We start from the raw sequence: 115,343 nt of genomic DNA on the forward strand, positions 1-115,343 counted from the left end.
GTCTTTATTTCTCAAATTTCTACGCTCAAGAGAGCGTGGGAACAAGCTCAGATAGCGAGTTTACCTTTGCTTCTTCACTTATGCCAGCTTCAAGCGGTACAGTTGCTATCAACTATTGGGACAGAGATTACACAACTACCCAGAAAATGCTTAAGAAGAAGGGCTATTATACTTTCAGTATGCACGGCAACAACGGCTCTTACTGGAACAGACTTAATCTGCATCATTCCCTTGGTTATGATGATTTCTTTAACTATAACAAAGATTTTAACATTGATGAAACTATTGGTCTTGGTCTGTCAGACAAATCGTTCTTTAGACAGGCAGTGCCAAAGATCGAGAAGATAAACAAGGAGCATGATAAGTGGTATGGTGCGTTCCTTATGCTCACAAACCATACGCCGTTTACTGACATTGAGCGTGTGAGCGACTATGAGGTAGATTTCAAGTATAAGATGTTCAACGAAGAGGATGGAATGTATGAGGAAAAATCTGCACCGTTCCTTGAGGGTACAAAGCTTGGATCTTATTTTAAGTCTGTTCACTATGCAGATCAGGCTATCGGTCAGTTCATGACAGAACTTGACAATGCAGGACTTCTTGATAACACTGTAGTTGTTATTTATGGTGACCATGACGCAAAAATAAAGGCAGAGGAGTATGACCGATATTTCAACTATGATCCTTTCACCGATTCTGTGCTTACAGAAGATGATGAGGGATATGTTCCTGTTGATGATTTCTACTATAACCTCAACAGAAAAGTACCTTTTATAATCTGGTCAAAGGACGGCGGCTATGAGCCTACAGAGGTCAAGCAGATAATGGGCATGTATGACGTTCAGCCAACACTTGGAAATATGTTTGGTTTCTCAAATGTCTATGCACTCGGTCATGATATTTTCTCTGTTGCTGATAACGAGGAAAATGTTGTTATCTTCCCAAACGGCAATTTTGTAACAGATACTGTTTACTATGATAGCCAGAAAAACACATATTTTGATCTTACGGATTACAAAAATGTGGCAACGGCGGTGCCATGCAATCAAGTATATAAAGATGATCCTAACCCAGTGTATATGGACAACGATCAGGGTCTGTTCAAGACCACTGTGAATGAAACGTACTGTCAGGATTCTTGTAACGCACGAATAAACGATGGTGTTGTGGACGAGGATTATATCAGCAATTATTCTAATTATGCAGAGGAGCGAATTAACATTTCCAATGCTATAATCTACTATGATATGATATATAAGACCGACCACGGTTTCAGTAACAACAATATGAACAGTGACAATTCATCGTCAGGTGCTAATTCTGTTTTTGCACCGCCTGAGAATAAGAGAACATTTGGCAGACACGCTGCATAATAAAAATCGGAGCAGAGTATGACACTCGGCTCCGGTTTTTTGTTGTATCTTAAAAAGCATAAAAAAAAGACTAGCGAAGCTAGTCGATTTTTTTGGAATATTCAAGCATTAAGCTCTTTCTACCTTACCTGAACGCAGGCATCTTGAGCAAGCGTAAATGTGACAAGGAGTGCCGTTTACAACAGCTTTAACTCTCTTTACATTTGGCTTCCAAGTTCTGTTTGTTCTTCTGTGTGAGTGTGATACCTTGATACCAAAAGTAACGCCCTTACCGCAGATCTCGCATTTTGCCATTACGCTGCACCTCCTTTACCCTTAAAAATGCAATACTATTATTCACAATATTAAATATTATAGCATAACTGAAAAGAAATTGCAAGAGCTTTTTGAGATTTTTTTTGAAATTTCCGTAAAATCGTATATATTTATAGTTTTCGATTAAAAATAAAGACAAAATGCCTTGAAATTTCATTGAAAATAGTGTATAATTACACTTGTGATTTGTGTAATTTTGTTTTGAAATGACAGGAGGTCATGAAAATATGGATCCGCAGAAAATTCTTGATTACGGTGCAAAGCTCATCGTAATTTTCATGTGTATACCTATCCATGAGTACGCTCACGCATGGGCGGCAACAAAGCTTGGGGATGATACTCCACGTTATCAGGGTAGACTTTCCCTTAACCCACTTGCACATCTTGACCCTATTGGTGCATTGTGCATATTCTTCATAGGTTTTGGTTGGGGTAAACCTGTTCAGGTAAACCCTATCAGGTTTAAGAATTATAGGAAGGGCATGGCACTCACGGCAGCCGCAGGTCCTATTTCAAATATCATAATGGGACTTATCGGAATAGTTCTTTATAAGCTTTTCTATGTGCTTTATATAGTGCATTATTCTATAGCTCTTTACTATGTGTCGCTTATATTATATTACTTTACAGCTATAAACGTGGGACTTGCAGTGTTCAATCTTATACCTATCCCGCCGCTTGACGGTCAGAAGATACTTTCTTACTTTACAAGCAGTAAGGTAGATCGCTTTATGGCGCAGTATCAGAACTATATCGCTATTGCATTTATGATACTTGTTGTAACAGGCGTTCTTGATACGCCTATAGGTTGGTTGCAAAATGGTATGTTCTGGATAATGGATAAGCTTACGTTCTGGGTTGACCCTATACTAAAAGCGATATTTTTGAAATAAAACTGTTCATGAAAGGAAAAACGTAAATGAGTGCTGCTCAGTTCAAGCTGGATATGTTTGAAGGACCGCTTGACTTGCTTCTTCACCTTATCAGCAAGCACAAACTGAATATTTACGATATTGAGATATCTTTGCTCCTTGAACAGTATATGGACTATATCAATGATCTTGACCACGAGGATTATGAGGATGCCGCTGATTTTCTTGAAATGGCGGCACGCCTTATATACATAAAGACCTGTTCGCTTCTGCCTCATGACGAGGAGTCAAAAGAGCTTAAAAAAGAGCTTGAAGGCAGGATCATCGAGTATTCTCTGTGCAAACAGGCGGCACAGACTCTCCGTGAAGTTTACGTTGGTGACCTTGTTTTTATAAGGACAGCGATAAAGCTTCCTGTAAACAAGACCTATACCCGTGAGCATGACCCTCAGTGCCTTTATGACGCTTATATGGGCATATCAAAGAAAGCCCGTGAGAGCGTTCCGCTGAAAGCGAAGATGTTCGAGCCGATAGTTTCACATAAGATAGTATCGGTCACGTCGAAGATAATCCATGTCCTTAAAAGACTTTATAAGCATGGTGAATGCGATATGGGCGACCTTTATGACGGCATGACGGAGAAAAGCGAGAAAGTCGCTACTTTTCTTGCTATATTGGAGCTTACAAAGTCTGGCAGGATATTTCTCAATGACGATAACTCAAAGATTTTTTTCAACAAGGCTTCAAAGAACGAAAAAGTCGAGTCCGACTTCGATAAGCCTGTTGTTATCGAAAGCGAAACGACAGAAGCTGTCCCCGAGCCTGAGCCTATAGAAAATATACTTGACGATGAGCCTGCAGACGAGATAGAAGAAGTTGCTGATGTCGACGCAGAGCGTGAAGAAGCTTCTCAGTCAAAGCGGTATATATCTGCAAAATCCGAGCGCATATCAGGTGAAGTCATTGCGGCGTATGCTCCTGTGAAGTCAGCTGAGGAGGTCATGGCAGAAATGGAGCAGATATCTGAAAAGATAGACAGTGTTGTTTTATATACCGAGCCTGTTATGGCAAAGCCTGAGCCCGAACAGCCTGATGAAGCCACTATGGAGGAGATAAGGCTGATCGAACAGCTTGCGGATATCACCCCTGACGCAGTGTTCAAGCCTAATTACTGGGCAAAAAGAAGATATTATTGGGGATATTCACCTGTGGGCGATGACGGAGACAATAATTTCTGGTGCTACGGATAAAATAAGAAAAGGGATAATCTATGGAACATTCAAATATACAGGCAGCCGTCGAGGCTGTGCTTTTTGCAAGCGGAGAGCCTGTGGAGAGCGAGAAGCTATGCGAGGCAGTTGGTATCGTCAAAGATCAGCTTGAGGAAGCTCTTGGCTCTTTGGCGGATAAATACAGCAAGGCTGAAAGCGGAATTACGCTTCTGAGCCTTAATGGGTCATATCAGCTTGCCACAAAAGAAGAGCTTGCGACATTCATAAAGGCGGCTTTGGAGATAAAGAAAAACTCTGTTCTTAGCCCTGCGGCAATGGAGGCGCTGACAATAGTCGCATACAATCAGCCTGTAACAAAAGGCTTTGTCGAACACGTCAGGGGAGTTGACTCCTCGGGAGTTGTAAATTCTCTCGTGGATAAGGGTTTGCTTGTAGAAGCTGGCAGACTTGACCTGCCTGGCAGACCTATTGCATACAAGACGACGGACAATTTTCTCCGTTGTTTCAGGCTGTCAAGCCTGGACGATCTGCCGCCTATCCCTGATAAGCAGGAGCAGATAACCATTGACGAGATAACAAAAGAGAATGATACGGAAGAATAAAGTATGACCGTGAGGGGAGATGATAACGATAATTGTTTTATGGATACTGCTTGGTATTATAGCAGTTATTGTTATCCTGCTTCATTTTTCCATTACGGCACAGATAGATCTGAATAAAAAAGGCTTTGATCTAAAAGTGCGGTATATGTTTTTTGACATTTATCCACGAAAGCCTAAGAAGAAAAAACAGAAAAGATCAAAAAAAGCTGAACTGCCTGAGGATAGTTTTGAGGATTTTGAGGAGTTTGAGGACAATATTGAAGAAAGCTTACCTATCCCACGGACTGATGATACGACTGATAAAACAGGAGAAGTGTCCGAGCAAATTGTTGAAGCTAAGCCTGAAAAAATAGAAAAGAATGAAGCAGATGAAAATGTCAGCGTGTCTGAGGTAGAGGATAAGCAGGAAAATATCTCTGATATTGATACTGATACCAATGTTGAAGCTGGTACAGAGGACAAACCCGAGGAAATAACTGTGAAGCAGGAGAAAAAGGGCTTTGCCGGAAAGCTTTTTCATAAAAAGGATAAGGGTGAAAAGAAGCCGGTTTCCAAATCTAAAGAAAAGAAAAAAAGCAAGTTCTATGAGCTGAAAGCGCAGTATAAAAAGGTGAAGCCTTATATTCCCATGGGCTGGAAATATTTCAAAAAGCTTCTGAAAGCTATACGCTTTACAGACACAAGGATAGTTCTTGACGTTGGAAAAGAGGACGCTTACGAGGCGGCTATGCTATACGGCAAGGTGCAGGCAGGGCTTTTCAATACCATTGCAATACTTGCGGGTGTTTTTACAGTAAAGCTTAAAAAAGCTGATGTGAACTGCATTTTTGATGAAAAAAAGTTCGGATATGACGTTCATACCTTAGTCAGGGTAAGACCAAGCACTTTGATAGCAATAGGGTTTTGCACGGGCGTTAATTTTCTTAAAATATATCTTTCAGGCAGACGTAAGAAAAAGCGTGCTGCCAAGCGTCGCAGTAAAGAGCTTGCGGCTAAGAAGAATGAAGTTAAAGCAACAAATTGAAATACGAAAGGTTGAGAAAAATGAGCGAAAGTACAAAGATCGAGGGACTTGTTAAAACTGCAATGGACAAGGTCCGTGAAATGGCAGACTGCGAAACTGTTGTGGGCAAGCCTATCGTTACCGCAGATGGTACTACTATAATCCCAGTTTCAAAGATATCAGTGGGCTTTGCGTCTGGTGGCTCCGACTTGCCAACAAAAAGCACAAAGGAAACGTTCGGCGGTGGCTCAGGCGGAGGAGTAACTATCCAGCCTATCGCTTTTATCGCTGTTTACAAGGGTGAAGCAAAGCTTTTACAGCTTTCAATGAATGCGACAAAGGAAAACGCTATCATAAATATGGTACCTGAGGTAATAGATAAGATAACAGATTTTCTTGGCAAAAAGTCTGACGACGAGGACGAAGACGAGGAATAATTTTACTGAATTTTAAAAGCACAAGTGAGCAAACTAATCCTTGAAATTGATTTTAAGGGTGTGGTTTGTTTGAAATGCGTGACGGTATTTATTTGTACGGTCATGATGATGTGCTTTTGCTGTATGAATGTCAGTGCTGACGATCTCAGTGAGATATCTGCGAAGAGTGCTATAGTTATAGACGGTGAAACAGGTGATGTGCTGTTCGAGAAAAACGCCTATGAAAGGCGTCCGATGGCAAGCACTACCAAAATAATGTCTGTGCTTCTTGTGCTTGAAAGTGGTGAAGATCTTGACAAGCAGTTCGTGGTAGACAGCGAAGCTATAAAGGTCGAAGGCTCGTCCATGGGTCTTCAAGATGGTGACAAAGTCACTCTACGCGATCTATGCTGTGGTATGCTTCTTCCAAGCGGAAATGACGCTGCAAATGCTGCTGCGGTAAGAGTGGCAGGAAGTATCGGCAAGTTCGTTCAGCTTATGAACAAAAAGGCTGAACAATTGGAGCTTAATGATACTCATTTTGTAACGCCGTCAGGGCTTGATGATGATACAGATGAGCATTATTCCACTGCAGCGGATATGGCAAAGCTTGCAGCGGAAGCAATGAAAAATGAAGATTTCAGGGCTATATGTCACCTTGAAAAGGTTGAGTTGTGCTATGGAAACCCACCGTATGACCGCTGGCTAATTAACTCAAACAAGCTTTTAAAAAGCTGTGAGGGTATTGTGGGCGTAAAAACGGGGTTTACGGACAAGGCGAGGAGATGTCTTGTTTCAGCCTGTGACAGAAAGAATAAAGAGCTTATATGCGTTACCTTGAATGCTCCTGATGATTGGAATGATCACTCAAAGCTCTATGATTATTGCTTTGATTTTGTATCTAAACAGAAGCTTCCATTGGATAAAAGTAGTTTTGATGTTGCAGTTGTTGGCGGAGTGAGCGACAGTGTGAAATGTAAGGTAGGGCATGCAAGTGCTGTGCTTTTGAACGGCAGGGCTTACAAAGTCAAGACAAAGATATATCTGCCAAGGTTTGTTTATGCGCCTGTGAAAAGTGGAGATAAAATAGGGCTGGCATTGTTTTACTACAATGATGTGGAAATAGCCCGAACGGATATCACGGCGGTGGAAGATGCGATGCTTGCAGAGCCTGAAAAGCCAGATATATTCCACTATTATCTAGATAAACTGAAAAAATTGTTTGCATAACGGCTCAATGTGAGCCGTACATAAATAAGGAGAAAATATGGAAAAGATTCGTATACAGAAAATAATGTCTGACAGTGGTGTTTGTTCAAGAAGAAAGGCAGAGGAGTATATCTCAGAGGGAAGAGTAAAGGTCAATGGCAGACCTTGCAAGCTTGGCGACAAGGCTTTTGCAGGCAAGGATATAATCACCCTTGATGGGGAAAAAATATATGTTGCCAAGAAAAGACAGCTTTATTATATCATGCTCCACAAGCCAAGAGGATATGTTACCACAATGAGTGATGAGCTTGATAGAAAGTGTGTAACTGAACTTCTAACAAAAGTGCCTGAAAGAGTTTATCCTATCGGCAGACTTGACAAAAACTCAGAAGGTCTGTTACTTTTCACAAATGACGGAAATTTTGCCAATGATATCATGCACCCTTCAAGGCATATCGCTAAGACTTATCGTGTTACAGTAAGACCTGACATAAACGATGAGCAGCTCATAAAGCTTGCTTCAGGAGTTGAAATAGACGGCAAAATGACGCAGGAGTGTTCAGTTGTCGTGCTCGACAAACAGCCTGGTAGGGTTGTGCTTCAAATGACTATCCATGAGGGCAGAAACCGTCAGATAAGAAAAATGTGCGAAGCTGTGGGACTTGAAGTCGCAAGACTAAAGCGCACTGCTATCGGTCCGGTTAAACTGGGCATGCTAAAACCAGGTGAGTATAGAGAGCTTAAACCTGACGAGCTAAGGGCTTTAAGAAATGCTATCACCAAAAAATAACGCTCATCGAGGGTCTCTTTTCGTCAGGAGGCCCTTTGCTATTGTGCAAAATGCTTAATAATATGCGTGTAACGATATTGATTATGCTACTAAACGTAAAATATGCGGAAATAGGTCAATTTACTCTTGTAAATTCGGCAAAAAAATAGTATAATATTAAGTGTATAAATATGATAAAATCCAGTAGTTTTGCGTTATTTTATCACAAAAATTATTTGAATGGAGGAAACTGTATGTCTGATTCAATTTCTACTCTTGCAGAGCTTAAAGCTGCGTCACAGACTCCTACTGCTGCAAGAAACAGGCTGACATATTTGTTTGACGAAGGAAAATTTACAGAGCTTGACGCTTATGCTGCTGCGGGTGACTCCCTTGCTGGAGTTATTACTGCTTTTGGCTATGTTGAGGGTAATCCTGTATATGCTTTTTCTCAGGACGTGACTGTTAAGGACGGTGCTTTGACAGAGGCACAGGCAAAGAAGATAGCAAAGGTTTATGACCTTGCTGCTAAGACAGGAGTTCCTGTTGTCGGAATATTCGATTCTTATGGTGCTAACGTAAGCGACGGTTCAAAGGCTCTCAATGCTTATGGTGAACTGCTTATGTGGACTTCTAACCTTTCAGGTGTTGTTCCTCAGATAGCTGTTGTCGCTGGCACTTGTGCAGGCTGTGCAGCAATGCTCGCTGAGTCTGCTGACTTCACTGTTATCGCAAAGGATGCTGAGCTTTATGTTGCACCAAACGCAAATGTAAAGAACTCTGCTGAAAATGCTGCTGAAAACGGCACTGCTGCTGTTGTTTGTGAGGACGATAAGGCTGCTGTTGAGGCTGCAAAGAATATACTTACAAAACTTCCACAGAACAACCTTTCACCAGTACCAATGTATGAATTTGCTGATCCAACTGAGACTGTCGGTGATGACGCTGATGGCATTGCAAAGGCTGTTTGCGATGGCGACAGTGTAACTGAACTTAATGCTGAGTATGGCAAGGCTTCTTATACAGCACTTGCAACACTTGGCGGTGCTACAGTCGGCGTTGTTGCTACTAACAAGACAGGCGACAAGCTTACGTCTGCTGATTGCTCAAAGATCGCAAGATTTGTAAGAACTTGTGACGCTTATGCTATCCCTGTTGTAACTTTTGTTGATACTGAGGGCTTTAAGGCTGATGATGAAACTGAAGCTTACGGCGCTGTTAAGGATATGGCAAAGCTTTGCCACGCTTATGCTGAGGCTACTACTATTAAACTTGCTGTTGTTACAGGTAAGGCTTATGGTCCTGCATTTATTGCACTTGCTGGTAAGGGTTCAAATGCTGATCTGTCATTTGCTCTTGATACCGCTGTTATCTCTGCACTTGCTCCTGTTACTGCTGTTGAGTTCCTCCAGCATGACGAGCTTAAGGGCGCTACTGATCTTACTGCTGCAAGAAACACTCTTGCTGATAAGTTCGCTAAGGAGAATGCCTCTGCTGCTGTTGCTGCAAAGAATGGCTGCGTTGACGGTATCATCGCTAAGAACGAGATCAGACAGACACTTATGGATTCTATCGAGGTAATGGCTGGAAAGAGAATTTCCAGACTGCCTAAGAAACATAGCAATATTCAGTTGTGATAAACATATCAAATTAAAAAGATTGGTGGTTTTTTAAGATGAAAAGATATAATATTACAGTAAACGGAAAAGCTTATGACGTTGCAGTTGAAGAAGTCGGCGGAAGTGCCGCAGCTGCTCCTGTAGCCGCAGCCCCTGTTGCTGCCGCTCCTGCTGCTCCAGCTCCAGCCGCTGCACCTGTTGCAGATGGCACAAAGGTAACAGCTCCAATGCCTGGTACTATCCTTGACATCAAGGTAGCTGTAGGCGACACTGTTAAGTCTGGTCAGGCTATCTGCGTACTCGAGGCTATGAAAATGGAAAATGACGTAAACGCTCCTTGCGACGGTAAGGTACTGAGCGTTAATACAACTAAGGGCTCTGCTGTTGAGACTGGTGCAGTTCTTGCTGTTATCGGCTAATAACATTCCTGAAAAATAACGAAAGGATCGATTTAAAATGGCAAAGCTTAAAATAACTGAAACTGTCCTCCGTGACGCTCATCAGTCACTTCTTGCTACAAGAATGTCAATGGACGATATGCGTCCTATACTTCCAGAGATCGACAAGATCGGTTTTTATTCTGCTGAGTGTTGGGGCGGTGCTACATTTGACTCATGTATCAGATTCTTAAATGAAGATCCATGGGAAAGACTTCGTATACTTAGAAAAGAAATGCCTAACACAAAGCTCCAGATGCTTTTCAGAGGTCAGAATATGCTTGGCTACCGTCACTATGCTGATGACCTTGTTGAGTATTTTGTACAGAAGTCTATTGCAAATGGTATTGATATCATCAGAATTTTTGACGCACTGAACGATATCAGAAACCTTGAAACAGCTATCAAGGCTGCTAAGAAGGAAAATGGTCACGCTCAGGTTGCTATCTCGTACACACTTGGCGAGGTATTTACTCATGAGTATTACATGAACTATGCAAAGCAGATCGAGAATGCAGGTGCAGATTCTATCTGTATCAAGGATATGGCGGCTCTTCTGACTCCATATGAGGCTGAAACACTTGTTAAGGATCTCAAGTCAGCAGTTAAGATCCCGATCCAGTTGCATACTCACTACACATCAGGTCTTGCTTCTATGTGCATCCTCAAGGCAGTTGAGGCTGGTGTTGACGGCGTTGATACAGCAATGTCACCACTTGCTCTTGGTACATCTCATGCGCCAACTGAGTCTATCGTTGCCACATTCAAGGGCACTGAGTATGACACAGGTCTTGACCTTGTTAAGCTCAACGTGATAAGAGATTACTTCATGAAACTCAGAAAGAAGTACATCGACAACGGTCTGCTTGACCCTTCAATGCTCGCTACAAATACAAACGCACTTCTTTATCAGGTACCAGGCGGAATGCTTTCAAACCTCCTTTCACAGTTGAAGCAGGCTGGTAAGGCAGATCAGCTTGATGATGTTCTAAAGGAAGTTCCAAAGGTTCGTAAGGACGCAGGTTACCCACCACTGGTTACACCTACATCACAGATCGTTGGTACACAGGCTGTGTTCAACGTAATCATGGGCGAGAGATACAAGACAGTTACTAAGGAGTTCAAGGGACTTGTTAAGGGCGAGTACGGTAAGACACCAGTTGCTATCGACCCTGAGTTCCAGAAGAAGATTCTTGGCGACGAAGAGCCTATCACTTGCCGTCCTGCTGACCTTCTCCAGCCAGAGTTTGAAACAATGAAGAAAGAGGCTGCTGAGTGGACAGAGCAGGAGGAAGATATCCTCACATATGCAATGTTCCCTAAGGTTGCACCTAAGTTCTTCAAGGATAGACGTGATAGAAAGTACGGCGTTGACGGTAAGCACTCAGACGCTGAAAATAAGGTTCACCCAGTTTAATAACAATTATCCCACAGTTTCGGCTGTGGGATTTTTTTGTTTACGGCTCTTGAAAAATTTGTACATTTGTGCTATAATTAATATACATTTTTTCGGGAGGACGCCAAGATGAACAAAAAGGAAATAAATGAAATAAAGAAAAACTTTAATGACGATTGCGGCTTTTTTACCGTAAACCACGTTGTTACGGCATTTGTGGACGCTGAAAAGAACATAAAGTGCAAGACCAATCAGCTTTACAATACTATTCCGCAGGACGAGGCGGAGCTGATAATGATAAACCTGAAAAAGGTGCTCAGCGGCTCTATCGGTAAAAATCTGCTGGAATATTCGTTTCCTAAGGACGCCTACCTTGAGGGCGGTGCTCAGCCTTTCATGTACGAAACACTGCAAAGCAAGCTGCTTGATGAAGAAAAGGTGGACAACTTCCTGAACGCTATAGTTGAAAAGGTTGAGTATGTGTCAACATATACCATTTTTGCGGCACACTGTACATATTCCGTGCTGAGGAAGAACAAAATGGACGAGTTTGAGGACGAAGCTGACACAGATTACAATTTTATAGTGACAGCTCTTTGCCCTGTAAATCTGCGTATTGACGGACTTGTGTATGATGAACAGGACAACTCTATTGCAAAGAAAGAGTCATGTGATAGAATTGTTGAACTGCCAAGTGACGGCTTCCTGTTTCCTCTTTTCAATGATCGCGCACCTGATATCAACGGAGTGCTTTACTACACGAAAAACGCAAAAAAGCCGAACACTTCCGTTGTGGAAGAGCTTCTGGGTTGTGAGTTTTCAATGACCTGTCAGAACGAAAAGGAAACTTTCAAGGATATCCTCACAAGCGTTGTGGGTGATGAGCTTGACTATGATCTTATCACTACTGTGAATGACAAGATTTCCACATTTGTTGACCAAAATGCTCATGAAACTGAGATACCGACAATTGACGAACATAAACTTTCGTCCATTCTGTGGGAAGCTGGAGTTAGTCAGGATAAGCTTGATAATCTTCCTAAAGTTTTTGACGCTGCGGCTGGAGGGAAGCCACTCACAGCGGTAAACCTTGTGGAGAAAAGGACCGTAGTTTCTGCTCCAAGCATAACCGTAAATATTGGCAAGGACGCTGTTGACAAGGTAAAAACTCAGATAGTCGATGGCAGAAAGTGCCTTATAATCAATCTTGATGACCCTGAGATAGAGGTCAACGGACTTGAAACTACAATAAAATAAGCACAAAAAAAGGCAGCCTTGAGCTGCCTTTTCTTTATGTGAGATCACCGAATGTGAACTTGCCGTTTTCCAGTATCAGATAGCTGTGTGCTGAATTTTCTTTCGGTATGGAAACAGAACCGGGGTTTATATAGGTGTAATCGCCGCAGTCTTTAATAACAGGTACATGGGTGTGACCGTGGAGCAGAATATCGCCCTTAGACAGCGGTGGCAGATTGTCGCAGTTGAATTTGTGACCATGTGTGGCGAATATCCTCAGTCCGTCACAGCATATATAAGCATATTCCGCCATAACAGGGAAGTCAAGCACCATTTGATCGACTTCTGTGTCACAATTACCACGTACGCACAGAAGCTTGTCTTTTAGCGGATTGAGCATGGCTATCACCTGCTTTGGCGCATATTCCTTTGGAAGGTCGTTTCTTGGTCCGTGATAGAGGATATCACCCAAAAGAATTAGTTTTTCCGCGCCGTTTTGCTCAAAGGCTTCAAGCATTTTTTTGCACCAGTAAGCCGAACCATGAATGTCTGACGCTATCATAAGTTTCATATTTTACACTCCTTTATTTAATGATCTCAGATGCAAGCTTGTGCAAAGACACATACTCTGGCTTTATTTTGTTATATATATCGCAGCCTTTTTCCTTTTTGAACTCTTTTACCATTCTGATATAAAGCTGCTGTTTTGTTGTGGCGTCAATGACTGCTTCTCTTATAAGTGCCAGTTCGTCTTTGTTGCATTTGCCGTCGAGTAGCTCATCAAGTTTTACGGATAGTACATCATGGTAAACAACCTTTTCAGTTTTCTGAGCCGTCATCGTTTTATCTTCATCAGCGGTGCATGTATTTTCGGATTCCTGTAGTCCTTTAAGTCGCAGATATCTTGGCCTGAGAAGCTTGTAAAAATCTGTAGCCTGCTTTTTATATACCTTTGCAAGAGAATTGTGAAGCTCCTCTTTTGTGTTAGACTCAGCTATAAGTTTGCTGATCTCTTCTATTTGCTCTTCGCTGCAAATGTTTGCAAGTATGCTTTGAAGATCGTTGTTTTTTTGTGTGGTACACTTTTTTCTACCCTTTTTCACTTTGACGATAGTTTCAACAACAGGATCACTTTCTACTTCGACAATATCAGGTGCACAGGCTTCTGGCTCTTCTTCGACATCTTCTGTATTACCATTCATATTTTCGTTTAGTGTAACAGAATAATCTATAGCCGCAGGCTCAGGGTTTGGCTCATCAGCTTCATCAAGAGTTATCTCTGACTCTGTCTGAATTTCTGCTGTTTCTTGTATTTCCTCTGCTTTTTCGACTATATGTTTAGTCGATTCTTCATCTTCATCTTCATTGTTTTCGGTCGGATTAACCTTATGATTAGCGAAATTAATAGCGGTTTGTATTGTCCTAGTTCTGTAGACCATAGCATTTGGGCTATCAACATACTTACCGTGCCAGAAATCATGAAGAAAGTCAAAACCTCTGTCATTGCTGATAACAAAAATATTCGTATAAGTATCCTTGGCTACCAAATAACCCAGAAGTGTTGAAAGCTGAAAATCCAGGGCATTTTTGCCACCAACGTTTACCTTGAAGTATTCAATATCAGCCTTTGATGTAAGAACTTTCTGGTGCATTTCGAAGTTAATGGTATCGGAATTTTCACTGTAAAAAATTATGACGGTATCAGTTTCAGTTAAATTGTCTATGCCTTGAAGTCCTTTGGATTTGACATTTTCAAAGTCTACCAAATAAATTTTCATGTTGATCTATCCTTTCTTTTTGTGTCGTATAAGAATCGTAGCTGCGATTATAACAATAAGTCCGCCTGTCGCAGTTGTTGTCATAAGTATGACATTTTTGCCCTTTTCATCGTTCTCACTGCTATCAGGGACGACCTCCTCATAGGTATAAGTTTTTGTTCTTAACGCCTTGTCTATACAAGAAGCAATAAGTGCATGACCTTTTTTATTAGGGTGTATATCAAAGTCATTTATGTTGGTCAGTTCCTTTCCGTGACCGCTGAATTCACTAAAAACATCTGCCACTATGTATCTCTCATTTTCATTTTCGTCAGTGGAGTGTTCTTTGATAATGTCGTTAAGCTTTGAAATTTTATCCTTCGACATACTCTGGAAAACAACAGCCGCAGTGAAATTATCAAGCGGGTCATATAGTGTCTGAACGATTATTTCACCCTTACTTTTAGCTTCAACAGCGTTAATTATATCATCTAGAGTGCTCGTAAAATTTTTCAGCGCCTTATCCATATCATCAGACATATCCTTCATATCCATTGCAATGCCAATAATATCCTTGGTTTTATCCATCAAATCAGACAATGTGCTTTTAGAAGTAATGCCCAGATCGTTCATCAAAAAATCTATGAAAAGACCAAGAATGTCATTGCCACCTATGGATATAATAACAGCGTCGCTGTCTGCAAGGTCAGCGTCAAATTCGCCTGAATTAATGCGGTCAAGAAGCTGCTGTGAAGTGTCGCCCACAACAGCAGAGTTCACAAGCTTACAGCCGCCAGCGTCTTTAAGCTCAGCGTCATACTGGTCGTGAAGAAGATTTGCATAAGACGCACAAGAATATCTGTTTTCACTGTAGCCTTCCAGACCATAGCCAGCGGCGATTGAATCCCCAAGTACAAGTATATTAGGCGGAACATTTACTTCATGCTTTATAACTTCAGCGTTACAGGCAAGAGGTGTGGCACATGCCATAACGGTTGCCGTGAAAAAAGCCGTTAATTTTTTTAACATCTTATCATCTCCTATATGAGTATATTAACCTTATTATATAATATATTGTACCACATTCAGGACAATTGTACAACATATTTTTTTGAAATTTCTTGACTTTTTTAGTGTGTTGTGATAATATATAATAAAAGAATATGAAATCAGTTTGGAAAGCGAGATTTATTATGACTGACTATTATTACCCTGTCCTCAGCGATGAAACGAGCCTGCCTTTGTATGTGCTTGGAATCGGTGCGAGAGATAGAGAATTTCATTTTGTAAGAGAAGATGGCTATCCTAATCATCAGATAATATACTGCACTCGTGGTCAGGGTCACATTATATTTGATGGTCATGAGTATGATATAAAGCCGGGTGATGCATTTTATCTGCCGCCTTCTGTGCCGCATGAGTATTATCCTGTTGGTGATATATGGGAAACCCACTGGATAACCTTTGAGGGCAGGGAAGCAATTGAAATACTCAAGCATATCAAGCTTGAGAAGGCTAAAGTGTTTCACATAAATGATATCAATGCTGTTGATGCCATATTTAAGAAGATACTTTATCTTATGAAGACTAATTACTACTACTGTGGTCACCAGTGTTCGGCATATCTATATCAGTTTCTTATTGAGCTACACAGAGTCGTAAACCTACAAAATGGTAGTCAGGACGGGCAAAAACTCAATCAGCTGCAGCCTGTAATTGATTATATTGATAAGAATTTCAGAAAAGAACTTACACTTGTGGAGCTTGCTGATCTTATTGACCTTTCACCGCAGTATCTTTGCAGACTTTTCAAGGAGTGTCTTAGTCTAAGACCTTTTGAGTATCTGGCAAGAAAGCGTATACAGCAGGCAAAGCTGCTTTTATTGGAGGATAAGCTTAACATCAATGAAATCGCTGCGGAGGTAGGTTATAACGATTGCAGTCATTTTTGTGCGGTGTTCAAAAAGCATGAAATGCTTTCCCCAGCAGAATTTCGTTCTCTTCATAAAAAAGCAGGTAATTAAAAATATGATGCCCCACGGAAATGGATTCCGTGGGGCTATTTTTTATAATATAGTTCCGCCTCCGATAACGTATTCACCGTCATAGAAAACCACTGCCTGTCCCTTTGAGATAGCTTTATGAGGTTCTTTAAAAGTCACGAGTACCTTGCCATCATTCATTGGTGAAACTGTACATTCAGCGTCCTTTTGATGATAACGTGTCTGAGCAGTGCAGGTTATAGGCTCTGTGAGTGTGTCAAACGGAATAAAGTTCACATCTCCTGCCACAAGGCTGTCACTGTATACTTCATCAGCCTTGCCCATAATAAGCCTGTTATGCTCCATATCTTTTGTAATAACGAAAAGCGGTTCGCTATATGAAATGCCTACGCCCTTTCGCTGTCCAATAGTATAGTGTATCAGACCTTTGTGTTTACCAAGCTTTGTGCCGTCAGAAAGAACGATATCTCCCGACTGCTGTTCACCGCAGCGTTTTGTGATAAAGCCTGCGTAATCACCGTCAGGGATAAAACAGATGTCCTGAGAGTCAGGCTTGTTTGCATTTATAAGCTTATTTTCTTCTGCGATATCACGGATCTTGTCCTTGTGCATCTCGCCAACGGGGAAGAGAGTGTGAGCAAGCTGTTCCTGCGTCATGCTGTAAAGCACATAACTTTGATCCTTTGACCTGTCAGGTGAGCGCTTGAGCAGCCACCTGCCTGACTTTTCATCAAACTCTCTGGCAGCGTAATGTCCTGTAGCGATATGGTCAAAACCCAGCAGCTTTGCACGCTCATAGAATTTTGCGAATTTCAGATGTTTGTTGCACTCGATACACGGATTAGGCGTGCCGCCTGCAAGATATGTATCAACAAAATTGTCGATAACATAGTGCTTAAAATCATCAGAAAAATTGAATACATGGAAATCAATGCCTAGTTTAAAAGCAACAAAACGTGCGTCCTCTACATCATTGAGAGAACAGCACGTTCTTGTTTTATCCAGACCGATGTCCTCATTGCTGTAGAGCCGCATGGTAGCCCCTGCCACGTCATAACCCTCATCAAGAAGGAGCTTGACCGAAACAGAGCTGTCAACGCCGCCGCTCATTGCCACAAGAACTTTATCAGCCATTGCAGTTCTCACAATCAGGAGCAGACTGCTTACCTACGAACGGAGTTGGATCTATACCCTGTCTTTTATAGTAGTCAGAAACAGCGGCTTTCATTGCTTCCTCCGCAAGAACAGAGCAGTGAAGCTTTGCTGGTGGAAGACCGTCAAGAGCTTCAACAACCGCCTTGTTTGTAAGTTTCAAAGCGTCCTCAAGCTTTTTACCCTTTATCATTTCTGTAGCGATAGAAGATGTAGCAACAGCCGCACCGCAACCAAAAGTCTTGAACTTAACGTCAGTTATAACGCCGTCATTGACCTTGATGTACATTTTCATAATATCTCCGCACTTAGCGTTTCCTACCTCGCCGACACCGTCAGCATCTTCAATCTCGCCGACATTTCTCGGATGTGCGAAATGATCCATTACCTTTTCGCTGTATATCATTTTTTATTCCTCCTAATCAAGTGTATAGTCGTGAATATTTTCAGTTCTGCAAATTCTTTCCCAAAGTGGTGACATACTTCTCAGGTGCTTTACGATAGGTGGAAGAACCTCAAGAATATAATCAACATCTTCCTCTGTGTTCTCGTCATTGATAGAAAGCCTGAGTGAACCGTGTGCTACTTCGTGTGGCAGACCAAGTGAAAGCAGAACGTGTGACGGGTCAAGTGATCCGCTTGTGCAGGCTGAGCCTGATGAAGCGGCAACGCCTTGAAGATCAAGTGAAAGAAGCAGGCTCTCGCCCTCTACTCCGCGAACAGATATGTTTACATTTCCTGCAAGTCTGTGTTCTGTGTCACCATTAAGTCTTGACTCAGGTATCTTGAGCAGACCCTCGATAAGTCTATCTCTCATCTTTCTAACACGCTCATTCTTTGCAGGGATATCCTTTACAGCATCAGTGATAGCAACGCCGAGAGCCACGATAGAAGGTACGTTCTCGGTACCTGCACGCTTATTTCTCTCCTGTGCTCCGCCGTAGATAAGGTTAGGCAGATTGATGCCTGTCTTTACATAAAGCGCGCCAACACCCTTTGGAGCGTGGAGCTTATGTCCTGAAAGTGAGAGCATATCAATGTTCATATCTTTAACATTGATATCAATATTTCCCACAGCTTGAACAGCGTCAGTATGGAACCATACGCCATGCTTGTGGCAAACTTCGCCGATCTCAGCGATAGGCTGTATAGTACCGATCTCGTTGTTAGCTGTCATTATTGTAACAAGGCAGGTATCATCACGGATAGCGTCCTCGACCTGTTGAGCAGTAACAAGACCCTTGTCACCTACAGGAAGATATGTTACCTCAAAGCCAAGCTTTTCGAGATACTGACAAGTGTGCAGAACCGCATGATGTTCAAAAGCAGTTGTGATGATATGCTTCTTGCCCTTTTTTTCTCCAAGCTGTGCGCAGCCTCTTATAGCCCAGTTGTCAGACTCAGAGCCACCAGCAGTGAAATAGATCTCGTTGACCTTCGCACCAAGAGCGTTTGCGACCTGTTCTCTTGCTTTAAGAACGGCTTTTGCACATTCCATTCCCAAAGAATATATACTTGACGGATTTCCGTATAGCTCAGTGAAATAAGGCAGAGCGGCGTCAAGAGCTTTCTGAGATACTCTAGTCGTAGCTGAGTTATCTGCATAGACAAATCTCTTTTCCAATTAAATCATACCTTTCATATATAGATTTCTATTTTATTATATACTAAATTACTACAAAATGCAATAGTTTTCCCTAACTTAATAAAAAATTAATATTTATTTAATTCTATTTATACTGTTTAGAGCCCATTACTGCAAGTTCGTCACAACGTTCGTTTTCCGGATGTCCTGCATGGCCTTTTACCCAGTTGAAATTGACCTTATGCACCTCCAGCAGATCAAGAAGCTTTTCCCACAGATCACTGTTTAGAGCCTTTTTCTTGTCCGATTTCACCCAGTTGTTTGCACGCCATTTTTTGGCCCAGCCCTTTGTAACAGCGTCGATTATATACTTCGAGTCGCTGTAAAGCTCTACCTCACATGGCTCTTTCAGTGCAGAAAGAGCAGTGATAACAGCGGTTAGCTCCATGCGGTTATTGGTTGTAGAGGGATCACCGCCCCAAAGCTCTTTTGAATTGCCTTTATATCTTAGTATAACACCATATCCACCCGGTCCAGGATTTCCAGAGCAAGCACCGTCAGTAAAAATTTCTATTTTCTTCATTTATTTATCTCCGTTTTTGTGATGATTATTATGCAAAACATATTATACTACATTTCTCTCTTTTTTTCAAGTACCTCTCAAGGTTTAATATTTTAATATTTATTACTTTTGAAATGTTCAAATTATACAAATGGCTTGAATGTCTTTGTATAAAATGAGAATTGACTTAAAGGACATTAAGCTTTATAATTGTAGTGTAACATTGGTTGTTAAGACAGAAAATCATTTGATTTGGAGGTCAATTATTTTATGAAGATCAAGAAGGTTCTTGCATTGGCAGTAGCGCTTACATCTGTTTTTGCAGTTGCAGGTTGTGGCTCCACAGGCGACAGTAGTTCAAAGGTATCAACAGTAAAGAAAGTTAAGGTCGAGGACACACAGGAAATAGAGGCTATCCCTGACGATGCTCAGAAAACTATCCGTTGGATGGGTACATATGACCTTAACCCTGACGAGAAAAAGGGCGAGGATAAGTCCGTTGAGATGACCCTTTTCAACAACAAGGGTGGTAAAGTAGAGTACACAAGAGTAACTGATAGCGAAAAATTTGACCAGCTCGCTAGTGCTATCATGGCTCAGCAGAATGTGCCTGATATCTTCAAGTATGAGTGGATGGCTTTCCCTGCACAGGTGCTTAAGGATATGTATCAGCCGGTTGACGATATTGTGAACTTTGACGATCCGTTGTGGGCTGATGTGAAAACAGCGGCTGATAAGTTCGTTATGGGCGGCAAGCATTATGTTGCTCCTATAAGCTTCACAGTCGGCACGCTTATGATGTACGATCAGGACGTTATTGACGCTGAGGGTCTTGACGATCCATATGAGCTTTATCAGAACAACGAGTGGAATTGGGATAACTGGTATGACATGATGTCGGAGTTTGTTTCAAATGCTCCTGCTGATGTTGAGAGATTTGGTATCAATGGTTGGTTCCAGACACAGGTCATTCAGCAGACCGGTAAAACAATGGTAAACTATGACGGAGAGAAGTTCACAAACAATATAAATGACCCTGATATTGAAAGAGCAGAAGATCTGCTTTATCAGGTAGGTAAGAACAACCTTGTAAACGGCAACTGGCTTGGCAATGCTAAGCAGGCACTTAAAGACGGAAATCTGCTGTTCTACTGCATGGGTACATGGGCTATGACAGGAAATAACGGACCTTCTGACGCTGACACTTGGAGAGTGGTCCCTGTTCCGTCTGATCCTAACACTGATGAAAAGTACATGACATCTGATATGACGGCATATATGTGGGTAAGAGGTTCAACAGCTAAAGAGGCTGTAAAGTGCTGGTATGAGTGTTGCAGAATGGCTAACACAGATGAGACATATAAGGAAAACGGCAAGGAGAAATTCCTCAATGCTAACCCTAACTGGACAGAGGATATGTATCAGGTGATCGTTGACTGCTCATCTTCTGAGTACAATCAGGTGTTTGACTACGGCTACGGAATTTCTTCCACAATGTCTGACGACAACGCAAATGAGGACGGCAACTGCGTAACAAGAAAGCTTTATGAATACACAAACAAGGCTGACGATAACGGCAAGCAGTTCTCATGGACAGAGCTGAGAGAATCATACTCTGCAACTGTTGACGCCGAGCTTAAGACTATCAACGACGCTGTTGTTGCATTCAATAAGAAAAATTCATAAGATTACTTTACAAGACTTCGATTTTATCGGGGTCTTGTTTTTGCATAAAAATATGGCTCTGAGTTTTTGCTCAGAGCCTTGCTTTGTTATATTTAGCTGTCCATGCCCTCACGAACAGACTTGATAAACTTGCCAACATATTCAGGAGCGTCTTTGCCGTGTTCCTCAACAATTTTAACAACAGCACTTCCCATGATAACGCCGTCAGCGTACTGGGACATTTTCTTTGCCTGCTCAGGATTTGAAATTCCGAAACCTATGCAGCAAGGGCAGTGATCGTTGTTTCGGATAGGTGCAAGCAACTCGTTGAAGTCTGTTGTTATCTCAGAGCGCATACCAGTAACGCCCAGTGAAGATACAACATACAAAAAGCCCTTTGACTTTTCTGCTATCATTTTTACACGCTCGTGTGAAGTCGGTGCAACAAGGAAGATAGTGTAGATACCATTTTTCTCAGCCTCGCCCTCAAGCTCTTCACGTTCTTCAAAAGGCATATCTGGAACGATAACGCCGTCTATCTGAGTTTCTTTGCAAAGCTCAAAGAACTTTGCTGTACCGAACCTGAAGATAGTGTTTATATACATCATCAGAAGCATAGGCTTGTCAGTCTGTGTGCGGAGTTTTCTTACAAGGTCAAATATCTTGTCAAGATTCGTTCCGCCGCTCAGAGAACGCAGAGAAGCTTTCTGAATAGTTGCACCCTCTGCGATAGGGTCAGAGAACGGCACTCCGATCTCGATAATGTCAGAACCATTTTTATACATTTCAAGAACGCACTTTTCTGTTGTATCCATATCAGGATCGCCTGCGGTGATAAATGTCACAAGCGCCTTTTTGTTTTCTGCTTTAAGCTTTTCAAAACAAGCGTCTATCCTATTCTTCATTGAGCTCGACCTCCCTGTATCTTGCTATTGAGTATACGTCCTTGTCGCCTCTGCCTGAAAGGTTGATGACAAGTATTGAGTCCTTATCCATTGTAGGAGCAATCTTAAGCGCAGCGGCAACTGCGTGTGATGACTCGATAGCAGGGATTATACCCTCTGTTCTTGAAAGGTACTCAAAAGCACAAACTGCTTCTTCATCGGTTATGTCAACATACTGCGCTCTGCCTATAGAGTTAAGATATGCGTGCTCAGGTCCGATACCTGGGTAGTCAAGACCTGCGGAAATTGAGTAAACAGGGTCGATCTGACCATATTCGTTCTGCAAGAAAAGCGATTTCATGCCGTGGAATATACCAAGTGAGCCTTTTGCAACTGTAGCCGCATGGTCAGGTGTGTCAATGCCTCTGCCTGCTGCTTCTGCACCAACAAGCTTGACTGACTTGTCTTCGATAAAGTTGTAGAATGCACCCATAGCGTTTGAGCCACCGCCTACGCAGGCAACAACGCAATCAGGTAGTCTGCCTTCCTTTTCCATAAGCTGTGATTTTATTTCAGCACTGATAACTTTCTGGAAATCCCTAACCATTGTAGGATATGGGTGAGGTCCCATTACAGAGCCTATGCAGTAGTAAGTTGTGTCGATATTTGATACCCAATCTCTGAAAGCTTCATTGATAGCGTCTTTCAGTGTAGCAGTACCGCTTGCAACGCCTGTTACCTTTGCGCCAAGAAGATTCATTCTGTAAACGTTAAGGGATTGTCTTTTCATATCGGTCTCGCCCATGTAGACCTCACATTCCAGACCCATAAGAGCGCAAACTGTAGCGGTAGCAACACCGTGCTGACCGGCACCGGTTTCAGCGATTATGCGCTTCTTACCCATTTTTTTTGCCAGAAGTATCTGACCCAAAACGTTGTTTATCTTGTGTGAGCCTGTGTGGTTAAGATCCTCACGTTTGATGTATATTTTAGCTCCGCCAAGATCTTTGGTCATCTTTTCTGCATAATAAAGCATTGACGGTCTGCCTGCATAATTGTGGTAAAGCTCCTGGAGCTCTTTGTTGAACTCAGGATCGTCCTTGTATTTATCGTAAGCTTTTTCAAGCTCGTGAACAGCAGTCATGACAGTTTCAGGAATATATTGTCCGCCAAATTCGCCGAATCGTCCAATTTTACTCATTTATATCCTTCTTTCGGTATTATTTCTGATAGTTTCAACTATCCTTTTTATCTTGTTTTCGTCCTTGAAGCCATTGGTTTCCACTGAACTTGAAAAGTCAACGCCATAAGGTTGTACCTTTTCCATAGCATAGCAGATGTTCTCCTCATTCAGTCCGCCTGCAAGGAAAAACGGCTTTGATATGTTTACCTGTGAAAATATATCAAGGTCAACACGCTTGCCAGTCCCACCGTAGCTGCCTGCTGAAAAGCTGTCTATAAGCAGCTTATGGACGGGAAGTGCGTCAGCTTTTGCAATATCATCAGCATATTTCACACGAACGGCTTTCCATATCTCACAGTCGCAGTTTTTACGGAGTTTATCAATATACTCTGCGTTTTCTTCACCGTGAAGCTGGATAACATCAAGCTTATGTGCAAAGCTTTTCAGAATATTCTCTATAGGCTCGTTTACAAAAACGCCCACTCGTTTGATTTCCTTATTAAGAAGAAGTTCAAGATCGTAGAATGTGTCAATGTCTACCGTGCGTTTAAAACCCTCCGACAGTATAAAGCCTGCATAATCAGGGTGGTATGTGTTCACATAAAGAATATCGTTCACACGGCGCATACCACATATCTTGATTTTTGTCATTTATACGCCCTCTCTCAGTTCATGGAGAGTTGTACCGATATTGCCGCTTCTCATAAGCGTTTCACCTATAAGCACAGCGTCTGCCCCAAGGCTGCGTACCTTTTTCATATCGGCATTTGTTTTTATACCGCTTTCAGAAACGAGCACTGCATGGTCGCCTACTATATTGCTGAGCCTGCCTGTGGTTTCAAGGTCAACGTCAAAAGTGTAAAGATTTCTGTTGTTTATGCCAAGCATATCAGGCTTAAAACCAAGCGTCTTTTTATACTCTTCCTCGTTGTGCACCTCTACAAGACATTCAAGGTCAAGCTCGTGTGCAATGTCAGAATATTCTTTCATCTGACCCTCGCTGAGTATAGCCGAGATAAGCAGCACTGCATCAGCACCTAAGGCTCTTGCCTCGTAGAGCTGATATTCGTCGATAACGAAGTCCTTGCGGAGTATCGGCAGATTTACAGCCGCTCTAATAGCTTTGAGATATTCCCCAGAGCCTTGAAAATAGTGCTCTTCCGTCAGGCAGGAGATAGCATTCGCACCGTTTTTCTCATATTCGCAGGCGGTATTCACAGGGTCAAAGTCAGGGCAGATAAGTCCCTTTGACGGCGAGGCTTTCTTTACCTCGCTTATGACGGAAAGGGTGTCACGCTTGATAGATTTTGAAAAGGAAACTGTCTGATACTCTTTTTCGGCTGCCATGTATTTGATATCCTGTCTTGAAACTTTTGATATATCTCTTTCAAGCTGTTCTTTTCTTTTGTCGCAGATATTGTCTAGTATCATTATTTATCCTCTGTTAGTAAGTTCAACAAGTTCTTCAAGCTTTTTAAGAGCTTTTCCGCTGTCTATCATTTCAGCTGCAGTCTTTACGCCCTCTTCGATGCTGTCGCATTTGCCGCAGATATAAAGTGCACAGCCTGAGTTGAGAAGAACAATATCTCTCTTTGCACCCTTGATTGTGCCCTCAAGTATACCTCTTGTGATAGCTGCGTTGCCCTTTCCGTCCTCGCCAACGATGTCAGAAAGCTTTCCTCTTTTAAGACCGAAGTCCTCAGGCTTTATCTCATACTTGATAATCTTTCCACCATTTATCTCGCAGATAGTTGTAGGAGCTGATATAGAAACTTCGTCAAGTCTGTCGTTGCCGTAAACGAGCATTGCTCTTTTTATGCCTAGGTTCATAAGCACCTTAGCCATTGGTTCAAGCAGATCAGGATCATATGTGCCAAGTATCATGAAGTCTGCTTTTGCAGGATTAGCGAGAGGTCCGAGAATGTTGAAAACAGTTCTTACACCTATCTGCGCTCTTGTAGGTCCTACAAATCTCATTGCTGAGTGATATGACTGTGCAAACAGGAATGAAAGACCGATCTCGTCAAGGGACTTTTCAGCCTGTTCATGTGTTGACTGAATTTTAACTCCAAGAGCCTCGAGAACATCAGCCGCACCGCTCTTTGAAGAAACGCTTCTGTTGCCGTGTTTTGCGACTTTCTGTCCTGCTGCCGCAATTACGAATGAAGAGGTTGTGGAAATGTTGAAGCTGTTTGAAAGATCTCCACCTGTGCCAACTATATCAAGAGTACCCTTGACGTTGACCTTGGACATTTTCTCTCTCATTACCTTTGCAAAACCGGTTATCTCGTCAATAGTCTCACCTTTCATTCTCAGAGCTGTGAGCAGGCAGGCGATCTGAGCATTAGAAGCTCTGTCGCTCATGATGATATCCATTGCTTTATAAGCTTCGTCCTCAGTTAGTGACTTTCCATCACATACTATTTTGAGATACTTTTTAAGCTCAACTCTTTCGCTGTCAGGAAGAGCAGCTGACTTTGTTTTTGTGGTCTTTATGCCTGCGATATCGTTCAGGAAGTTTTCGATTATCATGTTTCCAACTTCGCCAGTGAGAACTGACTCAGGGTGGAACTGAACGCCGTAGGTCGGGTGTTCTCTGTGTCTTATTGCCATTATCTGAGCTTTATCGTCAGTTGCAATAACAGACAGGCAGGTAGGAAGTGAAATGCTGTCAACAACAAGTGAGTGATATCTTGCGGCTTTTATTGTGCTTTTCAGACCGCTGAAAAGTGGGTTTGCAGTGTTAAGATTGATATCTGTCTGCTTGCCGTGAAGCTGCTGCTTTGCGTGAACTATCTTTCCACCGAATGCTTCGGCTATCGCCTGGTGTCCCAGACAAACGCCAAGTATAGGGATCCTGCCACTGAATGTTTTTATGACCTCTTCGGAAATTCCTGCGTCCTTTGGATAACCAGGACCAGGGGAGATGATGATAGCCGCAGGTGACATTTTTTCGATCTCTTCTATGGTTATCTCATCATTTCTTGCTACTGTAATGTCTTTTGTGAGTACGCCTACAGCCTGATAAAGATTGTAGGTAAAGCTGTCATAGTTGTCAATAAGTAAAATCATAGTAATCTTCCTTTACAGTACAAACTTATCAATGAAAGTTTTGTCGTTGAAGTAGTTTATGCCGATAGCATTCCTTATTTCTGAAACAGTTTCGTTTGAAACCTCTATTGCACGTTGTGTGCCTTTTTTAAGTATCTCTATGAGCTGCTCTTTGTCTTTTTCATATTCCTCACGTCTTGCTCTGATTGGTGCGAGAAATTCCTGCATAACGTTGTTAAGGAACTTCTTACATTTCATATCGCCAAGGCCGCCACGCTCATAATGTTCTTTCATCTCTGCGAGGTTCTTATAGTCAGGGAAGTATTTAGCAAAATCTTCGTCCTTGCTGAATGCGTCAAGATAGATAAATACTGGATTGCCCTCTGTGTGACCGGGGTCGCTTACATTGATGTGTATAGGGTCAGTGTACATTGACATTATCTTGTTTTTCAGCGTTTTTTCATCGTCTTTAAGGTAAATGCAGTTGCCAAGAGATTTGCTCATCTTTGTGTTGCCGTCTGTACCAACAAGTCTGTTGCAGCTTGCGTTGTCTGGGAGAACAGCCTCAGGCTCAACAAGTATATCGCACTTATAAATTCTGTTGAAGCTGTTTACTATCTCTCTTGCCTGTTCAAGCATTGGAAGCTGATCTTCTCCAACAGGAACATACTTAGCCTTGAATGCTGTGATGTCTGCTGCCTGGCTGATAGGATATGTCATAAATCCAACAGGGAGGTTTCTTTCAAAGTTTCTCATTTTTATCTCAGACTTGATAGTAGGGTTTCTTTCAAGTCTTGACATTGTAACGAGGTTTGAATAGTACATTGGAAGCTCATAAAGTGCTGGGATATGTGACTGAACGAAGAATGTTGTCTTGTCAGGCTCAAGCCCTACCGCAAGATAGTCAAGCATTACCTCAAGAATGTTTTGTCTTATCTTCTCGGGATTGTCAGCGTTATCTGTAAGTGCCTGAAGATCGGCTATCATAACGAACTGATCGAATTTTCCTGTGTTTTGAAGTTCAACTCTTTTTCTGAGGGAACCTACATAATGACCAAGATGAAGTGATCCAGTTGGTCTATCGCCTGTAAGAATAATATTATTGCTCATGTTATTAACTCCTTTTAAATTATAATTTGCTTGCTTCTTTTATTGCATTTATAACAGCCATTGCCTTGTTGCATGACTCCTGATATTCGTTCTCAGGAACTGAGTCTGCGACAACTCCGCCTCCTGCTTGGATATAAGCCTTGTTATTTTTGAAAAGCACTGTTCTTATAGCGATACAAGTATCCAGCGAACCGTCAAATGCAAGATAACCAACTGTTCCGCCATAAAGGCCTCTTTTTGTTGTTTCAAGCTCGTCGATTATCTCCATTGCTCTTACCTTCGGTGCGCCTGAAAGAGTGCCTGCAGGAAGAACTGCCATAAGTGCGTCAAGAGGTTTCTTATCTTCTCTCAGTGTACCCTTTACATTAGATACAAGGTGCATCACCTTTGAATATCTTTCAACTATCATCATGTCTGTAACAGTTACGGAGCCGAACTCAGAAACCTTTCCTATGTCGTTTCTTCCAAGGTCAACGAGCATTGTGTGTTCAGCTCTTTCCTTTGGATCGTTGAGAAGCTGTTGTTCATTGCGGATATCTTCGTCGTAGGTCGCTCCACGCTTGATAGTGCCTGCAATTGGTCTTGTTACTACCGTTCTGTTTTCTACTGATACCAGCATTTCAGGTGAAGCGCCTGCAACAGCATAATCATTGTGCTTAAAGTAGTAAAGGTAAGGTGACGGATTAGTGGAGCGGAGCATTCTGTAAACGTCAAAGCTGTCAGGCGGATTGTCTATCTCAAATCTCTGTGACGGAACTATCTGGAAGATGTCGCCCTCTTTGATGTATTCCTTAGCCTTTTCAACGTTTGCAAGATAATGTTCCTTTGTGATGTTGGATTTTACTGTGATGTTGTCCTCCATTGTCTTTGGAGTTTTCATAACAGGCTTGTAATTTCTAAGAGTTTCAACTACTTCGTTGCATATCTTTTCACATTCTTTGTATTTAGTTTCAAGATCATCGCTCTTATTGATGTTGAGGATTATTACAGCCTTGTTTGAAAGGTGATCGTAAGCAACGATCTTTTCAAAAAGGTGCAGGTCAGCGTCAGGAAGTTTAAGATCGTCCTCAGGAGGGGAGCAGAGAGTTTTTTCAAAATATCTTATCATATCATAAGCGAAAAATCCTATTAGACCACCTGTGAGCTTTGGATAATTATTAAATCTCGGTGACTTGTGGCCTTCGATTATCTCAGAAAAGAAAGCGATAGGATCATCGACTTTTACCGTTTCATCAGCCTTGCCTTTTTCTTTGACAGTAACAACGTGCTTGTCAAGAATATATTCGCATTTAGGATCAATGCCCACATATGAATATCTGCCCCACTGGTCTTTATTATCTACAGATTCAAGAATGAAACAATCATCATACGCCTCGTGCAGACAGTTAAAAAGTTGTATTGGCGTACATGAATCCATGAGAAGCTCATAGAATACAGGCACAGTCTTGTAGTTTTCAAAAAGTTTCTTTACTTGTTCAATAGCAGGGTACAGCATAAATATTCCTCCTAAATGCTTTTTTGTCGTAAAATTGACAATAAAAAAAGTCCTGTCATCACACATAACATCTAGTTATGGGACGATAGAACCGTGGTGCCACCCAATTTCCCGATAATAAATTATCGGCTCACAGATACGCATTCTGACTGGCAGAAATCAATATCCTGTCCTTTAACGCAGGAATCACGGCGAGTGATACTCGAATAAACTTTCACACCGCTCCTCACAAATCCATTCATCTGAAGAAAATGTATCAGCTCACACCTACCGCTGACTCTCTGTGACCTTTTGCATCAAACTACTTACTTTTGCTCATAGGATTTATCGTATTAACTTTAGTCTTATTATATTCCTCTGTTTCTAAAATGTCAATATCAGAAAATGTAAATATTGTTGCTATTGTGTAAATATTCTTTTGCGATTTGGATTTATACCAAAATAAATAATTTTAAATTTTCAATATTCCTTGCATTTATAAATAATGTAGTGTATAATAAAGTAATAGTTAAGGTAATTGAGAAAGGAAAATATATGAAAGTACAAACTAATAAGAAATACACCACAATTGCATTTTATGCAGTTATCGTTATTGCTATAAATGTGCTTTTGGTAGTGGCTGTATTTAAATTTAATACGATCTTAAAGCTTATTTCCACACTTGTTTCTGCACTTACGCCTGTTATAGTTGGTCTTGTGATCGCATTTCTTATAAATCCTATAATGGTGAATTTTGAAAAGCTGTTCAGAAATAAAGTGGTAAAAAATCCAGCTAAGAAAAAGCTTACCAGAGCATGCTCAGTAACTGTAGCGTCACTTGTTTTTCTGGGGATAGTTGTTGGACTTACTTATGTTGTTGTTCCAGAACTTATAAATTCCATAATTGATATTTTTAACAATGCATCTAACATCGTTATTAAAGTGCAGGGTTGGATAAATAAGCTGTTTAAAAACTATCCTGATATTGAAACAATGGCTACGGAGAAGCTCAAAGCTTTTTCAACTGATTTGGGAACCGTTATCGAGAAGGTACAGCCGATGTTTGAAAATATTCTTTCGGGTGCATGGGGCGTTATCAATGTTCTTAAAAACTTTGTATTTGGATTTATCGTTTCTATCTATATGCTTTGCAGCAAGGAAAAGCTTCTTGCTCAGGCTAAGAAGATAATCATTGCAAACACAAAAAAGTCTACATGTGAGAAGATCATGAGAGTTTGCACTGAAACAAATAAAGTTTTTGCAGGTTTTTTGAGCGGAAAGATCATTGACTCGGCAATAATCGGAGTTCTTTGCTTTATAGGTCTGACTATCATGAATATGCCTTACAACATCATGATAAGTGTTCTTGTGGGTGTAACTAATATTATCCCATTTTTTGGACCGATAATCGGTGCGATACCATCAACTGCACTTATGCTGTTTATTGATCCTAAAAAAGCCATTATACTTCTTATTTTCATAGTTATTTTACAGCAGTTTGACGGCAATATCCTTGGTCCTAAGATACTTGGTGATTCTACTGGGCTTCCTGGTTTTTGGGTGCTGGTATCACTGTTCTTCTTTGGAAATTTGTTTGGGTTCATAGGTATGGTCATTGCAGTTCCGACTTTTGCATTGCTTTATACTTTTACACGAGAGAGCGTTGTTCAGCGGTTAAGAAAGAAGAAGCTCCCTGTAGATACCGACTATTATATGGAGGATGTTGAGCATTTGTATAAGAAAAATGAAAAGCGTATTCCGCTTACGCCTGAACAGCTTGACGCCATGGTCATCCCAAGTGCTGATGAGGTAAATGAGGTCAACAGAGAGGATGATCCAGAAATAGTTGACGATCACAACGAAAATAAAGATCAGTAAACGCAAAAGAGCGGCCTGTTCACAATTCATAGTGAGCAGACCGCTTATTTTATTTCATGTATTTTTTCTGTATTTTTGCAATATGTATCACAGAGTATATTACTATAAGTGCAATAAGTATTGTTAATGTGACCTTGAAAACAGACGATTCAAAGTATGACTTAGCTATTTTAACCTTCGCTTTGACTTGGGAACGTTCTACTTTAGTTGTGGAAACGAGATCTATAGTTGCAAGCACCTCACCTTTGTAGACAAGTTCCATTTTACCAAGCACATCGCCAACCTCAACAGGTGCAACAACGTTGTCATAAACGGTTATTTTCTTTTCCACATCATTTACTGATATATCTACAGGCCACAGCCTTGTAAAACCATTTGCAGGTTTTAGATTTGCGTAATCTATGCCGTCACCATAGCTTACCTTTACATCACGGACTTCGCTGTTTTTGTCCACAAAATCCGTTGCTACAAGACTTGAAAATGCCCATTTGTAAAGATTGATGTGATCAAGGAGGTTGTAGTAAACATTATCTCCACCATATATGGAATCAGGATCTTCCTCGCCCTTCTTCACATCTTCTTCAAGCTTATCCATTGGTGCACCCATTGTCACAATAAGATATGTGGTGCCTTCATATTCCGCATATGAAGCTAAACATCTTCCAGCGGAGTCAAGGGTGCCTGTCTTTATGCCTTTAGCATAGGAGTAGTAATAATCGGTCATTGAGTCAAGCATAAGGTTTGTATTATAAATATCTGTACCATCTGAGTGATAAGAGGTGGATGCCATATGATAGCTTGGCAGACAGACAATATCACGAAATACCTGATATTTGCTTATGGCATATTCACAAAGAGTTGCCATATCCTTGCAGGACGAATAATTCTGTTGTGCCCACAGACCATGTGCATTTGAAAAGTGTGTATTTTCCATGCCGAGTTTTTCAGCTTTTTCATTCATAAGGTCTGTAAATCCCGTTATGGAATCGGACACATTCAAAGCGATTATATTCGCTGCTTCACATGAGGATGGGATAAGCAGTGCCGCCAGTAGATCATAACAGCTTACTTCTTCGCCTGGTTGTATATCAGCTGTTGAAGCACCAGTATCATATAGTTCATCAAATGCTTCCGAGCCTGCTGAATAGTATGTATCTTTCAGTTTTTGTTCATCACCTTTGAATTTGTCCAGAAGCACCACAGCAGTCATTATCTTTGTTAGGGAAGCAGGCACACGCTCGTCCTCACCGTTTATGTCAACGATAGCTTCACCGCTGTCAAGATTGACCATATAGACCGCTTCAGAGTAAAGCTCCAACGGTATCGCTTTTCCGTCATCGTCATAGCCTGATGTAGGTGTAAAATTGAATGCGTCTGCACACATCGCAGGCACAAGCAGCATTATTGCCAGCGTCATGGATAATATCCTGCTGATTTTTCGTTTTAGTTTCATTGACAGCTTCCTTTCGCACTGTATGTAAAGAGCCTTGCTCATTCAGTTTTCTCATAAAGTATATTAGCACCCTGTTTGCCCACACGTTTCACTCTTTCAAGATATGTGAGTATATTAAGCGTTACCTGTGCATATTCACGAGATATCTTTGCATTAAAGGCAAAGTCTTTAGAAGTGAACTGCTTTGGCAGGTCCTCCGGGAGGAACATATCAAAGTCGGCAGGGCAGTCGATATGTATTTCATCAATAAGACCTTTTGGTATTCTGTCATGACGTGAAGATCCACGCTTTTTGTTCTTTGACCAGCCGTTAAGCAATCTTATCTCCTCGGTTTCAAGCATACAAAGGCACAAATGAAATCGGGGGTTATCAAGGGTGTATTTTATTTTGTACAGTTCGGGCATGACTTCATAGATAGTGTATTTTCTCGGCGATTTGTGCTTTTCTGACAACTCTCCTGTTTCAGTATCTATCCAACGGACATATTTGACCGCAGGGATAGGGTAGACCACTGTCACGTCACAGTAGTCAAGAAAGGCTTCAAGTTTTTTCAGCAGTTTGTTGAACTGCCTTGTTTGTATCTCGATAACACCGTTCTCGCCTACGATATCAGCCACATATCCGCCAATGCGTATCTCCTGATTTTCACCATATGGTTCAAAATAGTTTTTCAAAACAGCATGAAGCGTTTTCTCGCCTAGAGTTCCGATGCCGTTGCGTTCACGGCTTTTGCCTATGATTTTATCGCAAGCATCTTGAAATTTCAGCCTGTCCGTAAGATCACCTCAGTTTTTATTATATCAGATATTCACTCTCACGTCAATCACAAAAACGCATAAAAAGAGCCTGAGATCTGCTCAGGCTCTTTAATCATACCATGATCCATCAGGTTATGCTGTCCGCAGTTATCTTGTCCCACTGGTCGCAATACTTGACTTCCATTTTGTCCATTTTTTCGTTGTAAAGCTTTGAGATAGCAGGTGTATCATATGAATAGATCATATCGTCTATGTTCTGTTCTACATAATCCATATCAACCGGCAAACGCTTGATTATGAAATATCCATATGTGTCATTCTCTGTGAGTTCAGTGGAAATGCCGTTTTCTTTTAGTTTGAAAGCGTCTTTTACAAGCTCTTCAGGATATCCAGTCGTATCTTTATTGAAATAATATCCTGTTGAAGGATCTTCAAGACCGAGATCCCAGCCGTACTTTTCAATAAGCTTATCAAAGTCTTCTCCGTCCTGAGCTTTTTTCAGAACTTCTTCTGCAAGCTTTTTAGCCTTTTCCTTAGCTTTCTTTACACCGTCATCATCAAGCTTCGCATAAGCTGACTGCTTTGCGCTCGCTTTGTCTGAAAGTGACATACTGTCATAACTGTCAGCGGTACTGTCATCAAGATCTACCTGTGCATAGAAAGGGATCATAACGTGAATCTCACGGCAATACTCGTTTGTATCCTTGACTATTTTTTTAAAGTCCTCTTTTTTAGTTGCATACTTACCGTTATTCTTAAAAAGAGTATCGTTTACTTTAGTATAGATAGCGGCTGTTTCAAGCATTTTCCTGTAAAGATCCTCTGTGAGGTAAGCCGACTTAATGTCATTAAGATAAGCTTCATCAGAATCATAGTTTGCTTTTGCTTTAGCTATCTGGTCATCAATTGTCTTGTTGTCATCGTCTGTAAGCTCAATTCCGTTTTCTTCTGCAAGCTCAGGTGCAACAAGTTCCTGCTTAAGTGCAGTGATAACGTCCTCCATAAGAAGCTTAAAACCACCGTCAGTTGACTTGATAGTGTCAAGGGTTGCTCCGTAAGTGGAAGTGTACTTGCTTATAGTATAATAATAGTAGTATCTGAAAGTATCAAAATCAATATCCTTGCCGTCAATGGTGCAAACGATAAAGTCCTTAGTATCAATGGACTTGCCGTCAATTGTAAGGGACGGCTCAGGTGTCTGTTTTTCAGTTGTGCTGTCAACAGCTGAAACAGAAGAATCTACTGTGGAAGATACGGTTGATGAGCTGTCGTTATTTTTGCTGCATGAAGTAAAGCTGCAAATAGCTATTGTGAGAGCTGCTGTAACAGCGGCTAATTTCTTTATCATAATAATTGTCCTTTCCTTTGAGAGAAAATCCTCTGCATAACATAGATTTAATTATATCTTATTATTGTGATGATACTGTGTGATAATTCTTAAACTTTCTGTGAATGAAATATATATTATCCAGCGTGATACAGTTGACAATCTAAGTCTGGGAGAGTATAATATAAATGACTTTAATACGAAAAGAGGTATCCCATATGGATTTTGGTAAATATATTGCTCACAGAGGTCTTCACTCAGAACTTGTTCCTGAAAATTCTCTTACCGCATTCAGGCTTGCGGTTGAAAAATGTCTTTCTATCGAGCTTGATGTACGTCTAACAAAGGATTGCCGCATTGTGGTTTTCCATGACAATGACCTTATGAGAATGTGCGGCATTGAGGGCAAGGTGTTTGATTACACATATGAACAGCTTTCTGCCTTTAAACTTAAAAACAGTGATGAAAAGATACCACTGCTGTCAGATGTGCTGAAAACTGTTGACGGCAAAGTGCCACTTCTTATTGAGCTTAAAGGCGGTGCGCCATTCGGTGAGCTTGAAAGCCGAGTTGACCATATGATGAAGAAATACAAAGGCGAATTTGCAGTGCAGAGCTTTAACCCGTTCTCAGTGATGTGGTTTAGGTTTCATTCACCAAAAGTCACAAGGGGTCAGCTTATCTCAAAATATAGAAAAAACATTGACCTTGAGTATATCGAAAGATTCATCTGCGCCCAGCCATTTATATGGCGTTTTATATCAAAACCGCAGTTCATTGCTGCCGACCTCAGATCTATAAGCTTTGAAACTGCATTTCAGGCTGTTGATATAGATGCAGACTTGCTCACATGGACGGGAAGAGGCAAAGAGCTTATAGAAACTGCTTCACAGTTTTCAAAGACAGTTATAGCAGAGCAGTTTCCAGATGATTTTGATTTTTCTGACAATTGGGAGGAAAGCTGTGAATAAGATGCAAGACCTTCCATTGTGCGACCTTAACGAAGTCAAACGTACTGCAAAACGCACTGACAGCGATATTTCAGGCTGTAAATTTAGCGGAGAATATCTTGAAAGCGAAGATCTCTCCTGCCTGTCATTTATAAACTGTATGTTTGAAAACTGCACCTTTACAGATTGCGATTTTGAGCGTTCCTCATTCGTTGATGTGACGTTCATATCCTGCGATCTGTCAAATTCATCACTGGACTCATCCTACCTCAGCAGATGTGAGTTCCGCTCCTGCAAGCTCGTTGGCGCAGAGTTCAAGGATTGCTCCATTCAAGGTGTAGCCTTTGAATCTTCAAACTGCGGATATGCCATATTTGATAAGTGCAAGCTGTCTGAAACCCAGGTGAAAAACAGTGATATGTCCTCGGCTGAGCTTGTTTCCTGCAATCTCAAAGCGTTTAAGACAAGCGGAAGTAAATATCTCAGCACATCATTTTTCAGAACGGCTCTCGGCGGCGTTGATTTTTCTACCTGTCTTGTAAGTGGACTGCGCGTTTCTGATACATTCAGAGAACTCCGAAACGCTGTTTTTTCAGCCAATCAAGCTGTGGAGCTTTCAATGCTCCTTGGAATAAGAATAAAATAATTTAAGCCGCTATGACAATAAAAGTCACAGCGGCTTTTTATCACTTTTTATCCTGTTCTATCAGTATTTTCACAGCGTTCACCGCACAGTGGATACCTCTTGTGGTGTCGTCGCTCACATTGTCTTCAAGGTCTGCCTTTGAACGCTCCACGTTCCATATAGCTGTTATAACAGCTCCACAGCGGACGTGTCTTGTGATACCTACTGAGAAAACTGCGGCACATTCCATTTCGGAAGTCATACAGCCGCACCTTAAATATGCGTCCCAGCGGTAATTTATATCGCCGCTCACTGGCATTGAGTCAGGCTCTACTTCTCCATAAAAGCTGTCCTTGCTGTGGACAACGCCCACATGATAACGCTTGCCAAGCTTATCTTCTGACAGTTCAGCCGCAGCTTTTGCAAGGGCAGTTGTTACAGTGAAATCTGCTACAGCAGGGTAGCCCTCGGGGAGATATTCTTTTGACGTACCTTCGCCACGGACAGCCGCCGAAGCTATAACAAGGTCGCCGCCGCTAACGGAAAGATCCATTCCTCCACTTGTACCGATACGAATAAATGTGTCTGCACCGCACTTTACCAGTTCCTCCACTGCAATTGCCGCAGATGGTCCTCCGATACCGGTCGAGCATACAGTTACCTTTTCACCGTTAAGATAGCCTGTATAAACATTGTATTCTCTGTTTTGAGCCACCTGCTTTGCGTCATCAAGAAGTGCCGCTATTTTTGGCACTCTTCCAGGGTCACCCGGCATAATAACATATCTGCCCACTTCATCAGGGATAGTTCTGATGTGAAATTGTCTTTCACCGTCCATAATGCTTGCCATAAAAATTCCTCCTCTCAGAATTATTCGTCGTATGGATAATTATTTTCTTCGTATAATTCATTTTCTGCAAAATTTTTTCCGGATTTCTGTTTTTTCTTTATATGTATAAGCACTATGATAAGCACTATTGCTATAATCGCAAACAGCCCGCCTAATCCACAGAAAACAACTGTTAATATGGTATTGGTTGTATCATTTGGTGCATAAAACGTTTCAGGGTCGTCAGGGTCACAGAATATCTGGATCGTTTGTCCTCTTCTGTATCTGATGTTGCTGGAATATGTATTGCTGTGAGTGGTGTAGAGCTGTCCGTCTACGTTATATGAATACACTGGTGTGTAAACTGTGCTATATGTTACGTGTCCGTCATCGTTCTCATGTCGTTCATCTTTACTGAGAATGTCTGATATTATAGCATTGACTTCAAGAGTACATCTGTTTTTGAGTTGAGTTTGGTGTATTGCAAAACCTATTCCAACTGCAAGAAATGTCACGCCAACCAACATGAAAACTAACGCTATTATTTTCATTGCTGATTTGCTGTAATGCACATGAGATCTTTTGTAATAACGCATATTTTTCCCCCATTTAAGCATAAAAGCCAACACCTTAATATGGCGTTGGCTTTTGTTTTATCTTACTTTTCCATTTTCATTGAAATGTCAAACGCCTTGACTGAGTGTGTGATAGCACCGATAGAAATGATATCAACGCCCGTTTCAGCTATTGCACGGATTGTTTCAGAGGTCACGTTTCCTGAAGCTTCTAAAAGTGCTTTGCCATTTGTCATTTCAACAGCCTTTGCCATATCTTCATTTGTCATATTGTCAAGCATGATTATCTCAACGCCAAGTGTAAGAGCTTCTTTGAGTTCTTCAAGGTTTCCGACTTCAACTTCTATCTTGACAGTATGCCCCATTTTTTCTCTGAGAGCGTTTACTGCGCCTGTCATGCTGCCATATGCGTCAAGGTGAGTGTCTTTTAGCATTGCGCAATCTGAAAGATTGTATCTGTGGTTTTTTCCACCGCCTACTGTAACTGCATATTTCTGCAAAACTCTAAGACCTGGGAGCGTTTTTCTTGTATCCGCAACAGACGCCTTTGTACCCTTTACAAGCTCAACGCATCTGTTTGTTGCAGTTGCAACACCTGACATATGCTGAACGATATTCAGTGCCGTTCTTTCGCCTTTGAGCAAGGCTCTTGTTGAGCCTGTTATTTTTGCGATAATGTCGCCTTTCTTGACCTTTTCACCGTCATGGATAAATATCTCACATTTAACATTGCTGTCAAGAAGCTGAAAAACTCTCATTGCAACATCAATTCCACAAAGAACGCCTTCGTCCTTTGAAACATACTTTGCTGTAGAAACTGAATTTTCGTCAACAAGATAATCCGTCGTAACGTCTATATAGTTGATATCCTCCAGCAGAGCTGTTTTAATGATATCGTCGATCTGAAACTGCATTAATCTCATTTGTTTTCCTCCATTTTTTCTTTGGATTTGAGCTTTTCGATAGCGTCCTTTAATACGATATAAGCGACAGTTGTAAGAGACCTTGCTTCAACATAATCTCTGTCTATTTTGAAATTACCGTCACAAAGGAAATTTTTTAGCTTTGTGACTTCTTCAAGATCAGGCGGCAAAGCCTCCTTATCAGGGATAACGAAATATGCACGCTGCATTATATCTCTTATCTCTGTTCTTATGCCCTGAGGAATGTGCGGGGCTTCATTGTCTATCTTGAAATCGTATGTTTCAAGGTCACCACTGTCAGAGTTTATCTTCTCATTGATGTCAGCCGCAGCACGTCTTGAAAATACCAAAGCTTCAAGTAGGGAATTGCTTGCAAGTCTGTTATTGCCGTGAACACCTGTATGTGAACATTCGCCGCAGGCATAAAGCCTATCAATGTTAGTTCTTGCATATGTATCAACATTTATGCCGCCCATAAGGTAATGATGACAAGGGAAAATAGGTATCATATCCTTGGTCATGTCATAACCTGCTTCGAGAAGCTTTTCATTTATCATAGGAAATCTGTTTCTGACAAACTCAGGGTCTTTGTGAGTGATATCAAGATAGAATTTGTCAGAGCCTGTTTTCTTGGCTTCAGCCATGATCGCATGAGAAACAACATCTCTTGGCGCAAGCTCCAGACGATCGTCATAGTTTTGCATAAATCTTTCGCCGTTGCAGTTTTTAAGATAAGCTCCCTCGCCTCTGACAGATTCAGATATAAGGAAAGTTTCACGAGTGTGCTTGTTGTTAAAGCCTGTTGGGTGGAACTGGATATAGCTGAGGTTTTTTATCTCTGCTCCAAGCTCATGAGCAATAGTTATGCCGTCGCCTGTTGCGATAGCGGAGTTTGTAGTGTATTCGTAAACTCTGCCTATTCCACCAGTTGCAAAAATGGCGTATCTGCAATTATATGTCGTATATTCGTTGTCATTAGTCAGCACAAGAATGGAAAAACCTGTTTCGGTTTTCTTTGCGTTGCACATAACGGCATTTTCGAGTATTTCAACATTATCTAGCTGTTGAACATTTCTTAGTAGAGTTGTTTCGATCTCCAGACCTGTGGTATCGGCATGATGAAAAATCCTGTTCATACCGTGTCCACCTTCGAGAGTGCGGTGATAAGATCCATCAGGACACTTATCAAAGTCAGCACCAAGCTCTATGAGTTTTTCAATGTCAATATAGGCTTCGTCAACAAGGACCTGAGTGGACTCAGGATCATTTTCAAATCCGCCTGCTACAAATGTATCATGTTTGTGATATTCAGGCGAGTCCTTTGGATTGTCATAAACGCCTGCAATTCCACCCTGAGCAAGGGAAGAGTTACACAAGGTCAGCTCTCTTTTGGAAAGCACAAGTACATTTAAATCACGGGAAAGGTTAAGTGCCGCATATAGACCTGCCGCACCGCAGCCAGCGATAATAACGTCATAATTTTTGTTGTTCATATTTGTAACCTCTTTGTATGGCGGAGTGTCGCCAAGTGTTATGTAAAATCACACCAGATATTGCTCTGAAATAATTTATACTTATTCTATTATACCATATATTTTTTTCTTTTTCAACTGTTATTTGAATATATAATACACATACCTTACATTATTTTAAGTGCAACTTAACAAAAAAATGACTGCCTGCTCCCTAAAGGGAACAAGCAGTCGGAGGTTTATTATAGATCAACTAATAATCAAATATTAGTCACTCTGCAAATTGCTTTGTCAGCAAAGATTATTTGCCGTAGTAAGCCTTGAGGTACATTTCCTTCAGCTCGCTCATCAGTGGGTATCTTGGGTTAGCACCTGTGCACTGGTCATCAAATGCGTCCTCAACCATGTTGTCGAGAGTGTCAAGGAAGTGCTTCTCGTCTACGCCGTAATCAGCGATAGTCTTCTTGATACCAACTCTTTCCTTAAGAGCCTCGATAGCGTCGATGAACTTGTTGAGTGTATCCTCATCGTTCTTACCAACGATACCAAGTGAATGTGCACACTCGCAGTATCTCTCAAGAGTATGTGGATACTGATACTGTGAGAAAGTACCCATCTTTCTAGGTGTTGGGTCAGCGTTGTATCTCATTACCATTGTGATAAGGAGAGCGTTAGCAATGCCGTGTGGCAGGTGATGATAAGCACCGAGCTTATGAGCCATTGAGTGGCAAACACCGAGGAATGCGTTAGCGAATGCCATACCAGCCATTGTAGATGCTGTAGCCATTTCCTCACGAGCCTTAACGTCTGTCTGACCGTTGTCATATGCACCTGGCAGATACTTGAAGATAAGTTTCATAGCTCTAAGTGCAAGACCGTCAGTGTAATCTGTAGCCATTACAGATGCATAAGCCTCAAGAGCGTGTGTCAGAGCGTCGATACCTGATGCAGAAGTCAGACCTCTTGGAGCAGACATCATCATATCTGTATCAACGATAGCCATGTTAGGCATGAGCTGGTAGTCAGCCAGAGGATACTTAGTACCTGTCTTTTCATCAGTGATAACTGCGAAAGGTGTTACCTCAGAACCTGTACCAGAAGATGTTGGGATAGCAATGAAGTATGCCTTCTCACCCATCTTAGGGAATGTGTAAACTCTCTTACGGATATCGATATATCTCATAGCCATATCGAAGAAGTCAGCGTCTGGATGCTCGTAAAGAACCCACATGATCTTACCAGCGTCCATTGCAGAACCACCGCCGATAGCGATAATTGTGTCAGGCTCGAAAGCTCTCAACTGAGCAACACCCTCAAGTGCACAAGCAAGTGTTGGGTCTGGAGCAACATCGAAGAATGTTTCGTGGAGAATACCCATTTCATCGAGTTTATCTGTGATAGCCTTTGTATAACCATTCTTATAAAGGAACTGGTCTGTTACGATGAATGCCTTTTTCTTGCCCATAACAGTCTTCAACTCGTCAAGAGCAACAGGGAGACAACCCTTCTTGAAGTATACCTTTTCAGGTGCTCTGAACCAAAGCATATTCTCTCTCCTCTCAACGACTGTCTTAATGTTCAGCAGGTGCTTAACGCCAACGTTCTCAGAAACTGAGTTGCCGCCCCATGAACCGCAGCCGAGTGTGAGGGAAGGAGCAAAGTCAAAGTTGTAGAGGTCACCGATACCACCGAGTGAAGAAGGTGTGTTTACGATAAGACGGCAAGTCTTCATTCTTGCAGCGAACTTATTGAGCTTTTCTCTCTCGTTTATGTTATCTACCCAAAGAACTGAAGTATGACCAAGACCGCCGTTGTTTACGAGAAGTGCCTCTGCGATGTCAAGAGCGTCGTCAAAGTTCTTTGACTTGTACATACCAAGGATAGTTGTGAGCTTTTCGTGACCGAAAGCCTCTTCAGGAGCTGTGCTTGTAGCCTCGCCGATGAGTACCTTTGTATCCTCTGGAACTTCAAAGCCAGCCATTTTAGCGATAGTTACAGGACGCTGACCAACGATCTTAGCATTAAGAGCACCGTTGATGAGCATTGTCTTTCTTATCTTGTCAGCCTCTTCATCGTTGAGGAAGTAGCAACCTCTCTTGATGAATTCCTTCTTAACATCGTTGTAAACTGTCTTATCAGCGATAACTGTCTGCTCTGTAGCACAAATCATACCGTTATCAAATGTCTTAGAATGAATGATAGAGTTTACAGCGTTTACGATATCAGCAGAAGAATCGATGATAGCTGATGCGTTACCGGCGCCAACACCGAGAGCTGGTGTACCAGATGAGTAAGCAGCCTTTACCATTCCAGGACCGCCTGTAGCGAGGATTGTGTCAGACTCTCTCATTATCATATTTGTGAGTTCAAGAGAAGGAACATCGATCCAACCGATGATACCCTTTGGAGCACCTGCTGCAACAGCTGCATCATAAACGATCTTAGCAGCAGCAATAGTTGACTTCTTTGCTCTTGGGTGTGGTGAGATTATGATACCATTTCTTGTCTTAAGACAGATAAGTGTCTTGAATATAGCAGTAGAAGTTGGGTTTGTTGTTGGGATAACAGCAGCGATAAGACCGATAGGCTCGTAAATTCTCATTGTGCCGTAAGCCTTATTTTCCTCAAAAACACCACAAGTCTGAACATTCTTGTACTTATTGTAGATGTGCTCAGCAGCATAGTTGTTCTTGATAACCTTGTCTTCAACGATACCCATGCCTGTTTCCTCAACAGCCATCTTTGCAAGTGGGATTCTTGCCTTGTTAGCAGCGATAGCAGCAGCCTTGAAAATCTTATCTACCTGCTCCTGTGTGTAGGTAGCGAAGATTGCCTGCGCAGCTCTTACTTCAGCGATCTTAGCAGTCAGAGCTTCCTCCGTATCGACGATACCGACTGTTTTAGCTTCACTCTTTGCCATAAAATAAACCTCCAATAAATTAATTATTGTTTTTTACTCTTGATAACCCCCGCTCGGGTTTTATCTTAGTTATATTATATACGATTGTTATTTTTTTGTCAATCTTATAAAGTTACAGCTTTTTTGATATTTTACGTCACTTTATTATGCAATATACATAAATATTGAACATTGTTTTATGATAGATTAACAATTCATGACCGTCAAATTGCACAATAATAATCAGATTGATAAAAATTTATCATATATGCTGTCTGGAAAAAGATTAATAAATATAAGACAAAAACTAAACAAAAATAAAACAGTTGTGAAAATAACGAAAAAGTGCTTGACATTTAGAAAATCTGTAGTATAATATAGACATAACAGAGATACATAGAAAGCATGGAGATGTAAAGGTAATTTTACACAATAAGGCTGTTGAAAAATCGATGTATACTCTGAAACTCGACTTAATACCATATTTTAAAATAAAAGGAGATATGACTTATGAAACTTGATAACTTTGTAGCATCCAGCGACATCTATGATGTTTATGAATCTGATGGAATGGCAGTCAGGATCTATAAGAAGCCTGAATACAAGGAAAAGTGTCTGTATGCGGCTCTTACACACGCAAGAGTTGAAACAACACTTGGCAATTCCTTTATAAAGATGCCTGTTCTTCACGAGGTTTCCGTTATTGACGGCAAATGGGCTATTACAATGGACTTTATAAAAGGTAAGACTCTTCAGCAGCTTATGGACGAAAATCCAGACAAGAAAGACACATATCTTAACCAGTTTATCGACATTCAGTGCGAGATACACGCTCAGTATATGCCACTTCTTTCAAAGCTGAAAGATAAGATGGCAAGACAGATCAAGACTCTTGGTCAGATCGATGAGATAAAGAAGTATGAGCTTCTCACAAGACTTGATTCAATGCCAAAGCACATCAAGCTTTGCCATGGTAACTTTGAGCCAAAGAACGTTATCATTAATGACGAAGGTACTTATGTTATCAATTGGGGTTCTGCTAGACAAGGCAATGCTTCTGCTGACGTTGCAAGAACATACCTGCTGTTCTGCCTTAACAATCCTGATCTTGCTGAGGCTTATCTTGATAAGTATTGCGTAAAGAGCGGAACATCTAAGCAGTATGTACAGGCTTGGTTGCCGATCGTTGCAGCAGCACAGCTCATTAAGGGCAAACCAGAGGAGAAGGATCTGCTCATGAAGTGGATCGACGTTGTAGATTACGATTAGTCTTTTCGTCAGGTTGTAACAAATTTGTAACCTCTTATTGTGCAAATAGCTAAAAAATGATTTATCCCGATTATGAGTTTCGTCATAATCGGGATATTTTGTTACAATTCTTTATAATCCCTTTACAGAGTAATTTTCATGTGATATAATGTGAAACTGTTGAAATATGACATAATGATTTAGGACTACAGAGGTTATTCGGAGGATCAATATGAAAAAGCTAATGATAGCTGTTGCTATAGTTTGCACTATGTTTGCTTTCCCGGCTTGTGGAAAAAATGCTGATAATAAAACAGAAAATAATGTTAATCTTACAAATAATGACGTAACGACAGCTCAGACAGAGGTTACTGATGAAGTGCCAGACGAAACTACTTCACTCCCTGACAGAAGCACTCTTGAAAAGATACCAGATGAGGCTGTTGATTCGTTTAATCAGGTCGTAGATGTCTGCAAGGAGATATATCCTTTGGCTGAAAAAACAAAAAGGCTTTATGGTTATACAGGCACTAAGACTGTGAACAAAAAGAATTGTTACATTTTTGTTATATATGATAAAAATGACGATGTGTTGACAAAGGTGGCAACTGTCGCTGCCGAGGTCGCATCAGATAAGCTTTACGTTCTTGATGATGAAACAGGAAGTGCTGAAAAAATCAATACCGAGGATGTTAAAACTCAATCTACAGAGTCATGGGCAGATCAAGTAACTGAGTCTTTTGCTGAATACTATCAGAGCAAAGAGGTTAATGACCATCTTGCTGCAGTTGTTGAAACAGCCGCGGTTAAAACAGTTCGCTAATACTTTATATAAAAAATCACACCAGAGAATTTTCTGGTGTGAATTTTTTTTATTCGATCTCTTCGCTGTTGTCAGTGTCAGTGCTTGTGATGATATTTGTTGCATATGTAAGTGTAAGCAGGCTGTCACCTAAATGGACATTTTCCACAACTATGTTTTCATAGTCGATGCTAAGATCATAATGTGAAAAATTCCAGAACGCTTTCAGACCAAGATTTACAAGCTGGTCTGCAATAGCCTGAGTGTTTGCCTTCGGTATACAAAGCACAGCTACAACAGGGGAGTTTGCTTCGCAAAAGCTTTCTATATCATTAGTGTGACGAATCGGTATGTTTCCTACCACTTCACCAGTGAGCTTAGGGTTTATATCAAATATGCCAATGAGATTGCAACCCCTTGTTTCAAAGTTAATATGTGTGGCGATAGCTTTACCAAGGTTTCCTGCACCGATAAGTATGGTCTTGAAATGCTTGTCTACTCCGAGTATCTTGCCTATTTCCATTCTAAGCTCGTCAACGTGATAGCCATATCCCTGCTGACCGAATCCTCCAAAGCAGTTAAGGTCTTGTCTTATTTGTGAAGCCGTGAGCTTCATTCTCTCTGAAAGCTCCCTTGAAGATATTCTTTCAAGTCCTTCTTTTTGAAGCTCACCTAAAAATCTATAATAACGTGGCAGTCGTTTTATTACTGATGCGGATATCGAACCGTCTTTAGACATATATTTACACTTTCCTTTACTAATAAACATGATTGATAAATAAATAACAATATCACATAATATAATAGCACTAATCTTTTCTTTTGTCAAGGACTTGTAAACTCTGGCTATTTCAACTTCCGTGTTGATGTTAACAAACATTTCACAATCAACAAGATTTTACTTCTACAAAACATCCCCCTTGAATTTATACATAAATAATGTTATACTTGATACATTATAAAGTATATAGGATGTGATGAAATGCTTGGCGTGTGTATGGCATTGATCGATGATGAAAAAGATAAAAAGGCTTTTGAAAAGCTGTATAATAAATACAAAAATAAAGTTCATGCAATATCCTTGAATATATTAAAAAATGAACAACTTGCTGAGGAATCAACTTCTGACACTTTTTTATCGTTGGCTAAATGTTTTCAAAAAATTAAACATTTAGAATATCACAAATTGGATTATTACATTGTCATAACCAGTAGGAACATGGCAAAGAATATATCTAAAAAGGAAAAAGAAAATTTAATGACGGTTTCCTACGATGATGATTCTTATTTTGTAAATGAAAATATGTCATGTTACGAATTTGAATTTTTGAAAGGTTGCATAAAGAAACTGAAAGTTGACGATCAAGAGATTCTTTATTTAAAGTTTTCGTGTGGACTTGAATATTCTGAAATCTCAAAAACGCTTGGCATTACATCTGCCACAGCAAGAAAACGTCTGCAGTATGCCAAAAACAGATTGAAGATATTACTTGAAAAGGGTGATTTATAACATGAATAATTTTTCATATTTTTCAAAAGCTCTCGATGAAGTCGTAGATGCCAGATTGGATGATTATGTTGAAACTCTTGAAGTAGACAAACGATATGAATTTTCGGAAAAGTACAATAAAAAAATAAACAAACTTATAAAACACAGAGAAAAGCCGTATTTTACTCTTATATGCACGACCGGCAGACGTGTTGCTTGTTTTGTTACAGCATTGTTGATCCTATCATTTTCTTCGCTTAGCGTAAAAGCTGTGAGAGAGGCAGTTTGTAATTTCTTTATGAATATTTTTTCAGACCATACGGAGATTATAGCAGACAGTGAAATTGAGAATTCATATCCGCATTCGATTGACGAGGAATATCATATATCTTCACTTCCAAATGGATTTAAACAAGTCGACTATGATAAAATGGAAAATTCAATTATAATAACATACTTCAAGGATGATGATTATATCTTTTTTGAACAATACACAAAAGATGCATATCTTAGTAATTATGATAATGAACAGTCAACATTTGAATCATATACAGATGAAAACGGACAAGAGTATCTAGTTCATAATACAGATCATGATCATACATTTATATGGGACAATGGTAAATATATTTTTGAAATATGCAGCAACTTAGACAAACGATCTGTGTTGGAATTGTGTGAATCCACAAAAATAAAGTAAATTAATAAAAACATATCACAAACAAACAATTTTCATTGTCATAGTAGGTGTAGGAGAAAATAAATCTCTTGCACCTATTTTTTGTGAAAGGAGGAACTTACATGTAAGCAAAAAGTGATATCTACAATTATATCGGTTGTTATTATGCTATGCTTGTCACTTACAGCTTTTGCCGAAACCGAACTGCAAACGCCTTCTGACGATGACATTTCTGTTTGTTATTTATACACAGATAAAATATCAGGTACATTGTCAATCTCCAACAAGGCTGCAACTTGTAAATCCACTGTACGTGGTATTTCAGGTACAACTACTAAAATCGTTATAACTCAAACACTTCAGAAGAAAAATGGATCTTCATGGAATAAATACAGTAGTTGGACAAAAACATTCAACAGTTGGTATGCGATTTATTCAAATTCCAAAGAGTCTTTAAGCAGCGGTACTTATCGTGTAAAGACAGTTGCTAAGGTCTATAATGGCTCTGCCTATGAGACCATAACTATTTACAGCAAAACAGCGTCCTGCTAAAATAATAGGCTGTGCACAGAAAGGACAGGTGATTCCAATGCAGTAATAAAATTTATATAATCCAAAATCAAAAAACAAAACATTGACATTCAAATATTTGGATGTTATAATAAGAAAGAACGTTTAATATGAAAAAGATCGTTAAGAGAATCGCAGCTATGGGTGCTGCTGTTATGATGATGAGTTCTATGGCTATTGGGGCGAGTGCGTATGAAGCCATAAAATACGGCAGAGCAGTTGGTGGTTCTGGCTCAAATGCTTATATTTCATGTTTTGTAACAGGAATAAGAACAAATTCAACTGTAGCTGGTCAAGCTTGGACTAGGACATCAAGTAACAATAACAATGTTTACAATCCAAATTGTAAATACAGCGGTTATGTTTATGCAAGTGCCTCTGTTGGTGGTACTGGTTGTGGATCATCTCATTCTGACACAGGTAAAATTGAGCATTCGTTTGGGTTAAAAGGTTGTACATCTTCAAAGTTAGTAAAAACTGTACATATTTATAATGATAAGGTACATGGCAATTACAGCACAACGCTTTCCGTTGATAGTCAATAATAGAACTTGAGTGTGAATTATGAAAACTAAAATTATTATCGCAACAGCCGCAGTTATAATTGCCGCAGTTGCAGTTACACTTTTCATTTCTCTTGGCACAAAATCCGATAAGGCGGTTTCTTTTGAAAAGGGTCAACAAGAACTTTCTGCTTCTCCCACAAACCTTTTGTGTCCTGAAGCTTCTTCTACTGCATTTGCAAACAATTTTGTGTATTACAAAACCTATGACGGCATTGCAGAATATGATATCGAATCCGACAGCCTTGCAATGATAAAGGTCAAGCTTCAAGAGTATTCAAACTTGTCCTGCTATACCATATATGACGGCGTTATATACGCTGTAAGGTCAGTGTATAATTCTGCTACGCAAAAAGAAGATTACAGCATTGTCACAGTGGATTACAACAGCGGTGAAGTCACGGAAGTGTATTCTGCACCAAAGGACAGCATATTAGGCTGTATGTCTATGGACAAAGACGGAGATATCTATTTTGTTGAGGGCAAATACAAAAAGAGCGAGACCGACGAGAACGGATTCAGCACAGGCTATTCGCTATATAAATACGCTCTCAAAAACTCTGACAAAAGCGAGATAACAAAAGCCAATACCTATTACATAAGCGACGGCAAGCTTTATTTTACAAGGCTTTGCCCAAAGACGGATACAGTCCGCCTATTTATAGCTCCACTTTCAGACCCTCAGAACGTCAAGGATACAGGCATTGATGTTGGCTCTCAGATAAGCGAAAATACGCCGTATATGTATTATCCGACCGACGGAGATGTGTATTACTCTAATGGCGAAAACAAGCTGTATAGGTATAATGAGGATAATGAAAAAAGTGACACAGTTTGCACTTTTAAAGACAAATCTTTTGTAAGATATTTTCAGTATTTCAATAACACTATGATAGTGCTTGTTCGTGAGCCAAATGATAATGGCAAAATGTATCAGTATGTGCTTTATTATCTTGATAACGATAATAAACCGCAGAAGATAATTGATGATGCTAAGCTCAATGAAAAGTATTTTTACGGCTATGAGTATATCGACTATATGACGATATTCAATAACTGTGAGGATTATTTCCTGCTTTCGACCTATGATCCCGACGCTGATACAGCCGCTTATCTTGTGGATAAAGATTTTAAACTGCACAAGTTTATTTCAAACGGCGAATGGGATTATGATACATATGCAGAGATACAGTCAGAAATGTAAGAGCTTGATATTTGAGGTGTGACGATTTGAAACTTCTCAGATTTATGATAAGAAAAGATATGGCGAAGTCAGCTTTGATAAGCTTATTGCTGGCTTTGCTTTCCTGCGCCTTTTTGATATCTGTACTCAGACCCTCTTATGCTTATGGTGAAAAATACATGACCTATCTTAAAGGCGACTCGGAAACTGTAAGCCAAGACGCTCAAAAGCTTGCTGATGAGCAAAACGCTCTTAACAACGAGATAAACGACTATCAGAATAACCACAACACAGGCGGTGTAAAGCAGGCTGAATTGCCTGTGGAGCTTGAGGAAAAGATAATAGATTTTTCTCAGAAAAATTCTCAGGCTGGTGTGGGTCTTGACAGTATGTTTTCTCTTATTGAAGGGCAGCTTTACGCTCAGCAAAACTCTTTGAAGCTCATATCCGAGCGTGTGAGAGGTTACAGCCGAAATGCAAGACGTGGCGTTACGGATGAGTATTCTTTGAAGCTTTCCGACAAGCTCATCAGCGATTACAACGCCGTGATAACAGACCTAAAAAAGTCGGACGATATCATTGACACCAGAGCCGCTGACGGCTTTGAAAACTATATGTCATCGGAAATTTTGATACCGTTCGGCGTTTATTTGCTTCTTTTCAGCATATTTTCATCAGAGATACAAAGCGGCAGGATAAAAAGCTTTGGAATAACCAAAACGGGCGTGAGGAAATTCTCACTTTTCAAGCTTTGTACCGGCTTTGTTGCTGTAATAATTCTTGTTTTGATAATTTACACTGTGGATATTATAACTCTTTTTATTTACGATACAAACGGCATTAAACTTGATATGCCATTGCAATATCTGAGCGGTTTTGAACTAAGTTCGGCGAATATGAGCTTTGGCGGATATCTAGTTGCAGTATTTGCCGCAAAACTTGTTTATGCGCTTTTCACCGCAAGTATTGTTATGTTTCTTTCAATGCTTTGCAGAAAGACCATACTTGCAGGAGCTGTCTGTCTTGTGCCAATATTTGTACCATTATATCTGAAAACCACAAGTTTTTCCAATCCTGCCGTTGACATTTTAACAGGCAATTACACCAATATGCTCAATGACACAGGTTATATGAATTTCTGGGGAATACCTGCACGAGAATACGTTGTTTATTTTGCTATCATATTCATCATGACCGCATTTTTTGTCGCAGGGACATATCTCCTTGCTGAAAGGCAGGTGGGATAATGAAAAGTATGTATAGTTATCAGACTTCACGGCTAATAAAGAAATTCTGGCTGCTTTTTGTCATAGTGATAATTTTTTCAGCTTCCGCAAAATTCACAGTGTATCGGAGCTTTGTTTCTTCAAATAATCTTACCTATATGAACAAAGAAACGGCGGAGATATACAATGAACTTATAGAAAATTCCGCAGATAAGACCCTTGAACAGTGTGACGAATACATAACGGAATATGAGATGAGAAGTTACGCAAGCGGTTATAATAATAACATTACAGCCGCCGTGAACAAATATAAAACAGAGCTTCGCAGTTGTTTTATGGTCGAAAGCATCAGAAGCTATGCACGCACGGGAAGAGGTCTAACAGACGCTAATATTCCCTCTGACCTTGTGAAAAACAGCCGACTTTACGCCGCCTTTCCAACACCGCAGGTGATAAATGACGAGCCGTTTTTGAAGTTTCTTGAATTGCAGGCGGTAGATATCATGCCTATATTTGTGCTTCTGCTTGTGGGCGTTTTTGTTGCAGATAGTTATGAAAAGAGAATGGATCAGCAGATAAAGATATCTAAAAATTCGTCAGCGTTTTTTAAGTCACGGGAGATAATTTTATCAGTGGCGATATTTATAATGTTCACACTGAGCTTTTTTGCAGACCTTATTATAAGCGGAACATTACATCAGAGCAAGTACAGCACCTCATCTTTACAAAGCGTGTGGCAATTTGACCTTGCGCCTTTAATGCTAACTGTTAGAGGCACAATAATATGGCTATATGTCACAAGGCTTATGTCGCTTTTTATAACCTACGGCATTTTCGTGCTTGTGGCAAAGCAAGTGCGCTCTGTGAAAAAATATGTTATGCTGACCTCTGGGCTGATAGCGGTCATGTCCGCCGCCGCACATTATGTGGGAGCACTTTCGCCTTATATGTTTGCGGCTGTCACAAGCGTAAATGGGCAGCTTAACAACCTTGACTATATGAGGGCTTTTGATTGTTCGGAAGCGGTAGCTGTATTCATATATCTTGCAGCGATTTTGAGCGGACTGACTGCATGGAGATACAGCGGATATTATGAAAAAAGCTTTGACCGATAAGGAGTGGTGATGATATGAGCGTTTTAAGAGTAGAAAACTTATCCAAAAGATACGGCAAAAAGCAGGTGCTCAAGGGCATAACCTGCGAATTTCATACGGGCATAAACGCTTTGCTTGGACCAAACGGCGCAGGCAAGACCACCATAATGAACTGCATATCGGGCGTGATAAAAAAGTCGGGCGGCAGCGTGACCCTTGACGGGCAGGACGTTTTTGAAATGGGCGAGAAATATCGTGAAAAGCTGAGCTTTCAGTTTCAGTATCAGCCATTTTATCCAAGCTACACCGCCCATGAATTTCTCAGATTTTCGGCTCTGTTAAAAGGAATGCCTGAGCCGCTTATTGAGGACGAGATAAGACGTGTGCTGGGGCTTGTGAATCTGTCTGAAAATCTTGATGACAAGATAAAGTCATTTTCTGGCGGAATGAAACAGCGCCTTGCCATTGCACAGACTATCCTTAACTCCCCCGAGATACTGATTTTTGACGAGCCTTCTGCTGGTCTTGACCCATTTGAGCGTGAGCAGTTCAAGCGGATAATGGTGAAGCTCAAAGAAACAAGCATTATAATAATCTCAACACACATCGTTTCCGACATCGACACTATAACAGACGATCTTATCATCTTGAATAAAGGCTCAGTTATTGCAAATGACAGCCCAGAGGCGCTTTTTGAGCACATAAGGGGTATGGTTTGGGATATTCCGAAAGCGGACATCGGTCTGCTGCCTATCGAGAACATTTATTATGAGGATACGAAGTCGAAGACTATCTCAAAGACAAAGCCCACCCCTAACGCTGTTATGAGCGAGCCGACTATGAATGATCTTTATTTCTGCGGACAGCTTGACGGGGGAGTGTTTGAGTGAGGAGATAATTCAGATAATGATGTCAACTCTGAACGATAGTTGCCTCTTATCTTCAGTAATTAGGCTTTGTCCTCTGCGAAAAAATTGTAATGAAAGGATAGAATATGCTTATAAACCACAACCAAAATATGCTTTGTCTTGATGAATTTGATATACTTGAACTGCGTGAAAATGCAGATGAGTGTGATTATCTTTTTGTTGTTTCGCCTAAAATTGAAACAAAGATATGCACTAAATAATGAACATTATACAGCTCTTAAGATAAGAGGTCACAAACATCTGTGTAAAGACTGTGGAAGTATTTTTGTTGACAGATTCAATACACTTGATCTTTGCTCAAAAATGACTAACAGACTTAGGTGCAAGATCCAGCAATTATCATTAACAAAACCATTTAAGCATATTGCAAGAGACGGGAAATGTTATTCATTTGAAATTCTAAGAGGAAAGGTTCTTTATGGTCAAGCCTATAAAACCAAAGCCATTTTTTCTTATAATAAATTTTCGCCGACAATACACTATGTAACTGATCCTTCGAACCGCTCGTCATTAAATATGATTCAAAATCTTATGGATTTGTACAAACAGATATCAGGAGCTGATGTTGATAGGTTAAAATTAGGACTGTTCTGAATAGAATAAGCTGCCACAGATTTTTCTGTAGCAGCTTATTTTTGTTTGTGCTATTTCTTCTTGCGAAGATATCCGTCATCATCATATTTCTTAGCTATATGCTGTGCAGCTTGCCAATCGCCCCATTTGTCTACAGCCTTATCCCAAAGTTTATCTATTTGCTTTGGCGGAACGTATTCCAGATTGCCATATATTATTTCCATTTCTCTTTTGGTATAATGTTGCGACCTGACTATATACCAAAAATCATCAAGATCGATCAAGTTTTACACCCTCTTTTTTTATTTAATGCAATACTATATTATATCATACTTTCTAAAAAAGTTTACATTTATCAACACGGAAGTTGAAATAGCCTAAACTCTCTGCAGTCTTAAAAAAAGCAGCCTCGTTTTACAGAAGCTGCCTTATGTATATTAATTTTATTCTAGATCTTTTTTCTTTACAGAAGCAACACAGAAGTCGATGCGTTCATCATCATCTTCTTCATTTCCTGAACCTGTGAGAGGAACTCCTTTTGTTGGATCGATCCCGTCAACGGCTGTAACAAGCCCTGTACCCTCGCCAATAGAAGCACCTGATACTCTGAACTTTGTAATGTCGATAGGCTCGATAGAGGTCTCAACAGGCTTTTTAAGCTGTGGTATCCACTCGTATGGTACACGATAAGCTCTGTAGATCATGTTGCTTTTGAATGTTCCAGCAAAATTCTTGAAATAAGGGTTTACAAATTCCCAAACTATTTCATGGTCAGGTGTGACCTCAAGAAGATGTCCATCTGAACCTTCCGTAATAAGAGTGTTTCCGTTCGGAAGTCGCTGTGCAGAGCTGATGTATGAGCTATAGAACTTAGAAGCGTCAGTAAAAAGCAGATTTCCTGCTTCAAGGGGAGTGTACTGCCATGTTATTTCATGTGTAACAGGATTGAATTGAAGTACTCTTGAGTAATCTCTGTGTGCATTGTTCACGCCTGTGAGGGAAGCAGGGTTAGGTGTGCCGTAGCCACCCTCGCCACCGTTATCGAATACCAACAGGTCGCCCTCTCCAGGAAGTCCCTTTGGTATCATGTGCAGGTGGTGCTGACCAATTATCCAGCCAAGCTTCTTTGTGGCTTCGCTTTCGTTGAAGTTAGGACCTACACGCCATACTATCTTACCTGTTGATTTCTCGATAATTCCGAGTATGTTTGAGTTTCTTGCGTCAAATATGATATTGTCCGGGTGGAAGCGTTTGTCGCCTGCGTCATACCACTTATTTTCGCCAAGTGTAGAGAAGTTGTTTATGTGCATCCAATCTCCACCTGCCTCACCGTGAAGACCAGGGTTTCTGAACAATGCGTTCTTTGCGGCCTCGTCAAAGCCAAGCTCATCAAAGTGGTCGCTTGCACGCCAGCTCCAAATTATATTGCCTTCCCAATCCACTTCGATGATCTTATCGTCGATAAGTCTTTTATCTGAAATATCGTGGTTGTAGAGGTTCTCGTGAGTAAGGATAAGTGTATTGCCACTGTCTGTCTTTGGCTCACCATTTGGATAATAGTAACCCACAGTGCTGCCTTCACGCTGAAAATCATGGTGCTGTCTAGCCATATAGACCGGTTCTTTACCCGGGTCGGCAACAAGTTCAGTTTTGTCGAATTTCCATACGATATGACCGTCCCAGTCTACCTGAACAAGATCAAGTTGATCCTGATATGCATATTTACCTCCTCTTGCTCCTGTTGTGCCCATTACATATCCGCCTGGGAGTATTTTGTTAGGAAATCCTCCCAGTCCAGCCCAAAGCTTTACTTCATTGCCATTCATATCTATGAGCAGAGCACCTTTAGCGGACGGGAAGATCGTATAGCCGCTGTAGGCTTTTTCTTTGTTGTATATTGTAACTCCTGTTGGATAAATGCTTGGATAACCCATGTCTGATTCCTCCTTGTTTATTTGTCTGCTTTTGTCAGGTCTGCCGTAACGTTATCTGGAAATGCTTTTTTTGCTGCATCTGGATAATAAAATTCCCTTATGTTGTAACTGTTTGGATATTTACCATTCTCATACGCCCACTTATTTATTTCATCAAGATGAGATGCAGCTTCCTCAGAAAGTCCCAGTTTAATACTGTACTGTTCCCAGTTTGTTTTGAAATCATCTGGTTCTATTCCATATTTCTTTGATATTTTTTCAGCCGACTCATCTAAGTTGTCATTTATGTATTTAACGCTTTCATCAAGTGCTTTAAGATAGTTCGTAAGAGTTTCAGTATTGTTCTTTGCAAAGTCGCTTGATGTTATAAGATAAGCAGATACGTTTATCCCTATATCTTTTGCAGATGCGACCTGAGTCCAGCCCTCTGCTTCATATTTTTTTATAGCTGAGCCTGTAACGATAGCGGCTGATGCCTCACCGTTATGTGCAACTGCTATTTGAGTTGATATGGAATCTGTGTTGACGTTTTTCTGCTTTGACGGGTCAAGTCCTAAATAAGTCTGAGCCTGCCAGTTGAAGTATTCTGAAACTGTTCCAATAGAAGTTATCCATCCTTCACTTTCATCTAAAGCATCAAGATCATCTTTGTATTTTGGTGCAACAAAAAGACCACCGTTATATGAAACGCTAGAACTTAGATCTGAAAAAATCACAAGATTAGTGTTATCGAGAGTATTTCCAATTCTGTTTACAGCAGCAAAATCTGCAAGCAGTCCTGTATCTGCTGTGCCTGTTGCAATAGCGTCAACTGTGTTAATGCCGGCAGCGTATTCTGATGTTTCGAGAGATATACCATATTTCTCAAATATTCCTTGCTCCATACCGATATAGTCGGCATACTGATCTGGCTGACCTGTCATGTTCGCAACTCTCAAAACGCTAAGCTCTTTACCGTCTTTGGTAACCTTCTTTGCGGTTTTTCCGCTTGATGAACTACCACATGATGCAAGAAGAGTTGCTGTCAATGCTGTCGACGCTATTATTGCGATTATCTTTTTTATGTTCATTTTTAAATCTCTCCTGTTAAATTAATTATTTTACGTCAAAGTGTTTAAGTTTTTTCTTGCCAATAAACTGTAGGATCCTGTCAGCAGCAAAGCCAATCACAGCAAGTGTGACGATTCCTGCAAAAGCCCAGCTTGTTTTGTAATAAAGCTTCGAGCTGTTTATAAGATAACCAAGGCCATCACTGCCGACCAGCATTTCAGCTGCCACAACACAGATTATAGCTGAGCTAAGTCCTAGTCTTATTCCAGTGTAGATATTAGATACCGCTGATGGTACAACTACTGTGAAAAAAACTCTTGCTTTTTTTGCCCCCATGCAGGAAGCTGCTTCCACGAGCTGCTTATCAGTTGAAGCCACACCCGCTATAGTGTTTACGAACATAGGGAAGAATGATGCGTAGAAAATAAGTGCTACTTTTGATTCTTCGCCTACTCCGAACCACATTAGAAAGAGTGTCGTCAATGCAATAGCAGGCACGAATCTGAAAAAGCTAAGTATAGGTTCAACGAGCCAGCGTACAGGTCTGAAATTTCCTACAATAAGACCCATAGGAACAGCAAAAATTATTGAAAGTAGCCAGCCTTTTATTACTCTTCCGACGCTTGCAACAATATCACTCCAAAGAGTTCCGTCTTTGATAAGTTCCTTCATGCTGTCGATCGTTTCCTTTGGGCTTGGAAGAAAATATTCATCATATTTCAAAGATCCTATTCCCCAAAGGGCAATTATTGCTACCCATGATATGATGCCACATTTTAGTATCTTCTGTATAGCAGAGGACTTTGTTTTATTATTTTCCATCTTTAATGTCCTCCTTATTAAATATAGTACAGCTCTGAGTCATCAAGAGCTTTGTTTACGAGAATATTTGTAGTGTTTTCATCAATAGTGTAAAGCTTCTTGATAAGTACTTTTACCTTATCGCCTTTTTTTAAGCGGGAAGCATTAAGTGGATATCTTCCCGTTATTGAGATATTGTCGATCAGAGCTCTTACTTCAAAAGAGTTACCTCTGAATGATACATCTTCTACAACTGCGTCTTCCATAGAGCTTTCAAATGGGTGGTATTCACTGTCTTCAAATTTATTTATTTCAATAAATTCCGGTCGGATTATAGCTGAGGCATTATTTTCTGTAACTTCAAAACCCTTTAGTTTGCTGTAATCCTCGATAATAGCGGACTGACCGATAAACTGAGCAACAAAAGGAGTTTTAGGTTCAAGGTATATCTCAACTGGATTGCTTATCTGCTCAACTCTGCCTTTGTTTGTGATAACAATTTCGTCTGCGACCTCTATTGCTTCGTCCTGATCGTGTGTAACGAAAATGCTAGTTATGCCTATTTTATCAATTGTATCACGAAGCCATGTTCTCAGTTCTTTTCTTACCTTTGCGTCGATAGCTGCAAAAGGTTCGTCAAGTAGAAGGAGTTCAGGCTGAGGTGCTAGTGCTCTTGCAAGAGCGATACGCTGCCTTTGACCTCCGCTAAGCTGGTCAGGATAACGCTTGCCAACGTCAGGCAAGCCAACAAGTTCAAGAAGCTCAGCCACACGTTGTTTGATAAACTTCTTATCTTTTTTCTGAACCTTCAAACCATAAGCTATATTATCGTAAACTGTCATAAAAGGGAAGAGCGCATAGCTTTGAAAAACAAATCCGATACCTCTTTCATTTGATGGAAGTTTGTTGACATTTTTACCATCTATAATAATATCGCCGCTATCCTGTTTTTCCAAACCTGCAAGCATACGCAGGATAGTTGTTTTACCGCTGCCGCTCGGTCCGAGCAGACCGATAAGCTTTCCCTTTTCAATACCAAAACTTACGTTATCCGAAGCTTTAAAATCGCCAAAGCTTTTATTAATGTTTTTTAATTCTATATACATAGCTGACAACTCCAATTAAGATATATTGCTGTGATAGTTCCAGTGTCAACATCGCTGCATTCGCTTATTAATCTTTGACAATTTAAGCTCCTCACTTTCAATTCATATCAAGTCGATATGATTAGTATGCTTTTATTATACATGATTTTATGGAAATGTCAATAGTTATGAGTGATTTTTGTGAAATCATACATATATGATAGGAATACTTTATTATTGTTGTACATTTTATTCATAACTAACATATGTGAGAAATATGATATACAGAAATGTTTGATAATACTCTTGACAAAGTGCGTAAATAGTGATATAATCACTATATTCATAGTAAAACTATATGAATAATATAATATATATTGGAGGAAATAAAAAAATGCTTACAGAACTGACAAACCAGAATTACAACGAGCTGATATCAGCAGACAAACCGCTTGTTATAGAATTTTACTCACCTACCTGTGTTCACTGTAAAAGAACAGAGGCAGGGCTTAACGAAGCTGCAGAAGAGCTTGGAGAAACCGCTATCATAGCTAAGTGTGATATCACCTCTCAGCCAGATCTTGCGAAGAGATATGACGTTACAGCACTGCCAACACTCCTTTTTATAAAGAACGGTGATATCAAAAACAAGCTTGAGGGTTTTACACACAAGCTGATAATTCTTGACAATATTAAGAGATTATAAAAAATCAGTCCGATGTTTTGAGCATCGGGCATTTTTTTGAGCAAAAGGTCTTGACAAAGTAGGGAGTTTATGATAAAATAATAATGTTGTTTTGTATGCGGGTGTGGCGGAATTGGCAGACGCGATAGATTTAGGTTCTATTGGCAACACCGTGCAGGTTCAAGTCCTGTCACCCGCACCATATTGGTGAGACTAAATGGATGCTCACCCTTAAAAGCCCGTATTTACGGGCTTTTTTCATGCTTTTCAGCTGAAAAATTCAAGGTAAAAACCATGGATGCTTTTTCATGATTTTCACCGACCGGAAGGGTTCGAACCCTCGACAAATGAATATTGTCAAATAAAACGGCAAGCTTTGAGCAGATTTCGCTCCCGGCTTGCCGTTTTTTTATAAAAAAACATTCACAAAGTTTAGAAGGCTGTTTTGTCAAATATCACGAAATGCGATAAACGACAAAGCGGCCTTTTTTTGTTTCAAAGGAGGCTCGATAACAAAAATACTATAAAAAGGGAATCTAAAACGACTGGAGGTGATCAAGTAAAAAATGAACAGCAGTCAGACCGAGGACATGACCAAAGACCCGATATGGGAATGACGATGTGAGGTGTTATATGATTTACAACGAAAAGAAGGTAGAAATGCTCAGGCAGAGATATCCCGAAGGAACTCGGATATGCCTTGACAGTATGGATAACGATCCCCGTCCGATTCCACCAGGTACTAAAGGCATAGTTCAATTTGTGGACGATGCAGGAACTCTGCATTGTAAATTTGACAACGGAAGAATGCTCGGTGTTATCCCCGATGTGGATCAGTTCCATAAAATTGATCAGGAACAAGCTCAGAATGATACGCAAACAGAGGAAAATATTGAGTGCGAGGAAATTACAGAAACGGAAGATCTTGAAGAAAACGAAGAAATGAATATGTCAATGTAACGGTTAAGTTTTGAAAAGACTTAGCCGTTTTTTTATTGCAAAAAGGAAAGGATCAGTGATAAATGATAAAATATTTCGATATCTTTGCAGGCATCGGCGGATTCCGCTCAGGACTTGAAAAAGCAGGAGGCTTTGAGTGCGTCGGGTACTGCGAGATTGACCGATATGCTAAAAAAGCATACGAAACAATGTACGATACGGAAGGCGAGGTGTATTACGATGACGCAAGAAAAATCAACCCAAACGAGTTACCCGATTTCGACCTTATATGCGGAGGCTTCCCTTGCCAAAGCTTTTCAATCGCTGGAAAAAGGGGCGGATTTGACGACGCAAGAGGAACTCTGTTCTTTGAAATTGCCAGAATCGCTGCCGTTAAAAAACCTAAATATCTGCTGCTTGAGAACGTACCCGGATTGTTATCGCATGACTCAGGCAGGACGTTTGCGACCATCCTTGGTTCGCTGGACGAATTGGGGTACGATGTCGCATGGCAGGTGCTTAACAGCGCAAATTTTCATGTCGCCCAATCCCGAAAGAGAGTGTTCATTATCGGATTTCTTAGAGAAAAATGCGCCGGAAAAGTATTGTCTTTCACGGACGCAAATCCAAAAACTCTTGTACAACGCATACCCGGACGAGAGGGCTGCAGAGTGTACTCAGCCGACGGACTGAGCATAACGCTTACGGGAACGGCAGGAGGCTTCGGAGGAAAGACAGGACTTTACGAGATCATAGGACTTCCGATCAAGGTCAAAACCAAGTCGGGCTATCAGTTAGCATTGCCCGGCGACAGTATTGATCTCGCCTACCCTAACATTAATTCAAGACGAGGACGTGTAGGTCACGATGTAGCACACACGCTGACAACAAGCTGTAATCAGGGATATTACGCTATGTGTATCGATATGAATCCCGAACCGAAAGTTACAGAGCTTGCGAGGTGCATAACGTCAAGGCAGGACAGCGGTATAGGTCACCATAAAGGAGAAAAGTCGGGGGTGATCGTGATTAGCGATCCGATTGCGGTGCTTACTCCCGAAAAGGAGAAAGTTCGTCAGCAAGGGCGAAGATTTAAACTTCCAAACGAGCCGATGTTTACGATAACTGTCACCGATAAACACGGGGTGATCTACTGCGGATATATCCGCAGGCTCATGCCTTTGGAATGCTGGCGTTTGCAGGGGTTTACAGACGAGCAGTTCAACAAGGTGGCGGCAACGGGAATGTCAGACGCACAGCTTTACAAGCAGGCAGGAAATGCCGTGACTACGAATGTTATCGAGGCTCTTGCAAGGTTTATTTTAGAAATTGACAAGGAGAATGCAAATGAATAATATGATAAAGATATTTGAAAGTAAAGAATTTGGAAAAGTGAGAACTGTGGTACGAAACGGAGAAACTTGGTGGATATTAAAAGATATCTGCCGAGTGCTTGAAATGAAAGCAAACAGTGCCGGAGAGGTCGTCAAAAGACTTGATAAAGATGAGTACGATTCAATCGGACTCACCGATTCGCTCGGAAGAAAACAGAAAGCATATGTCGTAAGCGAATCAGGTTTGTATTCAATTCTTGTAAGGTCTGATAAACCTAAAGCAAAGCCTTTTCGTAAATGGATCACGACCGAAGTACTCCCAACTATCCGTCGCACAGGCGGTTACGTCGGCAACGAAGAAATGTTCATAGAAAACTATCTCCCGTTCCTTGACGAACCGTATCAGAATCTTTTCCGCTTGCAGATGATGGCGATAAATCAGCTGAACGAGCGTATCCGCCACGATCAGCCGCTGGTGGAGTTTGCGAATCAGGTGTCAAACACCAATAATCTTATCGACATGAACGTTATGGCAAAGCTTGCAAGAGCCGAAAATATCCCTGTCGGCAGGAACAAGCTTTACGGCTGGCTGAAAAGAAAGGGAGTTCTTATGGCGAATAATCTCCCCTATCAGACTTTTATCGATCGCGGATATTTTTCCGTAAAGGAGTCGGTGTTTGAAACTGCGACTATGACCAAGACCTATCAGCAGACGTTTGTGACAGGAAAAGGGCAAAGATTTGTGATCACTCTGCTGAAGAAATATTATGGGAAGGAGGTTTTGCAATAATGGAGATAATAAGCGTTACTTTACACGATCTGAGAAAAATGAATAACAGCGAGGCTCTTATCCTGCAAGGCTGCGGCGGCGACCTTAAAGAATGGGTTGACGGCATAAACGATATGCTGACGGAAAGCGGAATATTGCAGAACGAAAGTCGATTTGAAAAAGCATATACTTTTAAAAATGAAAATCTGACTTGTCTGCTGTTTCCGTTTGATGACGTTCAGCTTGATATCGGTAAGCTTGCAATGTGGAGATTGCATACACACGAGCAGTTCGGAGGTACATGGCTTTCCGATTATGTTCCGAACAGACTTGGCGGTTTTGTTTCGGAAAAAGAACAAAAACAGAATGAAGATTGCAGTCCTATGGAAGAAACCGAAGATTTAGGAATGGAGATGATGTAATGGTGTATTTATTCACAGGAATGATAATCGGAGGGATTATCGGACTGACGGTCGGCAGCCTTGCTGCGGCTTTTAAGGCAGCTGAAAAAGAGATCGCACGTCTGGACAAGGAGGTAAGTGATGCACACAAACAGAATTAAAGCTAAAGTTGACTTCAAGTTCTGCCTCGGCAGTATTCCAGCAATGCTGAGAGCCACAAAGCCCGTACTTTCGGAAAGGCAGTACAAGGAGCTGTGTAACGAGGTCAATAAAGCCAACGGCTACCTTGAACAGAAACGCATCATATTCAGCTATGTTGACCCGATAATCAAGGGTTGAAAATACAACAAATGAAAATCAGCGGGCAGGCAGTATAGTTCATATCAAATTTGAACGTAAATTGCGCCGTCCGCGCTAGGACAAGGTTGTTTTGCCAACAGCAGATAAAAATCTGGTGCTTGCAAAGCGACTTTTCTGCTGTTGGTATAAACAGCAGAAAGGAAAAAAATGAACAGTTTTATGTCATGGGTAGGCGGAAAGAAAGCGTTGCGTGACGCCGTGCTTGCTCGCTTTCCTCCATATTATGAACGGTATATCGAGGTTTTCGGGGGCGCAGGCTGGGTGCTTTTTCGCAAACCGCCCGGTATGGATTTTGAGGTGTACAACGATTTTAACGGAAACCTTGCAAACCTGTACCGCTGTGTAAGAGATAAACCGAATAAGCTGAAGTACAAGCTTCGTTATGTCCTCGATTCTCGTGAAGATTTCGACTGGATTGCTAGTCTTCACAAGCGAGGTCTGTTCAGCAGATTTCGTGATGTTGACAGGGCGGCGAAGTTTTATCAGCTTATTAGATACAGCTACGCAAGTGGACTTGACAGCTTTGCAAGTCAGCCGCATTCTATTTGGTCGGATTTCCCGATGATAGACTTGGCGGCAAGAAGATTGCAGAAGGTAGTAGTTGAAAACAAGGATTTTGAAAAGCTGATAAGGCAGTACGATCGCCCCGTCAGCTTTTTTTACTGCGATCCGCCGTATTTTGCAACCGAAAACTACTACAAGGACGTGGGTTTTAAAACCAAGGATCATATTAGGCTCAGAGATTCGCTAATGGATATCAAGGGTAAATTCCTTGTTTCCTACAATGACTGTCCCGAAATCCGTGAGCTGTGGGACAAACCGAATATTCACATTGAGGAAATTTCAAGAATAAACAACCTTGCACAAAGATACGATGGAGGTTCGCAGTATGCGGAGCTTTTAATTTCAAATTACGATACAAGCGAGAGATTACGGGCGGTTCGCCAACTTTCGCTGTTTGACGATGAAACAGACAATTTTGGAGGTATAATTTTATGAAAAAAATAATTTTTGCACAAGTAATGGCAGACAACGGAAAAAGCGTATTTTCGGGGCTTTTTGATGAAAACGGCGATCCCGTAAGCGTAGAAACGGAGTGCGATGATAGCGGAGTGACGCTTACGATATGGCGAAATGCTCCCGAAAGAGAACGCCGTGACTGCGGTATCTCAGAGGAAGAGATTGAGAGGACTTGCGCTATGCATGATGACTGCAGTGATTGTCCGCTGTGGGATTATTGCAATGAAGATGAGGAGGTTGTATCATGAGTTATCTTTATAGACATTCTTTTGAAAACGCTGAACAAAGCGGAGAGATCGAGGCATACCGTGAAAGTCAAAAAGAAAATATCCGATGTAAAAATGCGATAGAAAAAGCTATTGCGGATAATTTTGACGGCTATTATTTAAGCGATACAGCGGTCAGGACAGCGCTTGCCGATTTCGGTTATGACCGCACAATGTGGGTGCTGGCGGTAAGTATTCTGAATAAGAATGATGACGGACGTTTCTCACATGAAAATAAGGAGTGGGCAAGGTCTGTTATCCCCCCATATATTTCCCAAAAAGAAATGCGGGAATATTGCGTTGATTCTCATCCTGCCGTGCTTAACGGCTTTATCGATGAGGTCAGAAAGGAATATAGCAAGCTCGGACTTGTGGGAGAAAAGCAGTGCGTTCACTCCGATAAGCCGCAGGACTACGAAAGAAAGCTGTTGATCCTTAAGCCGGAAATTCTTAATGAGCAGTTCAAGAGCCCCATAAATCAGTATTTCTACGCAACGGGAGGTTTTGGCTGCGATCCCGAAAAATCGGGCAGAAAGGTGTTCGGGCAGTTTCTTGCGGACGGCGAGAAGGCGCATTTTTACCGTGAGGATTTCTGCGGAGTTGCGGACTATGATCAGATTCCAAAATGGGCAGTTGAACGGCTTGCGCAGATAGAAGCTCCGCAGATGAAAATACGCATATTTCAGATCGATCACGACAAGGACAGTAACAAGCTTGCTTTTATGAATTATGATTACGCACAGGCACACGGCGGCGTGGATTCGTCCATATACCGTCAGATCTACGGCGGTACGGTAAACTGCAAAAGCCTTGAAAGCGTTTTTGCCCTCTGCAATTCGGACAAAACACCTCCCGGATATTACGGCGAGTCGATGTCCGTTTCTAATGTTATAGAGGTCTGTGAGGGCAAAAATAAAGGTTTTTACTTCTGCAACAGCGTTGGATTTAAGCCTATTGACTTTGATATTACTCGGACAGACCATAATGATATGATGAAAATTCTTGTAGTGGAGAACGGCAAAACACCATATAAAGCGGAAATTCGGCACGATATCCATGCTATGCAGTCTGTGGTCGAAGGCTGTATCGAGCCGATATATTTCGAACCAAAGCAGGACGCTCTTGTCTGGTGCAACGACGAGTTTCTGCTGAATAATTCCGAACCAAACAGAATGGTTGGAGATTGTCTCGTTCACGGTACTTTTTATGTGTCGGGAAACTGCAAAAACGAATACGGCGAATGGGACAGCTGTTCGCTTACCGACGAGCAGATCGAGAAATATTCTGAAATATTTGAAACTCCCGTTATTGTATTTGAGCAAGCGGAAGAACTGACCGAGGATTTTGAGGAAACGGAAGAACCTGAAATTACGATGTCATAAACGAAAGGATCAGGTGATGCAAATGAAAATTACAGCAACAATCAACAGATTTGTTGACAAACAGGATTCATCGGTAAAAGCGTATGCCAGCGTGACAATAGACGGAATGTTTGCAGTTCACGGACTGAGAGTAATGGAAACCGAGAAAGGCAGATTTGTAAATATGCCCTCAACTTCATACACAGACCGTGACGGCAACAAACAGTATTCGGACATTTTTCACGCAGTCACAAAATCGGCGAGAAATGCGCTTAATCAGGCTGTTCTGAATGCTTACGATGTCAAACTTCAGCAGATACAGGCAACTATAATGTACCCTAGAAACTGAACACAAAATTGCCAAAACATCGTGACAGTGGTATAATAAAAGAAAGAAACAGGAGGACACGATAATGGCGAAGAGGAACACATACACACCGGAGTACAAGGCAAAAATCGTAATAGAAATACTGGAGGGAGAGCAGACGATCAGCGAGATAGCAAGTCGTGAAGGAATCAACGTCAATCAGCTGAAAAATTGGAAAAAGGAATTTCTTGAGAATGCATCCCGTGCCTTTAATGGTTCAAAATCAGAAAAGGAAGCAAAAAGAGCAGCTGAGAACTCAAAAAAGCGGGAAGAAAAGCTTATGCAGAAAATCGGTCACCTGACAGTTCAGGTGGACTGGCTCAAAAAAAAATCTGAAGAAGTGCTCGGACCTGACTGGAAGGAAAAGTCTGGTTATGAAGAATGATAGGCTGAACATTAAGGAACAGTGTGAACTGCTTGAAATCAACCGCACTTCGATGTACTATCAGCCTGTTGAACCGGCAGAAAAAGCCTTGGAGCGTGAGGAATACATCAAATCACGTATTGACTACTGGCACACAAAATTCTGCTACATTGGTCATCGGAAAATCAAAGAAAAGCTTGTACAGGAAGACGGGATTGCAATCGGCAGAAAGCTTGTCAGACGTTATATGGCGGAAATGAATATCTGTCCGGTTTATCCGAAATCCAATCTTTCAAAGCCCGGAAAGAACAGTTTAAAATTTCCGTATCTGCTGAAAAATCTAAAAATTGACCGACCAAATCAGGTATGGTCAATTGACATCACCTATATCAAAATGGGGCGTAGCCATATGTATCTGACAGCGATTATTGATTGGTACAGCCGTTTTATCGTGGGCTATGAATTGTCTGATACGCTGGATACTGCACCGGTTTTAGCAGCAGTCACAAATGCCATGGAACAATACGGCAATCCTGAAATTATCAATTCTGATCAGGGCAGCCAGTTTACAAGCAATGACTATATTGAATTTCTGAAAGCGAAGAATATCCGCCAGAGTATGGACGGAAAAGCTAGATGGGTGGATAATGTGGTAATTGAACGCTGGTTTCGCAGCTTGAAAACGGAGTTGATTTATATCAATGAATACAGCAATCCCAGAGAGCTGCGCCAGCAGATTGGTAGTTACATCAAGGATTACAACAACGAAAGACCCCATCAGGCGCTTGGCTACAAGTTGCCTGTGCAGGTTTACCAAGCCAAGTCTGTATGCAATGCTGCATAAATTTTGCTTACGTTTTTTGGATGGCTATACAAAGTTTTCGCTGTCACGATAATTTTTTTCATTTGTGTCTTGACAAGGGGGACATTATATTTGTTTGCAGACCAATTTGGTGGTTCTCCGGATTTGGATAACCTGGTTTCGCAGAGAAGTGATTTAAATAGAGCTGTAAAAAATACAGATAATTATCGCAGTATGGAAAGGGAGTGGTCAAATGCATTAAAAAATGGACAAAACGTTACTGATGTAGATATTAAGTTATCATATAAAAACGGTTCATCTCGTCCTTCTTCTTTTAACGTATCCTACAAAATTGACGGTGAACTGTTTAGACGAATATTTAAACAATAGAAATAATTTAAAGGAGAATTGATATGTTACAAGGATTTGAAGATGCTTTTACAGATGCGCAGGCAAGAACGATATCGCTAGCTTTAGAGTTATTAGAAAATAACAAGAAAGAAGCTGATATGATATATATTTATATTTATCAAAGTGATACGCAGATTTTTTTTAACGCATTTTTTGCTAAAGATAAGAAAATCTACCTTTTAAACAATTGGTTCGATGACGATCAAATCAATGATTTTTTTGACTGCGGTGTGGAAGATGTTGACAATATTGTTGAAGTATGTGATACTTACGATGGTAAATGCCCATATGAGTTTAAATTAAGTTACAATGTTAAGACTAAGTCTTTTGATGCGAAATACAACTATGATGATATTGCAATGGAGAATGATGTTGACTTAGTAGATATTTATAAAGAATGGCAGAAAGAATGTGAGTCCGAAATCTCTTGTAATTGAGACTGTTAGCATTTGATGTTTCATACAAAATAGATGGCAAATTTATTAATCCCCATTAAAAAATAGGAGGTTAACCATGTTAAAAGGATTTGAAGACGCATTTGTTGATGCACAAGCTAATGTTATTTCGCTTTGCCTTGAATTACTTAAGAATTCTGAAAAGAGTGCAGACGTTATATATGTATACATATTACAAAATGATAACGAAGAGTATATTGACGCATTTTTTGAGAAAGATGGCAAGTTGTTCACAACCAATGATTGGTGTTCAGATGCTCAAATTAAGGAATTCTTTCATTGTGGAATAGAAGATATAGAAAGCATTGTTGAGCTTTGTGATACCTATGATGCAAAGTGTCCACACGAATTCAAATTAGTATACAATGTTAACTCTAAGTCATTTGACTCAAATTACAATTATGAAAATGTAACTGATGTTTATGATAAGGATGTAATTGAGTTAGTCGAAGAATGGTTTAATGAATGCAAAAAAAATATAAGTCATTGATAAATTTTAAAAGATAAAATTATGGTTGAAGTCAATGAGCAATTAGCTGAAGTTATATCCAACTCACAAATAGCCTTTTTAAACGGCAAGCTGCAGGAAGCATTCAGTCTATACTCAACACTTATACGTTCAAGGTAGAGGCTTTATCAATGCAGGAAGTCTTCTTGTTGGTGATAAGCTTATCAGTGTGAATGGTGAAGACTTAGTAATTGTGAAATTCTTCATTGAAGAAACTGCTGAATCTGTTTCCGTGTATAATTTTCAGGTTGAGGATTATCATACTTACTTTGTTGGTGAGTGTGCGGTTTGGGTACATAATGCGGAGTGCATCGTACGCAAGAATGGTGAGATTGAGATTACAGATTGGGAAGGTTATCCAAAAGGTGGACCAAAGCCAGATGGAAAACTTAAACTTCTTGAAGGAGAAGAATATACAAAAGCAAGAAAATCTGCTAATAGTGAAAATGCTCAGATTCATAGACAAAATCCTGAATTAAAAGGAAAACAAATTCATGAAGTACATCCTGTTAAATTTAGTGGTAGCCCAACGAACCATTCTAATAAAATTGCGCTTACGCAGTCTGAACATGCAAAATACACCAAGTTTTGGAAGCGAATACAAGCTCAAGCAAAAAATCAAATGAAATGAGGAAAGAAGAATGAATATAGCGGAAAAATATATGACGGATATGGAATTGAATGAACCAAGCAATCCATTAGAAATAAATAAAACTGAAGATAAATTAAAAATTAAATTTCCGGAACAGTATAAAAAGTTTTTGCTATCTCATAACGGGGCTGAGGGTTCTATAGGCGAAAATTCGTATCTCGTTATATGGTCAATTGAAGATACGCTTAATTTTGTTTCATCAGTAAATTCAATGTCAATAAAAGAAATAGTTACGGAATCCGGATTTGCTCGTTTTACGGTATTGATTTTTGCACAGGCATTATTCTTTATTTCAGTAAAGTTGATGCTGAAATTATTGGCAACGACTTCTGAGAACTTTAATGCAGTTGAGTGGATCGCTATTATATTAATACTTGCAATATCCATTATTATGATGTTCTTACTTCATTTGATAGCTATTGATTCAACGCAGAGACTCTATATAAACTTATTGATTTTAACGATAGTTGCAGTTAACATTATAATCTTTTATATGATTGATTCTATTTCTGTGAAAAATAATCAGAAAAAAGAACTGGAACTTTTAAAGGTCCAAGAGCAATACGGTCACCAATATATAGAGAATGCAAGTCAGCAATATGATTCGATAAGAAAGATTAGACATGATTTGAAAGATCAGTTGTCCGCTGTATATACAATGATAGCTCAGGGACACGCAGATGAATCAATGAAGTACATAGAGAAATATGTTAACGTTATATCAATCAGTGAAAGCTTTGTAAATACAGACAATTATATTGTAAATGCTATTATAAATTCTAAGTTTGCAGTCGCAGCGACAGAAGGAATCAGAACAAATTGCAGCTGCATTAAGAGCTTTGATGGTATAGATGATATTGATATGCTTCATATTTTAAGCAATACGCTTGACAATGCTATAACGGCTAGTGAAAAAATAACTGACGAGTCAGAAAGGTTCATTAACCTTGACATCAGTAAAACAATGGACATATATAGAATAGTAGTCAGAAATGCAATAAATGAGTCTGTTTTAAAAAGAAATCCGAGCCTTAAAACAACAAAATTAAATGTTCATAAGCATGGGTGGGGAATTAAAATAATACGAGAGATTGCAGAAAAATATCAGGGAAGATGTGAATTTTACGAATCGGATAAAGTGTTCACATGTTTGATAACGTTAAAATCAACTTTACTGTAAAACGTTAAAATCTCTTTGTATTGGCAAATTTAAGTCATAGCAAATTGAGAGAAACAAATTAAATTTATAACGAAAAAGGGAGCTGTTACGCCGGTTTTTATATGGTGGACAGTTCTCTTTTTGTATTTCACGACAAAAACTTACACGTCACGCCAAATTGCTTGACTTGATTGTAAATAACTTGTATATTATAGTAAATAAAAGACTTGGTGGAAGTAATGAAGAGATTAGTATCGATAATTTTGAATTTTATGATCAAGAATAATGTAATTTCTAAGGATACAGAAGAAATAGAATTTTACAGATACGGAATAGAAATTACATTATCATCATTAATTAATATAGCCTTAATATCTATCATAGGTATAGTAACAAATTATACTTTTGAGAGCACAATGTTTTTGGCAGTGTTCATTATAATGAGATCATTTACTGGGGGATATCATGCAAATACATATATTAAATGTAATTTAGTGATCTCAATATCTTTTGTTATATTGTTGTTGATATTTAAAATAATAAGACATATTTCTTTAAAGTCAATTATACTAATTGCTATTTTTCAAGTAGTAACCATTGTTTTATTGGCACCGATTGAGAACAAGAATAAACCGATAGAAAATAGAACTGTCTATAAAATTATTTCTACCGTTTTATCAGTAGTGCTATCTGCAATAAGCATCGTATTAATTATAAAAGGTGTAGACCTAGGGCTAATAATTCTGCTGACTTTAGCCTTAGTTTCAATATTTATAATATACGCAAGATTTATGAAAAGGGGGGATTTCTTATGAAAATTAAAGTTGCTGTAGCAAAATCAGTCAAGGCGCTTGTTGGACATATGGCAAAGGCAGCCTGTGGTTCTGCATCACATTGGGGGGCATATCAACCTAAAGAACCTAAATTTAAGAAAGAAAAGAAGTAATAGATAACCACAGAATCGTTTAATAATCGGTTTAATTAGGAGGGGTAAGGTGTTTCCAATGCAGAGATAAAATACACAAAAATGTACAATAACATTTGTGCGAACATACAAAGTTTAAAATGATTTGCAACAAAGTAGATCGTTTGTGATACTAATATATTAAGACAATGGAGGTATTTAAAATGACAAAAATGGTTAAGAAGATAGTAGCTATGGGTGCTGCCGTAATGATGATGGCTTCGATTTCGGCTATGGGTGCGAGCGCATATACTGATCTCGAAAAAAACGGAGCGTATTGCACTGCTTACAAGAGTTCCTCAAGCAGCGTCTATGCTTCAACATCAACAAAGGACGGATCGAAAAAAACGGTAGGAGTTAACATCGTGCTTTACTATACAAAGAGCGGAAATACACTTAACACAGGTAGCGGCAACAGCTATACAAGAGGCGTTAGCACAACCTGCTCCACACCTTCCGGCGGAACGTTTAAAAGTGCGACAATAACACATAAATTAAACAACGCTACTGTATATACAGGTTACTTGGTATAACGGATAATTCTAAAAAATAATGCCGCACTGACATATAGTGATATTTCCGTGCGGTATTATTCTATAGAATATGGAGATAACCGAAATGAAAATTAAAGCATTGATCGTAATGACCATGACCGCCGCTGCCCTGCTTCTGCCATCATGCGGAAAACAGCCGGATAAGACCTCGGACGCAAATGTAAACGAACCCGTCGAATTCGGGGCGAATATAACCGTTTCCGACAGCTACGCTTTCAGGGAAAACGACGGCAGACTTTACCTCTGGGATTTGAAAACCAACAGCTATGAGATTTTCTGCACACAGCCCGATTGTAAGCATCAGACCGCTGCAGAAAACGCCGATACAAAATGCTCGGCTGTCGCTCCAAAAGAGGGGTACTTTTATAACTATGCTTTTCTTTATAACGATACGCTATACTCGATATGCACGGGCGAGCTGAACGAGTTTCTTATTTATACCGCCGATACCGACGGCATGAACAGAAAGCTTGCGTTTACCGCGGAACTGTCGCTTTGCACCATGGTTAATCCTGTGCTTGACGGCGGCAGACTGTTCTTTGTCGGCTCGGAATTTGAAATGAACGATACCGACAGTGTTGGATTGCGGGAGAATTATTCGCTCTGTTCGGTTGACCTTTCCGATTTTTCTTTTGAAAAATATATGGACATCGGCACTGCAAACGAAACCGTGATCGGTAAGAAGAGTCTTTTGCTGTACAAAAACAAGATATATTTCCAGCACAGCGAATATTCCGAAAACAGCGTTCATTCCGCTGTCGAATGCTATGATATCGACGGCTCGGAGAGGATGACGGTACTTGAAATGGAAGATTCCGTCAACGTCTGGCAGTGCAACGGCGGTAAAATGCTTTATGTCGTTTCCGACGATGACGATTCCCATTCGCAGGTCTGCTCCTATGATCTCGACGGCGGTGGGACAGAGGTTTTGTTTAAACGGGACGGCTATGTCAGCGATGTCTGCATGATCGGAAACAGGGTGTTTTATATGTACAGTACTGCGGACGGCAAAAGCGAGATACGCAGTGCAGGAGTGTTCGATACGTCGGACGGAAAAGACCTTACGACCGAATTTGACGGCGATGTTTACGTATCGGTTCTGGGACACACGTCAAACGGGCATTTGATACACTATCAGGACTCCGAACGCGACAGCTTCGGACTGCTCTCCGACGAGGACTTTTGGAGTCTGAAATTTGAAAATGCCGATTTTAAATTTGAGCAGTAAGAGGGGAATGAGCAATGGGTAAGAAAGAATATTTAGCCTGCCTGATCTCGCTGGTCATGCTCGGTCTAACAGCGTGCTCCGATAATGCAAACAAGACCGGCTCGGAAGTAAGCTCAGGTACTTCATCAGCCGAAGAAAAGGATTACGGTTACGGCTTTGACAAGTTCGGATTTTCGCGTTTTGACGTTGAAACGGCAGAATCCCTCACTTATGAAAATAAAACAAAGATCGTATATCTTACAAACTACGATACGACCTTTACAACTACTGACGACGACCCGAGAATATACGATGAAATTTACATTGAAAACACTGTGAACGAGTATCTGGATAAAAACGGATATGACTTTTACGTTGATTTTGTAATGAACGGCGAGTTTGATTTCAAAACGGGCGAGCTGTACCCAAACATGGACGTTTACGAAAGTATGCTCAAAAATAACGAGCAGGTCGATATAGTCAACACGGGGCTGGGCATGAGCGCGCTGGGCGGTTACGGAGATACCTTTAATCTGTTTGTAGAAAGGGGTTATCTAGAACCTTTGAACGATTATTTTCAGACCGACAGCGGAAAAGCGTTTTACGACGGGTTCGACGGCATAGTCTGGAAGCAGACGACCTGTGCCGACGGTATGATATACGGAAAAACCACCGACTATACGCTTGCTCAGCCGCTGGTATTGTTGCTTAACGGCGATGTTTGCAACGAATACGGGGTAAATACAGACGATATCCAAAGCCTAGAAGATCTCGAGCCGTATCTGCAAAGCCTTGCGGACGAGGGGAAACGTGGTCTGCTGCTCGACAGCACCTGCGAACTGTATTATGAGATGGCGGGATTTTGCAGATACAAGGGCGTGTATATCAACGCCGAAACGGGACTGGCGGAAAATATTTTCGAGAATGAAAAAGCCTTGAAATATCTCAAGACCGTATATGAATATTCGCAAAATGGATATATATCAAACAACGTCGATATTGCGAACGACGCTTATATTTGCAGCCTGTCGCCGGCAATGCCGCTTTATTATGATTCGTCGAAAATCGTTTCAAGCGGATATTTGCAGCAGGAGGAACTGAACGGAGTCGTGGGGATATCGTCCTCTAGCAAGAACAAGGAAACGGCGTTTGAACTGCTCGCTCTGCTGAACACGGACGAAGAGCTTGCGAACATAATTTACAACGGCGCAGAGGGACGAAATTATGCGGTCAAGGACGGCGAAAAGTACCCGAACAAGAACGCTCTGCCGTTTTACGACGTCGCCGCGACAATGACTAATTCCATTATCGCCGAAAGCAATTCGCAGGACAATCAAAGCAAGCGGGAGGATATTGCGATATGCTGGGAGCATTCCGAGGTATCTCCGTTTTACGGTTTGGAGGTATCCGACGATCTTGCCGAAAAATTGGAGAAAACGGCGGCGGTCTATGACGATTTTTACGGTCTGTTCTACGGCGATTACGGCGAATATCAAAGCCTTGACGAAGCCTTGTTCGCAGCAAATGAACAGCTGAAAGCCGCAGGAATAGACGAGGTTTTAAACGAGCTGAACGAGCAGCATGGAAAATTTGATAAAGAATAAAACCGGAGAAAACAACATGACTCTCACCCTAACAAACCTCACCAAACAATACGGCAGCTTCACTGCCCTTCAAAACTTCAATTATGAGTTCACCGCAGGGGTGTACGGTCTGCTTGGACCGAACGGTGCAGGCAAATCCACCCTTATGAATATCATCACCGACAATCTGAAACCAACTTCCGGCTCGGTGAAATTTGACGGCGTTGAAACAAGCACAATGGACGCCGACTTCCGCAAAATTCTCGGCTTTATGCCCCAACAACAAGGGATTTATCCAAACTTTACGCTGGAGCGTTTTCTCTACTATATGGCTGCCCTCAAAGGCATGAAAAAAGCTGACGCAAAGCCGCAGATAGAAAAGCTAATCAACCTTGTCAACTTGCAGGACAGCCGAAACAAACGCCTCGGCGGCTTTTCGGGCGGTATGAAACAGCGTGCCCTCATCGCACAGGCTATGCTCGGCGAACCGAAAGTCATTATCCTCGACGAGCCTACCGCAGGTCTTGACCCGAAGGAGCGTATCCGTATAAGAAATCTGGTGGCACAAATAGCTTTCGACAAGATAGTCATAATCGCAACCCACGTTGTTTCGGATATCGAGTTTATCGCAAAAGAAGTCCTGCTGATGAAAAGGGGCGAGATAATCGACAGCGGTGCGCCTCATATCCTCTGCGAAAAGATCGACGGCAAAGTGTTCGAGATAACCGCCGACGAGAGTATGCTGGACGAAATTTCCGCAAAATACAAGGTGGGAAATATCTCAAAGGACGAGAAAAATATCTACGTCCGTGTTATCAGCGAACAGCCGCCAACTTACGAATGCAAAACCTGCAAGCCCGACCTTGAGGACCTCTACCTCTATTATTTCGACCAGGGGGCGAGCCGATGATCTTCATAAACGAACTGATAAAAGCGTTCTGCAAGCGCACAACTATTGCAATTTTCGCCGTTCTGCTGATTCTCAACGGCGTTTTGCTGTATATAAACGAGACAAAACAGACGCTTGAGTACACCCCAGAGCAGTACAAAGCCGCTTATCAGACCATTGAGGGGCTTGACACTCACACTGCTTTTGAGCGGATTTTGCAGAAAAAGACGGAGCTTGAGTTGATACAAAGGCTGTCATTTGGAGAGGATATTTCGCAGGAAAACTGCAATGCTGAGGAACTTTTGAAAAGCTATAAAAACAAGGACTATCTTGAATTTACAAACGATATCTACCCCGAAATAGAGCTGACCGACCGCCTTTTTGAGGAGATATCAGCCTGCGAAAATTATGACAGCTATCTTGAAAATATCGACAGCACCGCACGGAAAATGACGGGTATTTCGCTGTTTGCTGACCCTGACAGTTTCAGCTACAAAAATATCGCACGAACGCCTGCGGACTTCGCCCACCTCAAAGGCTCTAAGCTCACCGCCGCACCCTCAAAGGGCGTTTCAATGGCAACAGGTTTCATCGCCACCGACCTTATCGCAATGCTGATGATAATGACCGTGGTGGTGACGATAGTCACCCGTGAAAAAGAGCTTGACCAGATAACCCTCGCGCGCACGACTTTCAAGGGCAGAATGCCGCTCGGTATCGCAAAGCTTTTCACCTGTTTTGCGGCGGCGATGGCAGCTGAGATCTTGCTTTACGCCGTGAACTTCGCAGTTTCATATTTTACATACGGCTTCGGCAATCTGTCAAGGCAGATACAGTCGGTATACGAACTTAACGGCAGTAATTTGAAAATATCCGTACTGCAATACTTTGCACTTTTCCTAGCGGCGAAACTTGCAGTTTACTGCGTATTTGCAACGATCATCTACCTTGTGACGGTGGTATCGAACACCGCTGTAAAGGTATACGGCGCGCTGATGATAACCATAGCGGCGGAAGCTGTGCTGTACTATACCATACCGAGCACCAGCTATCTTTGTCCGCTAAAATACATTAATATTCTTGCATACGCCAACACAAAAGACCTCTTCGCGAGCTATCTGAACCTCAATATTTTTGGAAAACCTGTGAACTATATGGCTGTGTTTGTCGGCTCGGCGATAGTATTGCTGCTCATATTGTCCATACTCTCCGTGCTGATTTTTTCAAAGCAAAGGGTTATTAAAAGCCGTACAAGAAAATTCAGCCTTGCAAAGTTCAGTATTTTCAAAGGCAGGACAACAAATCTCTTTTTGCAAGAGTGCTACAAGGTCTTTATCGGCGGCAAGGCTCTGCTGATTTTGATAGCATTTGCTGTCATCACCGCAGTTTCATATTCTCCTATCAGCGAGAGCTTTTCATCAGCGGACGAGGTTTATTACAAGCAGTATATGTTGAAATTTGAGGGCGAGTACACCGCCGAAAAGCAGAAAATGATAGACGCTGAGGCGCAGAAATTTGCCGACGCGCAGATGAAAATGTCGGAGGAAATGGCAAATTCAGATGGTGACGGTGTTTTCATAATGATGAAGTATCAGGATATACTTGCTCCGCAGTACGCCTTTGACGAGGTGAAACAGCACGCCGAATATTTGCAGACAACAGAGGATGGGCAGTTCGTTTATGACAGCGGCTACAAGCTGCTGACAGGCGGCGAAACCGCAGGAAACAAGGACTTAACGCTGGGTCTGACGGCAATGACAATGGTGATACTTTGCCTTACCTATGTCTATGCCGCCGAGTATCAGACAGGTGCGAACGTTCTGCTGAAAACCTCCGCAAGAGGCAGAGAGGACACATTTCTCTGCAAGTTCGGCATAGGCGTTGTCATTGTGACGATGATTTTCGCACTGACCTATGCGCCGTACTTTTACAACGTGCTGAACGCATACGGCACAAGAGGGATAAATGCCCCAGCCTGCTCGATAGAATCACTTTCAACTTTTGATATTTCTATCAAAGAATATCTCATTCTTATAAGCCTTGGGCGGTATCTCGCTTTGCTCTGCGCAATGCTCATCATCTATTTTCTGTCGGCAAAGCTCAAGAGTGTTATCTCGACATTCCTTGCAGCGACGGCGGTGCTTATTTTGCCGATATTGCTGGCTCTGCTGGGGATAGGCGTGTTTGAGTATGTCTTGCTGGATCCTATTTTGGTGGGGAATTTGTAAAGGGTAATATCTTGATAAAAATATTTATTAATTTAAAACCACGCATCCAATACAAGCTTTATCTAAAATGACAATACTTGTATAATTCAAAGTGATAAAGACCTGCAAATAAAAGTCAAGCCCCAATTAAGTGAATTTACAAACAATTCACAAAGATAAAAAGTGCATGACTAAAAGACCGCATCAAAATCTTTTTTTTGAAGCAGTCTGATTAAAAAATATTTGTTTAGAAATCAGTTCAGAGCCTGCATGACCCGAGCATAGTAAATGCGCAGGAACTTGTGCACAGCGTTTCAAGAGTGGAATTAAGCATCACAGCCGCTTCTGTAATAATCTTAATGACGGAATCCGTCATAGGTAATACGCTTATCTGTGTTTTGCAATATGAGTGGATATCAGCAGCTTTTTTATCACTATAGTTGTAATTGTTCTTTCTGCACCAGCTTTGATACTTTACCTTAAAAGCTGATAAGGAAAGCTTTGAAATAGAATGAATATGAGGAAACTTCAGCACGAAATCGACCTATTTTTCGTGTCCGTCAGACTCTCAGCGAGGTGAAGTGAATAATGTGTTGGCATTTGGAAAGCAGGAATCAAGCAGGCTGATAAGATTGTTTTTCTGCATAACAAGAATTTTATTATATTGAACATACTGCCTGTTAAGGATCTTAAGCGTTTTGCGAATATCATTGGCAGGTATGTACTCACGAAGGTCAAGCCATTTATCGATAGCAAACGAGGCTATTTTTAGAGAATCTTTCTTATCGGTCTTGACCTTTCTAACACGATTTGTGCCATAGTCATCGATCAACAAAGGATTGACTACGGATACAAATATAACCTGGTTGTGGAGTGCATTGGCGATCGGTTCATAATATGCACCTGTGTATTCCATAACAACCTTTGTTTCACCTGAAAGTGATTTGATGAGCTGCACAAGCTTATAGAGATCACTTTCTGTGTGAGATACATCAAATGGTTCAGCTATGACAATTCCAAATCCATTATATATCGTAATATTATTACAACGTTTTAATCATATTTTTAAACTATTGACGACTATTAAATGGAATTGTTTCCTCTGTAAAAAAACAGACCCTTATTTTAAACAGGGGTCTGATAAATTTAGCATTTTTCTTTCTTTTTGAACTTTGTCAGATTGATTATCAACGCAAAAAGTGCCATAAAAAGAACTGCCACTATGAGAGTAACTGTCGATAATTTAATAAGGCTGTCAGTTAAGCCATACATGGATCTTGTGAGTGCATTATACACAGTGTCATTATGTATCGCAAGTCCGTCATAATATTTTGTACCCTTTAGGATAGCACACGGAACAAGAATGAGCATTGAGGAACAGAAAAGTGAAGTGCCTACCCAATAAAGCAAACCGCCTATATGCTTTCTGTTTACTGCTGCCATAACGCCTATAAATATAACAGCCGTTGCAATAAGAGCTATCCTTATTTTTCTCGCAAGCACAAGCAGATCTTTAAGCTTTGTGGAAATGCCATTAGGTTTATTTATATGGCTCAAAAGCATAACGTCAAGGTCGGATTCAATTGCCTGTTCCACATTTTTTATTGTCTTCTGCTTTATGTCTTCAAGTTCCTGAGTATATTCAACGCCTTCTTTTTTAGCCCATTTTGTATAATCGTCTGAGATATTCTTTTCAAGAAGCGTAAAGTCTGCCTTAAACTCAGGAAGTTCGCTCTTTTCGCCAAGAATATAACTGAAAGTATCTTCAACATAGCTATAAATAGCGTTTGATACATCAGTTTTGTTAATCGACTTCTTCAGGGTATCAGCTTCAACACCAGTGTAGGCATATTGTTGTTCAGAATATGTCTGTATCTCCTGGAAAGCCGTGTCCTCAATTTTTATCTTGTGCATACTGTTCGTATAGGTTGTCGGTTCAAAGAAAATATTATCTGCCGCAAACAGAAGTGACAGCGCAAGGAATATAAATGCCAAAAACAGCGAGATTATCAGATTAGGCAGGTAGTTGTATAGTTTTTTGTTTTTCACAGATCTTTCCCTCCTAATTCTTATATTCTTTGCTTACGACTTTGCAGATAACATATAGCCTCTGATCTGAAAGACCCATATATCCATTGTTCCAGCAAGTGTAGAGTATCAGATCATCTACAGGTGGATCTGCGGTCACGTCATAATACAAAAGGGAAGTATCTGTATCTGGAAGTACCTTAGTTTCTGTGACCTCATAAGTAAATTTGCCATAATCTGTTTTTAGTATCACTTGATCACCCACTAGAATATTAGGTAAATATCTGAAATAAGTGTGGTTATGTGCCGCAAGGACAACTCTGCCTGTAGCACCTATATATGCAGAATAGTTAGATTGCACAACCCCTTTTGCTAGGAGATCATCAGAGTCTCCCCAGTAAACAGGCTCTTTGTCAATGCCTGCCTTATCATTCTTTACGGTCAGCTCGGCATATTTGTCGCCGTAATACGGATAGATTATCTCATGCTGTTCCGTCTTATTTTCAGAATCTGGCACTGTGACTTTTGTTAATCCCTTCATAGGCAGTACGTCTGCATTTCTGTATTTATTATCCTCTGATGGGTTTTTCAAATGAGCGTTCTCATTGAACGCTATTGCTGCATATCCTTGCAGCTCTATGAATTTTTTATAACTTACCAGCGTCATGATAGACAAACAAAGAGCCAAAACTAAAAGAGGCGTCAAGACCATTACAGCCACTGACGTCCTCTTATTTTTTTTCAGTTTGTCTGCGTCAGACGAGGAAGCTTTATCTTCTTTCCTGACCATATCTTAGCACTCTTTGTTCTTCTTAACAGCTACTGTAATACCAAATGCACTAAGAGCAAGTGTAAGAACCGCAGCAACCTGAACAGCTGTCATGCTGTTTGCACCAGTATTAAGTGAACCGTTACCTGTGTTTGTTCCAATGTTTGTATTGCCATCTGAATCAACAACCTGAACGTTCCAATCCTTGCTTGTAAGCTCGTCTACCTTGATAGTAACACCAAAGTGTTTACCTGTAGCTACGCAAGCATCAGCAATAGCCTTTCTGCTATCCTCGCCCATTTCCTTAAACACCTGTCTAAGCTGATCGTTTGTTAGTGAAGCAAGATCTGTTCCTGCACCAAAAAGCTTGTCAGCAACAGGCTGAACATATTTAGCACCACAATCTGAGAGAGCCTTTACCATGTAATCATAGTCAGCAGAGCTGAACTTTGAAGCGTGGGAATCAAGGTAGTTCTTAAGCTCTGATACATGGTTAGAAGGAACACCTGCTGATTTAGCTGCAGAAACAACATCGGCAGAAGAAGCTGCTGATGCGCTTACAACCATTGTTGAAGCAATGATGAACGCAGTAACAGAAGCCGAAATTGACTTAAATATCTTTTTCATAACACCTATCACCTTTCGTAATAATTTCGTATAACAATATTATACACTATTAAAATTCGATTGTCAATATTTTTATTGGTATTTTTTTCAGAAAAAAGCAAATGTTTTTACGATAATTTGAAATAGTTATGTATAAGTGCGTATATGCGCTGTTTCATATAATTGTATATTACTGGAAAATACAAAAGATTTTCAGCATTCTCAAATAAAAGACTTATAACATTACTGTATTGGTGCTTTTATGATTTTTGTCAAAGCTGATCTCAAAGCATTTAGATATAATTTCTACATTATTTATTATAATTATACGCCTTGACACGATATCATGCCATGGTGTATAATTCTTGTGTATGATATAATTGATATAATGTGCAAGGAGGATATATGAAAAATTATCTCAATGAAAGCCTTTCGGCTCAGGAAAGAGCTGAAGCACTTGTAAATGAAATGACCGTAGAGGAGGCGGCTTCACAGCTTAGATATGACGCTCCTGCTGTTGAGCGGCTCGGCATTCCTGCCTATAACTGGTGGAATGAGGGTATCCATGGGCTTGCACGAAGCGGTGTTGCCACCATGTTTCCACAGGCAATAGGTCTTGCGGCTATGTTTGACACCGACCTTGTGTTCAAAGTGGCAGATATAACCTCTACAGAAGCTCGTGCCAAGTATAATGAGTATTCAAAGCGTGATGACAGGGATATATACAAAGGTCTTACCCTTTGGGCACCTAATATAAATATATTCAGAGATCCACGCTGGGGCAGAGGTCATGAGACTTACGGTGAAGACCCTTATCTTACCGCAGAGTGCGGCAAGGCATATGTAAAAGGCTTGCAGGGCAGTGGCAAGGTACTGAAAACTGCCGCTTGTGCAAAGCATTTTGCAGTACATAGCGGACCTGAGGCTGTTCGCCATGAATTTAATGCAGAGGTTAATTGGAAAGACCTTGAAGAGACCTATCTTTACGCCTTTGAGGAGCTTGTGAAAAAAGCAAAGGTCGAGGGTGTAATGGGTGCTTATAATCGTGTGAATGGCGAGCCGTCATGTGCTAGTGAGTTTCTAATGGGCAAGCTCGACAAATGGGGTTTTGATGGCTATTTTGTTTCTGATTGCTGGGCAATAAGGGATTTCCACGAACACCATTTGGTGACGTCTTCTCCTGTAGAGTCGGCCGCAATGGCACTTAAAGCAGGTTGTAATGTGAACTGCGGTTGTACGTATGTACACCTGCTTTCTGCTCTTGACAAGGGGCTTGTGACAGAAGATGAAATCCGGGCTTCCTGTGTTGCTCTTATGAGAACTCGCATAAGACTTGGCATGTTTGACAAGTCAACGGAATATGACAACATACCATACAGCGTTGTTTCTTGTCCTGAGCATAAAGCTGTATCCTACCAGTGTGCAGTGAAGTCCATGGTGTTGCTCAAAAACAAGGGTATTCTTCCGCTTGACAAAAAATCAATATCAACTATCGCTGTAATAGGTCCAAATGCGGACAGCAGAGCGGCTCTCGAGGGCAATTATAACGGCACAGCCGACAGGTATGTTACTTTCCTTGAGGGTATCGAGGACGCATTTGATGGCAGGGTGCTTTATGCTGAAGGCTGTCACTTGTATAAGGACAGAGTATCGGGTCTTGCACAGGCAGGAGATAGATACGCCGAAGCTGAGGCGGCAGCGGCAAATTCTGATGTTGTGATACTTTGCGTTGGTCTTGACGCCACTATCGAGGGCGAGGAGGGCGACACAGGTAATGAGTTTTCATCAGGTGACAAGAACGATCTAAGACTTCCTGAAAGTCAGCGTGAGCTTATAAAGCGTGTCGCAAAGATCGGCAAGCCTATGATAGTGGTATGTGCGGCAGGAAGCTCAATAAATATCGAGCATGATTGTGACGCTCTTATTCACGCATGGTATCCAGGTTCAGAGGGCGGCAAGGCTATTGCGGATATTATTTTTGGTAAAGTGTCGCCATCAGGAAAACTGCCTGTTACATTCTATAATAGCGCCGACAAGCTGCCTTGCTTTACTGATTATGCTATGTCTGATAGAACATATAGGTACACGAGAGATAACATTCTTTATCCATTCGGCTATGGTCTTACTTATGGAGATGTTGTTGTTACATCGCTTAGTTATGACGATGGCAAAGTCAATGTAGAGGTAGAAAATAATGGTGCCGATACATGTGATGTTATCGAACTTTATATTAAATCACATTGTGACAATGCTCCGGCTTATCCTGTGCTGTGCGGCTTCAAGAGGATTTTTGTTAAAAAAGGTGAAAAGCTTGATGTTGAAATCGAAGTACCTGACAAAGCTTTCACAACAGTGTCAGATATCGGAGAGAGAAAACAGTTTGCAAAGGAATTCACCCTCTATGTTGGTACGCATCAGCCTGATGAACTTAGTTGTCAGCTTAGTGGTACAAACTGTATGAGTATCGAGATAGAACGATAATGAAAAGAGATCTTACAAACGGCAGTATCATAAGCTTGCTTCTTGCTTTTTCAAGCCCGATGATACTGTGAAATCTGCTTCAGCAGGTGTATAACATTGCCGATACATTTATTGTTGGCAGATTTCTTGGCTAAAACGCCATTGCGGCTGTGGGCAGCACATACACCCTCACGACTTTTCTTTATTCGATCATAATATGTCTGTGCATGGCTGTGGCTCGCTTGTTTCTTATTGTTTCGGTGAAAGAAATGAACGCCGCCTGAAAGGCTGTTTGAACATATCATTTCTGATGATAGGCTCTGTTACTTTGGTGACAGAGCCTATCACATTGTGCTTTTCCAATGAGATTTTGAAACTTTTGCTTACTCCAATGAAAATAACGTTGTTGACATCTGATTATGTTAGAATTATCCTGTCAGGTGTGGGACTTTGCTTTTACACTCTTGCCAAAGAACCTCTTTTGCGACTATCCTTCAAGAAAAAATCTTGGAAGGATTGCAGCTTTGTGAAGTGGTGCGAATGTCGACCGCTGCCTCAGTTCAGCAATCTGTCATGAATTTCGGCATACTTATGATACAAGGACTGGTAAATAGTTTTGGAACGACTGTAATGGTGGCTTTTACAGTAGCCGTTCATAATTGTTAAATTAAGCTGTCAGCTTATATGATTATCCAACAAATACTTGGCTGATTTAGTTTATCTTATTGTATGTTATAACAAAAAACCATTTTTTTGTTGAAATACAAAAAAACGTATCGTTTAAAGTTGACTTTTTGAATAGAATGTGATAAAATTATTATTGTACGGTTTATTTTTTGGGAAAATAACGAAAATATCAACAATAGGGTGAATAATTCAAATGAAAAAAAATTACACTATCAAGGATCTTCTGGTACTTCTTCTCGGAAAGGTTTGGTATATCGTTGCCGCTTCAATAGTGTGTGCGATACTGGCCCTTTTTGTATCAAAATTTGTTATGAGTAAGCAGTATCAGTCACACGTTTCAATGTATGTTAAAAGTGCTGATAATCAATCAACGGGTCAGGATAAGACTAATGTTGACTTACAGGATATTAACGCTTCAAAGTCATTGGTACAGACCTACATTGTTATACTTACTGATGACCCGGTAATGAACGAGGTAAGCGATAAACTTCTTGAGATGTATACTCCTGAACAGCTTGCTCCTTATTTTACTGTAACAAGCGGCAGGGTTTCAAATGACGACCTGAGAAATGCTTATAGCATGATCGCTGTAAATCAGACAGAGGTACTTCAGATAACTGCCACAACAACCAATGCAAAGCTTTCTTCTGACCTTTGTAACATCATGGCTGACGTCGCTCCAAGCTTTCTTATAAGAGTTATCGGTGCAGGCTCAGTTGAAAAGATAGGTGATGCTGAGGTTTACAATACACCTGTTTCTCCTAACACCACTAAAAATGTTGCCCTTGGCTTTGTTGGTGGCTTGATGGTGGCTGTTCTAGTGATACTTGTTATTGACTTCTTTGACAACACTGTAAAGAATTCTGATGAGCTTGGCGACATTTATCAGAAGCCTATCGTTGGTGAGATAATGAATATTGGCGGAAAGACTTCTAAAAAGGATGAAGGTTCTTCTGCTGACAGAAAAAAACAGCTTCTGTTCAATAATAAGGATATACCGTTTAATATTGTAGAGAACTACAAAACAATGCGTACAAACCTTATGTTTACACTTTCTACAACACGAAATAAGATAGTTGTCGTTTCTAGCCCTAATCCAAGTGAGGGTAAGTCTGTAACAGTTGCAAACCTTGCAGCTTCAATGGCTGAAACAGAAAATAAGGTTCTTCTTATTGACGCTGATATGAGAAGACCTGTTCAGCACAGAAACTTCAAGTTAAAAAATAATGTTGGACTTTCAACAATACTGAGTGGTGAAAGCACATTTGATAAGTGTGTGCATGAAACCAAGAATGGCAATTTTGCTGTTCTTACATCAGGCGTTTTGCCTCCAAACCCGTCAGAGCTTCTTGCTTCTGAGAAAATGCGTGAATTGCTTGAATATGTTCAGCATAAGTATGATTATGTTATTGTCGACGGAACCCCGCTGCTTCCTGTAACTGACGTAATGAGCCTTGCAGACGAGGTCGCAGGCGTTCTTCTTGTGGCGAGATATGGAAGAACTACATATCAGGAGATAGAGGAGTCTATGAAGAAGCTTGAGATAGGCGATTGCAATCTGCTTGGTTTCGTTCTTAATGATATTTCCGCAAAGAACGGTTCTCATTACGGATACAAGTATAGCTACAAGTATAAATATGACTACAGCTATAAATACGGTGGGAAGGATGCTTCTGCCGAAAGTTAAATGACATGGAGATGTTAGATTGACTACCGATTATCACAGCCACATACTGCCGAATATTGATGACGGCTCTGACAGCATCAAAACATCACTTAAAATGATAAAAATGATGAAACAGCAGGGCATAGGTATAATTGTGGCAACACCGCATTTTTATATGCACAGGGAAGTTTCTTTAGACAGTTATCTTGTCAAACGGCAAAATGCTTATGAGAAGCTCATGGCATCTGACCCTGCCGTGAAGGATATACATATTGGTGCTGAGGTGGCTATAGAAAAAGGCATCAGCGTATTAGGAGAACTTGAAAAGCTGTGTATCAGCGGAACAAGACTTATTCTTCTTGAACCACCATTCACTCAGTATAACAGTTGGATAGTCGAGGAGATAGACGAGATAGCAAATTCTCGAAGGCTTATTCCGATAATCGCCCATGTACATAGATATATGGGCGTTTATTCAAAGTCAGATCTGAAAAGTCTGATGTCTGTGGATGCAGTTTTTCAGATAAATGCAGAAGCTTTTGAGCATTTTTCCACAAGACGTTTTGTTAATAAGCTTATTTCAAGTGGCAGAGATTTTGTCTTTGGAAGCGATGCTCATGATCTTGATGATAGAAAACCTAATTTTGATCTTATAGCTAAAAGATCTGGAAGTGAAAATATAAGACGTTCTGATAAAGTACTCATGTCTGCTATGGCTGACGAAGAAAGAATGTTTGCTTTTTAAGTATAGAAAAAATATTGATGATATTATAAATAGCCTGCACTGTGCCATTGAGGGGTGGCCATGGTGTGATCTTATTCATTGCTTTAATTGAGCGGAGGTATGTTTTATTTATGGAGAAAACAAGTGAAAACACAGTTCAGGTGTGGAAAAACAAAAAGATAAAACATTGGATGCTTATTGCATTCTTTCTGTGTTTCTATGATATTGTTGCCGTAAATCTATCCTACATTTTCGGACTTTTCATCAGATTTGACCTTACTTTTTCTGCAATACCAAAGGAGTATATGCTTGCCTATGTAAAGTTTGCTCCAATATATACAGCTTTCTGTGTTGTGGTGTTTTTTGTGTTCAAGCTTTATAATAGTTTGTGGAGATTTGCTAGCATTGGCGAACTGTCAAGGATATTTTTGGCCTCGATAGTTACTACCATATTCCAGGCTGTGGGTATAACATTACTCTTCATGAGAATGCCTGTGGCTTACTATATAGTAGGAGCGGGAACTCAGTTCGTGCTTATAACAGCAGTGCGTTTTGCCTATAGATATGTTACCCTTTTAAGAGCAAAACAGGTAACAAATCAGGTGGCAGTGCATAATGCAATGGTCATTGGTGCAGGTGCTTCGGGTCAGATGATCCTTAAAGAGCTTACGATGTCAGAACGTGCAAATGCAAGACCACTCTGCATAATCGATGATAACCCAAATAAGTGGGGAAGAAATATCGGAGGAGTTCCTATCGTCGGTGGCCGTGATTGCATTATGGAAAGCGTCAAAAAGTATAATATTGATCAGATCCTTTTTGCAATTCCAACTGCATCACCTGAGAACAAAAGGGATATCCTTAATATTTGTAAGGAAACAGGCTGTGAGATGAAACAGCTTCCGGGCGTTTATCAGATAACAAATGGTGAGGTGCTTCTCAGCAAGATGAAGCCTGTTGCGGTCGAGGATCTGCTTGGAAGAGAGCCTATCAGAGTAAACATGGACGAGATATTCCAGCACCTTAAGGGTAAGACCATATTGGTAACAGGTGGCGGTGGCTCTATCGGAAGCGAGCTTTGCCGACAGATAGCAGGTCATGAGCCTAAACAGCTTATCATATTTGACATTTATGAAAACAATGCTTATGAAATAGAGCAGGAGCTAAAACGTAAATATGGCAGTAAACTCAATCTTGTGACGCTTATCGGCTCTGTTCGTGACAGCAGACGTATCAATGACGTTTTTGAAAAATACAAGCCTGATATCGTTTATCACGCTGCAGCACATAAGCACGTTCCGCTTATGGAAACAAGCCCTAATGAAGCTATCAAAAACAATGTTGTTGGTACATACAAGACAGCCTATGTAGCTTTGAAGCATGGCACAAAGAGGTTTGTGCTTATAAGCACCGATAAGGCTGTAAACCCTACTAATATTATGGGTGCAAGTAAAAGACTCTGCGAAATGGTCATCCAGAGCATGGACGCTATCAGCAAGGCAGGCAGAACTGATCTTCTACCTATGCTCCATGCACACGTTGATGAAATGACAGACGGTATGCTTGAGAACGATCCGATAGACGAGATAGCTGTTGATAATATAGAGAGCAGTGAAGCGGTTAAGATCGAAAGCGTTGGCAATAAGGACAGAAATGGCACACAGTTTGTTGCAGTTCGTTTTGGAAACGTTCTTGGAAGCAACGGCTCTGTAATCCCACTGTTCAAAAAGCAGATAGAAGCAGGCGGTCCTGTTACAGTTACTCACCCTGATATCATAAGATATTTCATGACTATACCTGAGGCTGTGAGCCTTGTTCTTCAGGCAGGCACATACGCATGGGGCGGCGAGATATTTGTCCTTGATATGGGTGCGCCTGTGAAGATAGACACACTTGCGAGAAATCTTATCAGACTTTCAGGATATAAGCCTGATGTAGATATCAAGATAGTTTACTCAGGTCTGCGTCCTGGCGAGAAGCTTTTTGAGGAGAAGCTTATGGCAGAGGAGGGCATGATGAAAACGGATAATGAGCTTATCCATATCGGAAAGCCTATACCGTTTGACACAGAAACGTTCCTTGGTCAGCTTGGGGAGCTTGCTCGTGCAAGCTATAACAATGACGAAAATATCGTTGAAATGGTCGAAAAGATCGTTCCAACATTCAATCCTGTAGGTGATAAACCAACAGGTAATGAAAAATATGGCAGAAACGATGTTGCAGTTTCTGCGGCAAAATAATAAAAGATCCATATTTCAGCACTGCGGGGATTTCTGCGGTGCTGTTTTTATCCCTAAAATTTCACACTTTTTCTTGATGCTACTTGAAAAAAGGCAGTTTATGTGGTATAATGAATAATGAATGTAAATTTGCGTAAAGGACTATTTCTATATGAAAAAATGGAGAATAAACAGACCTGACCCTGTGAAAACTGCAGAGTTTATGAACAAGTGTGACTTGAAAAGCCTTACCCTAGACGTCATGACTTCAAGGGGTTTCACTGACTTTGACAGCCTTGCTGATTTTTTTAAAGGCGAAGAACTTAGTGATCCTTTTCTTATAAAAGATATGGCTATAGCCGCCGAGGTGATAAACAAGGCGGTTGATCAGTATGACCTTATTTGTATTTACGGTGACTATGACTGCGATGGAGTTACGTCCACCACTATACTTTACAATTATCTTGAAAGCATGGGCGCAAACGTTATGTACTATATTCCTGAGCGTGAGGCTGGATATGGCATGAACATGGAAGCTATTGAAATGCTTGCAGAAAAGGGTGTTAAGCTTATCGTCACTGTGGATAACGGCATTTCCGCGGTTGAGGAAGCTGAACGTATTGCAGAGCTTGATATGGAACTTGTTATCACAGATCACCACCAACCGCCTGAGAAGCTTCCGAGGGCAAGGGCTATTGTTAATCCGCATCGTGCAGATTGTCCTTCGTCATACAAAGACCTTGCAGGAGTTGGTGTAGCTTTCAAGCTTTGTGCTGCACTTGACGGTGGCAGTTACGACACTGTTATGGAACAGTATGCCGACATTTGTGCTATCGGTACAGTTGCGGACGTTGTGCCACTCACAGGGGAAAACAGAACTATTGTTAAGCGTGGTCTTGAATATCTTGCAAACACCGAAATATTGGGACTAAACTATCTTATAGATAAAGCAAAGCTTGATAGAAATGCTCTTGACTCAACAGGCATTGCTTTTAGGATTGCCCCTGTTATAAACGCTTCGGGCAGATTTGGCTCACCACTTACAGCGGTAAAAACACTTCTAAGCGAAGACCCAGAGGACGCTGAAAATTATGTTGACACTCTTTTAAATCTTAACGCCCAGCGCAAGCAGACGGAAACAGAGATAATGACAGAAATAGTAAACCATATAAACGCTCACCCTGAAACTCTTGACCATAGAGTGCTTGTGCTTTCAGGCAAGGGCTGGCACCACGGAGTTATTGGCATTGTTTCTTCACGCATTTTGGAATTTTACGGAAAGCCAAATGTTATAATCTCCATTGATGATGATGGAAACGCACGAGGCTCTGCGAGAAGCGTAAAGGGCTTCAATATATTCAAGTGTTTTCAGCATTGCGGAGAGCTGCTTGATAAATTTGGTGGACATGAGTGTGCAGGAGGTCTGTCACTGAAGGCTGAGAACATCGAAAAATTCACTCATATGGTGTATGAATACAGCGATCCTATGGAGAAATTCCCTAGCGTTGAGCTTATAGCGGATAAGCTTCTTATGCCGCAGGATATCAACCTTGATAATGTAAAGGGTCTTGCCGCAATGGAGCCTTTTGGTGCAGAGAACCCTGCTCCAGTTTTTGCAATGCTTGGAGTAAGAGTAGATAAGATAATACCGCTGTCACAGGGCAAGCATACAAAGATCGAGTTTTCATACGGAAGTTATAGAGGACAGGCTCTTATTTTCTCCCTTGCACCTGAAAAAGCTTGTTTCGCAGTTGGCGATAAGCTTGATATGCTCGTGGAGCTTGGAATAAATGTGTTCAATAACCGTGAGTCCATATCCATAAGAGTTATCGACCATAGATTGAGTGGAGTAAAGCAGGAAAGATATTTTGCGGCAAAGGATTGTTATGAAAAGCTCATGCGCGGGGAACAGCTTCCTGCAAGTTTTATAAGAAAAATAATCCCGACAAGGCAGGAGCTTATCGGAGTATATAAATACATAAGTGCAGTTAAGAATATTACGTTGGATAATCTTTTCATGAAAATATCAGGCGACAGCATGAATTATTGCAAACTGCATATTTGCGTTGATATTTTCCGTGATAAGGGTCTTATCGAGTTTAGACCCGCAACTATGAAAATAAGCTACGTTGTGCCGAAACAAAAGGTAAATCTTGAGGACTCTGAAACTCTTGTTAAGCTGAATGAAATGCTTGGAAAGGCAGGTAACTAAAATGTCAGATAAAGAGAATATTTTGCTTGATCCTGCTGAAATGGATAAGATAGAAAAAATGCCTGAGATAAAAACTGTCAGTGAAGAAGATCTTCCTGCCGAATCCGAGGTTAAAGAGCAGTTTGAAGAAAAGCCTGCTCCTACGGCTTCGCCTGACTATACCGACGCTGTGCCTGAAGCTTCAAAACCTGAGCATATAGGTGAGAGGTCGGTGTGTTCCATTGATGCACTTATTCAGAAAATACTTGATGGCGAGAGGCAGTACGATCTGTCAAAAATCGTTTCCGCCTATGAACTTGCTGAAAAGTATCATCAAAATCAGAAAAGAGAGTCTGGCGAGCCGTATATAACCCACCCGCTGTCTGTTGCATATATTCTTTTGGAGCTTGGCATGGATACTGATACTATTTGTGCAGCACTTCTTCATGACGTTGTGGAGGACACTCCATGCACTCTTGAAGAATTACAGAAGAATTTTGGCTCAGACGTTGCAATGCTTGTAAATGGCGTTACAAAGCTGAAAAAGGTAGAAACTTTCACCAAAGACGAGCAGAAAGCCGAGAATATCAGAAAAATTCTTCTTGCAATGAGCGAGGATATTCGTGTTATTATCATAAAGCTTGCAGATAGACTTCACAATATGCGTACTCTTAATTATTGCAAAGATTCAAAACGCAGAACTATCGCCCATGAAACAATGAACATCTATGCACCGATAGCTCACCGCCTTGGAATACGCTCAATTAAAGATGAGTTTGAAGATCTTGCTTTTTACTATCTTGATCCTTATGCTTATGCCGAGATAGACGAGCAAATGCAGCTCAGAAAGGGCAGCCGTGAACAGCTTGTTGAAAACATCAAGCACAAGATACATGACAGGCTTGAAAAGGATTTTGACCCTGTTCCCCTTATCGAGGGTCGAGTTAAAAGCAATTATGGTATTTATAAAAAAGTGTATCGTGACGGCAAGGAGATAGACCAGATATATGATCGCTATGCCGTAAGAATTATCGTCAATACAGTTACCGAGTGCTATAACGTACTTGGCATAATCCACGATATGTTCAGACCTATCCCAAACAGATTTAAGGATTATATTTCCACGCCTAAGGCTAATATGTATCAATCTCTTCACACAACTGTTATCGGCAGAGAGGGAATACCTTTCGAGGTTCAGATAAGAACATGGGAAATGCACAGAACGGCTGAATATGGTATCGCCGCCCATTGGAAATATAAAGAGGGCGTAAGGGGTAGCTCAAAGGACGATCAGCGCCTTGCATGGATAAGACAGATAATCGAGTCACAGCAGGAGTCAAACGACGTTGAGGAAATAGTAAGGGCTATCAAAAATGACCTTGCCCCTGAGGACGTCTTTGCTTTCACTCCAAAGGGCGATATGATAACACTGCCTGTCGGATCAACTGTTATCGACTTTGCTTATGCTATCCACACACAGGTGGGTCATAAGATGTGCGGCGCAAAGGTAGACAAGAAAATGGTGTCTTATGATTATCAGATAAAAACAGGCGAGATAATCGAGATACTTACTACCAACGTTGAAGGTCATGGTCCAAGCCGTTCATGGCTTAATATCTGCAAGACCAATGAAGCCAAATCCAAGATACGTTCATGGTTCAAAAAGGAAAGACGAGAGGAAAATATCTTTGAGGGCAGAAATGCTCTTGAAAGAGAGTTCCGCAGAAATAATATAAGAGTGCCTGAGGAAGAACTTGAGGACTTTCTCAAAATGGATATGCACAGACACAGTTGTGATACTCTTGATGATTTCTTTGCAGCCATAGGTTACGGTGGTGTTCAGCTTTCAAAGGTGATGCAAAGGCTGAAATCTGAGTATAATAAGAAATATGGTGAAAAGGCTCAGCCTGATACTTCTGACCTTGAAAATAAGATAAAGACTTCCAAAAATTCCACTGGTGTTATCGTTGACGGCATCGACAACTGCGCTATTAAGTTTGCACAGTGCTGTAATCCGCTTCCAGGTGACGAAATAGTCGGCTTTATTACGAGAGGTCACGGCATATCCGTGCATAAAAAGGATTGCGTGAACTATCTTTCGCAGAAAGATGATCCTGAAAATGCCGCTCGTTGGATAAATGTTAAGTGGGAAAGTTCTGAAAAGCATACGGGCTATTTCAAGTGTACTTTGGATATCGTTGCGGTTGACAGAATAGGTCTGCTGGCAGACGTTTCGTCAGCGCTTGCAATGATCAATATTTTTATCTATGAGTCAACCTCAAGGGAACTGAAAAACGGCAATGCAATGCTTTCCGTAACTGTCAGCATTGCAGGAATGGAACAGCTCAACAATGTTATAAACAAGCTTCAGAAAATAAAGAACGTTATTTCTGTTGAAAGAAGCGGTAAATAAGAAAGGACAGATAATGAAAATATATAGGCTCAAACCATTGAGTGTTTGTGAAACGAACAGTTATATTGTTGCAAGCGAAGAAAATAACTGCGTTCTTATTGATGCACCTGCCGACCCTGATTATATTCTCGGTGAGATAGAGAGTCACGGTCTTACGCTTAAAAAGATCTTTCTTACCCACGGTCATTTTGACCATATCGGTGCTGTGGCTGACCTTGTAGACAGGACAGGCTGCGAGGTGTATATCCACATTATGGATAAGCCTAAGCTTACAGATGACGCAGGAATGCTTGCTAATCTTTTCAGAATAAGAGGACACAGAAATTACACAGGCAAGGTCAATGTGTTTACAGAGGACGATATACTAAAGCTTGACGAGCTTGAATTTGACGTGTTGGAAACGCCGGGACATACAAGCGGTTCTGTTTGTTTCATATGCGGCATGAATATGTTTTCGGGAGATACCCTATTTTCAAGAAGTGTTGGCAGAACTGATATGCCTGATGGAAGCAGCACAGCCCTTATGAAGTCGCTTATGAAAATAGCTGACCTTGGTGGAAATCTCACTGTTTACCCAGGTCACATGAATGTCACGACACTTGACGCTGAGAGAAAGTATAACCCATATCTCAGGCAGGCTGCGGAGGCTTTGAAATGACTCTGATATTCAGCGGCAACGATTATAAATATGAGCTTGAGGGAGTAATGAAGCTCTTTATCCCTGCAACGCTCTTTACCCACGTTTTTTCTGACAGCATAGATACAGAGGACGATTATGTGTTCGCTCAGAAAAAGGATAACGCTGACAATGTTTGTTTGAGCGTTAAGGTGAGATATGACGGCAAGACTTGCGAAAAAGAGGAGTTTGTGCATTTTGAAAGCGACATGGAACTTTCGCTGTCAAGACTTCTTTTTAAGGCAATGAGCGAGATAACAGGCATTGTGCCGAAATGGGGCGTTATAACGGGAATAAGACCTGTGAAGCGTGTGAATGATATGCTCAGTGACGGCTTGAACAAGGCGGAGATATTTAAAGCCATGGAGAGCAGATATCTTTGTAGCGAAGAAAAGTGCGATATTGCATACAAAACTGCTATAACCCAGAAGCCTGTCCTCGATGAGCTTGAAAAGGACAGCTTTAGTCTTTATGTGTCAGTGCCGTTTTGTCCCACAAGATGCTCCTACTGTTCTTTCGTTTCGCAATCTATCGAGGGCTGTATGAAGCTTATCCCTGAGTATGTGAACAAGTTGTGTGAGGAGATAGTTTATACTGCGAAGATAACGAAAAAGCTTGGTTTAAAGCTTGACACCGTATATTTTGGCGGCGGCACTCCTACCACGCTCACTGCTGCTCAGCTTGACAGAGTTATGAAGGTCATTGCAAACAGCTTTGATATGTCAACTGTCCGTGAATACACTGTTGAAGCGGGAAGACCTGACACCATAACTGAAGAAAAGTTGAAGGTGCTTAAAGCAAACGGCTGTGGCAGAGTATCTATAAATCCACAGACTTTGAATGACAGCGTTCTTGAGGCTATTGGCAGAAAGCACACAACTGCACAGTTTTTTGACAGCTTTGACCTTGCAAGAAAAGTTGGTTTTGACTCTATAAATACTGATATAATCGCAGGTCTGCCAACAGACACAGTGGAGAGCTTTGAGAATACCATTGATAAGCTTATCGAGCTTGCTCCTGAGAATATCACTGTACACACACTTTCCATAAAGCGTGCGGCTAGGCTAAATCACAGCGGTGACAGGGAAGTGTTGAAAAATCCAGCCGATAAAATGGTAGAGTATGCCACAAAAAGACTTCTTGAAAGCGGCTATCTGCCTTATTATCTCTACAGACAGAAGAATATGCTTGAAAATCTTGAAAATATAGGCTGGACAAAGCGGGGTCACGAGAGTTTGTATAATATCTATATAATGGAAGAGGTTCAAACCATACTTGCAATGGGTGCAGGTGGCTCGACAAAGCTTGTTGACAAAGAGGGCGGACGTTTGGAGCGTGTGTTCAATTACAAATTTCCGCTGGAATACAATAAGCATTTTGAGCTTATGCTTAAGCGAAAAAATGAGATAGAGGAATTTTATGCTAAAGAAAAATGAGATTATCAGGCTTGAAATAAGCGGTATGACAAATGAGGGCAACGGAGTAGGAAAGCACGAGGGCATTGCTGTTTTCGTGCCTTTTACTGTTATTGGCGACGTTATTGAATGCAGGATAGTCAAGGTCTGCAAAACGTATTGCTATGGCATTACCGAAAATATTGTAAGTGGTTCGGTTGAAAGAACGAAGAACGATTGCCCTGTGTATTCAAGGTGTGGCGGTTGTTGTTTTCGTCACATGAGCTATGAGGAAGAATGCCGTGTAAAAGAGCAGTTCATAAAGGATTCATTTGAGCGTATTGGTAAGCTTTATCCTGAATATGACAGCTTTGAGGGTTGTAAACAGCTTGTTGGCTATCGCAATAAGGCGCAGTACCCTGTAGCAGAGCAGGACGGCAGGGCAGTTTGCGGATTCTATTCAAGGCGTTCTCATCATGTATGCGATTACACTGATTGTGCGTTACAGCCTGCTATATTTAAAGCTGTCGCTGATGACATAATGGCATATGTGAACAAGCGTAAGATAAAGGCATACAACGAGGAAACGGGAAGCGGTCTGCTCAGGCATATTTATCTCAGGCGTGGCGAACACTCAGGTGAGATAATGGTCTGTCTTGTTATTACCGACCTTAAAAAGCGTGGCGTATTTGATGTGCTTGTGGGTGAGCTTTGCAAAAAATATGCTGATATAAAGAGTATAGTTTTCAATGAGAATAACCGAAAGACCAACTGTATACTCGGACAGAAGCTTGTTACTGCGTATGGAAGCAACACGATACACGATACCATGTGTGGAAATGATATAGAGATATCACCGCTGTCATTTTATCAGGTAAATACAATTCAGGCGGAGCGGCTTTATGAAAATGCCGCAGATTATGCTCAGCTGACAGGAAAGGAAACTCTTCTTGATCTTTACTGCGGTGCAGGAACGATCGGTTTGTCAATGAGCAAAAAGGTGAAAAAGCTCATAGGTGTTGAGATAATAGAGTCTGCGATAGACAATGCAAAACGAAATGCCGCAGCAAACAATGTCACAAATGCGGAATTTATATGTGGTGACGCAGGAAAGATAGCAGAGATACTTTACAGCCGTGGCGAACGACCAGATGTGATAATAGCTGACCCTGCAAGAAAGGGCTGCACTAGGGACGCACTGGAGTACATGGCAAAAATGTCCCCTGACAGGATAGTTATGATATCCTGCAATCACGCTACTGCTGCTAGGGACTGTGCTGTGCTGGAAGAGTTGGGGTATAAGACGGTCAAGGTCAAGGGCGTGGATCTGTTTGGGAGAACGGGGCATGTGGAGACGGTTGTACTGCTTTCCCACAAAAAGCCAGACGGACATATCAACGTAAAAGTTGAGTTTGGCGAAGGTGAGGGAAAAGTTCCGCTTGATAATATCGCTAAAAGAGCCGAAGAGTACAAGCCCAAGGAACGAGTGACCTACAAAATGATAAAGGAGTACATAGAAGCTAAATACGGCTTCAAAGTACATACCGCATATATCGCAGAGGTAAAGAGAGATTTAGGATTGCCGATGTATGATGCTCCTAATGCGGTAGAAGAATTGAAACAGCCGAGGAAGCATCCGACAGCGGAGAAAGTGGAAGCGATAAAGGATGCGTTGAAGCATTTTGAAGTGATTTAATGAGGATAGGCGTATCATTAGAAATAGTGGTACGCTTATTTTTGTACCTTTTGCAGATTTGTCCTTTCCCCTGCTTTCCAATATAATGAAGCTAAAGAAGTGGAGGTGTGCTTATGAGAGAGAAATTTAATCATCTGTATTTGGATAGCCACGAAAGAAAACTTTTGATACATAGCCTTGTAGAGTTAAAAAATCAACTTATTCAGCAAGGCAGATATACGGATTGTATTGACGAGCTTATTTTTAAGGTCATAAATGCACCGACCAAGAGAATGAAAATTGAATATGTCTAAGGCAGATTACAAAGCCGCTTATTCTTATTGATTTTAAGAGTAGGCGGCTTTTTTGCGTTCTCTGGTACTGTTTACATAGCCACCTTGACAAAGTGGCTAAATCTATGTGAAAGGAGGACGCATCTATGTCAAATTGCAAAGTAATTGCTCTGACTAACCAGAAAGGTGGTGTCGGAAAAACAACCACAGCGGTCAATCTGGGTGTAAGTCTGGTGCAGCAGGGTAAAAAAGTCCTGCTGATTGATGCCGATGCACAGGCAAATCTCACGATGGCTCTGGGTTATAACAGACCAGACGATATTCCCATAACGCTCTCTACTGTGATGCAGAACATCATAGACGATAAAACGCTTGATGCTTCACAGGGTATTATCCATTACAGAGAGGGCGTTGACCTGCTTCCGTCAAACATTGAGCTGTCGGGCTTTGAGGTAAGGCTAATCAATGCAATGAGCCGTGAGCGTGTGCTGAAAATCTATGTCAATGAGGTTAAAAAGAATTACGATTATGTGCTTATTGATTGTATGCCGAGCTTAGGCATGATAACCATCAATGCTCTGGCGGCGGCTGACAGCGTGATTATCCCGACACAGCCCCACTATCTCTCGGCTAAAGGTCTGGAGCTTTTGCTTCGCTCCGTATCAATGGTCAAGCGGCAAATCAACCCAAAGCTGCGGATAGACGGTATCTTAATGACTATGGTAATGCCCCGTACCAACATTTCTAAGGAAATTACGGCAACGGTCAAAAGTGCATACGGTAAGAAAATCAAGGTATTTGATACCGAGATACCTCATTCTATCCGTGCGGTGGAAGCTACCGCAGAAGGCAAAAGTATTTTTGCTTACGACAAAAGCGGCAAGGTTGCCGCAGCCTATGAGCAGTTAGGAAAGGAGGTGGCAGAGATTGGCGAGAAGCAGAGAAACCAAAATCGAGCTGACCGCATACGATGACCTTTTTCAGACGGACGAAAGCCGTGAGGAAGCAAAGCTAAGCAAGATACGGGATATTCCCATATCGGAGATTGACGAGTTTCCAGACCACCCGTTCAAGGTTTTGATGGACGAAGATATGGAACAACTTGTTGAGAGTATCAAGCGAAACGGTGTAATGACCCCTGCGACAGTTCGCTTAAAAGAGGACGGACGGTATGAGCTTATCAGTGGTCACAGGCGAAAAAAGGCTTGTGAACTTGCAGGACTTGAAACGCTGAAATGCGAGGTCAAAGAGCTTACCCGTGATGAAGCCATTATTGTTATGGTGGAAAGTAATCTCCAACGCTCTGTTATTTTGCCGAGTGAGAAAGCGTTTGCGTATAAAATGCGGTTGGAAGCTATGAAACGACAGGCAGGCAGACCCCCAAAAGAAAATGCGTCGCCATTGGCGACTAATTTATCAAAAGGGCGTTCTGATGAGGAATTAGGAGAACTTGTTGGAGAAAGCAAAGACCAGATACGCCGCTATATCCGTCTAACGGAGCTTGTTCCCGAAATCCTGCAAATGGTAGATGAAAGGCAGATTGCTTTTCGTCCTGCGGTTGAGGTTTCTTATCTGACCGAGGAACAGCAATACACCCTGCTTGAAGCAATGGAGTACAACGATGCTACCCCGTCATTGGCACAGGCTATCAAAATGAAGAAGTATAACCAAGATGGCAAGCTCACTTCCGAGGTTATCCAGTCCATTATGGAGGAAGAAAAGCCCAATCAGAAGGAAAAACCTGCTTTCCGTGACGAGAGGATAACCAAGCTCATTCCAAAGACTGTTCCCAGAGGGCAGGAAACGGATTTTGTTGTCAAGGCGTTGGAGTTTTATAACCGACACTTGCAGCGGAACAAGGCTCACGAGAGATAGCCACACACCGAGGGCGAGGTCTGCCCATTTGAGTGGATAGCCATCATTTTGGATTCCCCCTCTCCACACCTCACCCCCTAACTACTGCCAGTAACTATCCGAGAAAAGAAATACTTTAAGCTGTCCATAACGGGCAGCTTTTTTCGGTCAGTAAGGCAAAATATTCAATCCAAATTACAGGAGGTAACTATGAAAATCCCTAAATTGTTCAAAAAGGCTGCGGCTTTTGTAATGGCTGCGGTCACGGCATTATCCATAATGCCTGCGACGGCGTTTGCTGCGGGTGACATCGGGACGATTTACTTTTCCCACACCTATGACAGCAACGGTAATGCGATGAGGTACAATTCCAGTGCGAATATCGGCGGCTATACCGCAGGCGGAACGGGAAATTATAAGTACCGTATGTTTGTGGACGGTGAGAATGCGTTTTGTATTCAGCCGGGAGTACCGCTGAAAACAGGAAACACCTTGAAAAAGGCTTCCTCTGATACTTGGAACGCCCTTTCAGCCAACCAGAAAAAGGCGGTTGGGCTTGCCCTGCTCTATGGGTATCAGGGCAACCGAAATAATCTGTCAGGAAGTGATGATGAAAAATGGCTTGCCACGCAGACCCTCGTATGGGAGTTTGTCACAGGTTGCCGTGAAGCCACAGGTTCATATAACCAGACAAGCACCACCGTTTACAGCCTGCACTTCGGTTCAAATTATGCCAACAGCGGAGCAAGGGCAGTGTATGACCAGATTGTTGCGATGCTGCGTGAGCATAACACCATTCCGAGCTTTATGTCGGGTGGTAAGAATGACATCACAAAGGAGCTTGCCTACAAGGACGGAAAGTACAGCATCACATTGAATGACAGCAACGGCGTGCTTTCTGATTACAGCTTTTTAAGCTCTGACAGTAATGTGAGTGTATCGAAGTCTGGAAATAAGCTGACAATCAGCTCCACTGTAGCTATCAGCGGTTCTGTCCGCATTACGGCAAAGAGGAACAATGTGCCGACTGTCAGCAGCAGTGCAAAGCTCATTGCCTATGGCGACCCGAACTTGCAGGATTTGGTAACAGGTGTGGAGAATGCTGATACCGTGTCTGCATATATCAATATCGAAACGCCGACAGGCACGATTGCCCTCAAAAAGACTTCTGAGGACGGAGTTGTGGAGGGCATCTCTTTTACAATCAAAGGTGATAACTTCAATAAAACAGTTAAGACAGGAAAGGACGGCTCTGTCTCCGTGGAGGGATTATTCCCTGGCACTTATACGGTCACAGAACAGTCTATTGACCGTTATGAGCCGCAGAAAACCCAGACCGTCACACTTATCGGAGGAAAAACCTCTACTGTGACCTTCAGCAATACTTTGAAGCGTGGCAGTCTGGAAATCGTCAAGACTTCCGAGGACAATCTGGTGGAGGGAATGAAATTCCACCTTTATGGCACATCTTTAAGCGGCTTGCCTGTTGACGAGTATGCCGTGACTGATAAAAACGGACTGGCTAAGTTTGAAAATGTCCTTATCAGTGGCGATACCCCGTATGTGGTTGAGGAAGTGGATACCGCAGTCCGCTATGTCGTTCCTGCTTCCCAGACAGCTCCGATTGAATGGAACAAGGTCACAAAACGCAGCTTCGACAATGTGTTGAAGAAATTCCAAGTGACTGTGACAAAGACCGATGCAGAAACAGGTTCTCCGCAGGGCAATGCTTCCCTTGCAGGTGCGGTTTACGGCATCTATAAAGGTGAGGAACTGATTGACACCTACACGACTGATGAAAACGGTCAGTTTACGACCAAGTATTATATCTGTGATAATGATTGGACTGTCCGTGAAATCAGCCCGTCCGAGGGGTATCTTCTGGATACCGCAATCCACAAGGTAGGTGCAGAACCAGAGCTATACACGGTAGAGCTGAACAGTACCGCAAACGATGTGAATGAACAGGTCATCAAAGGCAATATCGCACTCATCAAGCATACGGATAACGGGGAAACCCAGATTGAAACACCCGAAGAAGGTGCGGTATTTGAAGTGTTCCTCAAATCCGCAGGCAGCTATGAAAATGCAAAGGAAACCGAGCGTGATGTGCTGACATGTGACGAGAACGGTTTTGCCCAGACAAAGGATATGCCGTATGGCATTTATACCGTCCGCCAGACCTCTGGTTGGGAGGGGCGTGAACTGATGAAAGACTTTGATGTGTTTATCAGCAAGGACGGTCAGACCTACCGCTACCTTATCAACAACGCTAACTTTGAGAGCTATATCAAAATCGTAAAGAAAGATGCAGAAACAGGCAATACAATCCCGTATGCAGGTGCAGGCTTCCAGATTTACGACCCGAATGGAAATCTTGTGACTATGACTTTCACTTATCCCGAAGTGACGACCATTGACACCTTCTATACTACGGCAGACGGCGACCTTATCACACCGCAGACATTGGAATACGGCAAAGGCTATTCCCTTGTGGAAGTACAAGCCCAGTATGGGTATGTCTTAAATTCCGAGCCTGTTTATTTTGATGTGGTGCAGGAAAATTCCGAGGAAGAAAGCGGCATTACCGTTATTGAGGTAGTACGTTCCAATATGGCACAGAAAGGCACAATTACCGTAGAAAAGTCTGGCGAGGTATTCAGCTCCGTTGCAGGCGATAAGGGATTGTATCAGCCGATTTTCTCTGTCAGCGGTCTTGAGGGTGCAGTCTATGAAATTACCGCAGCCGAGGATATTGTCACTCTGGACGGGACGGTCAGAGCAAACAAGGGCGAGGTTGTAGATACCGTTACGACAGGAAAAGACGGTACAGTAAAATCCAAAGAACTGTATCTCGGAAAATATGAGGTTAAGGAAATCACAGCTCCGTATGGAATGGTGCTGAATGAGGAAGTCCGTTCTGTTGAGCTTGTGTATGCAGGACAGAATGTTGATGTAACGGAAACGGCTACTTCTTTCTATAATGAAAGACAGCGTGTTGAAATCGACCTCATCAAGAGCCTTGCCATTGATGAAGCCTACGGCATTGGCAAGAATGGAGAAATCTTTGATGTGACCTTTGGCTTGTATGCGGCGGAGGAACTCACAGCCGCAGATGGAAAGACCATTCCTGCGGACGGTCTGATTGAGGTCATTTCCCTTGATGAAAGCGGTCACGGGAAAGCTATCAGCGACCTGCCGATGGGCAGCTATTATGTGCAGGAAATCTCGACCAACTCCGCATATATTGTCAGCGATGCAAAATACCCTGTTACTTTTGAATACGCAGGACAGGATGCCGAAACTGTCCGCATCACAGCCAATGAGGGCGAAGCTATCACAAATGACATTATTTACGGCTCTGTAAGCGGTAAGAAATCTGATGAGGACGGAAAGGCTCTGGGAGGTGCAGTTATCGGTATCTTTACGACAGGAACTACCGAGTTTACAAAGGAAAATGCGATTGCAGCTACCACATCAAAAGATGATGGTAGTTTTTCTTTTGCCAAAGTGCCGTATGGAACTTGGATAATCCGTGAAATCGAAAGCCCGAAGGGATATGTACTCTCCGAGGAAGAAATCGCCGTGACAATCGGCAAGGTGGACGAAGTTGTGGAAATCGAACTTGTCAACTACTTCATTAAGGGCAATATCGCTTTGACAAAGGTTGATGAGGATTATCCCGACAACAAGCTGTCTGGTGCGGTATTTGAGGTTTACTCCGATACTAATGGCGATGGGAAACTGGATAAAGACGATACGCTGCTTGGCGAAATGAAAGAACTTGACGGCGGCGTTTACCAGATGAGTGAACTCCGCTACGGCAAATATCTGGTAAAGGAAACCAAAGCTCCGACAGGCTTTGTGCTTGATGAAAATGTGTATTCCGTATCCGTTGAGGAGAACGGCAAGACCTACACCGTGGAAAATAAGGCGGGTGTAGGATTTATCAATGCAGCACAGAAAGGCTCTCTTAAAATCGTAAAGACTTCCTCTGACGGTAAAGTGGAGGGCTTCTCTTTCCGTGTGACAGGCGTGGACTATGACCAGACCTTTAAGACAGATAAGAACGGAGAAATCGTGATTGAGGGCTTGCGGATTGGCGACTATACCGTATCCGAAGTAAGCGACAAGGCTTCCGCAGGATATATCCTGCCTGCCGATAAACAGGCAACGGTCAAGGTGGACGCTACGGCTATCGTGCAGATGCACAATGAGTTCAGGGATACCCCGAAAACAGGCGATGACTTCAATCTGGGCTTATGGGTAAGCCTTGCAGCTCTGTCTGTTGTCGGTGCGGGCGTTCTCGGATTTGTCGGCTATAAGAACAGAAAGAAGAAAAAGGAGGACTAATTGATGGACGCTAAAACTATTATCGCAATCGTGCTTGTCGTGTTCATTGTGGGTGCGGCGGTATGGCTGAATATCCGTAACAGAAAGAATAAGTAAGTGGTTTGGGCGGCTGAAAGATGCCGCCCTTTCCTTTATGGAGGTAACAATGAGAAACCTTAAAACCATTGAAAAGAAAGTCAGGGCTGTTCTGGAAAAGAATGAGGATGCCAGAAATGACGATATGGTGCTGTATCTTGCACTTTGTAATGCCTGTCTGAAGGATGCAGGGGCAATGCCGCTTGCGGAGATAATGACGCAGCACAAATATCTCGGTCTGCCGAGCTTTGAGAGCGTCAGCAGGACACGCCGCAAGCTGCAGGCACGGTATCCAGAGCTTGCAGGGAGCCGCCCTGTTCAGAAAATGAGAGCCACGGGCGAGAAAGCTTATCGGCGTTATGCCAAAGAATAGAGAGGTGCTTATGGACGAAGAAAAACGCTCTAATCAGAACTATGAAATCATCGAGAGCTGTACTATCGGGAGTACAGAGCTTGTCATCGGTCACAATCCCAACGCACCCAACCCTTATGTGTGTTGGTACTGCAAGGGCGGCTCAAATTATTTCTGGGGTTATTACACGAATGAGCTTGATGATGCACGGCAAAAGCTGAATGAACGATACCAGTCAGAGTGCCGTATGCCCTATAATCAGCCTGCCCAGAAGCAGAAAAACGGTGATGACCGTGAGCGATAAAATAAAATATGACTGCACGACCTGTCCTTATCCCCGATATAAGGATGGGTCAGTTATTTTCTGCGATGTCTGTATCCGCAAGATTTTAGACGAGCAGAAGGAGAAAAAGGAAAGAAAGGAGCAGCCGAATGAGTAATGAAATAAAGACAAGACCTTTAACCCCGACAGAACAGAAATACACCTATGCCCAGAGCATGCAGCTTGAGGGGCAGACAGGCACTATCGGGCATCTGCGTGGTGACTTTGCCACAACGGGCTATGGCTTTTACACCACTTGGTTTGATACCAGACCCCAATGGAAATCTGACGAATTTAAGGCAGAGCTTGATACGGTCATCAATGCTTTACGGGAGGATAAAGGGCTTTTGCATAACCGCTATGATATGAGTGCGTTTGCAAGGCATTTTCCCGAAAGTGCTATCAAGGGTAACTATTGTATGGAGTACGGTTTCCGTGTGGATACGGAGAAACACGCTTTTCTGCTTCGGTGCAATCCCACCAAAGGCGACTATAATTTTTATTGCTATTGCTATGTGAAGGAATGGCTTGATAAGCATATCCAGAAAGCAGAACAAGGTATCCGATTTATTGACCCTCAATATAAAGAACTGTTCCGTATCCCCGACGGCGGAAAGGTCATTGTCACGACTTCTTGGGGAGAAAAACGGGAGTATCCCTGCCGCTTCATTGATGAATACCATACCGAAGTCGGCAGCAATCTGTACCACATCTGCGAGTTTGCCGAGCGTATGCAGAAAAACGGGGCGACCTATGAGCCGAAACCTGCGGAGCAAACGCCGCAGAAAGAACCGAAGCACAAGGATTTAGAACGATAAGGAGGATTTAGAATATGGCTGTTAATCAGAAAGCCGTCAAGGTCTTGAATAAGGTCTTGGAAGCAGGCTTTACCGATGAAAAAGCGATTGCCGCTATGACTATGGACGATATTCTTTCTATGCAGGGCATCACGGTTGGGGATATTACTCTCATCAATGACCTGCAAAAGAGCATTAAATCGAACAAGGTCATTTCTTTTCTTGGCGGTGGTGCGGAGTGAGCAAACAGGAATATTTGAAACAAAAACGATAAGGAGGTGTAGGTTGAATGGCTGCGAAGTATCAGCTAATCACAGAGCTGTATCGGCGTACAGGCGTTGCGGTTGCAAAAAATCCGCAGGCGTGGCAGGGCTTTCTGTCCTCTGCCTGCCGCAACTATAAATGCCGTTATGACGAACAGCTTTTAATATACGCCCAACGCCCCGATGCTGTCGCCGTTGCGAAGCTCGAAACTTGGAACAGGCAGTTCAAGCGTTGGGTCAATAAGGACAGCAAGGGTATTGCCGTATTTGACCCGAAAGGTCGCAGGAATACGCTGAAATACTATTTTGATGTGTCCGACACCCACGAGGGCTATTATGGCAGCCGCCCTGTTCCGATATGGCAGATGGATGAGCGATACGAGCAGGCTGTTATGGAAAGGCTCTCGGACAGGTTTGGAGATGTGGAAAGCACTGACCTTGCTTCTGCCTTAATGGAAACGGCAAAGAACGCCGTGGAGGACAATCTGCAAGACTATTTTTCTCAGTTAAAGGACTGCACGAAAGACAGCTTTTTGGAAGAACTGGACGACTTTAATATAGAAGTCATTTACAGGCGGCTGGCAGCAAACAGCGTTGCTTTTATGCTGATCAGCCGCTGCGGTCTGGATACGAATGAGTTTTTTGACCGAGAGGATTTTGCGGATATTGTAAATTTCAATACCCCTGCAATGATAAACGCCATCGGCGTTGCCACGAGCGATATTGCGGAAATGGCGTTACGGGAAATCTCACAGTCTATCCGAAATGTGCAAATGGCGGAAAAAGACCAGAATCGCACCTTTGCACAAAGAACGCAGGCTCAGTATGATAAAGGCAGACAACAACCCGAAAGGAGCGAATACAATGAGCGAAATCACTTACAGCAGACAGGGGGATTATCTTATTCCCGACCTAACATTACCGACAGAGCCAGAGCTTCCGCTTGGCAGGTACGCTTTGATGCACAGGGATTATCTGGAGAAGCACAAACGAGTGACCTATCTCAACCTGCTGACATCGGGCAGGCTGAACGGGCATCTGCACGAGGTAGAGCAGACAGCACTCCAGAGGTTGGAGCTTCTGACGAAGCAGCTCTCAGCCGAGCAGGGCGTGACAGAGGAACTGAAAGAGAAAGCTCCGATGCAGTGGGTCGGACTGATGAACAACATCCGCAGCCAAGCGGAGGAAGTGATACTGACCGAACTGATTTACAAGTAAGCGTTGCCAAAGAGGATGAGGTCAGGGTCAATCTTCCAACCGTAGATGAACAAATCGAAATGATAGCAAAAGCAGAGGACGAAAAAGCCTCTGCTTTTGCTATTTCCAAAGAAGATATTGACTCCGTACTTCAGAAAGGCAGTGGCGTTGCGGACGGAAAATACCGCATCTACCGCCAATTTCAAAAGGGCGAGGACAGACAGAAAAATATTGAGTTCCTTAAAAATGAGTATGGAACGGGCGGCGGTACGCACATCTTCCCCGATGGTTTCAGCGGTCATTCTTGGCATGACAGCAAAGGTCTTGCCATTGACCGAAACGGCACTTATACCAATCACGACCTTGTGTTGAAATGGTCACAGGTTGAAAAGCGTCTGCGTGAGCTGATTAAGGATAACCGCTATCTCAATCCGAAAGAAAAAGAGCATTATGCCGATTATCTGGAGAGCGTGTCAGCCCCTCAATATGAGATTGACACCCAGAGGAAAATAGCAAGGCAGCGTTTTATCGACGCCCACCGTGACCTGCCGCCTGCCGACAAACGGGATACCCTTGCTTTGCGGCTATCTGACTTTATCCGTGACTTGGACAGGTACGAAAAAGACCTGTTATCTGTTGTGGAACGAAGCGACCTTGCAGATGTTACCGCCGAGCAAATGGAACAGCACTTATCCGACCCCTCAACCGTTCAACAGCTCATAGACTTTCTTGCACAGGTACAATGGAAAACGACCTCAGTTTTCAGCCGCAGTAATGGGTGGAAGTTTACCGAGGAATTAAGGGAGCTGCACCCACTCCGCTACCTCTACAATGAGGGCGATGTGGTGTATATCGGTGCGGATAAATATGAGATTGCAACACTTACCGAGGAAAAGGTTTATCTGCAAAATGCCGAGTTTCCTATCTTGGGACAGGAATACAGCCGAGCCGACTTTGAAGAAAAGCTAACGGAAAATCCTGCAAATGACCATCTGAAAGTGGTCGTAACCGAGAAACAGAGGACAGAAACACCGTCCGAGAAAAAGCAGGACGGAATACAGTTTTCTATCGGTTTTTCCGAACACCCTGCCTTTTATGACAGACAGCTTAATGACCGCTATACAGATTTGAGCTTTGCTCTGGGTAATAAGCTGCTTGGTATTTTGGACGAGAAACAGCACCGTGAGCGTGAGGGCGATAAAAATATCGGGTGGTATCACAAGACCGATTTTGTTATCAAGGCTGTTATCGGCGGCGAGGAATTTAACTATGAAGGGCGGTTTGATATTGGCGATGGTGAGGGCGATTTAATTGCCCACATTAAGAATTTTTACGATTATGCCTTATCGCCAAAGGGCGAACAGCTATATGGAGATGACCGAGAAAGCCTGCTCCGTGGCAGAGATGAGTTTATCCCATTCTTGGAACAGCACACCGAGCTGACCCAAGAGGAGGAAAAGCTCCTTGATGAGATTATGGCTACCGAAAGTGATTGGTACAGGACAGCCGAGGAAGCCGAAGAAAAACCACAGGCGAATGCCGATAAAGTGAATGGCTCAGAAGCTCCTGTCATTGAAATGGAGCAATCCACAGATGACCTCATAGGCAGGGAAATCATCATAGATAACCGTAAATATCTCATTGAGAGCATTGGGAAAATCAGCGGTGATGTGTCCCTGCGTGACATCACATTCCAGAACAATGTGGGCTTTCCGATAAACCGAGTGGAGAAAATCGGCTATATCCAAAAGCTATTGGAACAGGAAAAAACCGTACCACCCGAAGAAAAAACGGAAACTCTTGCCACAGACCGTCATAATTTCCGTATTAACGATGACGCCATCGGTGTCGGCGGAGCAAAAGAAAAGTTCCGAAACAATATGGCGGCAATCAACCTGCTGCACGAGCTTGAAATCGAAAACCGCCTTGCCACACCCGAAGAACAGGAAGTCCTATCTCGATATGTCGGTTGGGGCGGTCTTTCTAAGGCATTTGATGAACACAATGCGGCGTGGGCGGAGGAATTTAAGGAGCTATATGCCAGCCTATCCCCAGAGGAATACCGTGCCGCTATGGAGTCAACGCTGACCGCTTTTTATACGCCGCCTGTTGTTATCAAGGCGATGTATGACGCACTTGACCGCCTGGGCTTTTCACAGGGCAATATCTTGGAGCCGTCCTGCGGTACAGGCAATTTCTTTGGTCTGCTTCCCGAAAGTATGCAAAACAGCAAGCTCCACGGCGTGGAAATCGACTCTCTCACAGGCAGGATTGCAAAGCAGCTCTACCAAAAAGCGAACATTGCCATTGAGGGCTTTGAGAAAACAAATCTCCCAGACGACCATTTTGATGTAGTCCTCGGTAATGTGCCTTTTGGGGAGATAAGGGTCAATGACAGCCGATACAACGCCCAGAAATTTCTCATACACGACTACTTTTTCGCAAAGGCTCTGGATAAAGTCTGTGCCGGCGGCGTTGTGATGTTCATTACCTCAAAGGGTACGATGGATAAAGCAAGTCCAGAGGTACGCAAGTATATTGCCCAGAGAGCCGAGCTTTTAGGTGCTATCCGTCTGCCAGACAACACCTTTAAGGCAAACGCAGGCACGGAGGTCACGAGCGATATTCTTATCCTGCAAAAGCGTGACCGAGTGATGGATATAGAGCCAGACTGGGTACACCTTGATACGGACGAAAACGGTGTTACGATGAACAGATATTTTGTCGAACACCCCGAAATGGTGTTGGGCGAGATAAAGATGGAAAACACACGCTTTGGTACTTTCGAGCCTGTCTGTAAAGCCCGTAAGGATATACCACTTTCCGAGCTTCTGTCTAATGCAGTTCAGAGGATAAACGGCGAAATCCCAGAGCTTGATAATAGGGTTGATGAAATCTCCGATGAGCAGGAGCTTTCCGTTCCTGCTGACCCGAATGTGCGTAACTTCTCTTTTACTCTGGTGGACGGCAGGGTTTACTTCCGAGAGAATGACCGTATGCAACCTGCTTCTGTGTCGATGACCGCAGAAAACCGTATTAAGGGACTTATCCAAATTCGTGACTGTGTGCGTAAGCTCATAGAGTATCAGACCGATGATTACCCAGAGGAAATGATACGCACCGAGCAGGAAAACCTCAACCGTCTGTATGATGTTTATACCGCAAAATACGGTCTAATCAACAGCCGAGGAAACTATCTTGCTTTTGCTTCAGATGAGAGCTACTTCCTTCTATGTTCTCTGGAGGTGCTTGATGATGAGGGCAACTTCAAACGGAAGGCAGATATGTTCACAAAGCGGACTATCAAACCCCACCGAGAAGTAACTTCGGTTGAAACTGCAAGCGAAGCCCTTGCCCTCTCTATCGGAGAGAAAGCCCGTGTTGATTTGCCTTATATGGAGCAGCTCACAGGCAAAACGCAGGCTGAGCTTGTACAGAATTTACAAGGTATTATCTTCAAAGTACCGAACTGTGAGCCTGTTTCCTATGTAGCCGCAGACGAGTATCTGTCAGGAAATGTCCGAAACAAGCTGACGGTTGCGGAGCTTGCTGCGAAGAATGACCCAGAGCTTGCAGTTAATGTGGAAGCCTTGGAAAAGGTCATTCCCAAAGACCTCTCGGCGGCGGAAATCTCTGTCCGTCTGGGTGCAACTTGGATACCGCAGGAAGATATACAGCGGTTTGTGATGGAGCTTTTAACTCCGTCAAGTTATGCTGCAGGCAGATTAAAGGTACGATACACCCCGATAAACGGAGACTGGTTCATAGAGAATAAAAGCTCCGATATGGGGAATGTAAAGGCGGACAGCACCTATGGTACGAAAAGAGCTTCCGCCTATCGCATTATTGAGGACACCTTAAATCTGCGTGACACCCGTATCTTTGATTATGTGTATGACGAACACGGCAATAAAAAAGCGGTGTTCAATGCAAAGGAAACTACGGCGGCACAGGCGAAGCAGGAAGTCATCAAGCAGGCATTTCAGGATTGGATATGGAAAGACCCAGAACGGCGAAACCGTCTTGTCCGTTATTACAACGACACTTTTAACTCTGTGCGACCCCGTGAATATGACGGAAGCCATATCACTTTCGGAGGTATCAGTCCAGAAATCACACTAAGAGCACATCAAGTCAACGCCATCGCCCATATCCTTTATGGCGGCAATACGCTCCTTGCCCATAAGGTGGGAGCAGGCAAAACCTTTGAAATGGTAGCCGCCGCACAGGAAAGCAAACGGCTCGGTTTATGTCAGAAATCTATGTTTGTTGTGCCGAATCATCTTGTCGGTCAGTGGGCTTCTGAGTATCTGCGGCTCTATCCGAGTGCAAATATCCTTGTTACAACAAAGCAGGATTTTGAAACAGGAAACCGCAAGAAGTTCTGCGGTAGGATTGCCACAGGCGACTATGATGCAGTCATTATTGGGCATTCTCAGTTTGAAAAAATTCCGATGAGCATAGAACGACAGCGGGAACAGTTGGAGAAGCAGCTTGATGATATTGAGCGTGGCATTGATGATGTGCAGGCTTCCAAAGGCGAGCAGTTCACGGTCAAACAGCTAATGAAAACCCGAAAGGCAATCAAGACGAAGCTCGAAAAGCTTAACGACACCAAGCGTAAGGATACGGTTATCGACTTTGAACAGCTCGGCGTTGACAGGCTTTTCATTGATGAGAGCCATTTTTATAAGAATTTGTACCTCTACACCAAGATGCGAAATGTAGGCGGTATCGCCCAGACCGAAGCCCAGAAATCAAGCGACCTCTTTATGAAATGCCGCTATCTGGACGAAATCACGGGCAACCGTGGCACGGTTTTCGCAACGGGTACGCCTGTCAGCAATTCAATGGTTGAGCTGTACTCCGTTCAGAGGTACTTGCAGTATGACACCCTTGCACAGAATGGTTTGCAGCATTTTGACAGTTGGGCTTCTACCTTTGGAGAAACGGTTACAGCTCTGGAATTAGCACCCGAAGGCACGAATTACCGAGCCAAGACGAGGTTTGCCAAGTTCTATAACCTGCCAGAGCTGATGCAGATGTTCCGTGAGGTGGCGGATATACAGACCGCCGATATGCTAAAGCTCCCCGTGCCAAAGGTCAATTACCACAATATTAAGACCAAGCCGAGCGAGATACAGACTGAGATGGTAGCTTCCCTTGCGAAGCGGGCTGAGAAAGTCAGGGCAAGGCTTGTCGAGCCGAACATCGACAATATGCTCAAGATAACCAATGACGGGCGGAAACTGGCTCTTGACCAGAGAATGATTGACCCGATGCTGCCAGATGACCCAGACAGTAAAGTCAATGCCTGCGTGGATAATGTGTACCGTATCTGGGAGGAACACGCCGATACCAAAGCGACACAGCTTGTGTTCTGCGACCTGTCCACCCCGAAAAATGACGGTACTTTCAATGTCTACGACGATATGAGGGAGAAGCTGATAGCCCGTGGTATCCCGGCTGGGCAGATACGTTTTATTCACGAAGCGACCACCGATGCACAGAAAAAAGAGTTGTTCGGCAAGGTCAGAAGCGGCGAAGTCCGTGTGCTGCTCGGCTCTACTCCGAAGATGGGAGCAGGTACGAATGTGCAGGACAGGCTCATAGCAATCCATAACCTTGATTGTCCGTGGCGTCCTTCCGACCTTGAACAAAGGCAGGGACGTATTGAACGGCAGGGCAATATGTTCCCAGAGGTGGAGGTTTACCGCTATGTGACCGAGCAGACTTTTGATGCCTACCTCTATCAGTTGGTGGAGAGCAAACAGAAATTTATCAGCCAGATAATGACGAGCAAAAGCCCTGTCCGTTCTGCCGAAGATGTGGACGAGGTTGCCCTGTCCTTTGCGGAGGTTAAAATGCTTGCCACAGGCGATGCCCGTTTTAAGGAAAAGATGGATTTGGATATACAGGTTTCCAAGCTCCGAGTGTTAAAGCAGAGTTACCTTTCCGAGCATTACGACCTTGAGGACAGAGTGCTGAAATACTATCCCCAGACCATTAAGGAGTATGAGGAACGCATTGCAGGCTATGAAAATGATGCAGCTCTTGCCGAGCAGCACAAGCCGCAGGGTGAGGATAAGTTTTGCCCGATGACCCTAAAAGGCGTGACCTATACCGAAAAGGCAGATGCAGGCGAAATGCTCCTTGCAATCTGCAAGGACTATCCGATGTCTGCACCTACCGAAATCGGCAGCTATCGAGGTTTCCAAATGGAGATTTATTATGATACCGTCAACGCCCATTACTGTATGAACCTTTGCGGAAAAGCAAAGCATAAGGTAGATTTAGGTGCTGATGCCCTCGGAAATCTGACCCGAATTGAAAACGAGCTGTCAAAGCTCCCTGCCAGACTGGAAGCTGCCAAGACCAAAAAGGCGGAAACTATCGCACAGCTTGAAACCGCAAAGGAGGAAATCAAGAAGCCTTTTGCCTTTGAAGATGAGTTGAAAGAAAAAGCGGAACGGCTGAACGCTCTTAACATTGAGCTGAATCTAAATGAAAAAGATACTTCCGTTATGGATACCGAGCCAGAGCAGACAGAAGAACAGCCCGAAAGAAAATATGCAAGTCGGGAGAGATAATGCGGTTTGCATATTTGTATTGCTGATTTCTGGGAAGTATAATAGGTGTAGATTAGTAAATGTCGGAGGTGAAAGGTGTGCTTGATAATTTCAGATTTGAAACCTTTGTTGATGTGCATAGCAACATCTTTGCTGAATATCTAAGCTCCGTTATCGCAAAGCTGCCCAAAGACAATCCAGAATACCGTTCCATAGAGGAAAGGATAGAGGAACTCTACAAGGAGTATCCAAAAGTGATGGAGGCTCTGGATACGGAAAAGCCGAGCGATTTATCCGAGCAGGAGTGTAAGACTTTGATAGAAGTTTTGGAGCTTCGGAACAGGCTCAGCGATATGCAGCAGGAAGCAATCTATTTCAGAGGGTGCTATGACAGCGTTGGGTATCTCAAAAAGGCAGGAATTTTATAACCAAGAACGGCGGCATTGGCGTGGAGCTGATGCCGCTTTTACATAGCCGCAGAGGTGGAAAAATGCATACCTTTGTGGTACAATTAGAACAATAAAGTAAGCAAGAAGGTTGGTTTAGATATGGATATTAGATTTAGCACATATAATGATTTTCTAACTGAATATCAAACATACAAATTAGATAAATGCAGTAATTGTGAAGGAGTGCGAGAGTTAATTGACGATGATGTAACAGTCGTTATAGAAAATAGAACGCTCCATTTTCCAGAGTTACTTGTTCTTTGTTGTAATAAATGTGGAGATAAATGTCTGCCCGAATATTCCAAACAAATTATAGATGGTGCATATAAGTCTATGATAGAACAAGAACAGTTTGTAGGAGAGTTTGTTTCAAAAAGCTACAAAAAGAAATTTGAATATTGTAAAGAAACAGATTATAAATACGACCATAAAGATTATTATAATATCCCTGGTCTTTGTTATGATGAGGAACATTCAACAGAAGGTTTTTTGACACCTGTTTATTTCGATAGAAAAGCACTTATATATTTTATTTCTGTTCCCGATTTTGAAGTGGATATTTTCTCAGAAACCTATGGACACATAGGTAAGAAAGACCCAGAGGGAGTATATATATATGATTGGGATGTGCCATTTGGTTTTAACAGTAATGGAAAGTTAGTATTTTGGTTGGGCGATTTGAATTATATGGATACTCAGAGCCAAGCGATTTTAAAAGGATTTAATGTTGACTCAGACCATTTAATCGTTGATTCAGAGTTCTTTCAAGCACAAATGAACTGTACTTTTAGTAAGCCTATTATAGAGAAACAAATTCTAATGAATAAGGACAGCTTCATTTCAAACATTAAGAAAAAATACAACATTGATTTAGCCCATTTAGACGAAGAATGTTCGGAACACGCTAAAAACATCAAGCGTCCGCTTGTTTTCACAGAGCAAAGTGTTTCTGGTGTAATAAATGCTTTTGACAAGGTGTTGGTAGAGGGCTTTAATGTTGGACGGTTGAGAGAATTGTATGAGGCATTATATTCTGAAAATGAAAGAGATGCTCAATACGGAAAGTGGCAGTCAATTCGTCTTATCAAAGAAATATTGCTGAAATTCTGCAATGGAATTGGAAATACGATTGATGTTGAAAAATTGATTTCGCCGTTGTATATTCTTCACGATTATCGAATATATTTTGACCATTTGCTTTCAATGGATAAACAAGAAAGCACCAAAGCCCATATAGTTGAGACATTAGGTGTTCAAAATTTTAGTGAGCAAGAAGCAATTTATTTAGAGGAAATAGACCGTCTTAATAAACTGTTTCAGTATTTGGTGTTGTTATCAAAATAACATATCGTTTACATAGCCGAGAGGTTTTCGTTTAACGAAAGCCCCTCGGCTATTTCTATTTTCTGGAGGTGATTTTATTGAATGAGAACTAACAGACCCTATGTGCAGATTGACCCAGATGTGCTTGAACGGGTACGCCAGATTGACCTGTTATCCTATCTGCGTGAGTTTGAGCCGAGCAATCTCGTTAAGGTCAAAGGCACAAGTAATGTGTACTGTACCGCAGAACACGACAGCTTAAAGATTTCCAACGGCAAATGGTATTGGTGGTCGAGAGGTTTCGGCGGCTATTCTGCCCTCGACTATCTGATAAAAGTCAAGGAATATGACTTCGTAGAAGCCGTGGAAATTCTTACAGGACAGGCGTTGGCGGACTGGAAACCGCCGCCCCCTGCCGAGAAAAAAGATGAGCCAAAGGTGCTTCTCTTGCCGCCGAAGTTTAAGAACTGCGACAGAGTTTTGCAGTATCTTTTCGGGCGTGGTATTGACTATCAGCTCATACAGGAGTGCGTTGCAGACGATACAATTTATGAGAGCGCCGACTATCACAACGCCGTTTTTATCGGCAAAGATGAAAGCGGAACACCCAAATATGCGGCTCTTAGAAGTACGCTCGGCAGCACTTTCAAACAGGATGCATCGGGCAGCGACAAAAGGTATTCGTTCCGACTTCTGGCAAGAGAGCCGACAGATACCGTGCATTTATTTGAAGCCGCCATTGATTTACTGTCCTATGCCACTTATCTGAAATGCGAGGGCAAGGACTACAAATCGGAAAGTCTGCTTTCTCTTTCAGGCGTGTATCAGCCAAAGAAAGAGATGAAGGACTGCAAAATCCCCATAGCTCTCACAACTTTTTTGAGTGCCAATCCACAAATTAAGACCATAGT

106 protein-coding genes, 1 tRNA gene, 2 pseudogenes and 1 other annotated feature (2 of these 110 only partly in view) are annotated in these 115,343 nt (G+C 41.7%); of the genes and pseudogenes, 76 read left to right on the top strand and 33 right to left on the bottom strand.

Going from position 1 to position 115,343, the window contains the following annotated elements; translation table 11 throughout:
- Positions 1-1,373: the 3' portion of an LTA synthase family protein gene (locus RBI_RS06030; RefSeq protein WP_051706529.1), read on the top strand. Its footprint begins 898 nt before the window's first position; 1,373 of the gene's 2,271 nt are visible here — the last part of the coding sequence; the start codon falls outside the window, past its left edge; the stop codon is at positions 1,371-1,373.
- A 108-nt stretch (positions 1,374-1,481) separates the two neighbouring features.
- Here the strand turns inward: RBI_RS06030 and rpmB are convergent, their stop codons facing one another.
- Entirely contained in the window at positions 1,482-1,667 is a 186-nt protein-coding gene (gene rpmB, locus RBI_RS06035; protein ID WP_022288401.1) for a 50S ribosomal protein L28, read from the bottom strand.
- 248 nt (positions 1,668-1,915) lie between these two features.
- On the opposite strand from rpmB, the gene RBI_RS06040 reads away from it, so the two are divergent.
- From RBI_RS06040 to RBI_RS06090, 11 genes are all read left to right on the top strand, one after another.
- A complete protein-coding gene (locus tag RBI_RS06040) occupies positions 1,916-2,581 on the top strand; it encodes a site-2 protease family protein (protein WP_038671741.1) in 666 nt (221 codons plus the stop codon).
- A 26-nt stretch (positions 2,582-2,607) separates the two neighbouring features.
- Positions 2,608-3,810 (top strand): segregation and condensation protein A, encoded by a 1,203-nt coding sequence (locus tag RBI_RS14555; protein WP_081855974.1) that lies wholly within the window; start codon positions 2,608-2,610, stop codon positions 3,808-3,810.
- 20 nt (positions 3,811-3,830) lie between these two features.
- Complete coding sequence (scpB, locus tag RBI_RS06050; protein ID WP_038671743.1) at positions 3,831-4,394, top strand: SMC-Scp complex subunit ScpB; 564 nt, start codon at positions 3,831-3,833, stop codon at positions 4,392-4,394.
- A 19-nt stretch (positions 4,395-4,413) separates the two neighbouring features.
- Complete coding sequence (locus RBI_RS06055; protein WP_038671744.1) at positions 4,414-5,418, top strand: hypothetical protein; 1,005 nt, start codon at positions 4,414-4,416, stop codon at positions 5,416-5,418.
- Positions 5,419-5,438: 20 nt separating this feature from the next.
- Complete coding sequence (gene ytfJ / locus RBI_RS06060) at positions 5,439-5,834, top strand: GerW family sporulation protein (protein ID WP_022288406.1); 396 nt, start codon at positions 5,439-5,441, stop codon at positions 5,832-5,834.
- 78 nt (positions 5,835-5,912) lie between these two features.
- Positions 5,913-7,043: a D-alanyl-D-alanine carboxypeptidase family protein gene (locus RBI_RS06065; RefSeq protein ID WP_242843685.1), complete on the top strand. Its 1,131-nt coding sequence runs from the start codon at positions 5,913-5,915 to the stop codon at positions 7,041-7,043.
- 37 nt (positions 7,044-7,080) lie between these two features.
- Positions 7,081-7,812, top strand: a complete 732-nt coding sequence (locus RBI_RS06070; protein WP_038671748.1) for a pseudouridine synthase — start codon at positions 7,081-7,083, stop codon at positions 7,810-7,812.
- Between the two features lie 233 nt (positions 7,813-8,045).
- Positions 8,046-9,428, top strand: a complete 1,383-nt coding sequence (locus RBI_RS06075; RefSeq protein ID WP_038671750.1) for a carboxyl transferase domain-containing protein — start codon at positions 8,046-8,048, stop codon at positions 9,426-9,428.
- A 38-nt stretch (positions 9,429-9,466) separates the two neighbouring features.
- Positions 9,467-9,829 (top strand): biotin/lipoyl-containing protein, encoded by a 363-nt coding sequence (locus tag RBI_RS06080; RefSeq protein ID WP_022288410.1) that lies wholly within the window; start codon positions 9,467-9,469, stop codon positions 9,827-9,829.
- A 37-nt stretch (positions 9,830-9,866) separates the two neighbouring features.
- Positions 9,867-11,264 carry an oxaloacetate decarboxylase subunit alpha gene (locus tag RBI_RS06085; RefSeq protein WP_038671752.1) on the top strand — a complete coding sequence of 466 codons (1,398 nt, stop codon included), beginning with the start codon at positions 9,867-9,869 and terminating at the stop codon, positions 11,262-11,264.
- Between the two features lie 108 nt (positions 11,265-11,372).
- Positions 11,373-12,500: a DUF4317 domain-containing protein gene (locus tag RBI_RS06090; RefSeq protein ID WP_038671755.1), complete on the top strand. Its 1,128-nt coding sequence runs from the start codon at positions 11,373-11,375 to the stop codon at positions 12,498-12,500.
- Between the two features lie 34 nt (positions 12,501-12,534).
- Here the strand turns inward: RBI_RS06090 and yfcE are convergent, their stop codons facing one another.
- Genes yfcE through RBI_RS06105 form a run of 3 tightly spaced genes read right to left on the bottom strand, consistent with a single transcriptional unit; the run spans position 12,535 to position 15,265 of the window.
- Positions 12,535-13,050, bottom strand: coding sequence for a phosphodiesterase (yfcE, locus tag RBI_RS06095; RefSeq protein WP_038671757.1), 516 nt, complete (start codon positions 13,048-13,050; stop codon positions 12,535-12,537).
- Between the two features lie 13 nt (positions 13,051-13,063).
- Positions 13,064-14,257 (bottom strand): PIN domain-containing protein, encoded by a 1,194-nt coding sequence (locus RBI_RS14065; protein WP_051706531.1) that lies wholly within the window; start codon positions 14,255-14,257, stop codon positions 13,064-13,066.
- Positions 14,258-14,263: 6 nt separating this feature from the next.
- A complete protein-coding gene (locus RBI_RS06105) occupies positions 14,264-15,265 on the bottom strand; it encodes an SGNH/GDSL hydrolase family protein (RefSeq protein WP_051706533.1) in 1,002 nt (333 codons plus the stop codon).
- Between the two features lie 164 nt (positions 15,266-15,429).
- Between RBI_RS06105 and RBI_RS06110 the strand changes: the two genes are divergently transcribed.
- Positions 15,430-16,260: an AraC family transcriptional regulator gene (locus RBI_RS06110; RefSeq protein ID WP_038671759.1), complete on the top strand. Its 831-nt coding sequence runs from the start codon at positions 15,430-15,432 to the stop codon at positions 16,258-16,260.
- A 42-nt stretch (positions 16,261-16,302) separates the two neighbouring features.
- Here RBI_RS06110 and mnmA read toward each other — a convergent pair whose 3' ends face one another.
- The 4 genes from mnmA to rnhA all read right to left on the bottom strand — a co-directional run bounded on the left by mnmA (position 16,303) and on the right by rnhA (position 19,559).
- Positions 16,303-17,373, bottom strand: coding sequence for a tRNA 2-thiouridine(34) synthase MnmA (mnmA, locus tag RBI_RS06115; protein ID WP_038671761.1), 1,071 nt, complete (start codon positions 17,371-17,373; stop codon positions 16,303-16,305).
- A complete protein-coding gene (gene nifU / locus RBI_RS06120; RefSeq protein ID WP_022288418.1) occupies positions 17,366-17,797 on the bottom strand; it encodes a Fe-S cluster assembly scaffold protein NifU in 432 nt (143 codons plus the stop codon). Before nifU ends, mnmA begins: the two co-directional genes overlap by 8 nt.
- A gap of 12 nt (positions 17,798-17,809) precedes the next feature.
- Complete coding sequence (gene nifS, locus RBI_RS06125; protein ID WP_038671763.1) at positions 17,810-19,015, bottom strand: cysteine desulfurase NifS; 1,206 nt, start codon at positions 19,013-19,015, stop codon at positions 17,810-17,812.
- Between the two features lie 106 nt (positions 19,016-19,121).
- On the bottom strand, positions 19,122-19,559 hold the full coding sequence (gene rnhA, locus RBI_RS06130; protein WP_022288420.1) for a ribonuclease HI: 438 nt from the start codon (positions 19,557-19,559) through the stop codon (positions 19,122-19,124).
- Positions 19,560-19,808: 249 nt separating this feature from the next.
- On the opposite strand from rnhA, the gene RBI_RS06135 reads away from it, so the two are divergent.
- Complete coding sequence (locus RBI_RS06135) at positions 19,809-21,224, top strand: ABC transporter substrate-binding protein (RefSeq protein ID WP_038671765.1); 1,416 nt, start codon at positions 19,809-19,811, stop codon at positions 21,222-21,224.
- A gap of 92 nt (positions 21,225-21,316) precedes the next feature.
- Here RBI_RS06135 and trpA read toward each other — a convergent pair whose 3' ends face one another.
- From trpA to trpE, 7 genes are read right to left on the bottom strand one after another with little or no spacing between them, the layout of a single operon-like run.
- Positions 21,317-22,108, bottom strand: a complete 792-nt coding sequence (gene trpA / locus RBI_RS06140; protein WP_038671767.1) for a tryptophan synthase subunit alpha — start codon at positions 22,106-22,108, stop codon at positions 21,317-21,319.
- Positions 22,098-23,288: a tryptophan synthase subunit beta gene (gene trpB / locus RBI_RS06145; protein WP_038671769.1), complete on the bottom strand. Its 1,191-nt coding sequence runs from the start codon at positions 23,286-23,288 to the stop codon at positions 22,098-22,100. Before trpB ends, trpA begins: the two co-directional genes overlap by 11 nt.
- Positions 23,289-23,921 carry a phosphoribosylanthranilate isomerase gene (locus RBI_RS14785; protein WP_038671771.1) on the bottom strand — a complete coding sequence of 211 codons (633 nt, stop codon included), beginning with the start codon at positions 23,919-23,921 and terminating at the stop codon, positions 23,289-23,291. It lies immediately after the preceding gene.
- Positions 23,922-24,701, bottom strand: a complete 780-nt coding sequence (gene trpC / locus RBI_RS06155) for an indole-3-glycerol phosphate synthase TrpC (protein WP_038671773.1) — start codon at positions 24,699-24,701, stop codon at positions 23,922-23,924.
- Between the two features lie 3 nt (positions 24,702-24,704).
- Positions 24,705-26,342 carry a bifunctional anthranilate synthase component II/anthranilate phosphoribosyltransferase gene (locus RBI_RS06160; protein ID WP_038671775.1) on the bottom strand — a complete coding sequence of 546 codons (1,638 nt, stop codon included), beginning with the start codon at positions 26,340-26,342 and terminating at the stop codon, positions 24,705-24,707.
- Positions 26,343-26,354: 12 nt separating this feature from the next.
- Entirely contained in the window at positions 26,355-27,431 is a 1,077-nt protein-coding gene (gene trpS / locus RBI_RS06165) for a tryptophan--tRNA ligase (protein ID WP_038671777.1), read from the bottom strand.
- Positions 27,432-27,450: 19 nt separating this feature from the next.
- Complete coding sequence (gene trpE / locus RBI_RS06170; protein ID WP_038671779.1) at positions 27,451-28,926, bottom strand: anthranilate synthase component I; 1,476 nt, start codon at positions 28,924-28,926, stop codon at positions 27,451-27,453.
- Between the two features lie 75 nt (positions 28,927-29,001).
- Positions 29,002-29,254 (bottom strand) — a binding site (T-box leader).
- A 206-nt stretch (positions 29,255-29,460) separates the two neighbouring features.
- Between trpE and RBI_RS06175 the strand changes: the two genes are divergently transcribed.
- On the top strand, positions 29,461-30,783 hold the full coding sequence (locus RBI_RS06175) for an AI-2E family transporter (protein WP_038671781.1): 1,323 nt from the start codon (positions 29,461-29,463) through the stop codon (positions 30,781-30,783).
- Between the two features lie 49 nt (positions 30,784-30,832).
- Here the strand turns inward: RBI_RS06175 and RBI_RS06180 are convergent, their stop codons facing one another.
- From RBI_RS06180 to RBI_RS06190, 3 genes are all read right to left on the bottom strand, one after another.
- A complete protein-coding gene (locus RBI_RS06180; RefSeq protein ID WP_038673196.1) occupies positions 30,833-32,236 on the bottom strand; it encodes a D-alanyl-D-alanine carboxypeptidase family protein in 1,404 nt (467 codons plus the stop codon).
- Between the two features lie 38 nt (positions 32,237-32,274).
- A complete protein-coding gene (locus RBI_RS06185; RefSeq protein WP_242843624.1) occupies positions 32,275-32,910 on the bottom strand; it encodes a hypothetical protein in 636 nt (211 codons plus the stop codon).
- A 211-nt stretch (positions 32,911-33,121) separates the two neighbouring features.
- A complete protein-coding gene (locus tag RBI_RS06190; protein WP_038671785.1) occupies positions 33,122-34,342 on the bottom strand; it encodes a peptidylprolyl isomerase in 1,221 nt (406 codons plus the stop codon).
- A gap of 197 nt (positions 34,343-34,539) precedes the next feature.
- Between RBI_RS06190 and RBI_RS06195 the strand changes: the two genes are divergently transcribed.
- Together RBI_RS06195 and RBI_RS06200 are read left to right on the top strand one after the other, a co-directional pair.
- Positions 34,540-35,292: a glycerophosphodiester phosphodiesterase family protein gene (locus tag RBI_RS06195; RefSeq protein WP_051706535.1), complete on the top strand. Its 753-nt coding sequence runs from the start codon at positions 34,540-34,542 to the stop codon at positions 35,290-35,292.
- Between the two features lies 1 nt (position 35,293).
- Complete coding sequence (locus RBI_RS06200) at positions 35,294-35,917, top strand: pentapeptide repeat-containing protein (protein WP_242843686.1); 624 nt, start codon at positions 35,294-35,296, stop codon at positions 35,915-35,917.
- 40 nt (positions 35,918-35,957) lie between these two features.
- Here the strand turns inward: RBI_RS06200 and udp are convergent, their stop codons facing one another.
- From udp to adhE, 5 genes are all read right to left on the bottom strand, one after another.
- Positions 35,958-36,746, bottom strand: coding sequence for a uridine phosphorylase (udp, locus tag RBI_RS06205; RefSeq protein ID WP_038671786.1), 789 nt, complete (start codon positions 36,744-36,746; stop codon positions 35,958-35,960).
- 20 nt (positions 36,747-36,766) lie between these two features.
- Positions 36,767-37,342 (bottom strand): DUF3592 domain-containing protein, encoded by a 576-nt coding sequence (locus tag RBI_RS06210; RefSeq protein WP_038671788.1) that lies wholly within the window; start codon positions 37,340-37,342, stop codon positions 36,767-36,769.
- Positions 37,343-37,383: 41 nt separating this feature from the next.
- The gene (gene nadC, locus RBI_RS06215) at positions 37,384-38,223 is read right to left on the bottom strand and encodes a carboxylating nicotinate-nucleotide diphosphorylase (RefSeq protein WP_038671790.1); all 840 of its coding nucleotides are present in this window, start codon (positions 38,221-38,223) and stop codon (positions 37,384-37,386) included.
- Positions 38,220-39,716 carry an L-aspartate oxidase gene (locus RBI_RS06220; protein WP_038671791.1) on the bottom strand — a complete coding sequence of 499 codons (1,497 nt, stop codon included), beginning with the start codon at positions 39,714-39,716 and terminating at the stop codon, positions 38,220-38,222. Before RBI_RS06220 ends, nadC begins: the two co-directional genes overlap by 4 nt.
- Positions 39,717-39,996: 280 nt before the next feature.
- Positions 39,997-42,615: a bifunctional acetaldehyde-CoA/alcohol dehydrogenase gene (adhE, locus tag RBI_RS06225; protein WP_038671794.1), complete on the bottom strand. Its 2,619-nt coding sequence runs from the start codon at positions 42,613-42,615 to the stop codon at positions 39,997-39,999.
- A gap of 489 nt (positions 42,616-43,104) precedes the next feature.
- Between adhE and RBI_RS06230 the strand changes: the two genes are divergently transcribed.
- Both RBI_RS06230 and RBI_RS06235 read left to right on the top strand, forming a co-directional pair.
- Positions 43,105-43,863, top strand: coding sequence for a phosphotransferase family protein (locus RBI_RS06230; protein WP_022288440.1), 759 nt, complete (start codon positions 43,105-43,107; stop codon positions 43,861-43,863).
- A 211-nt stretch (positions 43,864-44,074) separates the two neighbouring features.
- Positions 44,075-44,665, top strand: a complete 591-nt coding sequence (locus tag RBI_RS06235) for a hypothetical protein (RefSeq protein ID WP_022288441.1) — start codon at positions 44,075-44,077, stop codon at positions 44,663-44,665.
- Between the two features lie 49 nt (positions 44,666-44,714).
- Here the strand turns inward: RBI_RS06235 and RBI_RS06240 are convergent, their stop codons facing one another.
- The gene (locus tag RBI_RS06240; protein ID WP_038671796.1) at positions 44,715-45,383 is read right to left on the bottom strand and encodes a redox-sensing transcriptional repressor Rex; all 669 of its coding nucleotides are present in this window, start codon (positions 45,381-45,383) and stop codon (positions 44,715-44,717) included.
- Positions 45,384-45,641: 258 nt separating this feature from the next.
- Between RBI_RS06240 and RBI_RS06245 the strand changes: the two genes are divergently transcribed.
- The 9 genes from RBI_RS06245 to RBI_RS15420 all read left to right on the top strand — a co-directional run bounded on the left by RBI_RS06245 (position 45,642) and on the right by RBI_RS15420 (position 52,577).
- Positions 45,642-46,154 carry an RNA polymerase sigma factor gene (locus RBI_RS06245; protein ID WP_117865872.1) on the top strand — a complete coding sequence of 171 codons (513 nt, stop codon included), beginning with the start codon at positions 45,642-45,644 and terminating at the stop codon, positions 46,152-46,154.
- Position 46,155: 1 nt separating this feature from the next.
- Positions 46,156-46,833: a DUF4367 domain-containing protein gene (locus tag RBI_RS06250; RefSeq protein WP_038671798.1), complete on the top strand. Its 678-nt coding sequence runs from the start codon at positions 46,156-46,158 to the stop codon at positions 46,831-46,833.
- 144 nt (positions 46,834-46,977) lie between these two features.
- Positions 46,978-47,364, top strand: a complete 387-nt coding sequence (locus RBI_RS06255) for a hypothetical protein (RefSeq protein ID WP_148303580.1) — start codon at positions 46,978-46,980, stop codon at positions 47,362-47,364.
- A gap of 128 nt (positions 47,365-47,492) precedes the next feature.
- Positions 47,493-47,927: a hypothetical protein gene (locus RBI_RS06260; protein WP_022287689.1), complete on the top strand. Its 435-nt coding sequence runs from the start codon at positions 47,493-47,495 to the stop codon at positions 47,925-47,927.
- Positions 47,928-47,946: 19 nt separating this feature from the next.
- A complete protein-coding gene (locus tag RBI_RS06265) occupies positions 47,947-49,149 on the top strand; it encodes a hypothetical protein (RefSeq protein ID WP_038671803.1) in 1,203 nt (400 codons plus the stop codon).
- Positions 49,150-49,175: 26 nt separating this feature from the next.
- Complete coding sequence (locus RBI_RS06270) at positions 49,176-50,375, top strand: hypothetical protein (RefSeq protein WP_148303581.1); 1,200 nt, start codon at positions 49,176-49,178, stop codon at positions 50,373-50,375.
- Positions 50,375-51,469: a hypothetical protein gene (locus tag RBI_RS06275; protein WP_038671807.1), complete on the top strand. Its 1,095-nt coding sequence runs from the start codon at positions 50,375-50,377 to the stop codon at positions 51,467-51,469. Before RBI_RS06270 ends, RBI_RS06275 begins: the two co-directional genes overlap by 1 nt.
- Positions 51,470-51,483: 14 nt before the next feature.
- On the top strand, positions 51,484-52,338 hold the full coding sequence (locus tag RBI_RS06280; RefSeq protein ID WP_051706540.1) for an ATP-binding cassette domain-containing protein: 855 nt from the start codon (positions 51,484-51,486) through the stop codon (positions 52,336-52,338).
- A gap of 104 nt (positions 52,339-52,442) precedes the next feature.
- Positions 52,443-52,577, top strand: coding sequence for a hypothetical protein (locus RBI_RS15420; RefSeq protein ID WP_022287684.1), 135 nt, complete (start codon positions 52,443-52,445; stop codon positions 52,575-52,577).
- Positions 52,578-53,021: 444 nt separating this feature from the next.
- Here RBI_RS15420 and RBI_RS06285 read toward each other — a convergent pair whose 3' ends face one another.
- The 5 genes from RBI_RS06285 to RBI_RS06305 form a co-directional block, all read right to left on the bottom strand.
- The gene (locus RBI_RS06285; protein ID WP_022287335.1) at positions 53,022-53,234 is read right to left on the bottom strand and encodes a hypothetical protein; all 213 of its coding nucleotides are present in this window, start codon (positions 53,232-53,234) and stop codon (positions 53,022-53,024) included.
- A 159-nt stretch (positions 53,235-53,393) separates the two neighbouring features.
- The gene (locus tag RBI_RS06290; RefSeq protein WP_051706542.1) at positions 53,394-54,884 is read right to left on the bottom strand and encodes an aryl-sulfate sulfotransferase; all 1,491 of its coding nucleotides are present in this window, start codon (positions 54,882-54,884) and stop codon (positions 53,394-53,396) included.
- Between the two features lie 17 nt (positions 54,885-54,901).
- A complete protein-coding gene (locus tag RBI_RS06295; RefSeq protein WP_038671809.1) occupies positions 54,902-55,954 on the bottom strand; it encodes an ABC transporter substrate-binding protein in 1,053 nt (350 codons plus the stop codon).
- A gap of 25 nt (positions 55,955-55,979) precedes the next feature.
- The gene (locus RBI_RS06300) at positions 55,980-56,756 is read right to left on the bottom strand and encodes an ABC transporter permease (protein WP_022288445.1); all 777 of its coding nucleotides are present in this window, start codon (positions 56,754-56,756) and stop codon (positions 55,980-55,982) included.
- A gap of 17 nt (positions 56,757-56,773) precedes the next feature.
- Entirely contained in the window at positions 56,774-57,841 is a 1,068-nt protein-coding gene (locus RBI_RS06305; protein WP_038671811.1) for a sulfate/molybdate ABC transporter ATP-binding protein, read from the bottom strand.
- A 373-nt stretch (positions 57,842-58,214) separates the two neighbouring features.
- Between RBI_RS06305 and RBI_RS06310 the strand changes: the two genes are divergently transcribed.
- From RBI_RS06310 to RBI_RS06425, 25 genes and pseudogenes are all read left to right on the top strand, one after another.
- On the top strand, positions 58,215-58,526 hold the full coding sequence (locus tag RBI_RS06310; RefSeq protein ID WP_022288447.1) for a thioredoxin family protein: 312 nt from the start codon (positions 58,215-58,217) through the stop codon (positions 58,524-58,526).
- A 97-nt stretch (positions 58,527-58,623) separates the two neighbouring features.
- Positions 58,624-58,707, top strand: a tRNA-Leu gene (locus tag RBI_RS06315).
- A gap of 431 nt (positions 58,708-59,138) precedes the next feature.
- Entirely contained in the window at positions 59,139-59,465 is a 327-nt protein-coding gene (locus tag RBI_RS06320) for a DUF4314 domain-containing protein (RefSeq protein WP_081855978.1), read from the top strand.
- A 62-nt stretch (positions 59,466-59,527) separates the two neighbouring features.
- Complete coding sequence (dcm, locus tag RBI_RS06325; protein ID WP_038671813.1) at positions 59,528-60,799, top strand: DNA (cytosine-5-)-methyltransferase; 1,272 nt, start codon at positions 59,528-59,530, stop codon at positions 60,797-60,799.
- Complete coding sequence (locus tag RBI_RS06330; RefSeq protein WP_051706544.1) at positions 60,792-61,568, top strand: BRO family protein; 777 nt, start codon at positions 60,792-60,794, stop codon at positions 61,566-61,568. The genes dcm and RBI_RS06330 overlap by 8 nt, the downstream gene beginning before the upstream one ends.
- A pseudogene (locus RBI_RS06335) lies at positions 61,568-61,906 on the top strand (hypothetical protein); the annotation flags it as partial. The gene RBI_RS06330 and the pseudogene RBI_RS06335, both read left to right, overlap by 1 nt.
- Before the next feature lie 62 nt (positions 61,907-61,968).
- A complete protein-coding gene (locus RBI_RS14945) occupies positions 61,969-62,109 on the top strand; it encodes a hypothetical protein (RefSeq protein ID WP_158455117.1) in 141 nt (46 codons plus the stop codon).
- A complete protein-coding gene (locus RBI_RS06340; protein WP_038671814.1) occupies positions 62,090-62,287 on the top strand; it encodes a hypothetical protein in 198 nt (65 codons plus the stop codon). The genes RBI_RS14945 and RBI_RS06340 overlap by 20 nt, the downstream gene beginning before the upstream one ends.
- Positions 62,288-62,467: 180 nt before the next feature.
- Positions 62,468-63,307, top strand: a complete 840-nt coding sequence (locus tag RBI_RS06345) for a DNA adenine methylase (RefSeq protein ID WP_038673214.1) — start codon at positions 62,468-62,470, stop codon at positions 63,305-63,307.
- On the top strand, positions 63,304-63,576 hold the full coding sequence (locus RBI_RS06350; protein WP_038671816.1) for a hypothetical protein: 273 nt from the start codon (positions 63,304-63,306) through the stop codon (positions 63,574-63,576). Before RBI_RS06345 ends, RBI_RS06350 begins: the two co-directional genes overlap by 4 nt.
- A complete protein-coding gene (locus RBI_RS14070; protein WP_051706548.1) occupies positions 63,573-64,976 on the top strand; it encodes a DUF3849 domain-containing protein in 1,404 nt (467 codons plus the stop codon). Before RBI_RS06350 ends, RBI_RS14070 begins: the two co-directional genes overlap by 4 nt.
- 22 nt (positions 64,977-64,998) lie before the next feature.
- Entirely contained in the window at positions 64,999-65,304 is a 306-nt protein-coding gene (locus RBI_RS06360; protein WP_051706552.1) for a SpoVG family protein, read from the top strand.
- Between the two features lie 64 nt (positions 65,305-65,368).
- Positions 65,369-66,530 (top strand): IS3 family transposase gene (locus tag RBI_RS06370; RefSeq protein ID WP_242843625.1). Its coding sequence is split into 2 segments (ribosomal slippage): positions 65,369-65,653 and positions 65,655-66,530, totalling 1,161 coding nucleotides; the frame shifts between segments, so codons are not numbered across the junction.
- A gap of 90 nt (positions 66,531-66,620) precedes the next feature.
- On the top strand, positions 66,621-66,878 hold the full coding sequence (locus RBI_RS06375; RefSeq protein ID WP_038671818.1) for a DNA/RNA non-specific endonuclease: 258 nt from the start codon (positions 66,621-66,623) through the stop codon (positions 66,876-66,878).
- Between the two features lie 23 nt (positions 66,879-66,901).
- Positions 66,902-67,336: a hypothetical protein gene (locus RBI_RS14075; protein ID WP_051706554.1), complete on the top strand. Its 435-nt coding sequence runs from the start codon at positions 66,902-66,904 to the stop codon at positions 67,334-67,336.
- A 76-nt stretch (positions 67,337-67,412) separates the two neighbouring features.
- On the top strand, positions 67,413-67,844 hold the full coding sequence (locus RBI_RS06385) for a hypothetical protein (protein ID WP_038671820.1): 432 nt from the start codon (positions 67,413-67,415) through the stop codon (positions 67,842-67,844).
- Between the two features lie 130 nt (positions 67,845-67,974).
- Positions 67,975-68,493 (top strand): annotated as a pseudogene (locus tag RBI_RS15115) (polymorphic toxin-type HINT domain-containing protein); the annotation flags it as partial.
- A gap of 10 nt (positions 68,494-68,503) precedes the next feature.
- The gene (locus RBI_RS06395; protein WP_038671824.1) at positions 68,504-69,694 is read left to right on the top strand and encodes a GHKL domain-containing protein; all 1,191 of its coding nucleotides are present in this window, start codon (positions 68,504-68,506) and stop codon (positions 69,692-69,694) included.
- Between the two features lie 218 nt (positions 69,695-69,912).
- A complete protein-coding gene (locus RBI_RS06400; protein WP_038671826.1) occupies positions 69,913-70,488 on the top strand; it encodes an accessory gene regulator ArgB-like protein in 576 nt (191 codons plus the stop codon).
- A complete protein-coding gene (locus RBI_RS14795) occupies positions 70,485-70,619 on the top strand; it encodes an AgrD family cyclic lactone autoinducer peptide (RefSeq protein ID WP_117859725.1) in 135 nt (44 codons plus the stop codon). The genes RBI_RS06400 and RBI_RS14795 overlap by 4 nt, the downstream gene beginning before the upstream one ends.
- 182 nt (positions 70,620-70,801) lie before the next feature.
- Positions 70,802-71,170, top strand: a complete 369-nt coding sequence (locus tag RBI_RS06405) for a hypothetical protein (protein ID WP_038671828.1) — start codon at positions 70,802-70,804, stop codon at positions 71,168-71,170.
- Between the two features lie 85 nt (positions 71,171-71,255).
- Positions 71,256-72,419 (top strand): hypothetical protein, encoded by a 1,164-nt coding sequence (locus tag RBI_RS06410; protein WP_038671830.1) that lies wholly within the window; start codon positions 71,256-71,258, stop codon positions 72,417-72,419.
- A 14-nt stretch (positions 72,420-72,433) separates the two neighbouring features.
- Positions 72,434-74,002: a hypothetical protein gene (locus tag RBI_RS06415; RefSeq protein WP_038671832.1), complete on the top strand. Its 1,569-nt coding sequence runs from the start codon at positions 72,434-72,436 to the stop codon at positions 74,000-74,002.
- Positions 73,989-74,891 carry an ABC transporter ATP-binding protein gene (locus RBI_RS06420; RefSeq protein ID WP_367576850.1) on the top strand — a complete coding sequence of 301 codons (903 nt, stop codon included), beginning with the start codon at positions 73,989-73,991 and terminating at the stop codon, positions 74,889-74,891. Before RBI_RS06415 ends, RBI_RS06420 begins: the two co-directional genes overlap by 14 nt.
- Positions 74,888-77,098 (top strand): hypothetical protein, encoded by a 2,211-nt coding sequence (locus RBI_RS06425; protein WP_038671834.1) that lies wholly within the window; start codon positions 74,888-74,890, stop codon positions 77,096-77,098. Before RBI_RS06420 ends, RBI_RS06425 begins: the two co-directional genes overlap by 4 nt.
- Before the next feature lie 547 nt (positions 77,099-77,645).
- Here the strand turns inward: RBI_RS06425 and RBI_RS14085 are convergent.
- From RBI_RS14085 to RBI_RS06445, 4 genes are all read right to left on the bottom strand, one after another.
- Positions 77,646-78,116, bottom strand: coding sequence for an IS110 family transposase (locus tag RBI_RS14085; RefSeq protein WP_081855982.1), 471 nt, complete (start codon positions 78,114-78,116; stop codon positions 77,646-77,648).
- A 107-nt stretch (positions 78,117-78,223) separates the two neighbouring features.
- Positions 78,224-79,126 carry a hypothetical protein gene (locus tag RBI_RS06435; protein WP_038671835.1) on the bottom strand — a complete coding sequence of 301 codons (903 nt, stop codon included), beginning with the start codon at positions 79,124-79,126 and terminating at the stop codon, positions 78,224-78,226.
- A gap of 13 nt (positions 79,127-79,139) precedes the next feature.
- Positions 79,140-79,895, bottom strand: coding sequence for a class D sortase (locus RBI_RS06440; RefSeq protein ID WP_038671837.1), 756 nt, complete (start codon positions 79,893-79,895; stop codon positions 79,140-79,142).
- 3 nt (positions 79,896-79,898) lie between these two features.
- On the bottom strand, positions 79,899-80,501 hold the full coding sequence (locus RBI_RS06445) for a hypothetical protein (RefSeq protein ID WP_038671839.1): 603 nt from the start codon (positions 80,499-80,501) through the stop codon (positions 79,899-79,901).
- 384 nt (positions 80,502-80,885) lie between these two features.
- Here RBI_RS06445 and RBI_RS06450 point away from each other — a divergent pair, with 384 nt between their 5' ends.
- The 23 genes from RBI_RS06450 to RBI_RS06550 all read left to right on the top strand — a co-directional run.
- Complete coding sequence (locus RBI_RS06450; protein ID WP_038671841.1) at positions 80,886-82,961, top strand: glycoside hydrolase family 3 C-terminal domain-containing protein; 2,076 nt, start codon at positions 80,886-80,888, stop codon at positions 82,959-82,961.
- 271 nt (positions 82,962-83,232) lie between these two features.
- Positions 83,233-83,517, top strand: a complete 285-nt coding sequence (locus RBI_RS14560; RefSeq protein WP_242843626.1) for a hypothetical protein — start codon at positions 83,233-83,235, stop codon at positions 83,515-83,517.
- Positions 83,518-83,820: 303 nt separating this feature from the next.
- Positions 83,821-85,314: a tyrosine-protein kinase gene (locus RBI_RS06455; protein WP_051706559.1), complete on the top strand. Its 1,494-nt coding sequence runs from the start codon at positions 83,821-83,823 to the stop codon at positions 85,312-85,314.
- 19 nt (positions 85,315-85,333) lie between these two features.
- On the top strand, positions 85,334-86,038 hold the full coding sequence (locus tag RBI_RS06460; protein WP_051706561.1) for a CpsB/CapC family capsule biosynthesis tyrosine phosphatase: 705 nt from the start codon (positions 85,334-85,336) through the stop codon (positions 86,036-86,038).
- Between the two features lie 110 nt (positions 86,039-86,148).
- On the top strand, positions 86,149-88,257 hold the full coding sequence (locus RBI_RS06465; RefSeq protein ID WP_051706564.1) for a polysaccharide biosynthesis protein: 2,109 nt from the start codon (positions 86,149-86,151) through the stop codon (positions 88,255-88,257).
- A 151-nt stretch (positions 88,258-88,408) separates the two neighbouring features.
- Positions 88,409-90,448: a single-stranded-DNA-specific exonuclease RecJ gene (gene recJ / locus RBI_RS06470; RefSeq protein ID WP_038671842.1), complete on the top strand. Its 2,040-nt coding sequence runs from the start codon at positions 88,409-88,411 to the stop codon at positions 90,446-90,448.
- A gap of 1 nt (position 90,449) precedes the next feature.
- Positions 90,450-92,840 carry a RelA/SpoT family protein gene (locus RBI_RS06475; RefSeq protein ID WP_242843627.1) on the top strand — a complete coding sequence of 797 codons (2,391 nt, stop codon included), beginning with the start codon at positions 90,450-90,452 and terminating at the stop codon, positions 92,838-92,840.
- Positions 92,841-92,853: 13 nt separating this feature from the next.
- Entirely contained in the window at positions 92,854-93,498 is a 645-nt protein-coding gene (locus tag RBI_RS06480; RefSeq protein ID WP_038673231.1) for an MBL fold metallo-hydrolase, read from the top strand.
- Positions 93,495-94,952 (top strand): coproporphyrinogen dehydrogenase HemZ, encoded by a 1,458-nt coding sequence (gene hemZ, locus RBI_RS06485; protein ID WP_038671844.1) that lies wholly within the window; start codon positions 93,495-93,497, stop codon positions 94,950-94,952. Before RBI_RS06480 ends, hemZ begins: the two co-directional genes overlap by 4 nt.
- A complete protein-coding gene (gene rlmD, locus RBI_RS06490; RefSeq protein WP_038671846.1) occupies positions 94,936-96,606 on the top strand; it encodes a 23S rRNA (uracil(1939)-C(5))-methyltransferase RlmD in 1,671 nt (556 codons plus the stop codon). The genes hemZ and rlmD overlap by 17 nt, the downstream gene beginning before the upstream one ends.
- A 113-nt stretch (positions 96,607-96,719) precedes the next feature.
- Positions 96,720-96,899, top strand: coding sequence for a hypothetical protein (locus tag RBI_RS06495; protein WP_006857231.1), 180 nt, complete (start codon positions 96,720-96,722; stop codon positions 96,897-96,899).
- 125 nt (positions 96,900-97,024) lie between these two features.
- On the top strand, positions 97,025-97,852 hold the full coding sequence (locus RBI_RS06500) for a ParA family protein (RefSeq protein WP_038671849.1): 828 nt from the start codon (positions 97,025-97,027) through the stop codon (positions 97,850-97,852).
- Positions 97,806-98,753, top strand: coding sequence for a ParB/RepB/Spo0J family partition protein (locus tag RBI_RS06505; protein WP_038671851.1), 948 nt, complete (start codon positions 97,806-97,808; stop codon positions 98,751-98,753). Before RBI_RS06500 ends, RBI_RS06505 begins: the two co-directional genes overlap by 47 nt.
- Positions 98,754-98,942: 189 nt before the next feature.
- Entirely contained in the window at positions 98,943-103,085 is a 4,143-nt protein-coding gene (locus RBI_RS06510) for a SpaA isopeptide-forming pilin-related protein (protein ID WP_038671853.1), read from the top strand.
- A 145-nt stretch (positions 103,086-103,230) separates the two neighbouring features.
- Positions 103,231-103,533 carry a hypothetical protein gene (locus RBI_RS06515; protein ID WP_015522621.1) on the top strand — a complete coding sequence of 101 codons (303 nt, stop codon included), beginning with the start codon at positions 103,231-103,233 and terminating at the stop codon, positions 103,531-103,533.
- Positions 103,520-103,816, top strand: a complete 297-nt coding sequence (locus tag RBI_RS06520; RefSeq protein ID WP_330377985.1) for a hypothetical protein — start codon at positions 103,520-103,522, stop codon at positions 103,814-103,816. Before RBI_RS06515 ends, RBI_RS06520 begins: the two co-directional genes overlap by 14 nt.
- Positions 103,817-103,944: 128 nt before the next feature.
- Complete coding sequence (locus tag RBI_RS06525) at positions 103,945-104,652, top strand: hypothetical protein (RefSeq protein WP_038671857.1); 708 nt, start codon at positions 103,945-103,947, stop codon at positions 104,650-104,652.
- Between the two features lie 14 nt (positions 104,653-104,666).
- Positions 104,667-104,873: a hypothetical protein gene (locus tag RBI_RS06530; RefSeq protein ID WP_025577652.1), complete on the top strand. Its 207-nt coding sequence runs from the start codon at positions 104,667-104,669 to the stop codon at positions 104,871-104,873.
- Positions 104,874-105,758: 885 nt separating this feature from the next.
- Positions 105,759-106,112: a TnpV protein gene (locus tag RBI_RS15265; RefSeq protein WP_081646569.1), complete on the top strand. Its 354-nt coding sequence runs from the start codon at positions 105,759-105,761 to the stop codon at positions 106,110-106,112.
- 656 nt (positions 106,113-106,768) lie between these two features.
- Positions 106,769-112,681, top strand: coding sequence for an LPD25 domain-containing protein (locus tag RBI_RS06535; RefSeq protein WP_242843688.1), 5,913 nt, complete (start codon positions 106,769-106,771; stop codon positions 112,679-112,681).
- A gap of 59 nt (positions 112,682-112,740) precedes the next feature.
- Entirely contained in the window at positions 112,741-113,088 is a 348-nt protein-coding gene (locus RBI_RS06540) for a DUF6664 family protein (protein ID WP_038671861.1), read from the top strand.
- Between the two features lie 120 nt (positions 113,089-113,208).
- Positions 113,209-114,453, top strand: coding sequence for a hypothetical protein (locus RBI_RS06545; protein WP_038671871.1), 1,245 nt, complete (start codon positions 113,209-113,211; stop codon positions 114,451-114,453).
- An 81-nt stretch (positions 114,454-114,534) separates the two neighbouring features.
- A protein-coding gene (locus RBI_RS06550; RefSeq protein ID WP_038671872.1) for a DUF3991 and TOPRIM domain-containing protein crosses the window boundary here: on the top strand, positions 114,535-115,343 show its 5' portion. It continues 184 nt past the right edge of the window; only the first 809 of its 993 coding nucleotides appear in the window; the start codon lies at positions 114,535-114,537; its stop codon lies beyond the right edge, outside the window.

This window comes from Ruminococcus bicirculans (ex Wegman et al. 2014), assembly GCF_000723465.1.
Lineage (GTDB): Bacteria > Bacillota > Clostridia > Oscillospirales > Ruminococcaceae > Hominimerdicola > Hominimerdicola aceti.

Coding starts and splice junctions, on each gene's coding strand:
- adhE (WP_038671794.1), bottom strand. CDS start 42,615: ATGGCAAAGAGTGAAGCTAAAACAGTCGGTATCGTCGATACGGAGGAA.
- RBI_RS06410 (WP_038671830.1), top strand. CDS start 71,256: ATGAAAATTAAAGCATTGATCGTAATGACCATGACCGCCGCTGCCCTG.
- RBI_RS06295 (WP_038671809.1), bottom strand. CDS start 55,954: ATGAACATAAAAAAGATAATCGCAATAATAGCGTCGACAGCATTGACA.
- RBI_RS06535 (WP_242843688.1), top strand. CDS start 106,769: ATGGAACAGCACTTATCCGACCCCTCAACCGTTCAACAGCTCATAGAC.
- RBI_RS06360 (WP_051706552.1), top strand. CDS start 64,999: ATGAAAATTACAGCAACAATCAACAGATTTGTTGACAAACAGGATTCA.
- RBI_RS06040 (WP_038671741.1), top strand. CDS start 1,916: ATGGATCCGCAGAAAATTCTTGATTACGGTGCAAAGCTCATCGTAATT.
- trpS (WP_038671777.1), bottom strand. CDS start 27,431: ATGAGCAATAATATTATTCTTACAGGCGATAGACCAACTGGATCACTT.
- RBI_RS06480 (WP_038673231.1), top strand. CDS start 92,854: ATGAAAATATATAGGCTCAAACCATTGAGTGTTTGTGAAACGAACAGT.
- RBI_RS06190 (WP_038671785.1), bottom strand. CDS start 34,342: ATGATAAAGAAATTAGCCGCTGTTACAGCAGCTCTCACAATAGCTATT.
- RBI_RS06300 (WP_022288445.1), bottom strand. CDS start 56,756: ATGGAAAATAATAAAACAAAGTCCTCTGCTATACAGAAGATACTAAAA.
- RBI_RS06525 (WP_038671857.1), top strand. CDS start 103,945: ATGAGTAATGAAATAAAGACAAGACCTTTAACCCCGACAGAACAGAAA.
- RBI_RS14075 (WP_051706554.1), top strand. CDS start 66,902: ATGTTACAAGGATTTGAAGATGCTTTTACAGATGCGCAGGCAAGAACG.
- RBI_RS06280 (WP_051706540.1), top strand. CDS start 51,484: ATGAGCGTTTTAAGAGTAGAAAACTTATCCAAAAGATACGGCAAAAAG.
- RBI_RS06415 (WP_038671832.1), top strand. CDS start 72,434: ATGGGTAAGAAAGAATATTTAGCCTGCCTGATCTCGCTGGTCATGCTC.
- rlmD (WP_038671846.1), top strand. CDS start 94,936: ATGCTAAAGAAAAATGAGATTATCAGGCTTGAAATAAGCGGTATGACA.
- RBI_RS06290 (WP_051706542.1), bottom strand. CDS start 54,884: ATGGGTTATCCAAGCATTTATCCAACAGGAGTTACAATATACAACAAA.
- RBI_RS06445 (WP_038671839.1), bottom strand. CDS start 80,501: ATGAAAAAGATATTTAAGTCAATTTCGGCTTCTGTTACTGCGTTCATC.
- RBI_RS06305 (WP_038671811.1), bottom strand. CDS start 57,841: ATGTATATAGAATTAAAAAACATTAATAAAAGCTTTGGCGATTTTAAA.
- nadC (WP_038671790.1), bottom strand. CDS start 38,223: ATGAGATTAATGCAGTTTCAGATCGACGATATCATTAAAACAGCTCTG.
- RBI_RS14785 (WP_038671771.1), bottom strand. CDS start 23,921: ATGACAAAAATCAAGATATGTGGTATGCGCCGTGTGAACGATATTCTT.
- RBI_RS15420 (WP_022287684.1), top strand. CDS start 52,443: ATGCTTATAAACCACAACCAAAATATGCTTTGTCTTGATGAATTTGAT.
- RBI_RS06090 (WP_038671755.1), top strand. CDS start 11,373: ATGAACAAAAAGGAAATAAATGAAATAAAGAAAAACTTTAATGACGAT.
- RBI_RS06520 (WP_330377985.1), top strand. CDS start 103,520: ATGCCAAAGAATAGAGAGGTGCTTATGGACGAAGAAAAACGCTCTAAT.
- RBI_RS06345 (WP_038673214.1), top strand. CDS start 62,468: ATGTCATGGGTAGGCGGAAAGAAAGCGTTGCGTGACGCCGTGCTTGCT.
- RBI_RS06195 (WP_051706535.1), top strand. CDS start 34,540: ATGGATTTTGGTAAATATATTGCTCACAGAGGTCTTCACTCAGAACTT.
- RBI_RS06350 (WP_038671816.1), top strand. CDS start 63,304: ATGAAAAAAATAATTTTTGCACAAGTAATGGCAGACAACGGAAAAAGC.
- RBI_RS06515 (WP_015522621.1), top strand. CDS start 103,231: ATGAGAAACCTTAAAACCATTGAAAAGAAAGTCAGGGCTGTTCTGGAA.
- RBI_RS06310 (WP_022288447.1), top strand. CDS start 58,215: ATGCTTACAGAACTGACAAACCAGAATTACAACGAGCTGATATCAGCA.
- RBI_RS14945 (WP_158455117.1), top strand. CDS start 61,969: ATGGTGTATTTATTCACAGGAATGATAATCGGAGGGATTATCGGACTG.
- RBI_RS06220 (WP_038671791.1), bottom strand. CDS start 39,716: ATGAACAACAAAAATTATGACGTTATTATCGCTGGCTGCGGTGCGGCA.
- RBI_RS06230 (WP_022288440.1), top strand. CDS start 43,105: ATGAAACTTGATAACTTTGTAGCATCCAGCGACATCTATGATGTTTAT.
- mnmA (WP_038671761.1), bottom strand. CDS start 17,373: ATGGCTGATAAAGTTCTTGTGGCAATGAGCGGCGGCGTTGACAGCTCT.
- RBI_RS06475 (WP_242843627.1), top strand. CDS start 90,450: ATGTCAGATAAAGAGAATATTTTGCTTGATCCTGCTGAAATGGATAAG.
- trpE (WP_038671779.1), bottom strand. CDS start 28,926: ATGCTGTACCCTGCTATTGAACAAGTAAAGAAACTTTTTGAAAACTAC.
- recJ (WP_038671842.1), top strand. CDS start 88,409: ATGAAAAAATGGAGAATAAACAGACCTGACCCTGTGAAAACTGCAGAG.
- RBI_RS06070 (WP_038671748.1), top strand. CDS start 7,081: ATGGAAAAGATTCGTATACAGAAAATAATGTCTGACAGTGGTGTTTGT.
- RBI_RS06540 (WP_038671861.1), top strand. CDS start 112,741: ATGTCGGAGGTGAAAGGTGTGCTTGATAATTTCAGATTTGAAACCTTT.
- RBI_RS06250 (WP_038671798.1), top strand. CDS start 46,156: ATGAATAATTTTTCATATTTTTCAAAAGCTCTCGATGAAGTCGTAGAT.
- rnhA (WP_022288420.1), bottom strand. CDS start 19,559: ATGAAGAAAATAGAAATTTTTACTGACGGTGCTTGCTCTGGAAATCCT.
- RBI_RS06265 (WP_038671803.1), top strand. CDS start 47,947: ATGAAAACTAAAATTATTATCGCAACAGCCGCAGTTATAATTGCCGCA.
- RBI_RS06160 (WP_038671775.1), bottom strand. CDS start 26,342: ATGATTTTACTTATTGACAACTATGACAGCTTTACCTACAATCTTTAT.
- RBI_RS06235 (WP_022288441.1), top strand. CDS start 44,075: ATGAAAAAGCTAATGATAGCTGTTGCTATAGTTTGCACTATGTTTGCT.
- RBI_RS06340 (WP_038671814.1), top strand. CDS start 62,090: ATGCACACAAACAGAATTAAAGCTAAAGTTGACTTCAAGTTCTGCCTC.
- RBI_RS06275 (WP_038671807.1), top strand. CDS start 50,375: ATGAAAAGTATGTATAGTTATCAGACTTCACGGCTAATAAAGAAATTC.
- RBI_RS06080 (WP_022288410.1), top strand. CDS start 9,467: ATGAAAAGATATAATATTACAGTAAACGGAAAAGCTTATGACGTTGCA.
- RBI_RS06510 (WP_038671853.1), top strand. CDS start 98,943: ATGAAAATCCCTAAATTGTTCAAAAAGGCTGCGGCTTTTGTAATGGCT.
- scpB (WP_038671743.1), top strand. CDS start 3,831: ATGGAACATTCAAATATACAGGCAGCCGTCGAGGCTGTGCTTTTTGCA.
- RBI_RS06085 (WP_038671752.1), top strand. CDS start 9,867: ATGGCAAAGCTTAAAATAACTGAAACTGTCCTCCGTGACGCTCATCAG.
- rpmB (WP_022288401.1), bottom strand. CDS start 1,667: ATGGCAAAATGCGAGATCTGCGGTAAGGGCGTTACTTTTGGTATCAAG.
- RBI_RS14795 (WP_117859725.1), top strand. CDS start 70,485: ATGAAAATTAAAGTTGCTGTAGCAAAATCAGTCAAGGCGCTTGTTGGA.
- RBI_RS06240 (WP_038671796.1), bottom strand. CDS start 45,383: ATGTCTAAAGACGGTTCGATATCCGCATCAGTAATAAAACGACTGCCA.
- RBI_RS06495 (WP_006857231.1), top strand. CDS start 96,720: ATGAGAGAGAAATTTAATCATCTGTATTTGGATAGCCACGAAAGAAAA.
- RBI_RS06545 (WP_038671871.1), top strand. CDS start 113,209: ATGGATATTAGATTTAGCACATATAATGATTTTCTAACTGAATATCAA.
- dcm (WP_038671813.1), top strand. CDS start 59,528: ATGATAAAATATTTCGATATCTTTGCAGGCATCGGCGGATTCCGCTCA.
- RBI_RS06320 (WP_081855978.1), top strand. CDS start 59,139: ATGATTTACAACGAAAAGAAGGTAGAAATGCTCAGGCAGAGATATCCC.
- RBI_RS06110 (WP_038671759.1), top strand. CDS start 15,430: ATGACTGACTATTATTACCCTGTCCTCAGCGATGAAACGAGCCTGCCT.
- RBI_RS06135 (WP_038671765.1), top strand. CDS start 19,809: ATGAAGATCAAGAAGGTTCTTGCATTGGCAGTAGCGCTTACATCTGTT.
- trpA (WP_038671767.1), bottom strand. CDS start 22,108: ATGAAGAATAGGATAGACGCTTGTTTTGAAAAGCTTAAAGCAGAAAAC.
- RBI_RS06245 (WP_117865872.1), top strand. CDS start 45,642: ATGGCATTGATCGATGATGAAAAAGATAAAAAGGCTTTTGAAAAGCTG.
- RBI_RS06500 (WP_038671849.1), top strand. CDS start 97,025: ATGTCAAATTGCAAAGTAATTGCTCTGACTAACCAGAAAGGTGGTGTC.
- RBI_RS06385 (WP_038671820.1), top strand. CDS start 67,413: ATGTTAAAAGGATTTGAAGACGCATTTGTTGATGCACAAGCTAATGTT.
- RBI_RS06175 (WP_038671781.1), top strand. CDS start 29,461: ATGAAAGTACAAACTAATAAGAAATACACCACAATTGCATTTTATGCA.
- RBI_RS06405 (WP_038671828.1), top strand. CDS start 70,802: ATGACAAAAATGGTTAAGAAGATAGTAGCTATGGGTGCTGCCGTAATG.
- hemZ (WP_038671844.1), top strand. CDS start 93,495: ATGACTCTGATATTCAGCGGCAACGATTATAAATATGAGCTTGAGGGA.
- RBI_RS06440 (WP_038671837.1), bottom strand. CDS start 79,895: ATGGTCAGGAAAGAAGATAAAGCTTCCTCGTCTGACGCAGACAAACTG.
- RBI_RS06455 (WP_051706559.1), top strand. CDS start 83,821: ATGAAAAAAAATTACACTATCAAGGATCTTCTGGTACTTCTTCTCGGA.
- RBI_RS06255 (WP_148303580.1), top strand. CDS start 46,978: ATGCTATGCTTGTCACTTACAGCTTTTGCCGAAACCGAACTGCAAACG.
- RBI_RS06075 (WP_038671750.1), top strand. CDS start 8,046: ATGTCTGATTCAATTTCTACTCTTGCAGAGCTTAAAGCTGCGTCACAG.
- RBI_RS06055 (WP_038671744.1), top strand. CDS start 4,414: ATGATAACGATAATTGTTTTATGGATACTGCTTGGTATTATAGCAGTT.
- RBI_RS06400 (WP_038671826.1), top strand. CDS start 69,913: ATGAAGAGATTAGTATCGATAATTTTGAATTTTATGATCAAGAATAAT.
- nifU (WP_022288418.1), bottom strand. CDS start 17,797: ATGATATACAGCGAAAAGGTAATGGATCATTTCGCACATCCGAGAAAT.
- RBI_RS06330 (WP_051706544.1), top strand. CDS start 60,792: ATGAATAATATGATAAAGATATTTGAAAGTAAAGAATTTGGAAAAGTG.
- ytfJ (WP_022288406.1), top strand. CDS start 5,439: ATGAGCGAAAGTACAAAGATCGAGGGACTTGTTAAAACTGCAATGGAC.
- RBI_RS06105 (WP_051706533.1), bottom strand. CDS start 15,265: ATGTTAAAAAAATTAACGGCTTTTTTCACGGCAACCGTTATGGCATGT.
- RBI_RS14065 (WP_051706531.1), bottom strand. CDS start 14,257: ATGAAAATTTATTTGGTAGACTTTGAAAATGTCAAATCCAAAGGACTT.
- RBI_RS14555 (WP_081855974.1), top strand. CDS start 2,608: ATGAGTGCTGCTCAGTTCAAGCTGGATATGTTTGAAGGACCGCTTGAC.
- RBI_RS06180 (WP_038673196.1), bottom strand. CDS start 32,236: ATGAAACTAAAACGAAAAATCAGCAGGATATTATCCATGACGCTGGCA.
- RBI_RS06260 (WP_022287689.1), top strand. CDS start 47,493: ATGAAAAAGATCGTTAAGAGAATCGCAGCTATGGGTGCTGCTGTTATG.
- RBI_RS14070 (WP_051706548.1), top strand. CDS start 63,573: ATGAGTTATCTTTATAGACATTCTTTTGAAAACGCTGAACAAAGCGGA.
- RBI_RS15265 (WP_081646569.1), top strand. CDS start 105,759: ATGAGCGAAATCACTTACAGCAGACAGGGGGATTATCTTATTCCCGAC.
- yfcE (WP_038671757.1), bottom strand. CDS start 13,050: ATGAAACTTATGATAGCGTCAGACATTCATGGTTCGGCTTACTGGTGC.
- RBI_RS06210 (WP_038671788.1), bottom strand. CDS start 37,342: ATGCTTAAATGGGGGAAAAATATGCGTTATTACAAAAGATCTCATGTG.
- RBI_RS06450 (WP_038671841.1), top strand. CDS start 80,886: ATGAAAAATTATCTCAATGAAAGCCTTTCGGCTCAGGAAAGAGCTGAA.
- trpC (WP_038671773.1), bottom strand. CDS start 24,701: ATGATACTAGACAATATCTGCGACAAAAGAAAAGAACAGCTTGAAAGA.
- udp (WP_038671786.1), bottom strand. CDS start 36,746: ATGGCAAGCATTATGGACGGTGAAAGACAATTTCACATCAGAACTATC.
- RBI_RS06465 (WP_051706564.1), top strand. CDS start 86,149: ATGGAGAAAACAAGTGAAAACACAGTTCAGGTGTGGAAAAACAAAAAG.
- RBI_RS06395 (WP_038671824.1), top strand. CDS start 68,504: ATGAATATAGCGGAAAAATATATGACGGATATGGAATTGAATGAACCA.
- RBI_RS06425 (WP_038671834.1), top strand. CDS start 74,888: ATGATCTTCATAAACGAACTGATAAAAGCGTTCTGCAAGCGCACAACT.
- RBI_RS06530 (WP_025577652.1), top strand. CDS start 104,667: ATGGCTGTTAATCAGAAAGCCGTCAAGGTCTTGAATAAGGTCTTGGAA.
- trpB (WP_038671769.1), bottom strand. CDS start 23,288: ATGAGTAAAATTGGACGATTCGGCGAATTTGGCGGACAATATATTCCT.
- RBI_RS06200 (WP_242843686.1), top strand. CDS start 35,294: ATGCAAGACCTTCCATTGTGCGACCTTAACGAAGTCAAACGTACTGCA.